This window comes from Comamonas testosteroni TK102, from assembly GCF_000739375.1.
Classification (GTDB): Bacteria; Pseudomonadota; Gammaproteobacteria; order Burkholderiales; family Burkholderiaceae_C; genus Comamonas; species Comamonas brasiliensis.
Map to the genome: position 1 here is coordinate 228,645 of NZ_CP006704.1, position 112,295 is coordinate 340,939.

The following is a 112,295-nucleotide window of genomic DNA, read 5'->3' on the forward strand; positions in this document are numbered from 1 at the left end:
CTATTGGCGCTTGTCTGGCTGCCTTCCTCGGCCCTGAAAAGCGAGGCGGAACCACCGGCTGCCTGCGCCAGCTGCTGCAAGGCTGCTGCGGCCGAACGCGGGGCCTGCACCCAGCGCTGTGCGCCATGCCAGTCGATCAAGGGGCCGATGGCATCGCCGGGCAATTGCAGCGGTGCTGCGGTCGCGGGAACGGACAGACGCCACAGACAATGATCGGCAGCGCGCTGCTGGAACCAGGGCAGGCTCAGATCGCGGCTGGCGCTCCAGTCGGCGGCAACGGCATCGTTGTCCAGCCGCTCGCCACCCAGGCGCAGCGTGGCGGCCTGAACGGCGGCGCGGGCGCCGCGCAGTCGCAGATACAGCGTGCCCTTGCCGTCTTCTTCCAGCCAGTTGCTGGCATTGAGCGGCAGAGGCTGGCCGCCCCAGTGATTGAGCCAGTCCAGAGCCTGCGCCTGGCTGCAGGCGTCAAAGCGTAGCGTGGCCTCGGCCGGAGCCACGGGCAGGACCTTGAGGCTGACCTCGGTGATCAGACCCAGCGTGCCCCAGCTGCCCGTCATCAGGCGCGAGACGTCATAGCCGGCCACATTCTTCATGACCTGGCCGCCGTAGCGCAGCAGCTCGCCCTGGCCGTTGATCATCTCCAGGCCCAGCACAAAGTCACGTACTGCACCCACGCTGGCACGCGACGGGCCGGACAGGCCTGCTGCGACCATGCCGCCCACGGTGCTGGCGGCGCCGAGGTGCGGCGGCTCGAAAGCCAGGCACTGACCCTGGGCGGCCAAGCCCGCTTCCAGCTCGGCCAGCGGCGTGCCGGCGCGCACGGTGACCACCAGCTCGCTGGGCTCGTAGCTGACGATGCCACTGAGCGCGCGCGTGGACAGCGGCTCGCCCTGCAGGCGCAGGCCGTAGAAGTCCTTGCTGCCGCCGCCGCAGATGCGCAGCGGGGTCTTGTCACTGGCAGCGGCGCGAATGCGCTCGCTGAGCTGATTGATTTGGCTGGTGGCTGAATCCATGGCCTGCATGGTAGCCGGGGTGCCCCCGGGGCAGGAAGGGCCGATCTTTGATTTTTTTGAAAAGCAGGCGTGAATAAAAAAAGCCCCGCAGCTTGCACTGCGGGGCAACGTAATGAAACTGAACTTGCGAAGAGCCTGCCGCTTAGCGGGTGTAGGCCACCTCACCATGGGAAGTGATGTCCAGGCCTTGGCGTTCGGACTCTTCCGAGACACGCAGACCCACGGTCAGATCGGCAATCTTGTAGGCCACGTAGGAGACCACGCCGGACCAGACGATGGTCACCAGCACGCTCTCGACCTGCACCCACAGCTGATGGGCCATGTTGTAGCCCTCGGGCTCGATACCGCCCAGGCCCTTGGCGCAGAACACGCCGGTCAGGATGGCACCCAGGATACCGCCGACACCGTGGACACCGAACACGTCGCAGACGTCGTCGACCTTGAGCATGTGCTTCAGGCCGGAGACGCCCCAGAAGCACAGAGGGCCGGCGATGATGCCCATGACGATGGAGCCCATGGGGCCGACGAAACCGGCGGCGGGCGTGATGGTCACCAGACCGGCCGCGGCACCCGAGGCGGCGCCCAGCATGGAGGCCTTGCCGCGCAGCAGCGCTTCGGCCACGATCCAGGAGATGGCGGCAGCGCCGGTCGCCAGGATGGTGTTGATGAAGGCCAGGCCGGCAATGCCGTTGGCGGCACCGGCAGAGCCGGCGTTGAAGCCGAACCAGCCCACCCACAGCAGGGAAGCGCCCACCATGGTCAGCGTCAGGCTGTGCGGAGGCAGGGCTTCCTTGCCGAAGCCGATGCGCTTGCCCAGCATGTAGGCACCCACCAGGCCAGCCACGGCTGCGTTGATGTGCACCACGGTGCCGCCCGCGAAGTCCAGCGCGCCATCGGCACCCAGCAGACCGCCGCCCCACACCATGTGGGCCATGGGGATGTAGCTGAAGGTGAACCACAGCACGGAGAACACGATCACGGCCGCGAACTTGATGCGCTCGGCAAACGCCCCCACGATCAGCGCCACGGTGATGGCCGCGAAGGTGGACTGGAAGGCCACGAACACGTATTCGGGGATGGTCTTGAGCATGGACGACAGCGTGTCAGGCGTGATGCCCATGAGGAACAGCTTGTCGAAGCCCGCGAAGAACTTGCCCTCGCCGCCAAAGGCCAGCGAGTAGCCATAGATGGCCCACAGCACGGTGATCAGCGAAAAGATCACGAAGACCTGTGCCAGCACGGACAACATGTTCTTGCTGCGTACCAGACCGCCGTAGAACAGCGCCAGGCCGGGGATGACCATCAGGATCACCAGCATGGTCGAGGTCAGCATCCAGGCGGTATCGCCGGCGCTCAGGGTGGGAACAGCCTCGGCTGCGGCTTCGGCCACAGGTGCTGCGGCGGCGGCAGCGGTGGCGGCTTCCTGGGCAAAGCCAGCAGCGCTTGCAGCCAGCAGGCCCAGTCCCAGGCCTGCGCTCAGTAATTTCTTGGTCATGGCAATCTTTCTCAAAACGGTTCCAGAGAGACTGGGCCTTTACAGGGCCGCGTCGCCGGTTTCTCCTGTACGGATACGGATCGACTGCTCCAGCGCCTGCACAAAGATCTTGCCGTCGCCGATCTTGCCGGTGCGGGCCGCGCCCTCGATGGCGTCGATGGCGGCGTCCACCAGATCGTCGGCAATCGCGGCCTCGATCTTCAGCTTGGGCAGAAAGTCCACCACGTACTCGGCACCGCGGTACAGCTCGGTGTGACCTTTCTGACGGCCAAAGCCCTTGACTTCGGTCACGGTGATGCCTTGGACACCGATTTGGGAAAGAGCTTCACGCACTTCGTCGAGCTTGAAGGGTTTGATGATGGCGATCACCATTTTCATGACGGGCTCCTGAAAAATTAGAAAGTCTTGGAGAGCGTCAGAATCAGACGCGCCTTGTTCACATCGCCGAAGTAGGCCTTCTTGTTGGCGCCGGTCACCGCTGCTGCAGCAGAGAAGCCGTCGCCCAGGTCATAGGCACCACCGACGCTGTAGTCCACATAGTTGGGAACGCCCAGGTCCTTGATGTCGCTGGAGAAATGGGTGTAACCAACTGATGCTTTCAGTGTCACCTTGGGCATCACTTCCTGGCTGTAGGAGAACTGCAGATAACCGGTGTTGCGACCCTTGAGACCCGAGCCGGCCTTGGCGCCAGCCCAGCCGAAGTAGTCCTTGGACACCGTGTGCGAGTACTTGGCCGTGAATGGGCCATAGGTGCCGGAGCCGTAGATCTCGGTGGTGTTGCCGTTGGCATTGCCCGAGTAGACATAGGTCAGCATGCCCACGTCCCAGTCCACATCGGCGGCCTTGAACTTGTAGCCGCCGTAGAAGTCGGTTTCCAGCGAGTTGCCGGGCAGCCAGTCCACGGAGGAGTTCCAGTTGCCGACGTAGAAGCCGCTGTCGCCGAACGTGTAGTCGAAACCACCTTGCAGCGCAGGCTTGATGGCCTTGGTGCGGCTGGCGTCCTGGTCCTGACCGCGGAACTTGTAGTTGGTGGTCAGGGCAACGTTGGCGGAGAGCTGGGCATGGGCCCACATGGGGGCGACAACGGCGCAGGCCAGGGCGGCGGTCTTGGCGAAAGTCTTGAAACGGCTTGCAGCGGGACTAGGCATTCAGGGTTCCTCCGGTTTGAAAATTTCGTGGCAAAAATCTCGGATGAACTCTCAAAGCACAGACCGTGCCAGTCTCTGCGGCCGCTGCGGCGCGGTGTGCAGTCATCGGCCTCAAACAGGCAGCGGGCCATAGCTGCCGAGTACAAAAAGCTACGAATTTTCACAATCACTGAGCGCAACTTTCGCCACCTGGCTGGCGGTCTGGATGGATTGCACCAAGATGGTGCGTTTTTGCGATGCACCGCCGTGGCCCGGCTTTTGCGCAGCTTTTTGCACCAAACAGGTGATTTGCAAGTGAGTGCATGCTCTTTGTTCGAGCGCAGACGCAAAAAAGCCCATCGCCAGGGCGATGGGCTTGCAGGTCGCGCGCCGCTCAGAAGCTGGCCTGCGGCAGGTCTGCCTTGGTGAATACCAGCGAGACCTTGGCTTCCTCGGGAATCGGCGGCAAGTCCTGATTCCAATGCTCCCAGGCGCTGCGCAGTTCGGCCAGCTTCCGGGGCTCACGATCACGCAGATTGGCGCGCTCGCGCGGGTCGTTGCCGATGTGGAACAGGTACTCGATGCCCTCGATCTGCAGATATTTCCAGTCGCCGCGTATCAAGGCCTTTTGCTCGCGGTGCTTCATGCGCCAGGCCAGGTCGCGCTCGGGCATCCAGCGTTGATCCTGCATCAGGGGCAGCAGGCTGATGCCGTCCAGCGGATAGTCGGCATGTGCGGCTACGCCCGCTGCAGCCAGGAAGGTGGCCGACCAGTCCATGGTCAGGCTGGGCGTGTCGCAGACGGCTCCGGCCGTCATGCGCGCCGGCCAGCGGGCCAGCAAAGGCACGCGGATGCCGCCTTCGAGCAGGTCCATCTTCTGGCCCACGAAAGGCCAGGTATTGGAGAAGCGCTCGCCGCCGTTGTCGCTGGTGAAGACGATGAGCGTGTTCTCGCTCATGCCTTTTTCCTCCAGCGCATCCAGCAGCCAGCCGATGCCTTCGTCCATGTGATGGATCATGCGCTGATAGGTGTCGATGGAGCCGCCGTCGATATGCTTGCCCATGCCTTGCAGGCGTTCGGACTCGGCGCGGTCCTCGCGCGTCAGCCAGGGCCAGTGCGGCGCGCTGTAGTGCAGCGAGAGGTAGAAGGGCTGCTCGGCCGTCTGGCGCTTGACGAAGTCCACGGCGCGGCGGCTCAGCAGGTCGGTCAGGTAGCCGTCTTCGGTGTGCGGCTCCTCGTTGCGCCAGAAGTCGGGGCGCCCGCGCGGATCGCAGTGGGCGAAGTAGTCGGCGCCGCCGGCATGAAAGCCGTAGAACTCCTCGTAGCCCGACAGGCGCGGGCCGAAATGCGGCGGGTAGCCCAGATGCCATTTTCCGACCAGGGCCGTGGCATAGCCGGCATCGCGCAGCAGCGAGGCCACCGTGGGGTGATCGGGCGGCAGACCCAGCACCTTGTCGCCATGCACACTGGCGATGGGTTCCTCGGCCGCACCGCGCAGTCGGTACTGCCAGCGGCCCGTGGCCAGCGCAAAGCGCGTGGGCGAGCACACCGAGGAGTTGGAATAGCCGCGCGTGAAGCGCAGGCCCTGGGCGGCCATGGCGTCCAGGCGCGGCGAGACGTCGGTGGCGTTGTTGTGTGCATCGCGCGCACCGGTGCAGCCCAGGTCGGCATAGCCGAGGTCATCGGCCAGGATGAAGATCAGATTGGGGCGGGAGTCGGTCATGGGAGAGCGGGGAACATTCAAAAACAGGAGCTTCTATCGCTTTTTAATAAAGGATTCTGAATAGATTTGATGCTGAAAATGTTTGGTAGCAAGCGATAGATGCTCCTCAAATATCAGGGCTTGAAGCCCGAGCGCTGCACCACCGGCGCCCATTGCGCGCGGTAGGCCTTGAGCATTTTTTCCGTGTCCTGCGCGCTGCTGACCACGGGCACCAGGTTGGAGGCGGCGAACTTGTGCTGCGTGTCGGCTTCCTTCATCACTTCCTGCACCAGCTGCGAAAGGCGCTGCACCGTGGCCGGCGCCATGCTCTGCGGGGCGAACAAGGTGTTCCAGCCCGTGCCGACCAGGTTCACGCCCAGCTCCTTGAGCGTGGGAATGCCGGGCGCCATGGCACTGCGGCGCTCGCCCGAGGTGGCCAGCACGCGCAGCTTGCCCGCTTCGTGCTGGGCAATCTGGGTGTCGAAAGTGTCGACGGCGATGGGGATCTGCCCGCCCATCAGGTCGGTGAGCAGCGGGCCCGAGCCCTTGTAGCCCACGACCTCGACCGGCACCTTGGCGGTCTCGCCCAGCATCAGCGCGAAAAAGTGCGGCAGGCTGCCCGTGGCCGGCACGCCGAAATTGGCCTGCTGCGGATTGGCCTTGAGCCAGGCCAGCAGGTGCGGCAGCTCCTTCACGGGTACGGCGCTGGCGACGGCCAGGCCGAACTCGTAGCGGTTCACCTCGCTGATGGGGCGGAAGTCCTTTTCCGGGTCGTAGCCGGAGTCCGGGAACACCAGCGGCGCCACCACCATCACGGCGGGATTGGCCAGCAGCACGGCGGGCTGGGAGGCGGGCGCGTTCTTCACGTACTGGGCCGACAGACGGCCGCCCGCGCCGGGCTTGTTTTCCACGATCACCGGGCTGCCCAGCCGGGCCTGCAGGCGGTCGGCCACGATGCGTGCCACGCGGTCGGTGGCGCCGCCGGGCGGATAGCCGACCACCATGCGCAGCGGTGTCTTGTTGGGAAACAGGGCATGGGTCTCCTGGGCCTGCAGCGCGCCGCTGCCCAGCAATCCTGCGCTCAGGCCGAGCCCCGCCGCGAGCTTGCCGAAGATTCTTCTTTGCATCGTCATGTCTCTCCTGGTCTGTGGTCCGCGCCGCGGTCTCACGCCATTGCTGATGGGAAAGTGGGCAGTGTAAGTGCGTGCCGGCACCGGCCTGAACAGCTCGGACGGGCGGTGTCCGGGCCTGCGGCCTCAATCGGGCTTCAGATTGATCTTGCGGGCCAGCGCTTCCCATTTGTCAGAGATCTCGCGCACCCTGGCCTGGGCCTGCTCGGGGCTGCTTCCCACCATCTCGATATCCACGGCCTTTACCCGCTCCTGCTGCTGCGGCGAGCGGATGGCGGCATCCATGGCGGCGAGAAAGCGCTTCTGGATCTCGGCAGGAACGCCCTTGGGGGCGGCGAGCAGCAGCCAGTAGGTGCCGTCGAAGTCGGGGTAGCCGGACTCGGCAATCGTTGGCAATGCCGGCAGCAGGGGCGAGCGCGTGCGCCCCGTGGTGGCCAGGGCGGTGACGCGACCGCTCTGGATCTGGGGCAGCACCGTGGGGGCGGCCAGGAAGCCGCAATCCACCTGGCCGCCCATCAGATCCTGCATGGCCGGTGCCGGCCCCTTGTAGGGCACATGCACCATCTTCACGCCGGTGCTGGACAGCAGGGACTCCATGACCAGATGGCCGGGCGAGCCCGCGCCGCCCGTGGCATAGGTCAGCTCGCGCGCCTTGGCGGCGTCCAGCATGTCCTTGACGGACTTGAAGCCGAGGCCGGGGTTGCAGATCAGGGTCTGCGAGAACCTGGCGGCGGCATTGAGCACCACGATGGCATCGCTGGAGTAGCCGATGTTCTTGTAGATATGCCTGTTGACGGTGAGCACCGGGTCCATGGCCCACAGCCAGGTGTAGCCGTCGGCTGCGGCGCGGGCGACCTCGGCCGCCCCGATATTGCCGTTGGCCCCGGCTCGGTTCTCCACGATCACGGCCTGGCCCAGGGCCTTCTGCACGGCCGCCGCGAGCGGGCGCACGGCGATGTCGGACGGGCCGGCGGGCGGTGTGGGAACGATGATGCGTATGGGCTTGGCGGGCCAGGTGTCGGCCGCATGGGCTGCCGTGAGCAGCGCGGCGGCCGCCAGCCCGGCCAGAGTGCGGCGGGCGATACGGGTGCAAGGCATGGTGTCTCCTGTCGTTTTCTTTGGAGCCACTGTAAGCAGTGACTCGATAATGGATCTAATCCATCATTCCTAGAGAAAACCCACAAACATCCATGACCAAGGTGCAGTGCCACCCCTGGCGGCAGCCGTCCGAGCTGGACGATCTGTTCCTCTACCATCTGGCCCGCCTGATGAGCTCGACCGGGACCATGGTGGTGCGTCTGTGCGAGGGCGGCTTCGGCATCACCCGGCGCGAGTGGCGCATGATCGGCCTGCTGGCCACCAAGGGTGCCATGCAGCCGTCCCGGCTCGCGGAGCTGGCACAGCTCGATCGCACGCGCACCTCGCGCACCATCTCCGCGCTGATTGCCAAGGGGCTGCTGCACAAGCAGGGCATGGCCGGCGACGGGCGCCAGGCCATGGTGCAGCTGACGCCAGCCGGGCTGGCGCTGCATGTGCAGCTGTTTCCGCAGATTCAGGCAATCAACCAGGAGCTGCTCGGCGACGTCAGCGATGCCGAGCTTCAGGTGTTGTCGCAGGTGTTCGAGCGCGTGCGCAATAGGGCGTCCCGCATGCAGGAGCAGGGCAGCTTTCCCAAGGCCGAGCGCCGCCGTGGCCGGGCCGCCGGCAGGCAGCCCGCCCGTGATGACGCCGCCGGCTGACGGCCTGTGCACACCCCTATTGCCTGTTTGAGCCGCTGGCGCATACGCTAGGCCCTACAGTCCGGCTTGAAGGGGAGGGGGCGTGATGGGTCTGGCTCTGGTTCAAAGTCGTGCCTTGCTGGGCTTGCAGGCACCAGGCGTCACTGTGGAGGTCCATCTGGCCAACGGCCTGCCTTCGTTCACCCTGGTGGGCCTGGCGGATGTGGAGGTCAAGGAGGCACGCGAGCGTGTGCGCGCGGCCATCGTCAATGCGGGGCTGCAGTTCCCGAACAACCAGCGCATCACGGTCAACCTGGCTCCGGCAGACCTGCCCAAGGACTCCGGCCGCTTCGACCTACCGATAGCGCTGGGCATTCTGGCGGCCAGCGGGCAGATCGATGCTCAGCGGCTCGCCGACTATGAGTTTGCAGGAGAGCTGTCCCTGACCGGTGCGCTGCGCCCGGTGCGAGGGGCCCTGGCAACGGCGCTGGCCTTGCAGCGTCAGCAGCGCCGCGTGCGGCTGGTGCTGCCGCCGGACAGTGCGCAGGAGGCCGCTTTCGTACCGGCAATCGAAGTCTTCAGCGCTGCGCATCTGCTGGATGTGGTCAGGCAGTTCATCGCGCATGACGCCACCCTGGCGGAGCAGGGCGATGACGCGGAGGGCTGGCAGCGGGTGCACTCCAGACCTGCCGAAGCCTCTTCGCAGTCGCTGGATCTGCGCGAGGTGCGCGGCCAGATGCAGGCCAAGCGCGCGCTTGAAATTGCAGCTGCCGGCGCACATGGTGTGCTCATGATCGGCCCTCCGGGTTCGGGCAAATCCATGCTGGCCCAGCGCTTTGCCAGCTTGCTGCCGGGCATGACCGATGAGGAAGCGCTCGAAGCAGCAGCCATTGCCAGCCTCAGCGGTCGTTTCACGCCGCAGCTGTGGCGCCAGCGGCCGTTTGCCGCGCCTCATCACACGGCCAGCTCCATTGCGCTGGTCGGCGGCGGCTCTCCACCCCGGCCTGGCGAGATCTCCTATGCTCATTGCGGGGCGCTTTTTCTGGATGAGCTGCCCGAGTTCGCACGCAGTGCCCTGGAGGCCCTGCGCGAGCCGCTGGAGACCGGGCGCATCACCATCGTGAGGGCCGTGCAGAGGGCGGAGTTTCCGGCCCGTTTCCAGCTGGTGGCAGCCATGAACCCCTGTCCCTGCGGCTACTGGGGCTCGCGCGTCAGGGCCTGCCGCTGCTCCCCCGATCAAGTGGCACGTTATCAGGCGCGCATCAGCGGGCCCTTGCTGGACCGCATCGATCTGCATGTGGAGGTGGCGGCATTGTCGCCGCAGGAGCTTCTGGCAGCGCCCGAAGGGGAGAGCAGCGCTGCTGTGCAGCAACGCGTGAGTGCGGCCAGGGACAAGGCCTTGCAGCGCCAGGGCCTGCCCAATCATCAGTTGCAGGGGGGCAGCTTGACACGCATCTGAAGCTGGAGCCCGAGGCGCTGACCTTTGCGCACAAGGCTGCAGCGCGCCTTGGCTGGTCGGCGCGCGGCACGCACCGGGCCCTGAAGGTGGCACGAACCATTGCCGATCTGGCTGGCTCCGATTCCATCACCCAGACCCACCTGGCCGAGGCATTGCAATACCGCCGTGCGCTGATGCAGCCGTGATGCCTGGCGTGCTCAGGCAGCCAGGGCCAGCGGCACGGGCCGTGCCTGCGCGGTTCGGGGATCGACGCCCAGCACCTGGGCAAACGCATGCAGTGCGGGGGACCAGCCTTCAACGGCTGCGGTCACAAAACAGGTGTCGACAAAGGCCAGCTCCTGTCCGCTCCTGCCGGGCAAGGTCATCCAGTGCACGCCAAAGCGCTGCTGCTGAGCTTCGACCAGAGAGCGCGACAGCAGCGCATAACCCATGCCGGCGGCCACGCAGCCGAGGATGGTGTCCAGCATGCCCAGCTCCATGATGCGCACCGCCGTCACCCCCATCGACGCCATCAGCAGCTCGATCCGCTGGCGGTAGCTGCAGCCCTGGCGGAAGGCCAGGAACACAGCGTTGCCGAAGTCCGCCGCGGTGGGAAAGCGCGTCAGCGGCTGTCCGCTGACCAGCACCAGCTCTTCGCGGAACAGCGGCCAGGAATGCAGCTCGCTCTGCGGTGCGGCCCCGTTGATGAAGGCGCAGTCGATGCGACCAGCCGTCAGCTCCATCAGCAATGCTGCCGTGGGCTGGGCATCCAGTTCCAGGTCGATGTCCGGATGCAGCCTGCGCAACTCGGCCAGCAGCGGTGGCAGACGCAGGGCGGCCGTGGTTTCCATGGAGCCTATGCGCAAGGCGCCCTTGACCTGGCCGGCGGCAAGCTGACGGGCCTGCAGCATGGCCAGCACCTGGTCATGCGACTGCAGCATCTGCCGCGCAGATTCCAGCAGCGTGCGTCCGGCCGGAGTGGGAAAGACCGGGTTGGCTCGCATCAGCAGCTGCACCCCTGCTTCGTCCTCGAGCTTTTTGATATGGGCCGTGACATTGGATTGCACGGTGTGCAGCCGCTGGGCAGCGGCGCCAAAGCTGCCGCTTTCGCAGACAGCTTCGAACATGCGCAGGGATTTGAGTTGCATATGCGGCTCCAATATCTTGAAATGAGATGTAGGTCATCATTTTGAATCATTGGACATGATCGAGTCGCAGCGTTTAGGCTTGATACCAATTTCCCTCCGGAACCCGAGCTGTGATCGAGCGCAAAGAACTTCCCCTGCTGTTGACCGGTTTCATGGCCACCTTGAGCGGCGTCGGCCTGGCCCGTTTCGCCTATACCGCGCTGATGCCGCAGATGGTCCATGCGGGCTGGTTCAGCGGCGAGCAGGTGGCTTATCTGGGGGCCGCCAATCTGCTCGGCTATCTGATCGGGGCTCTGGTCGCCGCGCCGCTGGCCGAGCGCATGGGCGCGCTGCGCGTGCTGGTGATCTGCTGGGTGGCCGTGATGCTGAGCTTTGCCGGATGCAGCCTGCCCCAGCCTATGGCCTTGTTCTTTGTCTGGCGGCTGATCTCGGGCATTGCCGGGGCCGCGCTGATGGTGCTGGGCCCGTCGGTGGCCATGGCTGCGGCCGCGCCGCAGCGCCGCGCCACGCTGGGCCCGCTGATGTTCTGCGGCATTGGCGTGGGAGCCTTGCTGGCCGCCACCCTGGTGCCCATGTTTGCGCGCAGCAGCCTGAGCGCCGTCTGGTGGGCGCTGACGGCGCTATGTGCGCTGGCGCTCTACAGCGGCTGGCATGCTGCGCGCCGGATCCCGCTGCATGCGCCGGTGGCGGTCCAGCCCACGGCAACGGCCGCAACGTCCGGTGCAACGCCATGGAGCCTGGCGGTGATCCTGGTGTTGACCGCCTATGCCTGCGACGCCTTCGGCTTTGTGCCGCACACCGTGTTCTGGGTGGACTACCTGGATCGCGAGCTGCAGCTGGGCGGCGCCTATGCCTCGACGCAATGGGCATTCTTCGGGCTTGGCGCGATGGTTGGGCCGCTGTGTGCGGCCTACTGTGCCACGCGCTGGGGCTGGTGGGGAACGACCACGGGCGCCTATGCCCTCAAGGCCGTGGCCATCGGCCTGCCGCTGGTCTGGGCCGGTTTCGGCGGTCATGCGCTGTCGGGTTTTGTGGTGGGGGCGCTGTCACCGGGCATGGCGGCCATCACCTCGGGTTATCTGATGCAGCTCATTGGCCCCGGCCAGCACAAGAAAATGTGGGGCTATGCCACGGCGGCATTTGCGCTGTTGCAGGCTAGCTCCGGCTATCTGATGGCATTTGTCTACGCCAGCAGCGGCAGCTATCGCCAGCTGTTCGTGCTGGGCTGCGCGGCGCTGGGCCTGGGGGCGCTGCTGGTGGCCTCCAGCCGCCTGGCCCGCGCGACGCAATGATCCATATCGAGAAGTGACAACCAGGAGACGCACGATGAGCAAACTACCTTTGTGGATGACAGGCCTGGGTCTGCAGCATCCCATCATTCAGGCCCCGATGGCCGGGACCTCGACCCCGCAGCTGGCGGCTGCCGTGAGCAATGCATACGCCCTGGGTTCGGTCGGCATAGGCGCCTACGGCCTCGAGCAGGCGCGCCAGCACATTGAACAGACGCGTGCGCTGACCAATCGCCCCTTCAACGTCAACCTCTTCTGTCACCGTGCGCCAGCAGCAGATGCAGAGCGCGAAGCGCAGTGGCTGCGCTATCTGGCGCCGGAGTTCGAGCGCTACGGCGCGTCCGTGCCGTCTGGCCTGCGCTGCATCTACGAGTCAGCGCTGGGCAATGCGCGATTGCAGGCCATGCTGCTGGAGCTGCGTCCCGCCGTGGTGAGCTTTCATTTCGGCCTGCCGGAGCAGGGCTTTGTCGATGCCTTGCGCGCGGCCGGCATTACCACGCTGGCCTGTGCCACCAGTCTTGATGAGGCGCGCCAGATCGAGCAGGCCGGGGTGGATGTGATCGTGGCCCAGGGCATGGAGGCGGGTGGCCATCGCGGCGCTTTCGTGCCCGAGCAGGACAGACTGATGGGAACCATGGCGCTGGTGCGGCTGCTGGCGCGCGAGTCCCGCCTGCCGGTGGTCGCCGCAGGCGGCATCATGGACGGCTCGGGCATTGCCGCTGCGCTGCAGCTCGGAGCCTGTGCCGTGCAGATGGGTACGGCCTTCATACTCTGCCCCGAATCCGCAGCCAGCCAAGCCTACCGCGCCGAGCTGCAAGGCGACAGCGCGCAGCACACCGCCATCACTGCCGCCATTTCCGGGCGTCCTGCGCGCGGCATGTTCAACCGTCTGCACCAGTTGGGACGAGACTATGCAGGCGCACTGCCCGCCTATCCCATGGTGTATGACGCAGGCAAGGCGCTGCACCAGGCAGCCAGCGCGCAGGGCAGCAGCGACTATGCCGCGCACTGGGCCGGTCAGGGCGCACCGCTGGCACGTGCCCTGCCTGCCGCCGAACTCGTGCGCACGCTGGCGCAGGAGCTGGATGCGGCGACTTCGGCTTAGCCCGGATCAGGCGCGGTGGGCCACCCAACAAGGCATGGTGTGGTCCTCCGAAGCTAGAGGACCTGTTTTTCGCGCAGCGCCTGCAGTTGCGCAGCGTCGAGCTGCAGTCTTTCACGCAACACCTCCTCGGTGTGCTGGCCCAGGGCTGGAGGCGCATAACGCAGTGTTGCCGGAGTGTCGGACAGGCGCAAAGGGCTGGCTGTGGTGACAACCTGGTTGATGCACTCGTCCTGCGGCAGCGGTCCATCCGGGTAGCGCTGCTGCGTGATGCGCAGGCCACGTGCCTGCACTTGGGGGTCTTCAAAGGCCTGATGGATGTTGTTGATAGGGCCGCAGGGCACGGCGCGGGCTTCCAGCAACGCGATCCAGTCGGCCGTGCTGCGGCTGCGGGTCAGCTCGGACATCATGTCCACCATCTCCCCACGGTGAATGACCCGGCCCGCGTTCGTGGTGAAGCGCGCGTCCTGGTGCCAGGCCACGCCGGCCGCTTCGCAAAAGCGTGCGAACTGGCCGTCGTTGCCGATCGCCAGCAGCATATTGCCGTCGGCCGTGGGAAAGTCCTGATAAGGAACCACGCTGGGGTGGGTGTTGCCCTGGCGGCCCGGAATGCTGCCGGTGTTCAGGAAACCTGTGCCCTGGTTGGCCAGCACTGCCATGGCCACGTCCAGCAGCGCCATATCGATATGCTGGCCTCGGCCTGTGTGGTGTCGTGCTTCCAGAGCGCTCAGAATGGCGCTGGTGGCATACATGCCGGTGAACAGATCGATCACGGCCACACCCACGCGCAAGGGGCCGCCGCCGGGCTCGCTGTCCGCGCGGCCGGTGATGCTCATCAGGCCGCTCATGGCCTGGATCAGCAGGTCGTAACCTGCGCGCGGCGCATAGGGCCCGGTATGGCCGAAGCCGGTGACGGAGCAGTAGATCAAGCGGGGATTAAGGGCCGCGAGGCTGGCGTAGTCCAGACCGTAGCGCTGCAGGCCACCGGTCTTGAAGTTCTCCACCACGATGTCGCTGTCCTTGGCCAGCTCGCGGATGATGGTCTGGCCTTCCGGGGTCGCCATGTCGACCGTCACCGAGCGCTTGTTGCGGTTGCAGGCTGCGAAGTAACAGGCGTGTGCAGATGCATCGCCCTGCGCATCGGCAAAAAAGGGCGGGCCCCAGTGGCGGGTGTCATCGCCTTCGCCGGGCTTTTCGATCTTGATCACGTCGGCGCCCATATCGGCCAGATTCTGTGTGCACCAGGGGCCAGCGAGCACGCGGGAGAGGTCCAGCACGCGCAGATGGCTCAGGGCACCTGTGCGGGCAGTGGCGGAAGAGTCAGGGGCAGCAACAGTCATGGAAGCGAAAAGAGGGTTCAGGTCCGAAAAGAGGCTGGCAGCCATCGTAGGCAAGCGCGGCCTCTGTGTGTTTCGCATTTGTGGAAGCCGGGTTTATCCGGGCCGGTCACGCCAATACGCGACAGCCAGCCAACTGGCGGCGTTCTTACAATGGGCCATGTCCATGCACTTTGACCTCGTAGACCTGCGCTTGATGACCCATATCGCGGAGGCCAACAGCATGACTCGTGGCGCCGAGCTCTCGTGCATTTCGCTGCCGGCCGCCAGCACGCGCATCAAGAACCTGGAAGACAGCATCGGCACCAAGCTGCTCTACCGCACCAGCCAGGGCGTGACGCTGACGCCGCCCGGCCAGGCGTTTGTCACCCATGCACGCATGGTGCTCAGCCAGATCGAGCACCTGCGCGGCGACATGCAGGAGTATGTGCGTGGCATCAAGGGCCATCTGCGCGTGTATGCCAACACCACTTCGCTGAGCGAATTCCTGCCGCCGGTATTGCGCGAGTTTCTGGGCCGCAATCCGGATGTGAATGTGGATCTGCGCGAGCGTCTGTCCCACGACATCGTGCGCGCCGTGACCGAAGGGCAGACCGACATCGGCATCGTGGCCGGTCTGGTGCGCACCGAGAACCTGGAAACCCTGCCCTACCGCAAGGACAGGCTGGTGTTGGTGGTGCCCAAGGGGCATGCGCTGGATGGGGAGATGCAGCTGGCGTTTTCCGACACGCTGGATCTGGACTATGTGGGCCTGCACGAGTCCAGCGCCATCCATGCTTTTCTGCGTCAGGCCTCGGACCATCTGCACAAGCCCATCAAGCAGCGCATCCAGGTCGGCAACTTCGAGACGGCTTGCCGCATGATCGAGTCCGGCGTGGGCGTGGGCGTGCTGCCGGAGTCGGCGGCCAGCCGCCACGCGGCGGTCATGAACATAGCCATCGTGCCGCTGTCGGATGCCTGGTCGGTGCGCGATATGCAGATCTGCATGCGCAGTCTGGATGCGCTGCCCAGTTTTGCCAAGGAGCTGGTGCAGCTGCTGGTGATCGATGCCGCGGGAACGTCCGATACCGGCGAGCTGCTCTAGGCGCGTAAGCACTTTCTAGAACGAGAGCGCGCTGCGCACGTGGAATATACATTTCAAGGCAATTCAAGCTCAAAGACTTGATTTCATCAGCGGGAGCTGCTCACTTTTCCAGTGTGGTGGGGGCTTTCCAGTACTTGAACGTGCCCTGGGCGGTAGCCACCAGCGTGCCTTGTGCGTCGGTGATCCTGGCGGCGCAGCTGCACAGGCTGCGGCTGGCTTGCACTACCCAGCCCTCGGCCAGCAAGCCGCCGCGACCGGGGCGGTGAAAGCGGCTGCTCATCTCCACAGTCACGGCGGTCTGCGACGGCGCCTGGGGCAGCGCGCTGGCGGCGCGCGACATCACCGAATCCAGCAGGCTCATCAGCACGCCACCATGAGCGGCAGGCAGCTGGTTGAGCAGCTCCTCACGCAACTCGGGCAGTCGTATCTGCACCATGCCGGGGGGCGCATCGGCCACCTGGCAGGCGCCCAGCAGGCGCATGAAAGCGCTGCGCTCATGGCCGAATTCCACAGGCCTTGTTGTCGGCGGGGCGATGGCGCTCATGCGTTGGCGCTCATGCGTTGGCGCTCATGCGTTGGCGCGGGCTTCGCGCACCATGTTGCGGGCAATGATGATCTGCTGGATCTGCGTCGTGCCTTCGTACAGCCGGAACAGGCGCACATCGCGGTAGAAGCGCTCGATGCCGTATTCGGACATATAGCCCGATCCGCCCAGGATCTGCACCGCGCGGTCGGCCACGCGGCCGCACATCTCGGTGGCGAACATCTTGGCGCAGGAGGCCTCGGTCGACACATTGCTGCCGTCGTCACGGCGGCGGGCTGCATCGATCGTCATGCATTCGGCCGCGTACAGCTCGGCCTGGCTGTCGGCCAGCATGGCCTGCACCAGCTGAAAGTCACAGATCGCCTGGCCGAACTGCTTGCGCTCCAGCGCGTACTGCAGGGCATCGCGCAGAATGCGCTTGGCGCAGCCCACGGCCACGGCGGCAATGTGGATGCGGCCTTTTTCAAGCACCTTCATGGCAGTCTTGAAACCCTTGCCTTCCTGCAGGCCGATCAGATTGGCGGCCGGCACCTTGACGTTGTCAAAGATCACGTCGCAGGTGTGGGCGCCGCGTTGGCCCATCTTCCTGTCGTATTTGCCGAAGCTGATCCCCGCAGACCTGGCGTCGACGATGAAGGAGGACACACCACCCGCGCCCTTGTCCTCGGGGTTGGTGCGGGCCATCAGCGTGAACATGCCCGCGTGCGGCGCATTGGTGATGAAGCGCTTGGTGCCGTTGACGATGTAGTGGTCGCCGTTCTTGACCGCCGTGGTGCGCAGCGATGCCGCGTCCGAGCCGGCTTCGGGCTCGGTCAGCGCGAACGAAGCAATCACCTCGCCGGTGGCAAGCCTGGGCAGCCACTGTGCCTGCTGCTCGGGCGTACCATCCATCAAAATGCCTTGTGAGCCAATGCCGACGGTGGTGCCGATGACGGAACGAAATGCCGGTGCAGTCTGGCACAGCTCCAGCAGCACGCGAACCTCTTCCTCCATGGTCAGCTCCAGCCCCCCGAAGCGCTCGGGAATGGTCAGACCGAAGAGGCCCAGATCGCGCATCTCCTGCACGATGGAGGCGGGGATCTCGTCGGTGTCGGCCACTTCGTTTTCGGCAGGCACCAGACGCTCGCGCACAAAGCGGCGCACGCTGTCGAGCAGGGCTTCAAGGGTTTCGGGATCGCGAATCATGTGATTTATTCCTTGTCTCGTATGGCTATGTCTTGCCTGATGGATAGCTTCTTCAAGAACCACTCAGCAGCTGCTGTCCGTGAGGAAAAAGCCGGTGCGGCTTCGCGCGGAGGCTGGCCTGCACCGAAAAGCGGGTTCCTTGCTTTGGGTGACGCGTAGCGGCCTGGGCTTAGAGTGCCTGCGCGGTTCCCAGAACCGCCGTGGCCTGGCTGGACAGCGTGCCGCCATTGCCATGGACCACGGCCGTGCTGTGGCGTGCCAGCTGTCGCTGGCCGGCCTGACCGCGCAGCTGGCGCACGGCCTCGATCAGCAGGAACACGCCATACATGCCCGGGTGGACGCAGGACAGGCCGCCGCCATTGGTGTTCACGGCCAGACGGCCGCCGGGGGCGATGGCGCCGCCTTGCACAAAGGAGCCGCCCTCGCCCTTGCGGCAAAAGCCCAGGTCTTCCAGGAAAAGGATGGTGTTTATCGTGAAGGCGTCATACAGCTGGGCCATGTCCATGTCGGCTGGCGTCAGCCCTGCCATGGCAAAGGCCTGCCGGCCGGATTGGGTGGCCGAGGTCACGGTCAGATCGGGCATGCAGGAGATCTGGCGGTTCCAGCAGGCCGTGGAATTGCCCAGGATGTAGACGGGGGGCTGTGGCAGATCCCTGGCACGGTCTGCGCGGGTGAGCACGATGGCGCCGGCACCGTCGGTGACCAGACAGCAGTCGCGCACGCCCAGGGGACTGGAGACCATGCGCGCCTTCAGCACATCGTCGATGGTGAGCGGGTCGCGCATAAAGGCTTCGGGGTTGAGCTGGGCCCAGGCACGGGCCGCTACCGCCACCTCGGCCAGCTGCTCGCGAGTGGTGCCGTACTGGTGCATATGGCGCTGGGCAGCCAGCGCATAGGCCGAGGCCGGCAGCAGCGGCTCGTAAGGGTGTTCATAAGGCTGAGGGTCCATGGTGCGGCGCGCGGCCACGATGTCCTTGCGGCCTGCGGAACCTGAGCGCTGGGCGCTGCCGTAGCAGATCAGCACGGCTTTGCACTGGCCGGCTTCCAGCGCGCGCATGGCGGGCAGCAAATGGGCCACGAAGCTGCTGCCGCCCAGCATGGTGCCGTCGATGTAGCTGGGATTGATGCCCAGATGTTCGATCACCGGCATGGCCCACATGCTGGCGGTGACGCTGCAGGTGGCAAGGCCGTCGATGTCCTGCATGGTCAGGCCGGCATCGGCCACGGCCGCGTGGGCAGCACGTACCAGCAGCGTCATATCGTCCATGCCGGGGGCTTCGCCGCAGCCATAGGTGGCAGCGCCGGCAATGGCAACCTTGCCGCGCAGGGCACGATTCACGGTTGCGGCATCCAGGCTGGATGAAGGCAGAGAAACGCTCATGCGACCTCTCCTGGTGCATTGACGGCGGGGTGGAATACGACCAGTCCCTTGCCGTTGTGCTGGATCGTCTGGGCAGTGACCCGCATGCCGATCTGCACGCGCTCGGGTGCAATGCCTTCGATGCGGCTCATCATGCGCACGTCTTCATCCAGATCGATCAGCGCCACGTTGTAGTCACCGCCGGCTTCGGCTTTGCGGGCGATGGTGGTGGTGGAGTAGACCGTGCCCTGGCCGCTGGGGCGTACCCAGCGCAGCGGGCTGGCGCCGCAGTGCGGGCACAGCTCACGGGGAGTTAACACATGTTGCTGGCAGGCCGTGCATTGCTGGATGGCGAATCGGCCGGCATCCAGTTCGGCCTGGTAATGGGTCTGCGCGCTTAAGTGCATGGGTGAGGCTCCGGGTTTCCTTGTTTTGAGGTCAGCATGCCTGCACCGCGCCCCGGTCTCAATTCGTGAATCTGAAACACCGTCTTCACGGAATATGGCGCCGCATCCGGGAGTGTCGCGGAACGGCGACCGGGCATGGCGCGCAAGCGACAGAAGCGCCTCGGGCATGCTGTTTTCCCCCGGAACCATGGCTGCGCGGTGAGACAGAGGATCAGCCGGCCTTGATGCCTGCGGTCTGTATCACCTTCTGCCATTTCCGGAGCTCGGCTTTCAGACGTAGGCGCATCTCTTCGGGCGTGCCAGGATCGCCTTCGGCGCCGGCCTCCAGCAGACGGGTCCTGACGGCAGGATCGCTCAGGGCCAGGTTGAAGTCGGCGTTCAGCTTGGCCAGCACTGCCTCCGGCGTCTTGGCTGGTGCAAACAGCGCTGCCCATGAATAGGCTTCATAGTTCGGCAGACCGCCGGATTCGGCAATCGTCGGCACCTGGGGCAGCATGTCCGAGCGCTTCTTGCTGGCCACGCCCAGCACCTTGATACGGCCTGTCCTGATGTGTTGCAGGGCCGAGGGGGCATCGGCAAACATCAGCTGGATCTGCCCGCCCAGCAAGTCGGTCATGGCAGGTGCACTGCCCTTGTAGGGAATGTGCTGCAGCTGGGTGCCGGCTTCCATGTTGAAGAGTTCGCCGGCCAGGTGGGTGCCGCCGCCATTGCCGGAGGAGCCATAGCTGAGCACCGTGCCTTTTTGGGACAGGGCTATCAGCTCTTTGACATTGTTCGCCGGCACGGAGGGATGGGTCACCAGAAAGACCGGGAACAGCGCGGCAAAGCTGACGGGGACAAAGTCCCTTTCGATGTCATAGGACAGCTTGCCCATCAGCCAGGGATTCACTGCATGGTGGATGGAGCCGACAAAGAAGTTGTAGCCATCGGCGGGATCCTTGGCTGCAGCCGCGGCACCGACCACGCCGCCCGCGCCGGCACGGTTGTCGATGATGGCGGCCTGGTTCCACATCGTGGTCAGCTTTTGCGTGAAGATGCGCGCCGTGGTGTCCACCGGGCCGCCGGGAGGAAACGGCACGGTGAACTTCACGGCCTTGACTGGCCATTGGCTGGCCTGGGACCAGGAGGCATTGCCCAGGGAGCTGAGCACGGCCGCTGCGAGCAGATGGCGGCGGTTCAGGGAAACGGCGTGGGATGGCATGGAGGATGTCTCACTGGATCTTGGCGGAGGCCCGGGCCTCACATGGGAAGGGATTCGGCCTGGGCATGCAGCAGGCGCTTGACGATTTTCCCGTTGGGATTGGTGGGCAGCGCTGCCACCGTCTCGATGCGGGATGGACGCTTGTAGGGCGCCAGGCGTTCGCGCAAATGGGCTTGCAGGGCCGGGATATCCAGCTGGCAACCGGGGCGCAGTTCCACGAAGGCAATCACCTGCTCGTTGCCATCGGCCTCCTTGCGCCCCACCACGGCCGAGCGCTCGATGCTGGGATGTGCATTCAGTGCGGTCTCGACCTCTGCGGGGTAGACGTTGAAGCCGGAGCGAATGATCATTTCCTTCAGGCGGCCCACCACCCACAGAGCGCCGTCTGAACTCAGCTTGCCCAGGTCACCGCTGGCATACCAGCCTCCGGCTCGCATGGCTGCCGCAGTGGCTTGCGGGTCGCGGAAATAGCCAGGCATCAGACCGCGGCCGCGCACCCACAGCTCTCCGCGCTCTCCGCAGGGCAGGGCCTGGCCGGTGACTGGGTCGGTCACCTGTACTTCGGCCTCGGCCACGGCATAGCCAGCGCTGGTGTCCTTGCGCCACTCGCACATGCGGGTGATGTGGACCGAGCCCGCGTATTCCGACAGGCCGTAGCCGTGGTGCAGGGCCTGACCGAAGAGGGTTTCCACACGTTCCTTGAGCGCCATGTCGAGAGGGCCGGCACCGGTATAGACAAAGCGCAGCGCCGGAGCCTTGACCTGATCTATGCCTTGCTCCTGCAGGTAGGCCAACAGACGAGAGAACAGTGCGGGCGGACCTTGCAGTTGCGAGACCCCATGGTGTTCGAGTGCATCCAGCAGATCGGCCGGGTCGAACTGGGGGGCGCATTACCAGCTGGGCCCGCGCATGCAGGGCCGTGAGCATGACGGTGGCCAGGCCAAAGATGTGCGTCATGGGTACGAAGGCATAGCAGCGGTCGGCCGGGGACAGCGCACGCGAGGCCGCAGACTGCTGCGCAAAATGGCACAGCGCATCATGGCCCAGCATCACTCCCTTGGGCTGGCCCGTGGTACCCGAAGTGAAGATCAGGCCTGCCACCTCGGATTGCAGCGGCCCGGTTTCGCTGAGGCTGTCCGCCTTGATCGGGCTGTAGGTCATGCCTGGCAGACAGCTGGGCAGGGCCTGGTAGCGCCGGGCATGTGCTTGTGCGCTGGCGGAAGCGCTGGCCGTGAAGTACACGGTGCGCGCATCGGCACGTTCGGCGAAGGCATCGATTTCGGCCGGCGCCATGCGCGCGTTGACGCCGCAAGACCAGGCGCCTATGCGGCTGCAGGCAAAGATCAGCGCTGCGTGTTCGGGGCAGTTCTCGGCCACGACCATCACGCGGTCGCCGGGGCGTACCTGCAGGCTGCGCAACTCCTTCTCGGCTTGATCGGCCAGGCGGGAGATGTCTCCAAAACTGAGGCTGCGATCGGGCAGCAGGATGAAGGGGGCATCGGCTCCCTGCTCCAGGCTGCGTTCCAGCAAATGGTGGATGCGTGCAGTCATGGTCAGTTGATCTCGATGCCATGGGTCACGGTGGCCCACATGGCGCGCTCCTTGGCGGCGCGATCGGCCAGCGTCTGGGCAGAGCCGGTCCATTCGTCATAGCCCAGTTCTGCGTAGCGCTTTTTCAGCTCGGGCTGGCCCAGTGCGGCATTGATGGCTTTGTTCATCTGCTGTACCAGCTGCGGCGACATGCCCTTGGGTCCGTAGACTCCATACCAGCCGCCCACGTCAAAGCCCTTGAGGCCCTCGATGCCGGACTCGGCAAAGGTCGGCACATCGGGCAGAGAGGGGTTGCGCCTGGGCGAGGTCACCGCCACGGCCCGTACCTTGTGGCTGTGGATAAAGGTGCTGGCGGTGCTGATGATGTCCATCATCATGCTGATCTGGCCGCCGATCACATCGTTCATGGCCGGGGCATTGCCTTTGTAGGGCACATGATTCATCTCGATGCCGCTGCGCGTGGCGAACAGCAGGGCGCCGAGATGGTTGGAGCCGCCGATGCCTGCCGAGCCATAGCTGAGTTTCTGGGGATGGGCCTTGGCGTAGCTGACCAGCTCGGCTGCGTTTTTGTAGGGCTCGTTGTTGTTGATCACCAGCACGTTGTAGTAGCTCAGCACGGGCGCCAGTGCGCTCAGATCCTTGGCCGGATCGAACTGCATCTGCTTCATCACATTGGGGCTGATGGTGATGGTGGGGCTGGCCGCAAACCAGAGGGTCTTGCCGTCGGGCTTGGCGCGCATCACCTCGCTGCCGGCCAGCGTGGCATTGGCGCCGGTCTTGTTCTCCACGGTGACCGGGCTGCCCAGCTCCTTGGAAAGCGCTTGTGCAAACAGGCGGGCGCCCTGGTCCACAGGGCCGCCGGCCGAGTAGCCGACCAGCAGTCGAACAGGGGCGCTGCTGGCACTGATCTGGGCCATGGCCGTGGTGGCCGCGCTCAGTGCCAACGCGGACAGTAGAACGTTGCGACCGGTGCAGGTGTGCATGTCTTGTCTCCTGGTGATGGGGCCCTGTGGGTATGCATGAAGGTCATGCGTATCGGGCCTGGTTTACCGACAAGACGCCATGGTGGGCGAGCCTGTTGCCTACGGGAATCTGCATTTTGCAAACCCGGGCTTTGCGCGTTTTTATGGGGTAGTAACCCTGAGCCATCCCTGTACAGCCACACAAAAAAGCCACCGGCCAAGACTGCCGGTGGCAAGCACAACCGAGGAGACGGTGTTCAGTAACGCTCGAAAACGGCGGCAATGCCCTGGCCGCCACCGATGCACATGGTCTCCAGGCCATAGCGGCCCTTGCGCCGTTCAAGTTCGTGCAGCAGCGTGGCCAGAATGCGCACGCCGGTGGCGCCAATGGGGTGGCCCAGCGAGATGCCGGAGCCATTCACGTTCAGCTTGTGCTCGATGGCCGCCTGGTCATGCCACTCCCAGCCTTTGAGCACGGCCAGCACCTGGCAGGCAAAGGCCTCATTGAGTTCCACCAGATCCATGTCGTCCAGCGTGAGGTGCAGGCGTGCCAGCAGCTTCTTTACGGCCGCGACGGGGCCTATGCCCATGTGCGAAGGCTCGCAGCCCGCTGCCGCCCATCCCACCAGGGCGGCCATGGGCGTCAGGCCCAGTTCGGCCAGCTTGTCCTCGGCCACGATCAGGCAGGCCGCCGAAGCATCGTTTTGCTGGCTGGCGTTGCCCGCCGTCACCGTGCCGCCCGGCATCAGCACGCGCAAGCTGGCCAGACTGTCCATGGTGGTGGCGGCGCGAAAGCCCTCGTCCTGGCTGAACAGCAGAGGCGCGCCCTTGCGCTGGGGCACGCTCACGGGAACGACTTCGTGGCGAAAGCGGCCAGCGGCCCAGGCATCGGCGGCACGCTGGTGGCTGCGCATGGCAAAGGCGTCGGCCGCATCGCGGCTGATGCCGTAGTCGCGGGCCAGGTTCTCGGCCGTCTCGATCATTCCCGAGATCTTGCCAAAGCGCTCCACGGGCTGCGAGCGCTCACGGCCGCGATCCAGGCGGTCGTACATGCGCACATTGCCCGAGCGCGCGCCCCAGCGCATGTCGGGGCTGTAGTACTCGATGTTGCTCATGCTCTCCACGCCGCCGGCAATCACCACGTCGGACGTGCCGCTTTGCACCATCATGGCTGCCGTGGCAACGGCCTGCAGGCCACCGCCGCAGCGGCGGTCCAGCTGCATGCCGGGCACCTCCACCGGCAGGCCGGCCTGCAGGGCGGCCCAGCGGCCCACGCAAGGGGTCTCGCTGCTGGCATACGACTGGGCGAACACCACATCATCGATGCGGGCGGGGTCTATGCCGCTGCGCTCTACCACGGCGCGCACCGTGGTGGCAGCCAGCTCCTCCACGGGGACGGGGCGCAGGCTGCCTCCGAAAGTACCGACGGGGGTGCGAAGCGGGGAAACAATGGCGGCGCGGCGCATGGTGGGGCTCCTTGTGGTGGTGATGGGAAAGCGGCTCAGCAAGGGAAAGCTGCTCCGCACTGACGCAGCAGACCATGGGCCTGCTGTTCCAGATGTTCTCGGTGTTGCGGTGCGGCAATGTCGATCAGGCGGCGCACGCGCCGGGACAGCGGTTGGCCGCGCAGGTCGGCCACGCCGTGCTCCGTGACGATCAGTCCGGCATCGGCGCGCGGCGTGCTTACCGGTCCGCCAAGCCGGGGCACGATGCGGCTGTGTGTCTTGGCGGTGGAGGGCAGGGCCAGAATCGGCAGGCCGCCTTTGCTGCGGGCAGCACCGCGCAGAAAGTCCACGGCGCCGCCGACGGCGCCCATATAGATGCCGCTGGCCACCTCGGCATTGATCTGACCGGTCAGATCCACTTCAATGGCGGAATTGATGGCCACCAGCTTGTCCATGGCTGCCAAGACTTCGGGGTGGTGGGTGTAAGCGGTGTCGCGCATCTGCAGCCTTGGGTTGCAATGGGCCCATTGGCGCAGGCCTGCCCCGCCCATCAGCACGCCTGCGGTGCCGATGCCGGGATCTACGCTCTTGCGCGCGTGGGTCAGCACGCCGGCCTCGGCCAGGGCGACCACCCCGTCGCCGATGGCGCCGCTATGCAGGCCCAGGTCCTTGTGCCGGTGCAGTGCGGTCAGCACGGCTTCGGGCAGATTGCCCACGCCCAGCTGCAGGCAGCTGCCATCCTCAACCAGACCGGCAATATGGGCTGCAATCGCCTGCTCTACGGCGCCCGGCTCCGTGCGGGCCATGTCGAGCAAGTTGGCGTCGGAATCGATGAGCAGATCGAAGTCGTCAGCTTGCAGATAGGGGCCACCTGCAGTCCACGGTACATCGCGGTGGACTTCGCCCACGATGACACGGGCGCGCTCCATGGCGGCGGGCAGGTACTCGCGCACCTGCCCCAGGCTGTGGCGGCCCTGTGCATCGGGCGGAGAGACCTGAAGCAACACCACATCGGCCGGAATATGGCCTTGTGCAATCAATGGCGGCAGCTGCGAGTAGTGCGAGGGAATGATGTCCAGCACGCCGGCCTGGGCCAGCGCGCGGTGGGGGCCGCTGGCGGCATAGCCCAGAAAATCCAGCACATCTGCATGTGCGGGCTGCAGGGTGTCCGACAGGCCCAGGCCCACAAACACCTGCAACCGACCACCTTGCGCCAGCGCATGACGGTGCTGCACCAAGGTGCGGGTCAAGGTCAGCGGCTCGGCCGTGGCCTGACCCCACCACAAGGTGTCGCCGGGACGCAGCAAGGCCTGCAGTCGCGCAGCAATCGTGCTCATTCCTTGCGATCCCAGTCAAAGCGCAGTGCTTGCTTGTCCTTGAAGCGGCGCACTGCGTCCAGGTGGTAGTCGGAGCCGCGGCAAATGGCTTGTGCACTGGCTTCCAGCTCCGCCATGGCATGGGCGTTCAGCTCGAAGGACTGGTTCATGATGTTCTTGGCCATGCCGACGGCCGTCGTCGATGCGTCGGCAAAACGGGCGGCCAGTTGCTGGGCCGCCAGCTGCAATGCCGCAGCGTCTTCGACGAGGTCGTAGACCATGCCCAGAGCCTTGGCCTCGTCCGCAGCCACGGTACGTGCGGTGAACACCAGCTCCTTGGCTTTTTGCAGACCCACGATGCGTGGCAGCAGCTGCATGGCGCCCAGGTCTGGCACCAGGCCGATGCGACCGAAGACGGCGCAGAACTTGGAGCGCCGTGTGGCAAGCACAAAGTCGGCAGCCAGGGCCAGGCTCAGTCCGGCACCAAAGGCCGCGCCATCGACGGCGGCAATCACCGGCTTTTCCATGTTCACCAGCTCGGAAAACCATTGGTGCAAGGCTCGCATGCGCTCCCGGTGAGCCACGCCGTCTTGCCGGCTGTTCATCATCAGACCGATGTCGCCGCCCGAACAGAAGGCGCCGCCGGCGCCGGTGAGAATCACGGTGTGCACATTGGCGTCGTCGCGCATCTGGACTACGGCCCGGGCCAGACCGTCGCGCACTTCCAGGCTCAGGGCGTTGCGTGCTTCGGGTCGGTTGAGGCTAATGGTTCCCACACCGTTTTCCACGGCGGTCAGTACGGCAGCAGCGTTCATGGTTGGTAGCAATCAAAGAGAGGAAAGGAGCGGAATGTGCGGGCCGGCATGACTCAGGTCAGTGCTGCGCACTAGAGTCGCCCTGCGAGCGCCGCGATGCGAGAGCGGAGGCACCGGGCTGCGGGGAGGGCGCAACGTGCCTCATGGGGATCACACCAGCTCCGCAAAACCATGGCTGAGCACTACCTTGTCGCGTTCCTGCACCTTGGCACGCAACTGGTAATGCGTCTGGCTGCCAGGCACGCGCCAGATTTCGGTGACCAGGGTTTCGCCGGGAAAGACCGGCGAGGCAAAACGGATGTCCAGTGCCCGAAAGCGTGAGGCATCGCCGCCCGCACACTGGCGCAACAGGGCACGGGTGACCAGGCCATAGCTGGCCAGCCCATGAAGAATGGGGCGCTCAAAGCCTGCGGCCGTGGCGACTGCGGGGTCTGCATGCAGAGGGTTGTAATCGCCGCAGAGGCGGTAGAGCAGCGCGGCCTCGGGGCGGGTTGCCTGGATGTCCGTGAAGTGCGGTGCGCTGTCTTGCGGCGTGGCTTGCAGCGCGGGCAGCGGGGTGTCCGTGGGCTGCCCGGTCTGGCTGAAGCCGCCATCACCGCGTAGAAAAGATACCTGCTGTACGGTGGCCAACAGAGTGCCGTCGGCTGTCTCCAGGCGACGCTCCGTCACCATGATGCAGCCCTTGCCTTCGCCCTTGTCCGTCAGATGGGTGACCCGGTTGTGGCCCACGACCTGAGCGGCAGATGGTAGCGGTCGGTGCAGCCGCATGCGCTGTTCGCCATGCAGCAGTCTGACCCAGTCGATGCCGGTATCCGGCTCGCGCGCCCAGAAGCCGGGGTAACCCAGGACCACGGCCTGAGAAGGCAGGGTGAGCAGGCCCTGGCCGTCCTTGCCTTCATACACATAGGGCAGGGCGCTGTGATCCAGCGGGTCGTTGCCCAGACCCAGGCTGAGCGCATACAGCATGCTGTCGCGTGCGCTGTACTGCTGGCGCACAGGCTCGAAGTGGCGCGCCTTGAGGTGGTGGTAGTCAATGGCCATGGACAGGCTCCTCGGAGTGATTCGCTGTGGGGGCAGTGGTTGTGACTCGGCGCATCTGACGAACGCCTCGCTTTGCAGGGGCTCCTCACCCCACACTCTCTCCTAAGGGGGGCGGCCTTAAAAACTGGCGCGGCGCATGTCAGCAGACAGCGAGCAAGGGCCGCGCCGCAGCGAGGCTGTCGTCCCCCCTGGGGGAAGGCGCGCAGCGCCTCAGGGAGGAGCCGTCACACCGGATCCCAGCTGAACACATCGGCCGAGCGATCCATGGGTACAAACGAGGCCTTGAGCGCGGGCATGCCGTGCTCGGCAATGAACTCGGGTGTCCAGCCTTCGCTGCGATGCACCGAGCGCAGCGGACGTGGCTGGCTCATCAGAAACAGCTCGTTGTTGCGCACGGCAAAGACCTGGGCGTTCACATCCCTGGCCTGGTCGGACAGCAGATAGACCGCCAGCGGCGCGATCTTGTTGGGCGTCATCTGCTGGATCTTGGCCACACGCGCCTGCTGCTCGGGGGTATCGGTGGGAATGGAGCCGATCATGCGGCTCCAGGCAAAGGGAGCGATGCAGTTGGAGCGCACATTGAACCTGGCCATGTCCAAGGCAATGGATTTGGACAGGGCGGTCAGGCCCAGCTTGGCGGCGCTGTAGTTGGCCTGGCCCAGGTTGCCGATCAGGCCGGAGGTGGACGTCATGTGGACCAGGGCGCCGCTTTCCTGTTCCTTGAAGTGGTTGGCCGCGGCGCGGCTCATGAAGTAGCTGCCGTAGAGATGAACCTTGATGACGGCGTCCCACTCCTCCAGGCTCATCTTGTGAAAGAACCGGTCGCGCAGAATGCCGGCGTTGTTGACGACGCCATCGATGCGACCAAAGCTGTCCACCGCGCATTGCACAATGCGGCTGGCACTGGCCGCTTCAGAGACGCTGTCGGTACTGGCAACGGCCTGGCCGCCTGCGGCCTTGATCTCGTCGACCACGTTCTGAGCCGGACCGGCGTCGGTGCCTTCGCCGGAGGTGGACGTGCCGATGTCGTTGACCACCACTCTTGCACCCGACGCCGCCATGGCCAAGGCAATGTCTCGACCGATTCCGCCTCCGGCGCCGGTCACCACTACGACCTTGTCTTGCATCATCTTCTGGGCCATGGCTTGTCGTCCTTTGCTGTTGTCGTGAGAGATGAGCCCAGCATGCCGGCAAACCGGCGCGGACGCCATTTGCCAATCCCGAGGACGGACTTCGTCAGCGTGAAAGCCGCTGTTGCGCACCACGGGTTGTCACGCCCTTAGGCAGCGCTGAAGACATGCTTTCAAAAACGCGGCTTGCCTGACGGCGTCGCTGCCTCGACCATGGCAGCCATGACAGAACCGCAACCTGCAATCATCGACGGCGCCAAGCTGGCGCATCTTCAGTCTTGGCAGAGCAAAAGCGAAACCGCGCTCGACCTCATCACCGCCGCTCCCTTGCGGGCCCTGTCGGCCACGCTGGATCGGGATGAGCCTGCTCCTGCACCCGGTACGCCGGTGGCGCCGCTGTGGCACTGGCTGTATTTCCTGCCGCATGCGCGTCAGAGCGAGATCGGCCCCGACGGGCATCCACGGCGCGGCGGTTTCCTGCCGCCCGTGCCGCTGCCGCGCCGCATGTGGGCCGGCGGGCGGCTGCGCTGGGAGACAGACAATCCGCTGCGCCTGGGGCAGGAGGTGCAGCGTGTCTCCACCATCCGCAGCGTGCAGCACAAGACCGGACGCTCGGGCGAGCTGCTGTTCGTGCTGGTGGAACACCGTTTCTCGAACCAGGACGGTTTGGCGCTGGTCGAGGAGCACGACATCGTCTACCGGGCCGCCGCCGGCCCCGGCGATCCGGTGCCGCCACCGCAGCAGCCGCCGCTTGCGGGCCAGGCAGCCTGGTCGCGCACCATCGTGCCAGACGACATCCTGCTGTTTCGCTACTCGGCGCTGACCTTCAACGGCCACCGCATCCACTACGACCGTCAGTACGTGACCCAGGTCGAGGGCTACCCGGGCCTGATCGTGCATGGCCCGCTGATTGCCACGCTGCTGCTCGATCTGCTGCGCCGCAAGCTGCAGGGCGCCAAGGTGGTCACGTTCGACTTCAAGGCCTTGCGGCCGACCTTCGACCTTCACCCTTTCAGCGTGCACGGCAAGCCGCGCGAGGACGGCAGGACCGTCGACCTGTGGGCGCGGGACCACGACGGCTTTCTCACCATGCAGGCTACGGCCACGGTGTCCTGAAGAATCAAGAAAACCATAGCTGATAACGCTTTATGGGTAAGCGTTTGAGGTCAAAAAGGCTTGAAATGATCGAATACACCAGCTCCAATAACCACCACGAGATCCGCGATGCCATTCGTGCGCTGTGTGCGGAGTTTCCCGACGAGTATTTCCGCAAGATCGACGAGCAGCGCGTCTACCCCGAAGCCTTCGTCAACGCGCTCACGAACGCAGGCTGGCTGGCCGCGCTGATTCCGCAGGAGTACGGCGGCAGCGGCCTGGGCCTGACCGAGGCCAGCGTCATCATGGAGGAGATCAACCGCTGCGGCGGCAACTCGGGCGCCTGCCACGGCCAGATGTACAACATGGGCACACTGCTGCGCCATGGATCGCAGGCGCAGAAGGAGAATTACCTGCCGCGTATCGCCTCGGGCGAATGGCGGCTGCAGTCCATGGGTGTCACAGAGCCCACCACGGGCACGGACACCACCAAGATCAAGACCAGCGCCGTGAAGAAGGATGGGCGCTATGTGATCAATGGTCAGAAGGTCTGGATCAGCCGCATCCAGCACAGCGACTTCATGATCCTGCTGGCGCGCACCACACCGCTGGCAGAAGTGAAGAAGAAAAGCGAGGGCATGTCCATCTTCATGGTCGATCTGCGCGAGGCCGAGAGGAAGGGCATGACCGTGCGCCCCATCCTCAACATGGTCAACCACGAGACCAACGAGCTGTTCTTCGAGGATCTGGAGATTCCCGAGGAGAACCTGATCGGCGAGGAAGGCAAGGGCTTCAAGTACATCCTCGACGGGCTGAACGCCGAACGCACGCTGATTGCGGCCGAGTGCATAGGCGACGGCTACTGGTTCCTGGACCGTGTGACGAATTACGTGAAGGACCGCCAGGTGTTCGGCCGTCCCATCGGCCAGAACCAGGGCGTGCAGTTCCCGATCGCCGATGCCTTCATCGAGGTCGAGGCCGCCAATCTCATGCGCTGGAAGGCCTGCGAACTGTTCGACGCGCGAGAGTCCATGGGCGCTCAGGCCAATATGGCCAAGTATCTAGCGGCCAAGGCCAGCTGGGAGGCGGCCAATGCCTGCATCCAGTTCCACGGTGGCTTCGGCTTTGCCTGCGAGTACGACGTGGAGCGCAAGTTCCGCGAAACCCGCCTCTATCAGGTGGCGCCGATCTCCACCAATCTGATCTATTCCTATGTGGCCGAGCACCTGCTGGGTCTGCCACGTTCGTTTTGAGATGAAGTACCCCCCTGAGTCGCTGCGCGCCTTCCCCCTGAAAGGGGGACGACAGCCTCGCTGCGGGGCGGCCCTTGCTTGCTGTCCCTGGCTTTGAGCGCGCCAGTTGTTCGGGTAGTGAGTTTTGCCAAAGTGCAATGGATTTCCAAGATGAAAAAGCATAGTCTTCGACCCCTTGACGGCATCACCGTGGTCTCGCTGGAGCACGCGGTGGCCGCGCCCTTTTGCACTCGCCAGCTCGCCGATCTGGGGGCTCGCGTGATCAAGGTGGAGCGCCCCGGTGCCGGCGACTTTGCGCGCGGCTACGACCAGCGTGTAAATGGCCAGTCCTCGCACTTCACCTGGATCAACCGCAGCAAGGAAAGCCTGGCGCTGGACCTCAAGCAGCCGGCGGCCCTGCAAGCCCTGCTGCAACTGCTGACCACGGCTGATGTGCTGGTGCAGAACCTGGCACCGGGCGCGGCTGCGCGCATGGGTCTGTCCTACGAGGTGCTGAAGGCCCGCAACCCGCAACTCATCGTCTGCGACATCAGCGGCTATGGCGCCGACGGTCCCTACCGGGACAAGAAGGCCTACGACCTGCTGATCCAGAGCGAGGCGGGGTTTCTCTCGGTCACGGGCACGGAGCAGGAGCCGTCCAAGGCAGGGATCTCGGTGGCCGATATCGCGGCCGGGATGTACGCCTATACCAATGTTCTTTCTGCCCTGCTGCTGCGCGGGCGCACGGGCGAGGGCAGCCATATCGATGTCTCCATGCTGGAGGCACTGGGCGAATGGATGGGCTATCCCATGTACTACGCCTGGGACGGCGCGCCGCCGCCGCCGCGCACGGGCGCATCGCATGCCAGCATCTACCCCTATGGACCCTTCATGGCGGGCGATGGCGGTACGGTGATGCTGGGCCTGCAGAACGAGCGCGAATGGAAGCTTTTCTGCGAGCAGGTGCTGCTGCAGCCGGCACTGGCCAGCGATGCGCGCTTTGACAGCAATGCACGGCGCAATGCCCACCGCGAGGAGCTGCAGGGCCTGATCCTGAGTGTGTTTGCCGGGCTTGACGCACAGCAGGTGGTGCAGCGCCTGGAGCAGGCCGGCATTGCCAACGCCCGTGTCAACGACATGGCGGGCCTGTGGGCCCATCCGCAATTGGCCGCACGCCAGCGCTGGTGCAGCGTGGGAACGCCGGCCGGGCCGGTGCAGGCGCTGCTGCCGCCCGGTGCCAACAGCGCCTTTGACTACCGCATGGACGCCGTGCCGTCCGTAGGCGAGCACAGTGCGGCCATCCTGGCCGAGCTGGGGTGGTCGGCCGAGCGCATCCGTGCTCTGTACGCCGAAGAAGCAACTCTGTGAAAACTGTGCGCAGCGTATGCGCGGGAGTGATTCCATGAAGAACGAGACCCAAGTGAGCATTCATCCGCTGGCCCGGTTCGCGGCCACGCTGTGCTGGGAGGATGTCCCGCTGCAGGTGCAGCGCCGCGCCGAGGATCTGTGGGTGGACTGGTTCGGCTCCGTTCTCGCCGGCCAGAACGCGCGCCCTGTGCAGAGCATCACGCGCTTTGCACTGTCCCAGGGGCCGGCCGCGGGCCCCTGCGAGATACTGGGCAGTGACGCCACCAGCTCGCCGCTGATGGCGGCCCAGGCCAACGCCGCAGCCTCGCATGTGGCCGAGCAGGACGATGTGCACAACGGCTCGGTCTTCCACCCCGCCGCCGTGGTTTTCCCGCCCGCGCTGGCCGTGGCGCAGAGCCTTGGTGCCAGCGGCATCGAGCTCATGCAGGCCTGTGTGGCCGGCTATGAGGTCGGCATCCGGGTGGGCGAGTTCCTGGGCCGCAGCCACTACCGCATCTTCCATACCACGGCCACGGCCGGCACGCTGGCAGCGGCTGCTGCCGTGGGCCGTTTGCTCAAGCTGACACCCGAGCAGATGCAGCATGCCTTCGGCTCGGCCGGCACACAGTCGGCGGGGCTGTGGGAGTTTCTGCGCACGGGCGCCGACAGCAAGCAGTTGCACACGGCGCATGCTGCCTCAGCAGGACTGACGGCCGCCTTTCTGGCGCAGGATGGTTTCACGGGCGCGCAGGACATCTTCATGGGGCCGCAGGGGCTTGCGGCGGGCATGTCCACCGATGCCGACCCGGCCCGGCTCAGCGATGGGCTGGGCACGCGCTGGGCCACGGCAGAGACCTCGTTCAAATGGCATGCCTCCTGCCGCCACACCCACCCTGCCGCCGATGCGCTGCTGCAGGTCATGCAGCAGCACGGCATAGTGCCTGCCGACCTGGCACGGATCACCTGCCATGTGCACCAGGGCGCCATCGATGTGCTGGGCCCCGTGGTCAGGCCGAGCACCGTGCACCAGAGCAAGTTCTCCATGGGCACCGTGCTGGCGCTGGCGGCGCGTCACGGCCATGCGGGGCTGATGGAGTTCGACCGCGACTATCTGGCACAGGAAACCGTGGAGCTGCGCGACAAGGTGAGCATGGAGCTTGATGCCGAGGTCGACGCGGCCTATCCCCGGCGCTGGATAGGCAAGGTCAGCGTGCAGACCACGGATGGCCGCTTGCTCAAGGGCCGTGTCGACGAACCCAAGGGCGACCCCGGTAACACGCTGTCGCGCGAGGAGATCACGGCCAAGGCGCTGCGGCTGGCTGACTACGGCGGGGTGGATGCGGCGCGGGCTGCCGCGGCCATCCACAAAGCGTGGGCTGTGGCCGCCTGGCCGCAAGTGGGCGCTTTGATGTAGGAGACAGCGATGAACGACTTTTCTGCGTGGATGCAAGAACGGTTCGACGACTACGTCCGCCAGTTGGAAAGCCTGGTGAACATCGACTCGGGCAGCTACCACAAGGCAGGCGTTTCCAAGGTGCTCGATTGGGTCGCCGGCTACCTGGATGGGCTGGGTATCGAGGTGCAGCGGCTGCAGGATGGCGGGCGATTGGTATGCGTGCGCGCCACCGTCCACCCCGGCGCGTCGCGTGAGCGCTCTGCCCTGCTGCTGGGCCATTGCGACACCGTGTTCCCCGAGGGAGAGGCTCAGCGTCGGCCCTTTCGCGTGGATGGCCCTGTCGCCTATGGCCCCGGCGTGGCCGACATGAAGGCCGGCGTGCTGATGAACGCCTACCTGCTGCAGGCCTGGCAGGCCATGGGCGATAAAGGCACCACGCTCTCGGCGCTGTTCACCTGTGACGAGGAAATCGGCTCGCCCCAGAGCGGCGCCTTCATCGAGGCCACCTGTCGCCAGCACCGCTACGCTTTCAATTCCGAGCCCGGCCGCCCCAACGGCAACGTGGTGGTGGGCCGCAAGGGCGGCGTGTTCTTCGACGTGCAGGTGCAGGGCAAGGCCGCGCACGCGGGGGCGAACTTCTATTCGGGCATCAGCGCTATCTCGGCTCTGGCGAAAAAGATCCAGAGCATGGAGCAGCTCATCGACCCGGACGAGGGCATCACCCTCAACGTGGGCCTGATCCGTGGCGGCCTGTCTGTCAACACCGTGGCACCGTCGGCTGTGGCGGGGGTGGACCTGCGCATCCACACCATGGCGCAGCGCGAGCGCTGCCTGAGCGAGGTGGCTCGCATCTGCGCCACCAGCCTGCAGGGCGAGACCGCGTCGTGGTCTGTGCGCGGCGAGTTCAAGCCCTTCGTGCAGAGCGAGGGTTCGCGCCTCCTGGCCGAGAAGTACCTGGAGATTTCGGTGACCGAGGGCATCGCCGTCAAAGGCGAGGTGACGGGCGGCTGCTCCGACTCGGGCATCGCCGCCGAATGCGGCTGCGACGTGATCTGCGCCGTGGGCCCGTCGGGCGGCGAATTTCACACGCCCGAGGAATACGTGCGCCTCGACTCGGTGGTCGGCAAGGCCAAGGTGCTTTTTAGAACCCTGAAGACCCTGGGAGCCTGAACTATGAGAACCATCCCCGCTCTGCTGGCCGCCTGTGCTCTGGCCCTGTCCCTCGGGGCCTTGGCGCAAGGGCGCATCCTGGTGCCTTACCCAGCCGGCGGCCCCAGCGACGCCACGGGCCGCGTGATCGCCAACGCGCTCAGCGGCCAGGGCAAGCCCTTCTTCGTGGAGAACCTCGGCGGCGCCACGGGGCTGCTGGCGGTCAACAAGTTCCTGGCCAACCCGCAGAACCAGGTCTTCCAGGGCACGCAGAACGAGCTGATCTTGCCTGTGCTGCTGAACCAGGCCGCCAAGTTCAAGTCCGAGGACTTCGTGCCCGTGCAGTACGTCACTCAGACCTACCTGGTGCTGGCCGTGCGCAAGGGCCTGGGCGTGAAGAACTTCGACGAATTCTTCGCGCTCGCCAGTAGCCGCAAGGACAGCCCCCTGACCTATGGCACGGTGGGCGTGGGATCGCTGTACCACGTGATGGGCGAGTACCTGGCCAAGAAGAAGGGCGTGGCGCTGAACCACATCCCGTACAAGGGCGGTGCGCCCGCCATGCAGGACTTGATCGGCGGGCAGATCGACTTCTCCATCACGCCCTATCAGACCGCTTTCGACGACATGGCGGCAAAGGGCATGTTCCAGGTCATCGGCATTTTCTCGGCTGCCAAACCGCCCACGCTGGCTCAGCTGCAGACGGCAAGCAGCGTGGAGGGGCTGGCCGACTTCGACTTCTCCAGCTATGCGGGCTACTTCCTCAAGCGTACCGCCACCGAGGAGGAGAAGCAAAAGGCCAGCGCGCTGTTCGCTTTCGCGATGGCGGACGAGAAAGTCAAGCACAGCCTTCAGCTCGACGGCCGCCGCGTGCTGTCGCCTGTTTCGCTGAAAGAGGCGGACGCGATGTACATGGCCGAGATCGCACGCTACAAGAAGCTGCTGGAGACCGTGGGCCCCATCAAGCTCGATTGATCCTTCAGAATTTTTACCAGGAGACAACCATGGCTTTCTTCCCCTCGCAAATCGCCCGCCGCGCCGTCGCGGCTCTGCTGCTCGGCTGGGCCGGCTTTTCCCAGGCCGCAGGCTGGCCGGACAAGCCTGTGACCCTGGTCGTTCCCTACAGCGCCGGAGGGCCTACCGATGTGGTGGCTCGGCTGCTGGCCGTGCCGATGGGCCAGTACCTGGGGCAGACGGTGCTTGTCGAAAACACGGTGGGCGCAGGCGGCACGCTGGCACCGGCGCGCATCGTGCGCTCCAAGCCCGACGGCTACACCATATTGATCCACCACATGGGCATGGCCACTGCGCCCTCGCTGTACAAAAAGCTGCCCTACGACCCGCTCAAGGACTTCGAGTACATCGGCCAGGTGCTGGACGTGCCCATGACCCTGCTGTCGCGCAAGGACTTCCCGGCGAACAGCTTTGCCGAGCTGCTGGACTATGTGAAGAAGCACCAGGACAAGGTGTCGCTGGCCAATGCCGGCGTAGGCGCCGTGTCGCAGCTGTGCGGCATGCTGTTCATGCACCAGGCGGGTGTGAAGCTGACCGTCGTGCCTTACAAGGGAGCCGGTCCAGCCATGAACGATCTGATGGGCGGGCAGGTCGACCTGCTGTGCGACCAGACTACCCAGACCGTGCCCGTGATCCAGGACGGCAAGCGCGCGAAGGTCTTCGGCGTGACCACACCTCAGCGTCTGTCGTCGCTGCCCAATATCCCGACGCTGGACGAGCAGGGCCTCAGGGGCTTCGACGTCAAGGTCTGGCATGGCATGTATGCGCCCAAGGGCACGCCCAGGGAAGCGTTGGAGCAGCTGAACAAGGCGCTGAATGTGGCGCTCAAGGACGATAACGTCAGAAAGCGCATAGCCGAACTCAGCTCCGATCTCGTCACGCCCGACAAGGCCACGCCAGAAGGACTGCGCAAGCACCTGGAGGCCGAAGTCGCGCGCTGGCGCGCCGTCATCAAGGCAGCCGGCGTATCGGCCGAGTAAGACCGTGCACGGCATGAGGCCCGCGCCCCGGCGCGGGCCTCCATCAGCCGATTGAAATCCTGCATTTCCAAGAGACGCCATGAGCACCTTGCTGCATAACGCCTGCACTTTTTTGTTCGTTCCCGCCAACCGGCCGCAGCGGCTTGTCAAGGCTCTTGCCAGCGGCGCCGATATGGTGATCGCAGACTGCGAGGATGCCGTGGCGCCCGGCGACAAGCAGGCCGCCAGATTGGCCCTGGAGCAGGCCGTGCAGCAGCTTTCCATGTCCGAGCGCGAACGGTTGATGGTACGTATCAATGCCTGGGAAACGCCCTGGTTCGATGAAGATCTGCGGGCGCTGGCACGGCTGGTGGCCGACGGCGTGGCCGGGGCCGTGGTGCCCAAGGCGGAAAGCGCGGCGGGGCTGCAGCAGATTGCCGGTGCAGCCGGCCCGCGCTGTGCGTTGCTGCCCCTGGTGGAAAGCGTGGCGGGCCTGGATGCCTGCGATGCGCTGGCCGGCACCGCGCAGGTGGTGCGGCTGGCTTTCGGGCATCTGGACTTTCAGGTCGATGCCGGCATGCAGTGCGAGCCGGACGAAGCCGAGCTTCTGCCGGTACGTCTGGCGCTGATCCTGGCATCGCGCCGGCGGGGACTGGCCCGCGCCGTGGATGGCGTCACCATCGACACCAAGGATGCGGCCCGCCTGGAGAGCGACACCGGGCGCGCGCTGCGCATGGGTTTTGGCGCCAAGCTGTGCATACACCCGGACCAGGTTGGCACGGTCAACCGCGTGTTTGCGCCTTGCAATCCGGCCGTGGCCCAGGCCCGTGCGGTGGTGCAGGCCATGCAGGCCTCTGGCGGCGGCGTCTGCACCGTCAACGGCAAGATGGTGGATGCGCCCGTGCTCCATCTGGCGCAGCAGACACTGGCCCGCCACATCTGGGCCCAGCAGCGCATGCAGCGCGACATCTAGTCTTATCGGACGTTGCCGGGCACCGCCGCCTGGTGCAGATTCATGCTGCTTCATGAAACAGGGGAACGGCATGAACCAGGCTTTGGTATGTGTGGTGACAGGGGCCAGCCGTGGCGTCGGCCGGGGTGTGGCGCTGGCGCTGGGTGCGTCGGGGGCAATCGTCTATGTAACGGGGCGCAGCGTGAAGGAGGGCGACTCGCCGCTGCCGGGCACGATAGGCAGGACGGCCGCCGATGTGACGGCTGCGGGCGGCCACGGCATTGCCGTGGCCTGTGACCATGGCGATGATGCCCAGGTGGCAGCGCTGTTCGAGCGCGTGCGTCGCGAGCATGGCCGGCTCGACATTCTGGTCAATTGTGCGATTGCGATTCCCGATGCGCTCACGGTGCCCGGGCCCTTCTGGCAGAAGCCGCTGGAGATGACCGGGCTGCTCGATGTGGGCCTGCGCTCCACCTATGTGGCCAGCCATTGCGCGGCCGGCCTGCTGATCGCGGGGCGCGGCCTGGTGGTCAATATCTCGTCAGCCGGCAGCCGCTGTTATATGCATGGTCCGGCCTATGGCGCGGGAAAGGCCGGCTCGGACAAGATGAGCTTCGACATGGCCCACGATTTCAAGCCTGCCGGCGTGAGCGTGGTCTCGCTCTGGCCGGGGCTGGTCAAAACCGAACGCTCCGCACGCGTCTGCGCGGTCGAACCCGACAAGTACGGCGACAGCTTCGACAGCGCCGAAACGCCGCAATTCATTGGTCGGGTGATTCTGGCCTTGCATGGCGATGCCGACTGCCTGGAACAGCGCTCCGGCGGCGTGTTCTACACGGCCGAACTGGCCAGCCAGTATGGCGTGCAGGACATCGATGGCGCGCAGCCTCCGTCGCCGCGCGCCTACTTCGGCGCACCACCGGAGTTCAGCCCGGTGGTGGTCGAATAGGCCGGTGCACTGATTGCACGCAAGAGCCGGGCCGTTGTGGCGACTACACTGCGGCCTTCCTTGTTCTTGCTGTACCCGGTCCGTGTCTGCTTCTGTCTCCCCTTCCCGCCGCCGCTGTCTGCTTCTATCCTTCTCGCTGTCTCTGGCATTAGGTCTGTCGGCCTGTGCCACGGCCACCCCTGAACAAAGTCAGGATGAGCTGATCCGGCGCTTTTACGCACTGGTTGCGGCCGGCGATTTCGACGCCTGCATTGCCCTGGTCTCGGCACGCAATATTTCCAGGGAGCAGCTGGCGAGTTTTGAGTACAAGCTGCGCCGCATGCTGGCAGGCGCCAAGGCAATGATCGACTCCAAGGGCGGCCTGGCCAAGGTGGAAGTGGTGGAAAGAACGCTCTCCGAAGACCAGCAGGTCGTCAAGCTGCGGGTGCTGGTCACCTATGGCGATGGCAATACCCGCCGCGAGCGCATCAATCTGTTTCAGGAACAGGGCGTCTGGAAAGTGCAGCTGTGATTTTTCGGCGGCTGGCAACGGCTGCTGTGATGGTGCTGTCGGCCTGCTGTGTCGGCCTGGCTTTTGCAAAGCCGCAACTGCCGCCGCAGGCGGCGCCCGGTGATCTGATCTTCCGCCAGGGTACTGAGAACGTCAGTCACCTGGTGCAAGCCGTGGACCGCGGTGACTTCAGCCATGTGGGCATGCTGGTGGGCCGGCCCGGTCAGTGGCAGGTGCTGCATGCCACGCCGTCCGAACGCGAGGGCCAGCCCGATGCCGTGGTGCTGGATTCGCTGGACTTTTTTCTGGACGCTCGGCGCGCCCGGGCCTATCGCCTGTATCAGGTCGCTTCCGACACCGGCACGCGTGAGCGGGCCGTGGCCTGGGCCATGGCGCAGCAGGGCAAGCCGTTTCAGCTGCAGGGAGACGCTCAGGATCTGTACTGCACCACGCTGGTCTGGCAGGCCTGGCAGCAAGGCGGTATGGATCTCGGGGTGGTGTTCACCAAGGTGGAGCTGCCGGTTCTCGGCGGGCTCTACCTGCTGCCCGGCAAGCTGCTGCGCTCATCCCGTTTGCGCCCGCTGACGCCCTTGCTGTCTTTGCGCTAGAGAAGGCCTCTACACACCCAGATATTGCTGGCGCACGGCCTTGTCGCCCGCCAGTTCGGCCATGCTGGCCGCATGCACGATCTGGCCCTTTTCCAGCACATAGGCACGGTCGGCCACGACCTCGGCAAACGGCAGGTTCTGCTCGCTGAGCAAGATGCCTATGCCCTGTGCCTTGAGTTCGAGAATCGTGCGCGCCATCTGCTCGACGATCAGCGGAGCAACCCCCTCGGAGGGTTCGTCCAGCAGCACCAGGCAGGGCTGGCCCATCAGCGTGCGGGCCACGCTCAGCATCTGCTGTTCGCCACCGCTCATGCGCCCGCCCAGACGGTCGGGCATCTCTCCCAGGTTGGGGAACAGCGCAAAAAGCCTTTCGGGCGTCCAGTGCGGCATGGCGGAGCCATCGGGCCATCGGCGAGGCTTTTGCTTGCCGACCTCGAGGTTTTCCAGCACCGTCAGCTCGGTAAAGATGCGGCGATCCTCAGGCACATAGCCCAGGCCGCGCTGCGCGATCTGGTGCGAAGCCTTTTTCTCTATCGCCTCTCCCATGAAGCGGATACTGCCCTCGCGGCGCGGCACCAGGGCAGCAATGCTCTTGAGCGTGGTGGACTTGCCTGCGCCATTGCGTCCCATCAGTGCCACGACCTCGCCGCGCCCCACGTTCAGCGATACCTCATGCAGGATATGGGCTGCGCCATACCAGGCGTTGAGGTTCTGGACTTCAAGCAATTTGGGGCTCTTGCCCTTATCCATCAAGCGCTGGTTGCTATGCATTTGATTCATTGCTGCTTTTCAAGAACGAGGCCGGTGCCGAGGTAGGCTTGCTGCACGCGCGCATCGTCGCGAATGGCTTGCGGACTGCCTTCTGCCAGCAGCTGGCCGCGCACCAGCACAGCCACACGGTCGGCCTGACCGAAAACCACGTCCATGCTGTGCTCGGTAAACAGCACGCCCATGCGGCGCTGCTGCGCAAGCTGGCGCGTCAGCTGCATCAGCGCGACACGCTCGCCCGGGGCCATGCCGGCCGTGGGTTCGTCCATGAGCAGCAATTGCGGGTCATGGGCCAGCGCCATGGCCAGCTCCACTCGTTTCACATCGCCATAGGCCAGGGCGCTGCAGGGGCGATCGGCCTGTGCCGCCATGCCCACCTGCTCCAGCAGGGCCAGCGCGTCGGAACGCCGGTGGCTGGCGGCACGCGGCCACCAGTTGAAGATCCTGCGATCGGCCGACAGCAAAGCCATCTGCACGTTTTCCGCCACGCTGAGCGAGGTAAAAGTCTGTGCAATCTGGAAGGTTCGCCCCACGCCCTTGCGCCAGATGGCGCGTGGCGGCAGGCCCGTGATGGGCTGGTCATTGAGCAGCACCTGGCCGCTGTCGGGCGGCAACTGGCCGCCGACCATGTTGAAGGTGGTGCTCTTGCCCGCGCCGTTGGGGCCGATCAGGGCCAGCAGCTCGCCCGCCTGCAGGCCGAATGAAACCTGTTGCACGGCTTTCACGCCGCCAAAGGCCTTGCTGAGGTTCTGTACATGCAGCAGGCTCATTGTCTAGCTCCTGATTGGTCCCTGGCACTCACGCGCGACCACAGCAGCTGCGCATAGCCTGCAATGCCCTGCGGTGCCAGCAGCACCAGAAACAGCATGGTCGCTCCCATCAGCGCGCGCCAGTATTCGGTGTTACGTGCCACGGTGTCGTGCAGCCAGGTAAAGGCTGCTGCGCCCACCACAGGGCCGGCCAGCGTCTGCACGCCGCCCAGCAGCACCATGACCAGTGCATCCACCGATTTGGTGACCGACATGGCGTCGGGTGCCACGCCGCCCTTGCTGAAGGCAAACAGCGCTCCGGCCAGACCGGCAAACAGCCCGGCGATCACAAATGCCGTCCACTGAATGCGGCGCACGTCGATGCCGATCGCATCGGCTCGCAGCGCCGAGTCGCGCGATGCGCGCAGCGCATAGCCCAGCGGCGAAAACAGCAGGCGGCGCAGCAGATAGATGCCCAGCGCGCAGATGCCCAGAGCCAGCCAGTAGAACGCCGGACCCTGCGATGCCCATTCGGGGGGCCATACGCCAGTCAGGCCGTTGCTGCCGCCCGTGAAGTCATCCCACTGAAAGACGATGGCCCAGCTGATCTGCGCAAACGCCAGCGTCAGCATGGTCAGATAGACGCCCGACAACCGCACGCAGAACCAGCCATAGAGCAGGGCGCCCGCAGCGGCGGCCAGGGGCCCGAGCAGCAGTGCGGCTTCCATGGGCAGATCCAGGGTACGCACCAGCAGTGCCGCACCGTAGGCACCGAGGCCAAAGTAGGCCGCATGACCGAAGGAGTGCATGCCGCCGGGCCCGAGTATGAAGTGCAGACTGCTCGCAAACAGCGCGGCGACAAAGATATCGGCCAGCAGCACGGTGGCATAGCTGCCGCCTGCGGCGCCGCTGGCCATCAGCGGCAGCAGCACCAGCGCGCTCAGCAGTCCCAGCCATGCGGCCGTTGCACCACGCCCCGAGCGGCGCAGCGGCTGTTCGGGCTCGCCAGCGCTGCGTGCCAGTGCCTGGGGCTTGCCCAGCAGGCCCCAGGGCCGCCAGATCAGCACCACGGCCATGACCAGGAACTCCACCACCAGCGTGAGCTTGGAGAACGACAGCTCGAAGCCCGCGATCTCCTGCACACCCAGCCAGATGCAGACGGCCTTGAGCTCCGCCACCAGCAACGCGGCCATGAAGGCGCCCGGTATGCTGCCCATGCCGCCGACCACCACCACCACAAACGCGGCGCCAATGGTGAGCATGTCCATCTCGAGGCTGGCGGGCTCGCGCGGCAGCTGCAGCGCGCCGCCCAGGCCTGCCAGCAGCGTGCCCAGTGCGAAGACGGCGGTGAACAGCCAGGCCTGGTTGACGCCCAGGGCGCCCACCATTTCGCGGTCCTGTGTAGCGGCACGCACCAGGGTGCCAAAGCGGGTCCTGGTCAGTAGAAGCGTCAGGCCCAGGAGGACGCAAGGGCCGACCGCTATCAAGAACAGATCGTAGGTGGGGAACTGGCGGCCCAGAATCTCCACCGAGCCTTCAAGCCCTGTGGCACGCGGGCCGAACAGCTCCTCCGGGCCCCACAGCCACAGCGCAGCATCCTTGATGACCAGTACCAGCGCAAACGTGGCCAGCAACTGGAATAGCTCTGGCGCCTTGTAGATGCGACGCAGAAGCAGTGTCTCGGTCAGCGCCCCGAGTGCGCCACAGGCCAGCGGAGCCACCAGCAGCGCGGGCCAGAAGCCGATATGGGGCGAGAGCCGGTCCACGCTGCTGTAGGCGATGAAGGCGCCCAGCATGTAGAACGAGCCGTGGGCGAAGTTGATGGTGCGGGTGACACCAAAGATCAGTGACAGCCCGACCGAAACCAGAAACAGCGACGATGCGCTGGCCAGTCCGTTGAGCAACTGGGCCAGCAGGCCGGATGCACTCATGCTGCGTAGCTCCTGAAGCTCGACATAGTGTGTTCAGAGATGAAAAAGCCACCTGCTGCAGTGCAGGTGGCCTGGCATTTTCGCCGAAGCGAAATCAGTTCGCTGTCGCGGGACGCAGCTTCTTCACTTCCTCGTCCGTGGGCTGGTAGTTCTTGCCGTCGGCATAGCGGTAGTCGACCAGCACGCCGCGCCCCAGCTTCTCGTCATAGGCGGTCTTGCCGACATAGGCCCCCATGGTGGACTGGTTGTCCTGTGCGCGGTAGGTGATGGGGCCGAAGGGTGTGGCGACTTCCAGGCCCTTGAAGGCCGCAATCAGTTTCTCGGTGTCGGGATCGCCCTTGGTCTTGCGCAGGCCCGCAGCAATCGACTGGATGGCGTTGTAGCCCACGATGGTACCCAGGCGCGGGTAGTCCTTGAACCTGGCCTGATAGGCCTTGAGGAAGGCGGTGTGCTCGGGGGTGTTGATGGAATACCAGGGGTAGCCGGTCACGGTCCAGCCTATGGGCGCTTCCTTCTTGAGCGGGTCCAGGTACTCGGGCTCTGCCGTCAGCAGGCCCACGACTTCGCGGCCCTTGAACAGGCCGCGTGTATTGCCTTCGCGCACGAACTTGCCGAGGTCGGTGGCGAACAGCACGTTGAAGATGGCATCGGGCTTGGCGTCAGCGAGCGCCTGCACGACGGAGCCGGCGTCGATCTTGCCCAGCGCCGGCGCCTGCTCGGCCACAAACTCGATGTCGGGCTGCCTGGCTTTCATCAGCGTCTTGAAGGTGGCAATCGCCGACTGCCCGTATTCGTAGTTGGGGTAGACGATGGCCCAGCGCTTCTTCTTGAGCTTGAGCGCTTCCTCCACCAGCATGGCGGTCTGCATGTAGGTGGAGCCGCGCAGACGGTAGGTGTAGTGATTGCCGTCGGCCCAGACGATCTTGTCGGTCAGCGGCTCGGAGGCGAGGAAGAAGCGCTTTTTCTGCTTGGCATAGTCGGTCAGCGCCAGGCCCACATGCGAGAGAAAGCTGCCCGTGAGCACATCGATTTTCTCGCGCGTGTAGAGCTCTTCGGCGGCACGCACGGCATCGCCCGGCGTGGCGTTGTCGTCGCGCACGAGGAGCTGCAGCTTCTTGCCGGCAATGCCGCCTGCGGCATTGACCTGCTCCACCGCCAGCTCCATGCCCTTTTTGTAGGGCTCCAGAAACGCGGGCTGCGCCTTGTAGCTGTTGATTTCGCCAATCTTGATCACGTCCTGTGCCCAGGCGGGCAGGGCGGCCAGTGTCAGCAGGGGCAGGGACCAGCGCAGCTGCATTGTCATTCTCCTTGGTGCTAGGTGGGCGACCATGGTCTGAGACACAGGGTCGTTGCAATTATTAATGCTCAATTTGAGCATTTATATAGACAAATAAAGCGCTTGTTCAAAGCGCGTGGGAATTGATCCTAGAGCAGCGTTTTCCCTGAGTCAAGATGGGCAAGACAGTTTTCCGGCGATCGGGCGGTATCGGAGCGCTTCATTCTGCTTATCACTATTCGATCTCAAGACATTGATGGGTGATTCCCCCGTTTCTGTGCAATTGCCGGACAATATAGGTCTTGTCCCGCTTGGCAACCGGCAGCCAACGCGCTAGCAGCCCTGACCTGCAGTGCCCCGCCACCGCCCAGCATTTGCCGCGCAGGTTTTCTGCTTAGAGTTTTTATTTCAGACGAATCATGAGTGCTTTTCTTGAAGAACGCGTGCTGTCCGTCCACCACTGGACCGACCGTCTTTTCTCCTTCACCACCACCCGCGATACATCGCTGCGCTTTTCCAACGGCCATTTCACCATGATCGGCCTGAAGGTGGATGGCAAGAACCTGCTGCGCGCCTACTCCATCGCCAGCCCCAACTATGAGGAGCATCTGGAGTTTCTGTCCATCAAGGTGCCCGAAGGCCCTCTGACTTCCAAGCTGCAGAACATCCAGGTGGGTGACACCATCATCGTGGGCAAGAAGCCCACAGGCACGCTGCTGATCGACTATCTGCTGCCCGGCAAGAATCTGTATCTGATCGGCACGGGCACGGGCCTGGCTCCCTGGCTGGCCGTGGCGCGCGACCCCGAGACCTATGAGCGTTTCGACAATGTGGTCGTCGTGCATGGCGTGCGTCAGGTGCAGGAATTGGCCTATCAGGAGCTGTTCGAGAAGGAATTGCCCGAGCATGAATTCCTCGGCGATATCGTCAAGGGCAAGCTGCATTACTACCCCACCGTGACACGCGAGCCATTCCGCAACCAGGGCCGTATCTCGGCCCAGATCAACAACGGCACCTTCCCGCAGAATCTGGGTCTGCCCGATCTGAATCCCGAGACCGATCGCGTCATGCTGTGCGGCAGCCCCGCCATGCTGTCCGAACTCAAGGAACTGCTGGAAAAGCGCGGCTTCAAGGAAGGCAACACCACTACGCCCGGCGACTTTGTCATCGAGCGCGCTTTCGTGGAAAAGTAATTCCGGCTTGTCCTAGACAAAAGGCCTGCATTCGCAGGCCTTTTGCATTTCCGCTGAGGAGAAGATGGCGGAGAGTCCATGTATGGCATGGCTGTTGTGCTTGACCTAGATGTTCTCCCCTGCGTTCTCGGGCAGGCGCTGCAAATCCATGGGCCTGGCGCTGGATGCCTTGCGCGCGACAAAAGGGACGGTCCACTGGACCCGGGACCTGCTGCAGGCCTTGGCCGTGGCGGCGGAGAACAGCAGAATGGCCGAGGTGAAGTAAAACCACATCAGCACTACCACCAGCGAGCCGGCTGCACCATAGGCCGAGACCACGGCTGCGGTGGACAGATACCAGGCCAGGGCCTGCTTGCCTATGGTGAACAGGGCGGCGCCCGTCAGCGAACCCAGCAGCAGGTATCTGGTGGAGGGCTTGATGCCAGCCCCCATGCGCATCAGGCCCCAGAACAGCAGCACTGCAATGCCGAAGGAAAGGCCCTCGTTGATCAGCCCCATCAGCGGACCCAGCGGCACAAGCTGCAGCTCGTCGTTGGCCCATTTGGTGATCATCTGGATGGCGGTTGAAAGCACCATGGATACCAGCAGCAAAAAGCCCAGGCCCACCACATAGCTCAGTCCCCACAGCCGCGAGATGGCCATGCTCCACCATGGTTTGTTTTCCTGCGGGCGCGACTCTTCACCCATGGACCAGAGCTTGTCCAGTGAAGCCTGCAGCTCCACAAACACGCCCGTGGCGCCCGAGAGCATCATCATCAGACCGAGCACGGACGCGAGCGAGCCCTGATTGGCGTTCTGGGCGCTGGCCAGCGCGCTCTTGACGACCTGTGCCGCGCGCTCTCCGACCACGCTCTGTATCTGGCTGATCAAGGTGCTTTCCACATAGCTGCGATCCAGCCACCAGCCCAGCAGGCCCACGACGGCCAGCAGTAGCGGCGCCAGGCTCAGCATGCCGTAGAAAGACATGGCGGCGCTCATGCGCAGACCGTCGGCCTGCAGCCACAGCTGTACGGAATCGATCAGAGGTTGCAGAGGCTGGGTGAGGCGTCGCAGCTTGTGCTGCCAGCCGGAGGTATCAAAAGCCATGTGTCGAATTCTGGTTGCGAAAACACGGAGGGCTTGTCAGCCTATGTCGGCTGGCATTGAGGATAGGCAAATATTTTGTAATTGCCGCCAGGGCTCTGGCAACTCTGCCATGGTGGCGAGCTTCAGCAGCTCCAGGTTCTCATCCTTTATCTGCTGAGCGATGAATGCTCACTTTTTTGAAGATGAACTCAATTGCATTGGCTTCCTCCAGGAAAGCGCATCGGGGTTTTCTCTAGTCAACTACGCTTGGCGGCCTTCTGGGTGTCGTAGTTCAATCCGGGTTTGCACCAGTCAAAGTGCAACTCTTTAACTACAAAAAACCATCCCGCTTCACGAAAGCTGGCGAGACGAGACATATTTCATGAAGACATCCTTCACCACCGCTTCTCCTGCAGATCGCGTGCTTTGCCCTGTCTTGCGCGAACGCATCATGACGGCGGACCAGGCCGCCGGCCTGATTCAATCCGGCATGACACTGGGCATGAGCGGCTTCACTCCCGCAGGTGCACCCAAGGCCGTGCCCCAGGCATTGGCACGCCGCATCGAAGCGCAGAACGCCAATGGCGGCAATTTCCGCATCAGCCTTTGGACGGGGGCGTCGACCTCGGCCGAGCTGGACGGAGCACTGGCCAAGGTGCATGGCATCGAACGCCGTCTGCCCTATCAGTCGGACCCCACGGTGCGCAAGGAGATCAACGAAGGGCGCATGCAGTATGTGGACATCCACCTCTCGCATGTGGCGCAGCATGTGTGGTTCGGCTTCCTCGGCCATCTCGACGTGGCGGTGATCGAGGTGGCGGGTGTTTTGCCCGATGGCCGCCTGATTCCATCGACCTCGGTGGGCAACAACAAGACCTGGCTGGAGCAGGCCGACAAAGTCATTCTCGAAGTCAACAGCGCCCAGCCCGCCGAACTCGAGGGCATGCACGATATCTACTACGGCGCGGCCGTGCCGCCCAGGCGCAAGCCCATCCCCATGGAGCACCCGTTCGACCGCATTGGCGAGCCCTATCTGCATTGCGATCCGGGCAAGGTGATTGCCGTGGTGCCCACAGCGCAGCGTGACAGGCTGGCAGCATTCACGGCGCCCGATGAGGGCTCCAAGCACATTGCCGAGAACATCATCGACTTTCTGCTGCATGAGGTGAAAGTGGGGCGCCTGCCGCCCGAGTTGCTGCCGCTGCAGTCGGGCGTTGGCAATATCGCCAACGCCGTGCTGGCGGGGCTGAACAACGGCCCGTTCGACCATCTGAACGCCTATACCGAGGTGCTGCAGGACGGCATGCTCGACATGCTGGAGTCGGGCAAGCTCGATACCGCGTCGACCACCTCGCTGGCGCTGAGCCCTGTGGCCATGGAGCGCTTTCTGGCCAATATCGACTATTACCGTCAACGCATCATGCTGCGCCCGCAGGAGATATCGAACCACCCCGAGCTGATCCGTCGCATGGGTTTGATTTCGATGAACGCGCTGATCGAGGCCGATATGTACGGCAACGTCAACAGCACGCATGTCATGGGCTCGTCCATCATGAACGGCATTGGTGGCAGCGGCGACTTTGCGCGCAATGCCTATCTGTCCATCTTCATGACACCCTCCACGGCCAAGGGCGGCAATATCAGCTGCATCGTACCCATGGTCTCCCATGTCGATCACACCGAGCATGACGTGCAGGTCATCGTGACCGAGCAGGGCCTGGCCGATCTGCGCGGCCTGGCGCCGGTGCAGCGCGCACGTCTGATCATCGAGAAATGCGTGCACCCCGACTACAAGGCGGCGATGAGAGAGTATCTGGAGCGCGCGCTGCGCGATGCACCGGGCAAGCACACGCCGCATCTGCTCGACCAGGCTTATGCCTGGCACCAGCGCTATCTGAAGACGGGCTCCATGCGGACCTGAGGGAGCATGCGCAAACCAGAAACGCTGCCATGGCAGCGTTTCTGGGTGATGCTGTCTGCAACCCGGATGGCGGTTTCGCAAAGCGCTCTGGATTTGCAAGCCTTTCCGGGGCGTGGGCGCGGTACGGATTCAGGTCACCGGTGCCGGATTGAACAGTACCAGCGCGTTATGCAACTGCCAATGCTCGGCCCAGGTCTTTTTGCGACCGCTGGCGACATCGAGCATCAGCCTGAACATCTCCCAGCCTATGTCTTCGATCGAGGCCTCGCCGTCGGCAATGCGTCCGGCGTTGATATCCATCAGATCGTGCCAGCGCCGCGCCAGGTCGCTGCGCGTGGCTACTTTGATCACCGGCACCTGTGCCAGACCGTAAGGCGTGCCGCGGCCCGTGGTGAAGACATGCAGGTTCATGCCGGCCGCCAGCTGCAGCGTGCCGCAGATGAAGTCGCTGGCCGGCGTGGCCGCATAGACCAGACCCTGGCTGATGCCGCGATCGGCCAGCCGCTGACCGGGCGACAGCACGCCGGTGATGGGGGCCGTGCCGCTCTTGATGATGGAGCCCATGGCCTTTTCGACGATGTTCGACAATCCGCCTTTTTTATTGCCCGGTGTGGTGTTGGCGCTGCGGTCCACGCGGCCCTTGTCGAGATAGGCGTCGTACCAGGCCATTTCCTCGATCATGGCTTCGGCCACTTCGGGGCTTGCGGCGCGCGAGGTGAGCTGGTCGATGCCGTCGCGCACCTCGGTCACCTCGCTGAACATCACGGTGGCGCCCGCGCGCACCAGCAGGTCGGTACAGAAGCCCACGGCGGGGTTGGCGGTGACGCCGCTGAAGGCATCGCTGCCCCCGCATTGCACGCCCACCACCAGGGCGCTGGCGGGCACGGTCTCGCGGCGGCGGGCGTCGAGGCGGCGCAGATGTTGCTCGGCCTGGCGCATGATGGAGTCGATCATGGACATAAAGCCCACATGGGCCTCGTCCTGCAGGCAGACCACATCGAGTGCTGGTTCGCGCTCGTCGACGATGGGAAAACTGCCCGGCGGCAGCAGGCGCTCGGGCTGCAGCTTTTCGCAGCCCAGGCTGACCACCATGACCTCGCCGCCGAAGTTCGGGTTGCGGCTGATATTGCGCAGCGTGCGCTGCGGGATCTCGGCTCCCACGGCATCGATGGCCACGCCACAGCCGTAGCTGTGCTCCAGGCCCACCACGTCGTCAACATGGGGGTATCGGGGCAGCAGCTCGGACTTGATGCGGCGCACCGCAAAGTCGAGCACCCCGGCCACGCATTGCACCGTGGTGGTGATGGCCAGGATGTTGCGCGTGCCCACCGTACCGTCCGCATTGCGGTAGCCCTCGAAGGTATAGCCTGCCAACGGCTCCAGCACGGGCGGCTTGACAGTGGCGATGGGCAGGCCCTGCAGCGAGCGTGCCTCGGGCATCTGCAGCAAGCGCTCGTGCACCCAGCTGCCGGCGGCAATGGGTTTGAGCGCATAGCCGATGACCACGTTGTAGCGGCGCACCGCACCGCCTTCGGGAATGTCCACCAGTGCCACCTTGTGCGCCTGCGGCACCTTGTCGAGTAGCGTGAGGCCGGACGGCAGCACGGTGCCCGCAGGCAGGCCGCCGTCGTTGGCAACAATGGCAACGTTGTCGGCCGCATGCATGCTGATGGAAAGCGGAAGTGGGGTACTCATGGCAATGTCTCAATTTTCTAGGGGCCAGCACTGCTACGGCATAGCAGTTGGCACAGTCTGCGCAAACGGCGCAGCCCAAGGCGAGGAACACCGAGCAAGGGCCGCCCCGCAGCGACGGTGTCGTCCCCCTCCCTTGCAAAGCAAGTTAGAGAGGGGGAAGCCGCGAAGCGGCTCAGGGGGGGGGCTTTACTTATTCAGCCTTTATTCCTGCAGACTTGATCACCTTGGCCCACTTGCTCACTTCGGCCTTCTGGTAGTCGGCCAGCTCGACGGTCGTCATGTTCGACGGCAGCATGCCAAAGTTCTTGAGGCGGGCCTGGACTTCGGGGGTGGCGACGATCTTCAGGATCTCGGCATGCAGGCGGTCCACGATGGCCTTGGGCGTGCCCGCAGGGGCGAAAACGGCCTGCCAGGAGCCCATGTCGAAACCCTTCTCGCCGGCTTCGGCAATCGTCGGTACATCGGGCAGCGATTCCAGGCGCTTGGAGCTGCTCACGGCGATGGGGCGCAGCTTGCCGGACTGGATGTGGGGGCCGACAACCAGGGCAGTGTCGAACATCATGTCCACCTGTCCGCCCATGACATCCTGCACGGCGGGACCGCTGCCCTTGTAGGGAACATGGGTGAACTTCACGCCGGTCTGGTAGGCCAGCAGTTCCAGCGCCATGTGGTTGGAGGTGCCGTTGCCAGGGGAGGCCGAAGTCAGACCGCCCGACGAGGCCTTGGCCTTGCTGCCGGCCAGCACGTCAGCCAGTGTCTTGTAGGGGCTGGAGGCAGGCACCACCAGCACCAGAGGGCCGGAGCCGAGCATGGCGACGGGCGTGAAGGACTTGACGGGGTCATAGTCCAGCTTGGAGTACAGGCTGACATTGATGGCGTGCGAGCTGATGGTGCCGCCCAGGATGGTGTAGCCGTCGGCCGGGGCGCGTGCCGCCAGGGCCGAACCCACGCTGCCGCCGGCGCCGCCCTTGTTCTCGATGACCACGGGCGTGCCCAGGGCCTTGCTCAGCGGCTGCGCAATCACGCGCGCCAGGGTGTCGGTATTGCCGCCGGGGGGGAACGGCACCAGATAGGTGATGGGCTTGCCGGTGGGCCAGTTGCCCTGTGCAAGGGCCGGTGCGGCGACAAGGGATGCGCCCAGCAGCAGGGCGCTGGCGGCGAGGGTGGATTGAAGCAGGGTGCGGCGTTGCATGATGGTTGTCTCTGGTTGAAAAGCGTCTTTTTGTGCTGTGGAAAGGGGTGCGCTTGAATCAGCTCGGCTTGGGCTGGATATGTGCTCTTTGCGGTCTTTCTGTGCAGGGGGCTGGAGTTCAGAAGCGCGGTTGCTCGCCGGTGAATTCCGGGTCGTATCTGCGCATCTGCCCCAGGTCGTCGCGGTTGCGGATGCCGCAATGCAGATAGTTGTCGTGCAGGCGGGCCAGGGCCTCGCGGTCCAGGGTCACGCCCAGGCCGGGCGTGGTGGGCACGCGCAGGCTGCCCTGCTCGAACTGCAGACGGCCGCCTTCGACGACTTCCTCGTCCTGCCACGGATAGTGGGTGTCGCAGGCATAGGTCAGCAGGGGCACGCTGGCGCACAGATGAGTCATGGCCACCAGGCTCACACCCAGATGGGAGTTGCTGTGCATGGACAGGCCCAGGTCGAAGGTGCGGCACAGCGTGGACAGGCGCTGTGTGGCACGCAGGCCGCCCCAGTAATGGTGGTCGCTGAGCACGATCTTCACGGGGCAGCCCATCTCGGCGTTGCGGCGGAACTCGGCAAAGTCCGTCACCACCATGTTGGTGGCCAGGGGCACGTCGCACTCGCGTGCCACGGCGGCCATGCCGTCCAGGCCCGGGGCCGGGTCCTCGTAGTACTCGAGCACGCCGCACAACTGCTGCACGATCTTCAGGCTGGTCTCCACGGTCCAGTTGCCATTCGGGTCGATGCGCAGCGGTGTGCCGGGGAAAGCCTCGGCCAGCGCCAGGATGCCGGCCGCTTCCTGCTCGGGCGGCAGCGTGCCGGCCTTGAGCTTGATGCTCTGGAAGCCGTATTGGTCGATCATGCGCCGGGCCTGGGCCACGAGCTGGGCCGGCGTCAGGGCTTCGCCCCAGGCGTCGGGGGCATAGGGCTGGCCCACATGCTCGGCGTATTTGTAGAACAGATACGCTGAGTAGGGCACGCGGTCGCGTGCGGGTCCGCCCAGCAGGTCGACGATGGGGGCCTGGGCCATCTGGCCCTGCAGGTCCAGCATCGCAACTTCGAAGGCGCTGACCACCTTGGCCACGGTCTTGGAGACATGGGTGCCAGGGGCCAGCGAGACCTGCTGACCCAGAAATTCCGAGGCCGTGAGCTTGGGCGGAGTGACCAGGGCCGCAACACGGGTCTCCATTTCATTGAGGGCCCAGGGCGAGAGCCCGACCAGGGCCGGTGCGGCCTTGGCCAGAGCATCCAGCATGGGTTGGTCGCCGTAGCTCTCGTTGATGCCGACCAGACCGGAAGCAGTCTCGATCTCGATGATGGAGCGCAGTGCCCAGGGCTCGTGAATGCCGGCGGCGTTGAGCAGCGGCGGATCACGGAAGGCAATCGGCGTGATGCGGATGTGGCGGATCTGGTGAGAGGTGCTCATCTTGTGATGACTGATGCGGCCCAGGAGCTGCGGGCCGAAGTTGAAATAGGGCGTCTTTGTGGTATGTTGTCGTACAACTGAAAGCCATTATCATCAGGCTCATGAGTACTCAGACATCGGAATTACCCCAATCAACCCCGTCTTTGCCGCTGACGGAGGGGTACGCGCTGCGCAGCAAAACCAGCAAGGGCAGCCGCAGTCTGGCGAATCTGTTGTCCGAGGAGTTCGAACACAAGATCCGCCAGGGCCTGCTGCATGAGGGGGAGAAGCTGCCCACCGAGTCCGAACTCGTGCGCAGCTATGACGTCAGCCGCACCGTGGTGCGCGAGGCGTTGTCCAAATTGCAGGCTGCAGGGCTGGTCGAGACCCGCCATGGCATAGGCACGTTTGTGCTGCCCGCGCGCCAGAGTGCAAGCCCCATGCTCAGCGCGCGCGAGCTCAGCGAGTCCGTCGATGTGCTGGCCGTGCTGGAGCTGCGCATCAGTCTGGAGACCGAGGCAGCCGGTCTGGCTGCCCAGCGCCGCAGCGAAGCCCATCTGCAGGTCATGAGCGAGGCTCTACAGGAGTTCGAGCATCATTTCGCCCTGGGGCACGACACTGTCGAGCATGATCTGGCCTTTCACCTGAGCATCGCGCAGGCCACAGGCAACCGGTATTTTCAGGACATCCTGCAGCATTTCGGAACGCTGCTGATTCCGCGCAATCGCATCGCCTCCATGCATACGCCGGCACGCGATCCCGACTATCTGCGTCGTGTGAACCGCGAGCACGAGGAGATCTATGCCGCCATCTTGCGCCAGGATGCCGATTCGGCACGCGCCGCCATGCGCATCCATCTGACCAACTCGCGGGAGCGCTTGCGCCTGGCCCAGCGCCTGAGCCTGAGCGCCGAGTCCTGATTCCGAAACCCTGGCCTGGGCGGGCGCTTGATGCAAGAGGCTGACCGCAGCAAAGCGCGGCGGACCGCCCGCGGCATGCGGCGGCCGTAGTGTCCCGCTGCGTCGAGCACTTGGGGGTGCTTCCAAATTTATAGCTTCAGGCGATCTTCAGGATTGAGTTTGACGCATATTTCTTGGATGAAAGTGACGAAGACCAAAGCCTGGTAGACGGCGGCGATCCGTGCTTACCCTTAGAAAAAAACGCTTGGTGTTCAAAAAAGCCTAGTTGTATGATGACTGACCACAACAAGGAGACATTTCACCATGGTCCGACGCTCGCACTTTCTGCGCTCTCTGCTGGCCCTGGCGGCCGGCGGTTTGCTGTCGTCCACATTGCTGGCTGCCGATGCCTGGCCCAGCAAGCCCATCCGTCTGGTCGTTCCCTATCCGCCCGGCGGCAGCTCCGACATCATTGCGCGCTCCATCGGGCAGTTGATCTCCCAGGAGCTCAAGCAGACCGTGGTGATCGACAACAAGCCCGGCGCCAATGGCAATCTGGGCGCTGAGTTCGTCGCCCGCGCACCGGCGGACGGCTACACCTGGCTGCTCTGCGATCTCGGCGCACTGGCCATCTCTCCCTCGATCTACACCAAGCTCAGCTTCGACCCTTCCAAGGCGCTGCGTGGTGCGGCCATGCTGGCCTATTCGCCCCATATGCTGGTGGTGCACCCCTCCGTCCAGGCCAGCAATCTCAAGGAGCTGGTGGAGCTGTCCAAGAAGCAGGACCTGAACTTTGCCGTTACCGCATCGGGCAGTGCCCCCCATCTGGCCGGCGTGGAGCTGGCCCGGATCACCGGCGCCAAATGGGTGTATGTGCCCTACAAGGGCGGCGTGCAGTCGGTGCAGGACACGGTGGCAGGCCAGACCCAGGTGCTGATGAACGGCATGCTGGCCACCTATCCGCATGTGCAAAGCGGCAAGCTCAAGCTGCTGGGCATTTCCAAGAACACCCGCATGCCCCTGATTGCCGATGTGCCGACGCTGGCGGAGCAGGGCGCACAGGGTTTTGCCTCGGGCACCTGGCAGGGCGTGGTGCTGCCCGCCAAGACGCCTGAAGCCGTGGTGCAGCGTGTGAACCAGGTGCTGCTCGGTGCCATCCGCTCCACCGAGGTCCGCTCCCGGCTGACCGGCCAGGGTGCCGAGGTCGTCACGATGACACCCGCCGAAACCGACAAATTCTTCAATGCCGAGCGCGCGCGCTGGCGCGCCGTGGTGCAAGCCGCCCAACTGCAGCTGGATTGAGCTGCCAGATCTTTTTGCTCTCCTCTTTTCAAGGATTACCATGACACCCCAAGACCTCAAAGACGTGATGAGTTCCGGCCTGCTGTCCTTCCCCGTGACGGACTTCGATGCCCAGGGCAACTTCAATGCCAAGGGCTATGCCGCACGCCTTGAATGGCTGGCCCCCTACGGCGCCAGTGCCCTGTTCGCTGCCGGCGGCACCGGCGAGTACTTCTCGTTGTATGGCGAGGAATACGGTCAGATCATCAAGACCGCCGTGGATACCTGCCGCGGCAAGGTGCCCATCATTGCCGGCGCCGGCGGCCCCACCCGCACCGCCATTGCCCATGCCCAGGAAGCCGAGCGCCTGGGCGCCCACGGCATCCTGCTGCTGCCCCACTACCTGACCGAAGCCGGCCAGGAAGGCCTGATCGCCCATGTGGAGCAGGTCTGCAAGAGCGTGAAGTTCGGCGTCATCGTCTACAACCGCGACCGCACCCGCTTCACGCCCGAATCGCTGGCCATTCTGGCCGAGCGCTGCCCCAATCTGGTGGGCTTCAAGGACGGCATGGGCAATATCGAGACCATGTCCTCCATCTTCATGAAGATGGGCGACCGTTTCGCCTACCTGGGCGGCCTGCCCACGGCCGAAGTCTATGCGGCCGCCTACAAGGCTCTGGGCACGCCCGTGTATTCCTCTGCCGTCTTCAACTTCATCCCCAGGACGGCGATGGCGTTCTACGAAGCCGTGCGCACCGACGACATGGCCACGCAGCACAAGCTGCTCAAGGAATTCTTCATGCCCTACCTGAAGATCCGCAACCGTGTCGAAGGCTACGGCGTGAGCATCATCAAGGCCGGCGCCAAGCTGGTCGGCCACGATGCCGGTCCCGTGCGCGCTCCCCTGACCGACCTCAAGCCTACCGAGATGGAGGAGCTCAAGGTCCTGATCGACAAGCTCGGCCCCCAGTAAGACCCGATGCAGGGGTCAGGCCAAGAACCGGGCCCCGCGTCTTCAGGAGACAAAGCATGAAAAAGATACTGATCACGCTGGGGGCCACCCTGGCCCTGGCCGCCCAGGCGGCCGGCAACTTTCCCGACCGGCCTGTCAACATCATCGTGCCTTTCCCGGCCGGCGGCTCCACCGACACCGTGGCGCGTGCGGTGGCCCTGAGCATGGCCGAGCAACTGGGCAAGCCCTTTGTCGTGGAAAACCGTCCTGGTGCCACGGGCACCATCGGTGCGGGAGCCGTCAAGCGTGCAGCGGCCGATGGCTACACCTTGCTGGTGGCCTCGCTGGGCCCTTTTGTGGTGACCCCTCATATGGTCAAGAACGTGCCCTATGACGCCAGCAAGGATTTCGACTACATCACCATCCCCGTGCAGGCGCCCAATGTGCTCGTTGCCAGCCCGACGCAAAAGGCCCGCAGCGTGAGCGAGGTGATTGCCGCGCTCAAGGCCAATCCCGGCAAGATCAGTTTTGCAAGCTCCGGCAATGGTTCCTCGGACCATCTGTCGGCCGAGCTGTTCTGGCAGCAAACGGGCACCGACGCCGTGCATGTGCCCTACAAGGGCGGAGCACCGGCCATCACCGATCTGCTGGGTGGACAGGTGGATTTTTCCTTCCAGAACGTCAATGCCGTGCTGCCCCATCTGCGTAGCGGCAAGCTGCGTGCCATTGCCGTGACCGGCAGCCAGCGTTCGCCCGTGCTGCCCGACGTTCCCACACTGGCCGAGTCCGGCGTCAAGGGTGCCGAGGTCTACTCCTGGCAAGGCATGGCCGCTCCCAAGGGCTTGCCGGCGGATGTCAAGGCCAGACTGGCCAAGGCCGCCATTGTCGCCGTGCAGCAACCCGACATCCGCAAGCGCTTTGTGGAGCAGGGGCTGGAAATCGTGGGCAACACACCTGAGGAATTCACGCGCTTTCAGGCCCAGGAGAACGAGCGCTGGAAGCAACTGATCCAGACCCGCAAGATCACCGCCGACTGAAGGCGGTCCGCCGCCGACGGGCGCTCTGCGCCTGCCGGATTTTCCTGCCGCGAACCGCGGCCCATGCACCCACAAAACCGATAACGGAGACAAGGCATGCGACACCCTTCCCGCCGATTGCTGCTCACACTGGTCTTGGCCGGACTGTCCTGCGCTGCCAGCGCACAACAGTCCGGCAAGCCCCTGACACTGGTCGTTCCTTTCGCGCCCGGCGGCGGCAGCGACACCAGTGCCCGCCTGCTCAGCCAGGCCCTGGCCAGCCGCCTGGGACAGACCGTGGTCATCGAGAACAAGCCCGGCGCTGCGGGGGTGATCGGTGCCGACCAGGTGGCCCGGGCGCCGGCCGACGGCAATACCATCCTGCTGGGCAATATCGGCACCCAGTCCATCAACCCCATCCTCTACAAGAAGCTGCCCTACGACGCCAAGACGGCCTTCGCCCCCGTCAGCCTGGTCGCCGAGCTGCCCCAGGTGCTGCTGGTGCATCCCGGCGTGCAGGCCAAGGACGTGGCCGGCCTGATTACCCTGCTCAAGGCCCAGCCCGGCAAGTTCAGCTACAGCACCTCGGGTCCGGGCGGCTCCATGCACCTGGCCGGCGAGATGTTCAAGAGCGCCACCCAGACCGATATCCAGCATGTGGCCTACCGAGGTGGCGGGCCGGCCATCGTGGACCTGCTGTCCGGCCATGTGCAGATTACGTTTGCCACCGTGCTCGAAAGCCTGGGTCACATCAAGGCCGGCAAGCTGCGCGCCCTGGCCGTGACTGGTGACAAGCGTGTGCCGGCGCTGCCCGATGTGCCCACGGTGGCCGAGACCGTGCCAGGTTTCAAGTCCATCTCCTGGGTGGGCGTGCTGGCTCCGGCCAAGACGCCGCAGGCCACCATCGACCGTCTGGCAGCGGCCATCCGCGATACCGTGGCCCAGCCCGACATCGCCCAGCGGCTCAACGAACAGGGCGCTGTCGCCAGGACCAGCACACCCCGGCAGTTCGCCGCGCTGATCGAGTCCGACTACACGACCTACGCCCAGCTCATCGCCGAAAAGGGGATCAAGGCCGAATAAGCTTTAAACCGCCTGGCGGCCCTCACAAGCGGGCCGCTTTCTCCCCTGGAGGCTGCGGCCTCCACCATTGACCAAAGCAAGGAATTCCCGGCATGGCGACCACCCGACCACGCGTTCTTCAATACGGCAAGATGCCGCTGACCCAGCTTGATGCCGAACTGGCTCAGGCCTACGAGGTGAGCATCCTCTCCGAGCAGCCCGATCCCGAGCGCTTTCTTGCCGAGCATGGCGGCCAGTTCGAATATGCGGTCACCTCGGCCGCCATGGGCCTGCCTGCGGGCGTGGTCGACGCTCTGCCCAATCTCAAGTTCGTGAGCAGCTTCGGCGTGGGCTTCGATGCCCTCGACAAGGACGCTCTGCTGCGCCGTGGTGCACGTGTGGGCTACACGCCCGGCGTGCTCGACGACTGTGTGGCCGACCTGGCCTTTGCCCTGCTGCTGGACGCCACACGCGGCCTGAGCGAGTCCGACCGTTTCGTGCGCCGCGGCGACTGGAGCCAGAGCCGTTTCGGCATCCGCACCCGCGCCAGCGGCAAGCGCCTGGGCATCTTCGGCATGGGCCGCATCGGTTCCACCGTGGCGCGTCGCGCCTCGGGCTTCGACATGGAAGTGGCCTACCACAACCGCCGCCCCGTCGAAGGCTCGCCCCACCAGTACCTGCCCTCGCTGCTGGAGCTGGCGCGCTGGGCCGACATCCTGGTCATCACCGCCGCCGGCGGTGAAGGCACGCGCCACCTGGTGAATGCCGAGGTGCTGGCGGCCCTGGGCCCGCAGGGCTTCCTGGTCAATGTGGCGCGCGGCAGCGTGGTCGACGAAGCCGCCCTGGCCGATGCCCTGGAGAACAGGCGCATCGCCGGCGCCGGCCTGGACGTGTTCGAGGACGAGCCCCGCCCCCTGCCTGCCCTGCTGGCCCTGGACAACGTGGTGCTGGCCCCCCACATCGCCAGCGGCACCCACGAAACCCGCCGCGCCATGGCTGACCTGGTGCTGCAGAACCTGCAGCAGTTCATCGCCACGGGCCGCCCTGCGGCCGAGGTGCCCTGGTCCGCCGCGCAGTGATTTCCTTTTCCCTCCGAGTCTGTTGAAGAGCCTTCCCATGTCCACTACCCCGACCATCACCGCCATTGAAGTCATCCCCGTCGCCGGCCGCGACGGCATGCTCATGAACCTCAGCGGCGCGCATGCGCCCTACTTCACCCGCAACATCGTGCTGGTGCACGACAGCGCGGGCCGTACGGGGGTGGGCGAGGTGCCGGGCGGCGAAGGCATTCGCCAGGCGCTGGAGGACAGCCAGCAGGTGCTGATCGGCCGTTCCATCGGCCAGCACCTGCAGCTGCTGCAAGAGGTGCAGAAATCCCTGGAAGGCCGCGACACCGGCGGCCGTGGCCTGCAGACCTTTGACCTGCGCATCGGCGTGCACGCGGTCACGGCCATCGAATCCGCCCTGCTGGACCTGCTGGGCCAGCACCTGGGTGTGCCCGTGGCCGCCCTGCTGGGCGAAGGCCAACAGCGCGAGCGCGTGGAAATGCTGGGCTACCTGTTCTTTGTGGGCCCCAGCGACAAGACCGGCCTGGACTATGTCAAGCCCGGCGAAGATAAGCGGGGCACGGACGACTGGACCCAGGTGCGCCACATGACGGCCATGACGCCCGAGACCATCGTGCGCCAGGCCGAAGCCGCCTACGCGCGCTACGGCTTCAACGACTTCAAGCTCAAGGGGGGCGTGCTGGCCGGCGAGCAGGAGGTCGAAGCCGTGACGGCCCTGGCGAAACGCTTCCCCGAGGCCCGTGTCACCCTGGACCCCAACGGTGGCTGGCTGCTCAAGGACGCCATCCGCCTGATGCGCGACATGCGCGGCGTGCTGGCCTATGCCGAAGACCCCTGCGGCGCCGAAGGCGGTTTCTCGGGCCGTGAAGTCATGGCTGAATTCCGCCGCGCCACGGGGCTGCCCACGGCCACCAACATGGTCGCTACCGACTGGCGCCAGATGGTGCACGCCCTGTCGCTGCAGTCTGTGGACATCCCCCTGGCCGATCCCCATTTCTGGACCATGGCCGGCTCGGTGCGCGTGGGCCAGACCTGCCGCGACTGGGGCCTGACCTGGGGTTCGCACTCCAACAACCACTTCGACATCTCGCTGGCCATGTTCACCCACGTGGCCGCCGCCGTGCCCGGCAAGGTCACGGCCATCGACACGCACTGGATCTGGCAGGACGGCCAGTACCTCACGCAGAACCCGCTGCAGATCAAGGGCGGTTTTGTGGAGGTGCCCAAGACCCCCGGCCTGGGCGTGACCGTGGACCGCGAAGCCCTCAAGCGCGCCAACGCCCTGTACCTGGAACATGGCCTGGGCGCGCGCGACGACGCCATCGCCATGCAGCACCTGATCCCCGGCTGGAAGTTCGACAACAAGCGTCCTTGCATGGTGAGGTGATGCTCCCCCTGAGGCGCTACGCGCCTTCCCCCTCTCTCGCTGTGCGGGAGGGGGACGACACCTTCGGTGCGGGGCGGCGCGGCCGGCTTAGGCCCTTCCTCGGTGTCCATCGCTTTGGGTCGCGCCTGCTTCAAATGCAGCGCCCAACTAGCTCACCCTCTTTTATCGAATCTCTCTTTTGGAGCATTTCATGTCCCGCTACGACAACCTCATCAACGGCCAATGGACGGCCGCCACCACCTACAGCCCCAACACCAACCCCAGCGATCTGTCCGATGTGATCGGCGAGTACGCCCAGGGCGGTGCCGAGGACGTGCAGGCCGCCGTGGCCGCCGCCGCTGCCGCTTTCCCAGTCTGGTCTACCTCGGGCATCCAGGCGCGCTCCGACGCCCTGGACAAGATCGGCACGGAAATCCTGGCGCGCAAGGCGGAGCTCGGCGAGCTGCTGGCCCGCGAAGAAGGCAAGACCCTGCCCGAAGCCATTGGCGAAGTCGGCCGCGCCGGCCAGATCTTCAAGTTCTTTGCCGGCGAATGCCTGCGCCTGACGGGCGAGACCGTGCCTTCGGTGCGCCCCGGCATCGGCGTGGAAATCACGCGCGAGCCCATCGGTGTGGTCGGCCTGATCACGCCCTGGAACTTCCCCATCGCCATCCCCGCCTGGAAGATCGCTCCGGCCCTGGCCAACGGCTGCTGCGTGGTGCTCAAGCCCGCCGACCTGGTGCCCGGCAGTGCCTGGGCCCTGGCCGACATCATCCACCGCTCTGGCATCCCCGCCGGTGTCTTCAACCTGGTCATGGGCCGCGGCCGCGTGATCGGTGAAGCCCTGGTCAACCACGCCGATGTGGCGGCGATCAGCTTCACGGGCTCGACGGGCGTGGGCCGCGGCATTGCCGAAGCCTGCGTGAAAAGCGGCAAGAAGGTGCAGCTGGAAATGGGCGGCAAGAATCCCCAGATCGTGCTGGACGATGCCGACCTGAACCAGGCCGTGGAACTGTCGGCCCAGAGCGGCTTCTACTCCAGCGGCCAGCGCTGCACGGCATCGAGCCGCCTGATCGTGACCGACAGGATCTACCCGGCCTTCATCGAGGCCCTGCAGGCGCGCATGGCCCAAATCAAGGTCGGTGACGCACGCGCCGCCGGCACCGACATGGGCCCCGTGGTCAGCCAGGCCCAGCTGGAGCAGGATCTGAGCTATGTGGAAATCGCCAAGGCCGAAGGCGCGCGCCTGGCCGCTGGCGGCGCCCGCGTGGCCTGCCACACGGGCAGCGGCAAGGATGGTTTCTACATGGCGCCCACGCTGTTCGTGGACACCGAAGCCGGCATGCGCATCAACCGCGAAGAAGTCTTCGGCCCCGTGGCCAGCGTGATCCGCGTCAAGGACTACGAAGAAGCCCTGGCCATGGCCAACGACACGCCGTTCGGCCTGTCGGCCGGCATTGCGACCACCAGCCTCAAGTACGCCACGCACTTCAAGCGCCACAGCCAGGCCGGCATGGTCATGGTCAACCTGCCCACGGCGGGCGTGGACTATCACGTGCCGTTCGGCGGTCGCAAGGGCAGCAGCTACGGCCCGCGCGAGCAGGGCCGCTATGCCCAGGAGTTCTACACCACGGTGAAGACGGCCTATACGCTGGCGTGATGATTGGGACCGCTCGAGCCCGCGGCAGGGCTTGAGCCGTCCATGTTTCAGAAGAAGAGCGAGCCCGCCCCGGTTGCGTCGGCCCTGCTGCGAAAGCTGCTACGCTGCGGCCCAGTTTTTCGCTCTTCTCTTCCATGGATTCGCTCACCCCTTTGCGCGCCTTCAGGCGCATTGTCGAACTGGGCAGCATTGCCAGGGCTGCCGATGCACTCGATCTTTCCTCGGCGGCCCTCAGCAAGCAGTTGCGCGCGCTGGAGGCACAGCTGGGTGCGGTGCTGATCCAGCGCACCACGCGCCGCATGAGCCTGACCGATACCGGCCGGGCCTACTATGCCGAATGCTGCCGGCTGCTCGATGGCTTTGACATGCTGGAGCAATCGGTGCGTGCGCAGTCCGGGCAGGTCATGGGGCGTCTGCGTGTGAACGCGCCGCTGTCGTTTGCGCTGAGCACGCTGGCGCCGCTGCTGGCGCGCTTCATGCAGCGCCACCCGCTGTTGCAGCTCGATCTGTCCATGGAAGACCGGCTGGTGGACGCCGTGGGTCAGGGCTTTGATGTCTCCATACGCCTGAGCGCCGAGCTCGCGGATTCCTCGCTGATTGCGCGGCGCCTGGCCTCGCTGTCGCAGATGCTGTGTGCGTCACCGGCCTATCTGCAGCAACACGGCCGCCCGGCCAGCACAGCCGAGCTCCGCGACCATGCGCTGCTGAATTACAGCCTGGCACAGGCCGACGATGGCTTGCAAGTTCCGAGCGAAGCTCGTGCCAGCGTCAACAACAGTCTTATGTTGCGTGAGTTGTTGGAGGCTGGCCTCGGCATCGGTGCACTGCCGTCCTTTCTGGCCCGGCCCGCCATCGCCCAGGGCCAGCTGGAGGCATTGAGCCTGCAAGACTGGGCAGAGCCGCCACGCCATGTCTATGTGGTCTACCCGACGCAACGTCACCTGCTGCCCAAAGTGCGCGCCTTTGTGGACTTTCTGGCAGAAGAGCTGCCTGCGGCCATGGGCGGCGATTCTTGACGCCGGATTAAGAGTCTCTCAAGCGCAGGCCTCTTACTCCTGCGAGGCCTGCGCCCTACGCTTGCGGTCCATCAGCCATGAAGGACACAAGCATGACGCAATGCCATGATTTTGCCTGCGCTTCGCCCGCGCAGCCCGCAGCCCATCTCGCCTCCGGCCCGCTGCCGCCCCCCATCCTCGATTTCTTCCACGACGTGGTCTGTGGCTGGTGCTATGTGATGTCGCCGCGCCTGCGCCAAGTGGCAGGCGAGCTGGGCTTGCGCGTACGTCAGCGCAGCTTTGTGCTGCAAGCTTCCCGCGCCGAAATGGTGGCCAGGTTTGGCTCCATGGAGCAGGCCAAGCAAACCATTCTCGGGCACTGGGAGGCCTGCGCGCAGCATGACGACACCCAGCGCATCGACATCGAAGGCATGCGCCGCGAAAGCTTCGAGTACCCCAGCGGCCTGGCCGGCGCACTGGCCTGCCAGGCGGCCCAGCTGCTGGAGGGCGACGAGGCTCACTGGAATCTGTTCGATGCCATACAGCACGCCCATATGAGTGCCCATCGCAACATAGGCGATGCCGAGGTGCTGCTGGACATCGCTACGCACACCGGCTTCGAGCGCAATGCTTTTGCACGCTGCATGGAAAGTGCCGAGGCCTTGAACCTGGTCCGCCAGGACCTCGCACTGGCTCAGCACCTGGGCCTGCGCAGCATTCCCAGCGTCATCGCTCCGGGTCTGCCCACGCTGCAGACCCTGCCCCTGGACCTGCTGCGCGAGCGGCTGCGCACCCTGGTGGGCTAAGCCATTTCCTCTCACTTTCTCACTTGCGCCGCAAGGTGCACAGCTTCCTAGGAAACACTCATGTACTTCTCTTTCCGCGCCCGTGTCCAGCGCTTGCCCTCCCTGTTGCTCGCGATGGCTGCAGCGTTTTCCGGCCTGGCTCATGGCCACGGTGGCCACACGCTCCCAGCCGGTGCCGGCCAGGACGTGGGCCGCAGCCCCTGGGGGCCAGGTGACGAGATCGGCCGCCTGAACCTGATCACGCCAGCCTCGCGCGCTGCCATCCTGCAGCGCATCGCAGGTGGCCAGGTCTATGACCTCGCGACCGAGTACTACGTGGGCATGCCCAGCTGGCAGGACGCCGGCGATCCGCACTACCAGTTCTGGATGACCCACACGCCACGCGGTACCGTGGTGGACGACCCCATGAACGTGGGCAAGAACATGAACACCACGCGCAGCTACACGGGCACGGCGTTCTCCATGTACAGCCATACCGGCACGCACATCGACGCACTCAACCACTTCGGCATACGCGGCAGGATCTGGAACGGCTTCAGCGCCGACGAGCATCTGGGCGACCGCGGCTGGCAGCGCACGGGCATAGAGAAATTCCCGCCACTGGTGGCGCGCGGCGTGCTGATTGACGTGGCTGCGGCCAAGGGCCTGGACATGCTGCCCGACCAGTACCGGATCACGCGCCAGGACCTCAGCGAGGCGCTGGCCCGCCAGAACGTGACGCTGCAAAAGGGCGATATCGTGCTGATTCGCACGGGCCGCATGAAGCTCTACGAGCAGCCCCAGGCTTATATGGCCAAGCCGCCAGGGCTGGGCCTGGATGCGGCCCGCTTTCTGGCCGAGGATGCGGGTGCCATGATCATCGGCGCCGACAATCTGAGCCTGGAGACCTTCCCCTCCGAGGTGGACGACGACTATGTGCCGCTGCACAGCTATCTGCTGGCCCAGCAGGGCATACCCATCATGGAGCTGGTGGCCCTGGACGCACTCTCGCGCGACAAGGTCTATGAGTTCGCCTTCATAGGAGGGCCGCTCAAGATCCGCGGCGGCGACGCCGCGCCGCTGCGCCCGATCGCCATTCCGGTGCGCTGAGAGCGGCGCTTGCCGAGGCCAGTCCCCGGGCGCCGCTCAGAAAAACAATGTGCGCACCCAGGGTGCAGCCAGCACGTTGACGGCACCGGCAATCATCATCACCAGCGATGCCATCACGGCCTGCACCTCGCCGGCCTGGCGCGCGCGGGCGACGCCGCTGCCATGGGCGGCTCCGCCCCAGCTGGCGCCCGTGGCCAGCTTGCTGCGGATGCGGGGCAGCACACGCAGCACGGTCTCGCCCAGCAGCATGGCACTGACACCGGTCAGCAGAACGAACAGCGCCGCCAGATCGGTGGGGCCGCCCAGCACTTTCTCGGCCTCGATCGCAAACGGTGTCGTGATGCTGCGCACGGCCAGGCCTTTTTGCAGCGCCTCGGACAAGCCGAACATATCGGCAAACGCAATGGTGGTGGAGATGGAGACCAGGCTGGCCACGACCACGCCGGTGGCTATCGACATCCAGTGCTTGCGCAGCAGCTTGCGGTTCTCGTACAGCGGCAGTGCAAATGCCACCGTGGTGGGGCCCAGCAGCCAGACCAGCCAGTGTGTCTGGGCGATGTACTGCGGGTAGCTGACATGGGTCAGCAGCGACAGGCCGATCAGCACCATGGGGGTGGCGACTATGGGCATCAGCAACGGGTGGGGATGCTTGCGATAAAGGCGCTTGTTGACCCAGTAACAGGCCACGGTGGCCAGCAGCGACAGCAGGCCGATGACTTCATTCGACAGCATGGCTTACTCCTCATCCAGGGCCGGGGCATCGCGGCTGGACTTGCGCCTTGCCAGCCACAGCTCGAAGCGGTAGACGCGATCGACCGCCAGCGCGGTCACTCCCATCACACAGGCCGTGCTGGCCACGATGACGGCCAGGATGCGCAGGCCCTGATGACGGATCAGATCGGGGTATTCGGTGACCACCAGCATGGCGGGCACAAAGAACAGCAGCATCTCGGCCAGCAGCCAGTTGGTGCCGCCTTGCAGCCAGCGCGCCTTGACCAGGCCCGAGAACAGCCCCACGGCCAGCAGGCCGAAACCGATCAGGCCGGCCGGCATGCTCCAGCCGAAATGCTGGCGCAGCACATCCATGGCAATCCAGATAGCGCTGAGCAGGCACACTTGCAGCACGGCCTTGAGTAGTTGCAAGAGAGTCTGGGCAAAAGAATGGCTGCCGCCCTGGGCGCGAGGGGTGGCAGCTTCCGGAATCTGTGACATGGATGAGATTCTAGGGTTTTCACCTATATTCATAAAATGACTTATTCTCATTTTTTCCATGCGTAAAAGGAATTGTCATGGACCTGCGTGCCCTGCGTTACTTCATCGAGGTTGTGCGCCAGAACGGCTTTACCCGCGCGGCTGACGCCTTGCACGTGACCCAGCCCACCATCAGCAAGATGGTCAAGGCGCTGGAGGACGAATTCGGTGGCCGTCTGCTGCTGCGCGAAGGCCGGGGCGTGCAGCTGACCGACGCAGGTCAGGTGGTCTATGACCGCGGACTGGAGATTCTGGAGCAGGCCCAGCTGCTGCGCCGTCAGGTGGCCGAGGTGGACCACATCACGCGCGGCGAGCTGTCCCTGGGCATCATGCCCACCACGGGGCACTACATGGCGCCGGTGATCGCACTGTTCCAGCAGCGCTATCCAGGCGTGAATCTGCAGGTCAACGAGCAGGGCGCGCGCGCCCAGTACCAGCTGATCCAGGAAGGCAAGCTGGACATGGCGCTGGGCCTGTTCGCGGCCCCCGATCCGGCGCTGGAGCGCTACACGGTGGCGCGCCAGAAGACGCGCGTGGTGCTGCCTGCCCAGCAGGTGGCTGACCCCGGCCAGCCCATGCGCTGGAGCGATCTGCGCGACCTGCCGTTTGTGCTCTATACCTCGGACTTTGCACTGCACGAGCATGTGCTGCAGCAATGCGAGGCGGCGGGCTTCACGCCCCAGGTCAAGCTGCAGACGCGCTACTGGGACTTCATCGGCCATCTGGTCGCGGCCCAGGTGGGTGTGGCCGTGATGTTCGAGCATGTCATCGCGCGCTACGACCCGCAGCGCGTGGCCAGCCGACCCCTGGTGGAGCCAGAGATCCCCTGGGATGTGGCGCTGATGTGGCGGCCCGGCTATCTGTCGCGCGCGGCCCAGGCCTGGCTGAACTGCGTGCGTGAGGTGTATCCACAGCCGCTGCTGGGGGCGGCTTTTCCGGATTTTCAAAACTGATAGCTGTATTCTTATGTCCAGTAAGCGATGCAAGGCTTTTTGATGCTTGATGTCAGTCCCGGCCTTTGTTGCTAAGCTCGCAGCCATGCCTCGCCCGTTCTCTTCCCATCGCTCCAGCAACTTGCGCCGCAGCACTGCGGTGCGCCAGCCCGCGCCCCGGCCCGAGGTCACGCGCCTGCTGTGCTTTCACAAGCCCTATGGGGTGCTGAGCCAGTTCACGCCCGAGGGCAAATGGCAGGGCCTCAAGGACTGGATCGATGCGCCCGGTGTCTATGTGGCGGGCCGGCTCGATGCCGACAGCGAAGGCCTGCTGCTGCTGACCAATGACGGCCAGTTGCAGGCTCGCATTGCCGATCCGCGCCACAAGATGGAGAAGACCTACTGGGTGCAGGTCGAAGGCGTGCCCGACGAAGCCGCGCTGCAGCGCCTGCGCGACGGCGTCGAATTGAGCGACGGCAAGACCCTGCCCGCGAGGGCCCGCCTGATAGAACCCCAGCCCAGCATGTGGCCGCGCAACCCGCCGATTCGCGTGCGCCAGAACATTCCCGATTGCTGGATCGAGCTCATCATCCGCGAGGGCAAGAACCGCCAGGTGCGCCGCATGACCGCTGCCGTCGGCCATCCCACGCTGCGCCTGGTGCGCATGGCCGTGGGGCCTTACTCGATCGAAGGGCTGGAGCCCGGCCAGTGGCTGGATGTGCTGCCGGTCGTTTAGCGCAAGGTATCGAGCCGCTGCAGCTCATCTTCATCTTCGGGCAGGGCAAATGCCTGCCAGCGCGGCAGAGCCGGCCAGGGGCGAAAGCGAATCCAGCCCACTTGCACCTCCTGCAGATTGCCCTGCAGTACTGCAAGAGCGGGATTCAGTTCGGACTGGCGAGTCCGCACGCAGTCGCGCAGCGATTGCATGGCTTGCTGGCCGCGTCCGAGAAAGCGCTGCCTGCCCCACCAATCGGGGGATGGTTGGCACTGGGCATAGGCCAGTGGCAGGCTGCCGACTTCTCCTTGCACCACGGAAACCAGGGCCTGCAGGTGCATATTGAGCTGTTCCTGGGGCATCAGACCCGCCAGTTGCAGCTCCAGCGCATCCCCATGAAAACGATAGCGTGCGGGTAGCGCAGCGCTGAGGGTATAGCTGCTGCCGCTGCGCGAGCGGGCACGGTGACTGAGGACGCGGCTGCCTTGCTCCAGCAATGGGCGCACCAGTTGCAGCAAGGCCTGCTGCTGCTCGGCATTGTGATGCCTCAGGGGGATGCGCAGCCGCGTGCTGTCATAGCCCCGCCATTGCTCGCGCCAGACCATCCAGCCTGCCGTATGCGGTACGAAGAAAATCAGGGTGACCACGCACAACATGGGCACAATGCCTGTCGCCAGTGACCAGGCCGCCCGGATCTCGGCGGCGGCAGCGGCATCCTCGCCCAGGCTGACGAGATTGCCGCTCAGCTTGATGAGCGTTGCAAGACTGATGGCAAATACCAGACCACAGACCAGAGAAAGCTGCTCGGGCGAGTAAAGGCGGTCGGGAAGATGAATCAGGGTGGTCAGCGCGGCGGCGCATCCCAGCAGCACCACGGCTGCGGACAGCAGATAAAACAGGGCTCCAGGGGCCTGCTGCTGGAGATCGAGGGCCGGGTTTTGTTCGAGCTTGTGTAGCCATTGCCTGTGGCGCCACCGGCGCAGCGGCTGCCATAGCAGGGCGCTGACCGCCAGGCCGGCGAGCATGCTGATGAGCAGCGCCGAAAAAGCCCATAGCAGCAAGGCTGCCAGCAACAAGAAAACCAGTCCGACCAGCCAGTTCATGCCCGCGATTGTCCTTTTAAATTGATAGCTGCTTGCGATTGATAGGCAGGCGTTTGAGTCTGTTCTACATGAAAAAAAGCGCTGCCTGCAAACGCAGGTCAGCGCGATGCTTGCAGGCTGCGGGATCAGCTGCAGCTTTTGTTGTTGGCGCCGTGCATGCCGGCGGCCTTGGCATCGGCTTCGCTCATGTACTTGCCGTTCTTGGTCGTACCGTAGAAACGGGTGCCGGGGCAGTGATAGATCTTGCTGTCCTCATTGGCCCAGACCTTGCCTGCCCCGCCGCCAGGTGCTGCGGTCGTGGCCGGCTTGGCGCCTGCAGCCCCTGGTGCCGGTGCCGCCTTCGCGGCTGGTGCTGCCGCCGGCTTAGCGGGCATGGGGGCTGTTTTGGCGGCCGGAGCAGCAGGAGCTGCTGCCGGAGCCTGGGCCAGGCTGGGCAATGTGCCGCTGACCAGGGCTGAAGCCAGGCAAATTTTCCATAAATTGCGCATACGAACTCCCTCCAACAGATGTGATGTCACAAGGCGTGACAAGCGCATGCTGCTACGGAAGACCCGATCCCGCAAGCGTCGGCCGTCAGGCTTCAGGTCCCGCTGACATAAGGGTTCAGCTTGCGCTCGCGGCCGAAGCTGCTTTCTGGGCCATGGCCGGGGATGAAGATCGTCTGGTCGCCCATGGGCCACAGACGCTGCACGATGGAGTCGATCAGCTGCTGATGGTTGCCCTGGGGGAAGTCCGTGCGGCCTATGCTGCCGGCAAACAGCACATCGCCGACAAAGGCGCGGTCGATCTGCGGCGAGTGGAAGACCACATGGCCGGGCGTGTGGCCGGGGCAGTGGCGCACGTTCAGCGTTTCCTGGCCGATGGTCACGGTGTCGCCGTCATGCAGCCAGCGCGTGGGCACAAAGGGGTCGGAGTGGGGAAAGCCGAACATGGCGCCTTGCTGGGGCAGGCCGTCGATCCAGAATTGATCGCCCTCATGCGGGCCGATGATGGGCAAGGCGTGCTTGGCCGCCAGCTCGCTGGTGCCTCCGGCATGGTCGATATGGGCGTGGGTGATCCAGATGGCCTTGAGATTCAGGCCCAGGCGCTCCGCCTCCCACTCGATCTGCTCGATATCACCACCGGGGTCGATGACGGCCGCATCCATGGTCTGGTCGCACCAGACGAGAGAGCAGTTCTGTTGAAAGGCGGTGACGGGGACGGTGTGATATTGCAACATGGGTGACTTGTATTTTTCGGGCGTTTGCGTAGTCTCGCGGTCAGCGAACCCCGCAAGCATGACACGGCATGACACGCGCATCAAAAATGCCCGCTCAGATTCTGGCGTCATCCCTCATTTGAGCTAGCATGGATGCGAGTGCCCCATTTTGGTGCGGGCTGCTAAAACGTATTTGTGCTGCAAGGCAGCGGGCAGTCGCTTCATGGGAAGCGGCCCGACACAGTTTCAAGATCGTTCAGGCCGTGCCCATGCCCATGCAATACAAGTTCCTCCCACGGGCAGGAATGGCAGGGGACGGGTCGGTCTGGAGGAAAACCGTTTTCAAACTCCAGGAGACTCTGCATGTCTACCTCTTCCAACCAGCCGAGCGGCGCTGACGCCCAGCGTGGTGACGCCCAGCGCTCTGGCGCCCAACGCTCTGGCGCCCAACGCATCGGCATCCCGCGGGAAACATTTCCGCTGGAAAAGCGTGTGGCCACCGTACCCGATGTGGTTGAAAAACTCGTCAAGCTGGGTTTTTCGGTCGCCATCGAATCGGGCGCTGGCGATGCCGCCAACTTCAGCGACGAGGCCTACCGGGCCGCGGGGGCCGAAGTCCTGCCCACGGCCGCAGCGCTCTGGGCTGGCGCCGACATCATCTTCAAGGTGAGGCCGCCCACTCAGGAGGAGGTAGCCTTGATGCGCGAAGGCCAGATCCTGATCGACTTCATCTGGCCGGCCCAGAACCCCGACCTGATGCAGCAGCTGGAGGCCCGGAAAGTGACTGTGCTGGCGATCGATGCGCTGCCCCGCACGCTTAGCCGCGCGCAGAAGATGGATGCGCTGACTTCGATGGCTGGCGTCTCTGGCTACCGCGCCGTGATCGAGGCCGCCAACGCCTTTGGTCGCTATTTCAATGGCCAGATCACGGCGGCAGGCAAGGTACCACCCGCCAAGGTCTTCATTGCTGGCGCTGGCGTGGCCGGCCTGTCGGCCATCGGCACGGCCGCCAACCTGGGCGCCATCGTGCGCGCCAATGACACGCGTGCCGAGGTGGCCGATCAGGTCACTTCGCTGGGCGGCGAGTTCGTCAAGGTCGATTACGAAGAAGACGGTGCTGGCGGCGGTGGCTATGCCAAGGTGATGAGCGAGGGCTTCCAGGCCGCGCAGCGCCAGATGTATGCCCAGCAGGCCAGGGAGGCCGACATCATCATCACCACCGCGCTGATTCCCGGAAAACCGGCGCCCAAGCTGATCACGGCCGAGATGGTGCAGAGCATGAAGCCCGGCAGCGTGATCGTCGACATGGCGGCCGAGCAGGGCGGCAACTGCGAGCTGACCGTGCCCAATGAGGCCGTGGTGCGCCACGGCGTGACCATCATCGGCTACACCGACCTCGCATCGCGCCTGGCCAAGCAGTCGTCAACGCTGTATGCGACCAATCTGCTGCGCCTGACGGAAGAGCTGTGCAAGGCCAAGGATGGCGTGGCCGTGGTGAATATGGAGGACGATGCGATTCGAGGCCTGACGGTTGTCAAGGACGGCGAAATCACCTGGCCTGCTCCGCCCATTGCCCAGGCACCCAAGCCAGCCCCCAAGCCCGCTGCGGCGGTGGTGGAGCAGAAGAAAGGCGGCCATGGCCACGGCGCTGCCGGACCGCTGCCGGCCAAGACCTTGGCCATTATTTTTGCGATTGCTGCCGTGGCCTTCTGGTTCATCGGCGCCTATGCGCCAGCGGCCTTCCTGGGGCACTTCACGGTGTTCGTGCTGGCCTGTTTCATCGGCTACATGGTGGTGTGGAATGTGACGCCTGCACTGCACACGCCGCTGATGAGCGTGACGAACGCCATCTCCAGCATCATCGCCATTGGCGCGCTGGTGCAGATTGCGCCGCCGGGCACGGCAGGCACGGGCCGTCCGGATGAACTGATTCGCTGGCTGGCCTTTGCCGCGCTTGTGTTGACTGCAGTCAATATGTTTGGCGGCTTTGCCGTGACACGCCGCATGCTGGCCATGTTCCGCAAATAAGAAGAACGAGCACAAGAGAGAAACACCATGTCCCAAAGTCTCGCAACGGTAGCCTATCTGGGGGCTGCCATTTTGTTCATCCTCAGCCTCGGCGGCCTGTCGAACCCCGAAACCTCGCGCCGCGGCAATCTGTTCGGCATGGTCGGCATGGCGCTGGCCGTGATGGCCACTGTGTTCGGCCCGCGTGTCGATGCCGGCGGCATCGCCTGGATCGTCGGCGCGCTGGTGCTCGGCGGTGGTATCGGCCTGTATGCGGCCAGGGTCGTCAAGATGACCCAGATGCCCGAGCTGGTCGCCCTCATGCACAGCCTGGTCGGTCTGGCGGCATGTCTGGTGGGCTTTGCCAGCTATGTCGATACCTCCATCCAGCTCGCTGGCGCAGAAAAAGCCATTCACGAGGTGGAAATCTACGTGGGCATCCTGATCGGTGCGGTCACCTTCTCGGGCTCGCTGATTGCCTTCGGCAAGCTCAACGGCAGGATAGGCGGCAAGCCGCTGCTGCTGCCCGCACGCCACTGGCTCAATCTGCTCGCGCTGCTGGTGGTGATCTGGTTCGGCCGCGAGTTTCTGCATGCCGAAACCGTGGCTGACGGCATGTTGCCGCTGGTCGTGATGACCACCATTGCGCTGCTGTTCGGCGTGCACATGGTCATGGCCATCGGTGGCGCCGACATGCCCGTGGTGGTCTCCATGCTCAACAGCTACTCGGGCTGGGCGGCGGCGGCCACCGGCTTCATGCTGGGCAATGACCTGCTGATCGTCACGGGCGCGCTGGTGGGCTCTTCGGGTGCCATCCTGAGCTACATCATGTGCCAGGCCATGAATCGCAACTTCATAAGCGTGATTGCGGGCGGCTTCGGCTCCGGCGCGCCGGCCAGGAAGGGCGGTGCCGCTGCGGCTGCCGAGCCCCAGGGCGAAGTGGCGCCCGTCAGCGCGGCCGAGACGGCCGAGCTGCTGCGCGAAGCCAAGAGCGCCATCATCGTGCCCGGCTACGGCATGGCCGTGGCCCAGGCCCAGCACACGGTCAACGAAATCACCAGGACCCTGCGCGAAAAAGGCGTCGCTGTGCGCTTTGCCATCCATCCGGTGGCGGGCCGCATGCCCGGTCACATGAACGTGCTGCTGGCCGAGGCCAAGGTGCCTTACGACATCGTGATGGAGATGGACGAGATCAACGAAGACTTCCCCGAGACCGATGTGGCCATCGTCATCGGCGCGAACGACATCGTGAACCCCGCGGCTCAGGACGACCCTGACAGTCCCATCGCCGGCATGCCGGTGCTGGAAGTGTGGAAGGCCAAGACCTCCATCGTGATGAAGCGCTCCATGGCCTCCGGCTATGCAGGCGTGGACAATCCGCTGTTCTACAAGGACAACAACCGCATGCTGTTCGGCGATGCCAAGAAGATGCTCGACGAGGTGCTGGGAGCGCTGAAGAGCTGATGAAATGGGGCGACTGCCCCTGATGCGATCCTCTGCAGCCATGCAATGCGGGAGGAGGCCATCCTGTGCCGGGCGTCCCCGCCGCGAGGCGGCTCCTGCCCTGCGTGCGGGGCTTGCAGCCTGGGTCTGTCCCTGAAATGCCTGCGGTGTTCGGCCGCAGGCATTTTGTCTTTCAGAGATGCGGGACGGCGATCTCGCCCAGCAGCACGGCGGCAATCACCAGCATCAGCGTGCCCGACAGGCGCGAGACGGCCAGCGCGGCTGCGGGGCGCGAGCGCAGCACGCTTTGCGAGCCCCAGCCCACGCCGAAGTAGACCACGGCACAGCTGGCCGCATGGACGGCGCCCAGCACCATGATCTGCGCAAACACCGGCCAGCCCTCGGCGGGCCGCACAAACTGCGGTAGCAGGGCCAGCAGCAGCAACAGCTGTTTGGGATTGAGGCCGCTGACGCTGGCTCCCTTGACCGTCCAGTGCCAGCGCGTTCCGGCCTCTGCATCTGCGGCACGGCTGATGGCGGCCGGGCTGCGCCACAGGCCCACGCCCAGCCAGGCCAGATAAAGCGCGCCGGTGGCCGTCAAGGCGGTCAGCAGGGCCGGGTTGCGTGCGACCAGGGCGCCTACGCCGGCAGCCACCGCCAGCGTGGCCAGCAGCGCGCCGCAGGCCAGGCCCAGCGTGGCAGGCAGCACCAGCCGCCGGCCGCGCAGACCGGCCGAGATCACATAGGCCCAGTCGGCCCCGGGCGTGAGCACCAGAAGAAAGGAAACGGCCCAGAAGGCGGTCAAGGCGGCGTAGGACACGAAATTCCCTCGAAAAGCGTTGATACCGAGAGAATATGGAAGAGGAGCGAGAATGTGCTCTCAATATTCGCCGCTGATCGGTTTGAAATTGGAAGAAACTGCCACGTGAATTCGCTGGATCGAAAAATTCTTGCTGCGCTCGAAAACAATGGCCGCCTCACGGTGACCGAGCTGGCCGAGCAGGTGGGCCTGAGCCTGTCGCCCTGCCACCGGCGTGTGCGTGCGCTGGAGGAATCGGGCGTGATTCGCGGCTACCGCGCCGAGCTGGACCCTGTGGCACTGGGGCTGGATTTTTCGTCGCTGGTCTTTGTCACGCTCAAGGACAGCAAGTCCGTGCCCGCGTTCGAGGACGCGGTGGCCCGGCTCGACAATGTGGTGCAGGCCCAGCGCCTGTTTGGCGACCCGGACTACCTGCTGCAGGTCGTGGTGCGGGATCTGCCGGCCTATCAGCGGCTCTATGATGAGCACCTGACCCGGCTGCCCGGCGTGCTGCGCATGACTTCCACGCTGGTCATGAAGCATGTGGTGACCAACAGACCGCTGACCTCCGCGATGGAGTAGCCATGAAAAAGCGCCGGTGACTTTCGTCACAGGCGCTTTGGGTCAGTCAGATTTGCTATTGATTCAGAAGCTAATTGCGCTTTCTTATCAAGGTTTTCAGGTATTTATATATCTGAAAACCTTTGAAAGAAAGCGCTAGCAGCTACTAAAAAAATAGAATTTCCGGATCAGGAACCCAGCTTGAGCGAACCCTTCATGAGGGCCGAGTGGCCGGGGAAGCTGCAGAAGAAGGCGTAGTCCGTGCCAGCCTTGAGCTTGGCCACGTCGATATCGAACTTGGTGGTCTCGCCGCCGCCGATGAGCTTGGAATGCGCCAGCACGCGTGCATCGCCGGCCTTCACATAGTCGGCGCCAGCGCCGGCGGCCATGCCGTCGGTGATCACGGGCTGCATATCGGCTGCGGTGCTGACCACGATGTTGTGGCCCATGGCCGTCTTGGGCATCTTGCCCACATGCTTGAGAGTCACGCTGAACTTCTTGCAGGACTTGGGCACATCGATGCTTTTGACATTGAACTGCATGGCGTCGTTGCTCTCGACGACGGCTTCGCAGCCTGCCGCCATGGCGGGTGCGCTCAGGGCACCGGCTGCACACAGGGCCAGGGTCATCAGAATCTTCTTCATTGGCTATTCCTTTTCCTAAAAGCGAAACGGGAACCGCTGTGGCCTTGTCGCCCTCCAGGTTCCGCCGTTCATTCTTTCGGAAACCTGCCCAGCCGGCTCAGTACAACTCATGCTCGCATGGGTTGTACTGTTGCACCTTGCGCTAACTCAATTCGCCGAGCATGCCTGCGCTGCCGGCGTTGCTTGCACGCCTCAGAGCGTCAGGTCATAGCCAATGGTGATGGGCGCGTGGTCCGAGAACTTCTCGCCCTTGTAGATGGACTCGGTGCGTGCCAGGGCCGCGACCGCCGGCGTGGCCAGGTGGTAGTCCAGTCGCCATCCCACGTTGTTGGCATAGGCCTGGCCCCGGTTGCTCCACCATGTGTAGCAGGCATCCGTGGTGTCGGGCTGGAGCAGGCGGTAGACGTCCACCAGACCGCCGCTGATCTCGGTCTTGTGCAACAGCTTCGTCATCCAGTCGCGCTCTTCGGGCAGGAAGCCGCTGTTCTTCTGGTTGCCGCGCCAGTTCTTCAGGTCGGCCTGCTGGTGGGCGATGTTGATGTCGCCACAGAGCACGAAGTCACGCTCGGCCTTGAGGTGCATCAAGTGACTGTGCATCTTGGCCAGAAAGCGGAACTTGGCTTCCTGGCGCAGCTCGCCCGAGCTGCCGCTGGGAAAGTAGGCGCTGATGACGGAGAGCTTGCGCGTGGGGGTGTCGAAGCGGGTTTCGACATAGCGGCCTTCGGCGTCGAACTCGTCGATGTCGAAGCCCACGACCACATCGCTGGGCTCGTGGCGGGTATAGACGCCCACGCCCGAGTAGCCCTTCTTCTCGGCAAAGTGGAAGTAGCCCTTCATGCCGGCCAACACTTCGAAGCGCCCGGCCATATCCGAAGCCTGGGCCTTGATTTCCTGGACACAAATACAATCCGGCGCAGTGGCTTCGATCCAGGCTTCGGCGCCTTTGGTCGTGGCAGAGCGGATACCGTTGAGGTTGAGGCTGGTTAATTTGAACAAGGATGAATCCATGGTGGTGAGTGAGAAGCCAATGGGCGGTGCAGACCGTCTGGCGCAGGATTTCGTGCAGTTTGCCGTCGATGCGGGCGTGCTGCGTTTTGGCGAATTCAAGACCAAGGCCGGGCGCATGAGCCCGTACTTCTTCAATGCCGGCCTGTTCGACGATGGGGCCAAGATGGCCCGTCTTTCTGAATTCTATGCAAAAGCCATTCTGGCCAGCGGCATGGAGTTTGACATGGTCTTCGGCCCTGCCTACAAGGGCATTCCTCTGGCTGCGACGGTGGCGGTGGAGCTGGCGCGCCAGGGCAAGAACGTGCCCTTTGCCTATAACCGCAAGGAAGCCAAGGATCATGGCGAAGGCGGCACCCTGGTGGGCGCTCCCCTCAAGGGCCGCGTGCTCATCATCGACGACGTGATGTCGGCCGGCACGGCTGCGCGTGAGTCGATTGCTATCATCAAGGCTGCCGGTGCCGAGCCGCACGCCGTGGCCATCGCTCTGGATCGTCAGGAAATGGCAACAGAGAATGGTCAGGACGTGTCGCACAGCGCTGTGCAATATGTGCGCAACCAGCTGGGCATGCAGGTGTGTGCGATTGCCAAGCTGGCCGATTTGTTGCTTTATCTCGAGCAGCAAGGCGGCGAGGCCGGCCCCGAGCATCATGAACGCGTGCTGGCCTACCGTCAGCGTTATGGCGTCGAAGACAAGGAATAAACACGCAAATGAAGCAGGCCTTGCATGCAAAACTCGGTTTGTATGTGGTAGCTACCGTCTGGGCAGGAGTCATGCCGGCTCAAGCCCAGGCCCCAGCCAATAGCGGCGGTATCTACGCCTGCACGGATGCCAACGGGAGGCGCATCACGGCCGACAGGCCGATTGCCTCCTGTGTCGATCGCGAGCAGCGTGTGCTCGGCAACACGGGGGTCGAACTGCGCCGCGTGGGCCCGACACTGACCGATCAGGAGCGCAGCGCCCTGGAAGCCAAGCGCCGCCAGGATCAGGCCGAGCAGCAGCGCCTGCGCGAAGAACGCTCGCGTGACCGCGCCATGCTGGCGCGCTTCCCCAATCAGGGTGTGCATGACGCCGCCAGAGCCGAGGCGATTTCCCAGGTCAACGATGTGATCGGCGTGGCCCAGCAGCGCCAGGTCGATCTCAAGGAGCGCCGCCGCAAGCTCAATACCGAGCTGGAGTTCTACCAGAACGATCCGAAGAAGGCTCCGGCCAATCTGCGCCGCCAGCTGGACGACAACACGGACTCCCAGGCCGAGCAGCAGCGCTTCATCAAGCAGCAGGAAGAGGAAAAGCAGCGCATCAGCCAGCGCTTCGATGCCGAGCTGCAGCAGCTGCGCAAGCTATGGGCGGACCAGACACCGACCGCACCACGCGCGCCCTGAGAGCGTGTCGCGCCTTCAGTCTTCGTGACTGTTCTTGTGCATGGCCATGACGCGGCCCAGCAGCAGGGCCGCAATCCAGGCCACTGCGGCGATGATCAATGGCATCTGTACCAGCAGCGATGCCTGGGCCATGAGCAGCAGGGCATCGGCCTGCCACAGCGCCCCATAACCCTTGAACAATCCATAGGCCAGCCATAGCAGCAGGCCAGCACTGGCAATGGTGGCCATGTTGCGCATATTGCGGCCGTCACGGCTGCCCGCTGGAACGCGAAGGGCCGAGCGCCAGAGCCAGCCCATGGCAGCCAGCACCAGCAGCACGCAGGCCGCAACGGACAGCGGCAACCAGAGGGAAAGAGGAATCAGCGACATGGCGCCGCACTTTAGCCCAGTTGATCCCTGGATGAAAAAGAAAATACCCACCGGGGTGGGCATGCATGAAGGGGCTTGTCAGCGGCTCAGTTTGCGCGCCAGACCAGATAGTGGCCCGGCACGGACTGGATGCCCAGCACGGTTGCGTGGTGGGCGAGCAGCTCTTCGAAGGTCTTGGTGACCTCGCTGCTGGCGGTGCTCCCCTCGTACTCCGTGGCCACCTGTGTCGCGGTAAAGGAATTGGCGCCAAAGCTTTGCACGATGTTGCGCAGCTTGTCGAGGTTGGGGGTGAACACGGCGTCCATGGCAGCAACTCCTTTTCGGGCAATCAAACCAGTACTGCCCATAGTTTATCCAGCAGGACAGGTCAGGCAAGAGGGCTTTGCCCCCAGGGTTATTGATTGATGGATAGCAGGGTGCGGATCACGTCGGAGCGCGTGATGACGCCGACCAGGGTCTTGCCTCGCAGCACGGCAATGAACTGCACGCTATGCGATGCCAGCTCGTGCAGCAGATCGCCCATGGGAGTGTCTTCCTGCACGCTCATCTCGGGCGCGCGCATCAGCTCCTGGGCCACGGATTGCACCTTGGATGGCCGGCTGCGCAGGCGTTGCCAGAGATTTTGCTGCTGGCGTGAGCGATGGTCCTGCCAGAGCCAGTCGAACAGGTCGGCACGCAGCACACGGCCGATCAGCTCGCCCTGGGCATCGACCACGGGCAGACTTTTGACCAGATGACGGTGAAACAGCTCGGCTACTTCCTCGAGCGGAGTCTGCGGGCCCACGGTCAGCAGCTTGGCGGACATGACGGTGCCGCAGTTCACGCTGGACAGGCGGCGCTTGATGGCCTCTTCCTCGGCGGCGGCCAGCAGCTCGCCCAGATCCTCGGGGGTCAGGTTGTAGCTTTGTTCAAAGCGTTGCAGCAGCTGCTCCAGATCCTGCTCGCTCAGCGCCAGACGCGTGGTGGGGCGCCGGGTTTTGGCCACCTGGGGCGGCTGGTGCAGATAAGGGCGGCCGCAGGCGCGATGGTAGAGCACGCCGACGGCGGCAAGAACGCCCGAGAGCACGGCCATGGGTACCAGCAGATGCCAGCCCAGCGGCGCCATCTGGGTCGCAGCCAGTACTGTCAGCAAGGCCACGGCACCTCCCGGCGGGTGCAGGGCACGCAGCAGCAGCATCAGGGCGATGGCGCCCGCCACCGCCAGCGCAGCCAGCGAGGTCTGGGACAGCATGGGGAACGCCCACAGCAGCAGCAGGGTGTAGAGCGCGGGCACGGTGTTGCCGACCACACAGTTCCAGGGCTGGGCCAGCGGGCTGCTGGGCACGGCGAACACCAGCACGGCCGTGGCGCCCAGCGGTGCGAACAGGAACAGGGTGTTGGGAAAGAAATGCTCGACCAGTCCCACCAGGATGCCGGCCAGTGCCAGACCCAGGCCGGCACCGATGCTGGCGCGTACCAGCTCTTTCCAAGAAGGGCGCGAGGCCACCGGCCCCAGGCGTTGCCACATTGTTTGCATGACGGACATATAGGCTATGGCTGCTGGGTTGCAGAATGGACAGCTGCACCCGCAATGTTGTATTTGCTAATGCGGCAATTCTGTCAAAAAAAGCTCCACAGGGTGGGCTGTGGAGCTTTGGCAGCGGGGCTGGCGCTTCAGGCTGGCACGGCACCGGCGCTCAGCACTTCGACCAGCGGTTTGCGGCTGGACGGCAGCTCGCGTTCGCGCAGGTCGTCGGGCAGGGTGGCTGCATCGGCGCGGCGGCCCACGGCAATCACGCATTCGGGCACCAGATGCTCGGGCAGCTTCAGCACCTTGCGGGCTTCGTCCGCCGAGAAGCCGCCCATGGCATGTGTAGCCAGACCCATGGCATGGGCCTGCAGCGCCAGGTAGCCCCAGGCACAGCCCGCATCGAAGCTGTGCTTGGCGGCCGAGGCCTGCTTGTCCGACAGCAGCACGATCAGCGCGCCGCCATTCAGACACCAGCGGCGGTTGGCTTCGTTGGGGATCTGCGAGAACGCCTGCCAGTTCGCGTCGTCACGCAGGGCATAGGCAAAGTGCCAGGGTTGCCTGTTGCTGGCCGAAGGCGCCCAGCGGGCGGCTTCCACCAGTTGCTCGATCTGGGCGGCGCTCAATGCTTCGGGCACAAAGGCGCGCGGCGACATGCGCTCTATGAATTGCGTGTGAACGGGGACGGTGCTGGTACGGGTGGTGCTCATGGTGATCTCTCAAAAGAAACGGGCCCGTCTGCGGTGCAGAGGCGGGCCCGAAACGATAGCGCAAGCTTCGGCTCCTGTTCAGGAGCCGGGAGATCAGGACTTTTGATCCGGTTGCGTGCCGATGCCGCGCAGATGGCGTTCCATGCGGAACATCACCAGTGCCATCATCACCATCACCAGGCAGGAAATCAGCAGCGTGGCAAACGCCGTGTCCATGCCCAGAAACTCCCACTTTTCCTCATCGGGGTTGTCGCCGCGCAGCTTGGCGGCCGTGCGGTCGAACGACAGCGTGTAGTTGGTCAGCAAGGTGTTGACGATCTGCGGGGCGGACTGCTGCTGCAGCTTCTTGGCCAGGCTCTCGTTGCCCAGCACCTTCTCCAGGGCCGTGGGCAGTCCCTTGAGATAGGCCGCATAAGAGCCTTCGCCATGCTCCATCTCGGCCGCCTGGGCGCGGTCGTTGATCTCGGAGGCCAGGTTCACCGGGTCCATCAGCATTGCGTCTTCGCCCGAAGCCTCGGCCGCGGCGGCCATCGCTGCATCGGCTGCCGCGTCTGCCGCGTCTGCGGCGGCGCGGGCCATGCGGTCCTCGCGGGTCAGCGAGATGCGGCGAGCCGTCCAGGCCGCGTCGACTTCGGCAGCGGCTGCGTCGGCGGCATCCTTGTCGCAGCAGGAGTTCTCACGCGCTTCGCGCATCTTGATCTGGCGGCTGACATCGTCGGCCGAGGGCAGGGCATCGCCCTTGAGCAGTGGGTGGATAGGATCCAGGCCCTGGCTGTTGCTTTCGGCTTCCACGCGCTTGCGCGCTGCCGTGTCCCTGTAGATGAAGCCGCGCAGCAGGCCGTCGGCCTTGCGGAAGTCGGGACGCAGTGCCGGGTCGGCCAGGCGTTTTTCGATGGGCACGGCATTGCCGAGGCCGCTCAGGTCGCGGCCGGTCTCCTCTTCCATGTACTTGAGGTCGTAGGGCGCATCCTTCCAGTTCAGCGCCGTCGCGCCGGTCGTGACGCCTTCGGTCTTCTTGGGCTTGTAGTGGTCCCAGATCCAGTGGCCCATGCCAAACAGCACAAAGATGGAGAAGGCCAGCAGGACAAGACGCAGAACCTGAATCAGCAAATCTTCTGCGCGGCGCAAGAGGGTCAGCATAGGCAACAAATCCTTGGAAAAAGCTTGAATGGTCTGCACTTTCAACTATGAAATTGGAAGCGCATGAATGATCGCGATTGTAGGAAACGAATCGGAAAGTCGTAATTTGTTACAGCCGGCGCGGTGGGCCTATCCCGGCTGTCTGCAGCCTGCGGGCCTGGGGCGATGCACCCAGATGCTGTAACGGAATTACGAAACCGCTGTAATGGAGTTTTGATGGATCGAGGCTGGATCATGGGTAAGACGTCGCTGGATAAATCGAAGATCAAGTTTTTGCTGCTTGAGGGCATACATCCCTCCGCGCTCAAGGTGCTGCATGACGCGGGCTATACCAATGTGGAGGCGCTGACCGGCGCGCTGGACGGCGAGGAGCTCAAGCGCAAGATCGCCGACGTGCACTTTGTCGGCATCCGCTCGCGCACCCAGCTCACGGCCGATGTGTTCGCGGCCGCGCAGAAGCTGGTCGCCGTGGGCTGCTTTTGCATAGGCACCAACCAGGTCGACCTCAATGCGGCGCGCGAGCGCGGTGTGGTGGTCTTCAACGCACCTTATTCCAACACCCGCTCCGTGGCCGAGCTGGTGCTGGGCGAAGCCATCCTGCTGCTGCGCGGCATCCCCGAAAAGAACGCCGTCTCCCACCGCGGCGGCTGGAAGAAGAGCGCAGAGAACTCCTTCGAGATTCGCGGCAAGACGCTGGGCATCGTCGGCTATGGCTCCATCGGCACCCAGCTGTCGGTGCTGGCCGAAGGCCTGGGCATGAAGGTCATCTTCCACGACGTGGTGACCAAGCTGCCGCTGGGCAATGCCCAGCAGAGCAGCGGTCTCAACGAGCTGCTGGCCCAGTCCGACATCGTCACCCTGCATGTGCCCGAGCTGGCCTCCACGAACGGCATGATGGGCGCGACCCAGATTGCCGCCATGAAGCCCGGCAGCATTCTCATCAATGCCTCGCGCGGCACGGTGGTCGATATCGAGGCCCTGGCCGAGTCGCTCAGGAGCGGCAAGCTGCTGGGCGCCGCCATCGACGTCTTCCCCAAGGAGCCCAAGAGCAACAAGGACGAATTCCTGTCGCCGCTGCGCGGCATGGACAATGTCATTCTCACGCCGCACATCGGCGGCTCCACCATGGAAGCGCAGGCCAATATCGGTCTGGAAGTGGCGGAGAAGCTGGTCAAGTACAGCGACAACGGCACCACCACCTCGGCCGTCAACTTCCCCGAAGTGGCGCTGCCCGAGCATCCTGGCAACAACCGCATCCTGCATGTGCACGAGAACCGCCCCGGCATTCTCTCGGCCATCAACCAGGTGTTTGCCGACAACGGCATCAATATCGCGGGCCAGTATCTGCGCACCGATGAGAAGGTCGGCTATGTGGTGATCGATATCGATGCCAAGTCCTCGGCGCTGGCGCTGGAGAAGCTCGCGCAGATCGCGGGCACCATCCGCTGCCGCGTGCTGTTCTGAGGCCTGGGCCGCTGAACGACAAGGGAGACTTCGGTCTCCTTTTTTCATGGCTCGGTCATCGATGCTGCCAGTCTGGGGCCGGGATGCACGCTGCGCTGGAAGATATGGTGTTTTGCGTCGCTGATGCTAGGCTTGTGCCGTCACAGACCCTCCCGCTTGCACAATGACTACACCACCCAAGAGAGAGTTCACCTTCCGTGGCGTGCTGTTGGGCGCGCTCATCACCCTGGCGTTCACCGCCGCCAACGTCTATCTGGGGCTCAAGGTCGGGCTGACCTTTGCCTCGGCGATTCCCGCCGCCGTGATCTCCATGGCCTTGCTCTATCGCTTCAAGGATTCCAACATTCTTGAAAACAATCTGGTGCAGACCCAGGCCTCGGCGGCCGGCACCTTGTCCTCGGTCATCTTCGTGCTGCCGGCCCTGCTCATGCTGGGGCTGTGGACGGGCTTCCCGTTCTGGCAGACGGCATTGATCTGTGCGGCCGGCGGTACGCTGGGCGTGCTCTACACCGTGCCCCTGCGCCGCGTGCTGGTGGTGCAGTCCGAGCTGCCCTATCCCGAGGGCGTGGCCGCTGCCGAGGTGTTGCGCGTAGGCGACGAGCAGCGCCATCTCCACGATCCGCAGAACCAGGGCAAGCCCCGCAGTTCGGGCTTGCGCGAGCTGGGCTGGGGCACGGGGCTGGCCGCGCTGTTCGGTTTTCTCAGCGGCGGTCTGCGTCTGCTCGGCGATGCCTTCAATTTCTGGATTCCCGCAGGCAGCGTGGCCTTTCGCGTGGCGGCGGGCTTTTCGCCCGCCCTGCTGGCCGCCGGCTATCTGATGGGCGCGGCTGCGGGCATTGCGGTGCTTGTGGGGCTGGCGTTGTGCTGGGGTGTGGTCGTACCCTGGCTGACGGCCCAGGCTTCTCCTGCGGCCGGCCAGGCGCTCTCCGAGCTGTCCACCCAGCTCTGGGGCAGCAAGGCCCGCTTTCTGGGGGCGGGCGTCATCGGCATCTCGGCGCTGTGGACCGTGGCCACGCTGGCCAAGCCCATTGTGCTGGCGATTCGCAACCAGCCTGCGCGCAGCGTTGCCGAGGGGGCCGGTGGCGATGAAACCGACAAGGACATGCCGCGCAGCTGGATGCTGATGATAGGAGCCGTCGCGCTGGGCGTGCTGTTCCTGGTAGTCAATGACTTCATCGCCGGGCATATGCCCGACCTGGCCGTCGGCGCGCGCTACGGACTGGCGGCCCTGTGCGTGCTGTTCGCGGCCCTGTTCGGTTTTCTGGTGGCGGCGGCCTGCGGCTATATGGCCGGTCTGGTCGGCTCTTCGGCCAGTCCCATCTCGGGCATCGGCATCATCGCCACCCTGCTGATGGGCGTGGCCCTGCTGGCGCTGCATGCCCTGGTGCCGGCCTATGCCAGTGCCGTCTCCGGACAGATGGGCATTGCGTTGGTGCTGTTCATGGTCTCGGCGGTTCTGGCCATGGCCGCCATCTCCAACGACAACCTGCAGGATCTCAAGACCGGCTACCTGGTGGGTGCCACGCCCTGGCGTCAGCAGATCGTGCTCGTCATCGGCTGTCTGGTGGGGGCGCTGGTCATACCGCCCGTGCTGGATCTGCTCTACAACGCCTACGGTTTTGCAGGCAGCATGCCGCGAGCCGGCATGGACCCGAATCAGGCCCTGGCCGCGCCGCAGGCCACGCTGATGATGCAGATTGCCAGCGGCATCTTCAAGGGCTCGCTGGACTGGAGCATGCTGGGTCTGGGCGTGGCCGTGGGCATTGCCGTCATCCTGATCGATCTGGCCTTGCGCAGGAGCGGCAAGGGCGCGCTGCCGCCGCTGGCCGTGGGTCTGGGCATCTATCTGCCGCCCACCATAGGCCTGACGCTGACCATAGGCGCGGTGCTGGGCTGGTGCATTGCCAGAGCCATCAAGGCCTATGCGCAGCGCGGCGGCAAGGACTGGACGGCAGCGGCCGAGGAGCGCGGCCTGCTGCTGGCCTCTGGCCTGATCGTGGGCGAGAGCCTGATGGGCCTGCTGATTGCGGCACTGATAGGCTTCAGCGGCAAGGATGCGCCACTGGCCCTGGTGGGCGAGGGCTTTGCGCCCGCCATGTGGTTGGGCCTGGCCTATTTCGTGGGCCTGTGTGTGTTCTTTTATCACCGGGTGCTGAGCAAATGAAGACAGGAAAATTCGACGGGGAACAGACCGAATACCGCCGGGGCAACTTCGGCTTCGCGCATGAGTGGCTGCAGGAGTTCAAGACGCTGGACGAGGTGCTGCAGCGGCTGCACGCGCTGCGTGCCGCCGACCCTGCACATCGCTACCTCTGCACGCTGGACGATGTGAGTCAGTGCAGCTACACCAGCGGCCATGCGAGCCAGGATGAGCGCCTGTATCTGGATGACCCCGAGGACATGGACTGGGAGGACCCGGCGCAGGAGCAGGCCCTGACGCTGGCTTCGCTGCAGCACCGCGTGGCGCAGCTGCAGCGGCCCGAGCTGGTGCAGGACTGGGCGCAGGTCTGCGGCACGCTGCTGCTGGCGGCCGAGGATGTAGATGCCCTGCTGCTGGCCAACCGCAGTCCCGAGGTGCTGCTCGACGAGGTGGTCTATGTCCAGCGTCTGCCCGTGCCCAGCGACGAACTCATGATTGCAGGCCAGCCCAATGGCTATTTCAGCGCGGACTGGGACAGTTTTCAGAACCATGCCTTGATCCGCCATCTGGCAGCCCAATACGGCTACCGTTTCTTCGGCATGGGCGCTGCGTGGATGGGCTTTGTGCGCGCCAGCTTGCCCGATGCGGCGCTGGTCGAGCGGCTGATAGAGGATTTGCGCAGACTCTATGGCAAGGGGCGGCCCGAGCTGTGCGAGCATCAGGGCTGGTCGCAGCTGGCGTCTGCGCTGCTATCGCGGCGCACGTTGATGCTGGGCTATGCCGAGAGCCTGGCCGAGGGTCTGGGGCTGGAGCCGCCTTGTGCAAGTGCGATGGAAAGCTGACAGGGTGTGATGCAGCGGCCGCGCAGCCGGCCCTGAAATGCACGGTTTCGGCAGCGCTGGTTTTATAGTGTGCCGGCTACCCCCGCGGCGCAGGCCGCTTTTTTGCAACCTAGGAGAAACCGATGGCAGGTCATTTCGAGTTGAGCAAGAGCAGCGATGGGCAGTTCCGGTTTGTGCTCAAGGCCGGCAACGGCGAGATCATTCTCACCAGCGAGCTGTACAAGACCCGGGCGGCGGCCGAGAACGGCATCGCCTCGGTACAGACCAACAGCCCGTTGGCCGAGCGCTACGAGAAAAAGACCGCCAGCAACGGCAAGGAGCATTTCAACCTCAAGGCCGCCAACCACCAGGTCATAGGCAGCAGCCAGCTCTATGCCTCGGCGGCCTCGCGCGATGCGGGCATCGAGTCCGTGAGGAAGAACGGCGCGACCACGAGCATCAAGGATCTGGCCGGCGCTTGAGACTCAGGGCCGGCCGCGCCGCGGTCGGCCATGCACCGCTTTGCCGCGCGCCGCACCAGAGTCCTTCAGGCCGCCTTGTGGCGCGCGTCCACAAACTGCTCAATGGCGCTCCAGAAGCCGTTGGCGCGGAAGATGCTCGAATGGTTGGCCTGGGCAAACGCCAGCACCTGCACTGCCTTGCCCTTGAGGCTGTGCAGCAGCGCATCGGTGCGCTCGGGCAGCACCACCTGGTCGCGTCCCGCGCGCAGCACGAGAATCGGCCCCCGGTAGTTGCGCAGATGCGCGGCAGAGTCAAACGGGTCTCGCAGCAGCAGCTCCACGGGCAGCCAGCCATACATGCCGCGCACGGTGTTGAGAACGCTGTCGAAAGGAGTGACCAGCACCAGCTGGTCCGGCTGGCGCAGATCGGCCACGGCAGCCGCCACGCCCGTGCCCAGGCTGCGACCGATCACGGTGATGGGCAGCTCGGGGTGCAGGCGCCTGACCTCGTCGAACAGGGCGGCTGCATCGAGCTCCATCAGCTCCTGCGTGGGCTCGCCCTCGCTGGCACCGTAGCCGCGGTAGGCCAGCATGTAGATATCGCTGTGCGGCAGGCTGCGCGCCAGCTGCTGGCGCCGGTGGGCAATGTTCTCGGCATTGCCGCCAAAGTAGATCACCGCATTGCGCGCCTTGCCATCCGCCGGGTGCAGCTGCCAGCCCCGCAGCAGCACATCGGCGCGCTGCAGCGAGAAATCGGTGCTCTCGGCCGCCACCTGCGTGCTGCCGCCCGGAAAAATCATCTGGCGCTGCTGCGCAAACATATAGCTGCAGATACAGATATAGACCGCCAGGCACAGGGCCAGCAGCCAGAGCAGGGGCTTGAGCAGCTTGGAGAACATGGAGCGCAAAGATATGGGGTTTGCGCCGGATTGTGCGCAGATTTGTGTGGGTTTGGTGTGCGCTTTACCTCGGCTTTATGTAAGCGGCGGTTTGAGGAATTGATAGCGGGTGGCGCTGGTGTCGTCTGTGCTTGGGCTGGTTTGGCTCGTGGTGATGCTTTAGCTGTTTTGGCGAGGCTGATTGCATGCCTGCTTTGCTTGCAGAGGGCGGGTCTCGGCCCGCCTGCCGACCGACTTTCTGCTGCCAGAAAGTCGGCAAAGAGCCAGCCCCTACTGCCCCCGTCCCTCCGGCTTCGCCTGCGGGCAACCTGCGCCGTCAAGCTCTTGGGGCTGTGCGGCAAAACTCACTGCGTGCTGGCGCACTCCGCTCAAACAGGTTGCCGCAGATTGGGTGACGATGCAGTCGCACTCTGCGGTGCAACTGCCAGCACCAAGAGCCTGCCGTCGCAGGCGTTGGCACAAGGGGCAATACCGGATGCGGGATAGCTTCTTTGGAAAATTAATAGCTGCTACCGCAATACAGATAAGCGAAAGAAGCCAATTTCGTCATAACTCTCGCAGGCCGTTCGTATCCGCTTCCACCCGTGTGTTAGCGCCTGCGGCACGCGGGTCAGGCTGCGGGCAACGCTGCCGCAGGCCAGCGTTGCATCGTGCTCTGACTTGCGGCAACCTGTTTGAGCGGCGCGCGCAGCGCAAAGTGAGTTTTGCCGCACCGCAGACAGAATGGCGTGACGCAGGTTTGCCCGGAGCGAAGTGAAACGTAGCGTAGGGTCGCGGACAGTCGGGTCGTGTTCTTTTGCCTTCTTTGCTTGCACGAGCAAGAAAAGAAGGTCGCCGGCCGGGGCGAGACCCTGCCTCTGCCGCTGGCGACAAAGCGATGCTGTGTTGATAGAAGCTTATTTCGTCACAGTTCCTGCTGGCAACAAGCAAAAAGCCGCAGGCATGTACTGCCTGCGGCCTTGTTGGTGGGGCGGGTGCCTGAGCGAAAAGCTTTAGGCCAGCTTGGCCTTGAGCAGCTCGTTGACCTGGCCGGGGTTGGCCTTGCCCTTGGAAGCCTTCATGACCTGGCCGACCAGGGCATTGAAGGCCTTGTCCTTGCCGGCGCGGTATTGCTCGACGTTGGCGGGGTTGGCGGCGATCACCTCGTCGATGATGGCTTCCAGCGCGCCGGTGTCGTTGGACTGCTTGAGATCCTTGGCGTCGATCACGGCATCCACATCACTGCCTTCGCCGGTCCACAGGGCTTCAAACACCTGCTTGGCCGAGTTGTTGCTGATGACATTGCCGTGGATGCGGGCGATCAGGGTGCCCAGTTGTCCGGCGCTGACCTTGACCTGGTCCATGCCGATCTCTTCCATGTTCAGGCGGCGCGAGATCTCGCCCATGATCCAGTTGGACGCCAGCTTGGGCTGGCCGCAGGCCTTGGCGGCGGCTTCAAAGTAGGCGGCCATGGCCTGGCTTTGCGTCAGCGTGGTGGCGTCGTACTCGGGCAGGCCGTATTGCGCGACAAAGCGCGCGGCCATGGCGCGGGGCAGCTCGGGCATCTCGGCCTTGACCTGCTCCACCCATTCGGGCGCCACGACCAGCGGGGGCAGGTCGGGGTCGGGGAAGTAGCGGTAGTCGGCCGCGTCTTCCTTGGTGCGCATGGCGCGGGTCTCGCCCGTGTCGGGGTTGAAGAGCACGGTGGCCTGCTGGATCTGGTGGCCGTCCTCGATCTGCTCGATCTGCCAGAGGATTTCGTAATCGATGGCGATCTGCATGTTCCTGAACGAGTTCAGGTTCTTGATCTCGCGGCGGGTGCCCAGCGGCTGGCCGGGCTTGCGCACGGACACGTTGGCGTCACAGCGGAACGAGCCTTCCTGCATGTTGCCGTCGCAGATGCCGATCCAGGTGACGATCTTGTGCAGTTCCTTGGCGTAGGCCACGGCTTCGGCGGTGGAGCGGATATCGGGCTCGGTCACGATTTCCAGCAGCGGCGTGCCGGCGCGGTTCAGGTCGATGCCGGACTGGCCGATGAACTCGTCGTGCACGGACTTGCCGGCGTCTTCCTCCAGGTGGGCGCGCACCAGGCGCACGGTCTTGAGGACGTTGTTCTTGCCTTCTTCCAGATAGAAGCTGACTTCACCGCCTTGCACCACGGGGATCTCGAACTGGGAGATCTGGTAGCCCTTGGGCAGGTCGGGGTAGAAGTAGTTCTTGCGCGCAAAAATGCTGCGCGGCGCAATCGTCGAGCCCAGCGACAGGCCGAGCTTGATCGCGCATTCCACGGCTTTTTTGTTCATCACCGGCAGCGTGCCGGGCAGGGCCAGGTCCACGGCGCAGGCCTGGGTGTTGGGCTCGGCGCCGAAGGCGGTGCTGGCACGGCTGAAGATCTTGCTGTTGGTCGCCAGCTGGGTGTGGGTCTCGAAGCCGATGACGACTTCGTAGCCATTGATTAGTTTCACAGTCATGTTCTTGCTTCAAAAAGTGGGCTGTATCCATGGCGCCGCGCATGAAACCGGCGCGGCCCGATCCAGGGACAGCGAGCAAGGGCCGCCCCGCAGCGAGGCGGTCGTCCCCCTTGAGGGGGAAGGCGCGAAGCGACTCAGGGGGTGTTTCATTTAAATGCCAACAGGGCTCTTCAGGTGGAAGTCGGTCGCTTGCTGGAAGCGGTGGGCCGCGTTCAGCAGCTTGGCTTCGCCGAAGTAGTTGCCGATCAGCTGCAGGCCCACGGGCATGCCGCCGTCGCCGAAGCCTGCGGGCAGGCTGAGACCGGGCAGGCCGGCCAGCGATGCGGGCAGGGTGAAGATGTCGGCCAGATAGTTGCTCACGGGGTCGGCCTTGCCGCCAATCGCCCAGGCCGTCGTCGGCGCGGCCGCGCCGGCGATGACGTCGCAGTCCTTGAAGGCGGCCTGGAAGTCGTCGGCGATCATGCGGCGGATCTTCTGTGCCTGCAGGTAGTAGGCGTCGTAATAGCCTTCGGACAGCACATAGGCGCCGATCATGATGCGGCGCTTGACCTCGTCGCCAAAGCCTTCGGCGCGGGTCTTTTTGTACATGTCGTTGAGGTCTTCGTACTTGGCGGCGCGGTGGCCGAACTTCACGCCGTCAAAGCGCGACAGATTGGACGAAGCCTCGGCCGGAGCCAGGATGTAGTACACGGGCACGGACAGCTCGGTGCGCGGCAGGCTCACGGGCACCAGCTTGGCGCCCAGCTTTTCGTATTCCTTGAGCGCGGCGTCCACGGCTGTGCGGACATCGTCGGACAGTCCCTCGCCAAAGAACTCGGCGGGCACGCCGATGCGCAGGCCTTCGATCGAGTCACCCAGGCGGGCAGTGAAGTCCTCGGCCGGGTAGTCCAGGCTGGTGGAGTCGCGGTCCAGATCGGGGCCGCACATCTCGGAGAGCAGCAGCGCGCAATCTTCGGCGCTGCGGCCCATGGGGCCGGCCTGGTCGAGGCTGGAGGCAAAGGCGATCATGCCGTAGCGGCTGGCGCGGCCGTAGGTGGGCTTGATGCCGGTGATGCCGCAGAACGAGGCGGGCTGGCGGATCGAGCCGCCGGTGTCGGTGCCGGTCACGGCCGGTGCCAGACGCGCGGCCACGGCGGCGGCCGAGCCGCCGGACGAGCCGCCGGGTACGCGCTCGGTGTTCCAGGGGTTGCGCACGGGCTGGGCCGCATCAAAGCCCACGGGGGCCACGGCCGAATTCTCGTTGGCGCCGCCCATGGCGAACTCGTCGCAGTTGAGCTTGCCCAGGGTGACCACGCCGGCATCGGCCAGCTTCTTCACCACGGTGGCGTCGAACGGCGACTGGTAGCCCTCCAGCATCTTGCTGGCGGCGGTGGTGGGGAAGTCCTTGGTGACGAAGATGTCCTTGTGCGCGATGGGCACGCCGGCCAGCTTGCCGCCCTTGCCTTCGGCAATCAGGGCGTCGGCAGCCTTGGCCTGGGCCAGGGTGGCGTCTTCATTGATGGCGACAAAAGCGCCCAGGTTCTGGTGCTGCTTGGCGCGGGCCAGGAAATGCTGGGCGGCTTCGGTGGCGGAGACCTGCTTGGCGCGCAGTTGCGCGGCCAGCTCGGCCACGCTCAGTTGGTGGAGTTCGGTTTGGCTCATGTTCTTGTGTGTCCCGCGCGTTTATTCGATGACCTTGGGCACGAGGAAGTAACCCTTCTCGGCTGCAGGGGCGTTCTGCATGTTGGCATCGCGGTTATTGCCCTCCCTTACCAAATCGTCACGTAGCCGTAAGGCAACGTCCTGAATGGCTGCCACCGGATGTGACAGAGGGCTGACGCCCGAAGTATCCACAGCCTGCATTTTTTCGACGATGCCGAAAAAGTTGTTTAGTTGCGCGAGCATGCGCTCACTTTCGTCTTGCGACAGCTCAAGGCGGGCCAAGTTGGCGATGCGCGCAATGTCTTGATCGTTCAATGCCATAGAAATTATTTAACAGGGCCGCCGCGTGTAAAGCAGTGTTTCTAACCCTGACAGTAGAAGTTATTCACAGGGGATACGGTATTATCTCGGCTTTGCCGCAATACCTCCGTTCGGCTGGTCATTGTGCAAAAAATGCCCACTACCCAGACTCCATTACCTTACATCCCGGCGACGGCTAGCCGATGCGCAAGCCGTGCCTGAGAGGACCCTGAATGTTCGGAGCTTTCCGTCGGTACTTCTCCACCGACCTTGCCATTGACCTTGGCACTGCTAACACCCTGATTTTCGCCCGAGACAAGGGCATTGTTCTGGACGAACCTTCGGTGGTTGCGATCCGTCACGAAGGCGGCCCCCACGGCAAGAAGGTGATCCAGGCTGTCGGCCGCGAAGCCAAGGCCATGCTGGGCAAGGTGCCCGGCAATATCGAAGCCATCCGTCCCATGAAGGATGGCGTGATCGCCGACTTCGTGATCACCGAGCAGATGATCAAGCAGTTCATCAAGATGGTGCATCCACGCTCGGTGCTGACGCCCAGCCCCCGCATCATCATCTGCGTTCCCTGCGGCTCCACCCAGGTCGAGCGCCGCGCCATCAAGGACGCCGCCGAAGCTGCGGGTGCCACGGCCGTGTACCTGATCGAAGAACCCATGGCAGCCGGCATCGGCGCGGGCCTGCCCGTGTCCGAAGCTTCGGGCTCCATGGTGGTGGACATCGGCGGCGGCACGACCGAAGTGGGCGTGATCTCGCTGGGCGGCATGGTCTACAAGGGCTCGGTGCGCGTCGGTGGCGACAAGTTCGACGAGTCCATCATCAGCTACATCCGCCGCAACTACGGCATGCTGATCGGCGAGCCCACGGCAGAACTGATCAAGAAGCAGATCGGCTCGGCCTTCCCCGGCTCCGAAGTCAAGGAACTGGAAGTCAAGGGTCGCAACCTGTCCGAAGGCGTGCCGCGCAGCTTCACCATCTCTTCCAACGAAGTGCTGGAAGCGCTGACCGATCCGCTCAACCAGATCGTTTCCGCCGTGAAGAACGCGCTGGAGCAGACGCCTCCCGAGCTGGGTGCCGATATTGCCGAACGCGGCATGATGCTGACCGGCGGCGGCGCGCTGCTGCGCGACCTGGACCGTCTGCTGGCAGAAGAAACCGGTCTGCCCGTGCTGGTGGCCGAAGAACCGCTGACCTGCGTGGTGCGCGGCTGCGGCATGGCACTGGAGACCATGGATCGCCAGGGCAGCATCTTCACCAGCGATTAATCGCTGTGCAATGTGGTGTTTTGCGGCGCGCTGCATAGTGCGCGTACCGCAGCCACTTCCATGAACAAGGCCTGAGTCCGTGATACGCCTGCATACCGCGCTCTCTTATTGCATTCCTTCTGAATGGGAAGGCCGTGCGCACACGGCCATGCCCAGGGAGCGCACATGAGCCTGGACACTCTGGACCACCGCGCTCCATCGCTGTTCAAGCAACAGGCCTCGCGCACTTCCCAGCTTGCCCTCTACAGCGCCTTGGCGCTGTTTTTGATGGTAGCCGACGCGCGTTTCAAGATTACCACCCCCGTGCGCTCCGCCTTGTCGGCGGCGCTGTCGCCCGTGCAATGGGTGGTGGCCCAGCCGGTGCTGGCCTATCAGAACGCCAGCCGCTATGCCGAAGTGCAGCAGCAGGCTGTGGCCCGCGAGGATGCCGCGCGCAAGGAACTGGTCGTCATGGCTCAGCGTGCCGAACTGGCCGACGAGCTGATCAAGGAAAACGAACATCTGCGCTCCATGCTGGAGTTGCGCGAGCGCTCGTTGACGCCGGGCCAGGTGGCCGAGGTGGTCTATGACAGCCCCGACCCCTATACGCGCCGCGTGGTGATCGACAAGGGACAGGCCGACGGGATCGAGCCGGGCTCTCCCGTACTGGATGAAAAAGGCGTGATCGGTCAGGTCACGCGTGTCTACCCGACGCGCGCCGAGGTCACGCTGCTCATCGATCGCGATCAGGCCATTCCCGTTTTCAACCCGCGCACCGGTGCGCGCAGCGTAGCTTATGGCGATGCGTCTTCGACACGCGCCGGCGGCCTGGAGCTGCGCTTCATGCCCAGCAATGCCGATGTGCAGGTGGGTGATCTACTGACCACCAGCGGTATCGACGGGCTGTACCCCTTGGGCCTGCCCGTGGCCAAGGTGGTGACGGTGGACCGTCGTGCCGACTCCGCCTTCACCCGAATCTATTGCGAGCCCGTGGGCCGCGTGCAGGGCGTGCGCCATGTGATGGTGCTCAAGCCTCAGGGGCGCACCGAGCATCCCGAGTCTGCCAATATGCAGGCCAAGGCCGATGCCGAGAAGGCCGACCGCGCAGCCAAGGCGCGCGGCAAGAAGGAAGCCGCCGCTGCCGAAAAGGAGAAGGCCGCCGCTGAGAAAGCGGGTGCCAAGGCCGCGAAGCCCGCAAAGGATCCCGCATGATCATGCCGCGCGGCCAGCAGCTGTTGCTGCCGGTCAACCCTCTGTTCATCGTCGTCACCCTGGTGATCGGACTGGCCATCAATATGCTGCCGCTGGGCCGCATCGTCTGGCTGCCGGACATGCTCATGTTGCTGCTGGCCTTCTGGAGTCTGAACCAGCCGCAGCGCGTGGGCCTGGGCATTGCTTTTGCGCTGGGTCTGGTCATGGATGTGGACCGGGCCTCGCTGCTGGGCCAGCATGCACTGGCCTACACCTTGCTGGTCTTCGTGACGGGCTGGATGAGTCGTCGTCTGCTCTGGTTCTCGAGCCCCGTGCAGGCTCTGCACCTGCTGCCGGTGTTTGCTGCAGCGCATGGCATCCAGGTGCTGCTGCGCGTTGCGACGGGCGGCATTTTTCCCGGCCTGGAGTTTCTGATCGCTCCGGCGATCGAGACCTTGCTGTGGCCGGTGGTCAGCGTGCTGCTGCTGGCGCCGCAGCGCCGCGCGCCCGACAGCGATGAAAACCGCCCTCTGTGAGATGCATTCCCTCCTGAGTCGCTTCGTGCCTTCCTCCCTCTCGCTTCGCGAGGGAGGACGACAGCCTCGCTGCGGGACGGCCCTTGCTCGCTGTCCTTGGGGCGAGGCACGCCGGTGGCGCAGCGCATGCGGGGCGGCTTTGTTTGCGGGTGTCGTCGCATGATGGAGATTCGTAACACCGAAGTCGAGCTGCAGCGCTTTCGCATGCGCGCGGTCGTCATGGGCTGCGTGGTGTTCCTGGCGTTCTGTCTGCTGGTCTGGCGCCTGCTGGTGCTGCAGGTGGAGCGCCATGAGGAGTTTGCCGAGCGTGCCGAGAGCAACCGCACGGCGGTGGTGCCGATCGTGCCCAATCGCGGCCAGATCCTGGACCGCAACGGCGTGGTGCTGGCCACCAATTACTCGGCCTACACATTGGAGATCACGCGCTCCAAGGTCGAGGATCTGGACGAGACCATCGACGGGCTGTCCGAGGTCATGGAGATCACGCCGCGCGACCGTCGCAAGTTCAAGCGGCTCATGGATGACTCCAAGAGCTTTGAGTCCATTCCGATCCGCTCGCGCCTGACGGACGAGGAAGTCGCCAAGTTCGCGGCCCAGCGCTATCGCTTTCCGGGTGTGGACATCAAGGCGCGGCTGTTTCGCACCTACCCGCTCAAGGAAGCCGGCAGCCATTTGATCGGATACATCGGTCGTATCAATCAAAGGGAAAAGGAAGAGATCGACGACTCCGATGATGCTGCCAACTACCGGGGCACCGAGGTCATGGGCAAGCTGGGCGCCGAGAAGAGCTATGAGCTGCAGCTGCACGGCCAGACCGGCTGGGAGGAAATGGAAACCTCGGCTGGCGGTCATGCCGTGCGTCGTCTGGGCAGTCGCCCCGCCACGCCGGGCCACAGCCTGCAACTGTCGGTGGACATCAAGCTGCAGAAGATGGTGGAAGAGCTCTACGGCAACCGCCGCGGCGTGGCTATCGCCATGGACCCGCGCAATGGCGAGGTGCTGGCCATGGTCAGCAAGCCGACCTACGACCCGAACTTGTTTGTCGACGGTATCGACCAGGAGAGCTGGAAGGCGCTCAACGAATCGCTGGATCGCCCCTTGCTCAACCGCTCCATGCGCGGCACCTATCCCGTGGGCTCGACCTACAAGCCCTTTATGGGCCTTGCGGGCATAGAGACCGGCAAGCGCACGCCGGGCACGGTGATTCAGGACGGCGGCTCCTGGACTTTTGGCGGCCACACCTTCCGCTCCGGCCACGCGCTGGGGCCGGTGGATCTGGCGCGCGCCATCCAGCATTCCAGCAATGTCTATTTCTACACGCTGGCCAACGAGATGGGCGTGGATGCGATTCACGACTTCATGAAGCCGCTGGGCTTTGGCCAGATCACCGGTATCGACCTGCCCGGCGAGGTGCGCGGCGTGCTGCCCAGCAAGGAGTGGAAGCGCAAGACCTACAAGCGCGCCGCGCAGCAGCAATGGTTCGCGGGCGAGACGATTTCCCTGGGCATCGGCCAGGGCTACAACAACTTCACCATCCTCCAGCTCTCGCATGCGCTGGCCACCCTGGTCAACAACGGCATGAGCTTCACGCCCCATGTGGGCAAGGAGCTGATCGACTCGGTCACCGGCACGCGCACGGCCATTGTCCAGCCGGCGCCCGTCAATCTGGGCTTCAAGCAGAGCAATGTCGATGCCGTCAAGCGCGGCATGGTGGGGGTGGTGACCGGCGGCACGGGGCGCGGCGTCTTCGGCAGTGCCAGCTATCTGTCGGGCGGCAAGACCGGCACGGCCCAGGCCGTGAGCGTGGGCCAGAAGGAAAAGTACAACGCCGCGCGTCTGGCCGAGTACCAGCGCGACCACTCGCTCTATATCGCCTACGGTCCCGCCGAAGCGCCCAAGATTGCCGTGGCCGTGATCGTGGAGAACGCCGGCTTCGGTGCGGCGGCTGCCGCGCCTATCGCGCGCCGCATCCTGGACTACTGGCTGGTGGGCAACTACCCCAGCGAGGCCGATATCGCTGCCGTGCGCCAGGGTAAGGCGGGCGCACCGATTGGCACGCCGCGCCGTGTTGAAGATATCTCGGTGCTGTCCGACGACGAAACAGCACCCTGACAAATTGATAGCTGTTAACGCTTGCTGTGTAATGGTTTAACGCAGAAAAGCGTCATAAGCTGTTTTCAGAATCAGCAGGCTGACCACGCCGATGAAAATCGCGCGCACAAAGCCCGTGCCGTGGCGCAAGGCCATCCAGGTGCCCAGCATGCTGCCCAGCACATTGGCCACGGCCAGCGGGATGGCAAAGTGCCACCAGACATGGCCCTTGAGCGTGAACAGCAGCAGTGCCGCAGCGTTGGAGGCCAGATTCAGCAGCTTGGCGTTGGCCGAAGCGTTGAGGAAGTCATAGCCCAGCAGGCGCACGAACAGGAACACGAAAAAGCTGCCCGTGCCCGGGCCGAAGAAGCCGTCGTAGAAACCGATCAGCAGGCCGATGGCGCAGGCGGTCAACATCTCGGTACGGCCCGCCAGGCGCGGCTCGTGGTCACGGCCCAGCTCTTTTTTGGCCAGGGTGTAGCCCAGCACGCCCAGCAGGATGAAGGGCAGCAGCTTGCGCAGAAAATCGGGAGAGATCAGCGTGACGGCCCAGGCGCCGAGAAAAGCGCCCACCAGCGTCGTGCCGATGGCGGGCAGCAGCGTGGCCCAGGTGATATGCACGCGCTTGCTGAACTGCCAGGCGGAAATGGCCGTGCCCCAGACGGCGGCACTCTTGTTGGTGCCAAACAGCGTGGCGGGCGTGGTGGTGGGGAAGGCCGCAAACATGGCTGGCACCAGAATCAGTCCGCCGCCTCCCACGATGGCGTCAACAAACCCGGCCAGGGCCGAGGCGAGGGAAACAAGAATCCATTCCATGGAGCAAATGCCTGCAATTGGTGCATGCCGTGAACAGCGCGCGTTGCCGCTGGGGCGGCGCTGCAGAAGGCGGGATGAAGAAGCCAGGGGAGAGCGGGCGTGAATGCCCGAAGATGGCGCCGGCATTGTCGCACCGCCGCCTCAAGCTTGTGCGCAGGCATAAAAAAAGCGCCCACTGAGGGGCGCTTTTGAACGCATCTTTGATGCTTTTTATGTGTATTGGTCTGGTTGTGTCGAGTTGTCTCCTCGGCCCTCCATGCTGCTTCGTGGAGCAGCGAGAGTGACGAGAATGTAAGGGCTGCACCTGTGTGGTGCATTGGGGAATTCCCTTGGGTTATATCAAAAACGTCTGACAAATGAATCAGAAAGTTTTGTGACATCCTTATGAGTTTTGAGATTTTTCAAAAACAATAGCGTCATTTGCTTATAAGCAAAAGATCTCAGCAGACTTCGGTGCTTGGGGCAGGAGGCCGGACGGAAACTTCCCGCGCGGATGGACTTTGGGCCGCCGCGACTGCTTTCAGGCCCGGACAGGCTTTTCGGAGTGAATCGCTAGGTTTCTGAGCGGCCGCTTATCAGGCGGCAGTGCGAATCCACTCCGCAGCCTTCTCGGCCATCATCAGCGTCGGGCTGTTGGTGTTGCCGCTGGTGATGGAGGGCATGGCGCCAGCATCGACCACGCGCAGGCCCTGCACGCCGCGCACCCTGAAGCGGCTGTCCAGCACCGCCATCGGGTCGTCGGTACGTCCCATCTTGGTCGTGCCCACGGGATGGAAGATGGTGGTGGCAATATCCCCGGCTAGGCGTGCCAGGTCCTCGTCGCTCTGATATTGCAGCCCGGGCTTGAACTCCTCGGGCTGGAAGGGCGCAAGCGCGGGCTGGCTGACGATGCGGCGCGTGACGCGCAGACTGTCGGCAGCCACCTGCTGGTCTTCGGCCGTGGAGAGGTAGTTGGGCGCGATGGCAGGAGCCTGGCGGAAGTCGGCGCCCTGCAACTGCACCGTGCCGCGGCTGCTGGGGTTGAGATTGCAGACGCTGGCGGTGAAGGCGGCGAAGTCATGCAGCGGCTCGCCGAAGGCGTCCAGCGACAGGGGCTGCACGTGATATTCGAGATTGGGGTGGGCCTGTGCCGGGTCGCTGCGCGTGAAGGCTCCGAGCTGCGAGGGCGCCATGCTCATGGGGCCGCTGCGCCGCAGCGCGTATTCGAGGGCGATGGCCGCCTTGCCCCAGAGACTGCCGGCCATGGTGTTGAGCGTCTTGGCGTTGTGCACCTTGTAGACCGAACGAATTTGCAGGTGGTCCTGCAGATTGGCGCCCACGCCGGGCAGGTCGCGGCGCACGGCCACGCCATGGCGCTGCAGCAGCTCGCCGGGGCCTATGCCCGACAACTGCAGGATATGCGGTGAGTTCACCGCGCCCGCGCAAAGCAGCACCTCGCACCCGGCCTGCACGGTCACCATCCCATCGCCGGTCCAGACTTCGGCGCCGGTGCAGCGCTGGCTGCCGTCCGGCAGATCTTCCAGAATCAGGCGCCGCACCTGGGCGCGGGTCCACATCTCGAAGTTGGGGCGGCCATAGCAGGTAGGGCGCAGAAAGGCCTTGGCCGTATTCCAGCGCAGGCCTGATTTCTGGTTGACCTCGAAGTAGCCCACGCCTTCGTTGCAGCCGCGGTTGAAATCGTCGGTGGCCGGGATGCCGGCCTGCTGCGCAGCCTGGGCGAAGGCATCGAGTATGTCCCAGCGCAAGCGCTGCTTTTCCACCCGCCATTCGCCGCTGCCGCCGGTGCTCCTGCTGCCGTGCAGGCGTTTGAACTCCTCGCTGGCGCTGCCTCCGGCGTCGAGACGCCAATGGTCTTCGTGCTGTCGGAAGGCCGGCAGCACCTGTTCCCAGCGCCAGGTGTCGTCGCCGGTCAGCTGCGCCCATTGCTCGTAGTCGCGGGCCTGGCCGCGCATATAGATCATGCCGTTGATGCTGGAGCAGCCGCCCAGGGTCTTGCCGCGCGGGTAGCGCAGGCTGCGGCCGTTGAGGCCGGGGTCGGGTTCGGTCTGATAGAGCCAGTCGGTGCGCGGGTTGCCTATGCAATAGAGATAGCCGACGGGGATGTGGATCCAGTGGTAATCATCCTTGCCGCCGGCTTCGATCAGCAGAACCCGGTGATTCTTGTTGCGGGTGAGACGGTTGCACAGCAGCGAACCTGCTGTGCCGCCGCCGATGACGATGTAGTCGAACTGGGTGTCACTCATGGGCAGATCAAAAGGCCGGGTACGGCTTGGCGGGCAGGCCAAACCTTGAGGCAGTCATGGGCAAAAAGGCCAACTCATTAGGTGCGATGACCTTGTCGGTGTCGATAGGGAAAGCGCTCGCATACTCCTGTTTTGGAAGCTGCCGATGCAATGCTGGTTTTGGCTTTGGCGGGTTTTTGATAAAAATTGCAACGCTATCATTGCGTGGCATGCGGCAGTGACCTACGTGCTGCGTTTGGCATGCTCCTCGCTTGGCGCGTTATGCTGGCCCCTGCGGCTAGCCCGTCTCCCTCATGTCCTAGGAAGCTTTTCTTTGCCCAGCTCAGACCAACTACCTCAATGCCCGCTGCAGTCCCGCGATGGTCAGCAATGGGCCGTGCCTGTGGGCCGCTGGAGTGCTGCCGAGCTGGGCGATCGCCATATCTGGCGTCGGCTGGCGCCACAGATCAGGGCGGTTCCCAAGGGCGTGGCCTGGGATTTGCAGCAAATGGTCTGGTTGGACCATATCGGCGCGCAGCTGCTGTGGGAGCAATGGGGCAGGACCTGGCCGGCCCGGCTGCTGACGACCAAGAATCAGCGTTCCATGCTGGAGCGTGTGGCCAGGTTCAGCGAAGTGCCCGAGGCCAAGCCCGAGCCCTCGGGATGGATGTGCGAGGTCAATCGACTGGGTCAGATGGTGATCGACGCCTGCGGGCACTTTTCCAACTTGATTCAACTGGTCGGTCAGTTGCTGCTGGACTGTCTGCGCCTGCTGCGCAATCCGTTTCGTGGCCCCTGGCGCGATATTTCGGGCCACCTCTATGCGACGGGGGCGACAGCCTTGCCGATCACGGCACTGGTCGGCTTTCTGATCGGCGTGGTGCTGGCCTATCTGATGGCGCTGCAGCTGCGCCAGTTCGGGGCCGAGTCCTTTATCGTCAATATTCTGGGCATTTCGCTGATCCGCGAGTTGGGGCCGCTGCTGGCGGCGATTCTGGTGGCAGGACGCAGCGGCTCGGCCATTACGGCACAGATCGGCGTGATGCGCGTGACCGAAGAACTCGATGCCATGCAGGTCATGGGCATCTCCCAGGGCTACCGGCTGGTGCTGCCGCGTGCGCTGGCGCTGGCCGTGTCCATGCCGCTGGTGGCTTTGTGGACCATTTTGGCGGCACTCGCCGGCGGCATGGTCGCGGCGGACCTGACCATGGACATCACGCCGTCTTACTTCATTCAAAGCCTGCCTGCGGCCGTGAAGATCGGCAATCTGGTGCTGGCCATGGGCAAGTCCGTGGTGTTTGGCGTGCTGATTGCCCTGATCGGCTGCCACTGGGGCCTGAAGGTAGAGCCCAATACCCAGAGCCTGGGGCGCGGCACCACGGCGGCGGTGGTGTCCTCCATCACCATGGTCATCATCGTGGATGCCATCTTTGCCATCCTCTTCAGAAACGTGGGCTTTTAGGATGAACTACCCCCTGTGCGGCTTCGCCGCCTCCCCCCAAGGGAACGACACCTTCGCAGCGGGGCGGCCCTTGCTCGGCGTCTCTGGCTTGGGTTGCGCCAGCCTCGTGGAGCGGGGGGCGCGCAAATGACAGAGGTGATGCACAACCGCCGTATCGAGGGGGCTGTGGGCGACTACGCGCCGCCGCAGGATGTGAAGCCCCTGGTGCAGGCGGTGGACCTGTGGACCGAGTTTGGCGAGGGTGCATCGCGCTTTGCCGTGCACCAGGACTTGAATTTCGATGTCTACCCGGGCGAGATTCTGGCCCTGGTGGGCGGCTCCGGCACGGGCAAGACCGTGCTGCTGCGCCAGATCCTGGGCCTGCTTTCGCCTTCGCGCGGCACGGTGACCGTAGATGGCCGGCCCTCGCGCGAGGTCATCAGCGGTGAGCTGGCGGCGAGTCAGGTGGGCATGCTGTTCCAGCAGGGGGCGCTGTATTCGGCCTTCAATGTGCTGGACAACATCGCGTTTGCATTGCGCGAGCAGGGCACCTTGCCCGATGCCGTGGTGCGCGATGCGGCCATGGTCAAGCTGCAGATGGTGGGTCTCAAGCCGGAACATGCCTCGCGCATGCCCGCAGACCTGTCGGGCGGCATGATCAAGCGTGTGGCGCTGGCGCGTGCGCTGATGATGGATCCGCCGCTGCTGCTGCTGGACGAACCCACCGCCGGACTCGATCCCAAGGGCTCTGACGAGTTCTGTGAGCTGCTGCGCGATATCCATGCCGAGCTGGGCCTGACCGTGATCATGGTCACTCACGACCTGGATACGCTGTTTGCGCTGTCCACGCGTGTGGCCGTGCTGGCCGAGAAAAAAGTGCTGTTCACCGGAGCCCCACGCGACGTGGCCCAGATCAAGCACCCGTTTATCGAACATTTCTTCCAGGGAGAGCGTGGCCGCCGAGCCATGGCCCCGGTGCAAGGCGGCGCGGCCGCAGAGGAAAGCTGATGGAAAACAAGTCCCATGCCATGGCTGCCGGCATTTTCGTGCTGGTGGTTGCGGCCCTGCTGGCAGGGCTGGCCGTCTGGCTGACGCGCGACAACCGCGAATACCAGCTCTACGAAATGTCCACCAAGGATGGTGTCAGCGGTCTGCAGCCCCAGGCCACGGTGCGCTACAAGGGCGTACCCGTGGGCAAGGTGGTGCGCATCGGTTTTGACCCGCAGATTCCCGGCAATGTGCTGATTCGCATTGCCGTGGGTGAGGACACGCCGGTCACGCCGGCCACTTATGCACAGCTCGGCTATCAGGGGGTGACGGGGCTGGCCCATATCCAGCTCGACGACGACAGCCGGGCTTCGCAGCCGCTCAAGCCCGGGCCCAGCGGCCTGCCGCGCCTGCCCATGAAGTCCTCGCCGCTGAACATGCTGGCCGACCAGGGCCCGGTGCTGCTGGAGCGGGTTGACGAAATTTCACGCCGTCTCAATGCCATGCTGGGCGAGGACAACCAGAAGCGCGTGAGCGCGGCGCTGGACAATATCGCGGCTGCATCCGGGGGGATCAAGGATCTGGCCGAGACCATGAACAAGACGGCCAAGGACTTTCCTCAGCTCACGGCAGATGCGCACCAGACCCTGCAGTCCCTGACCAAGGCCGGCAATGCCGCCACGGGCGTGGCGACCGATCTGCAGCAGACCGTGCGCAAGGTGAATGCGCCCGACGGCCCGCTGCAGCAGATTGCCGAGGGCACGCAGGCCCTGTCGCAGGCGGCCGAATCGCTGGGGCGCAGCACCTTGCCGCGCATGAACGGCGCGGCCGACGATGTCTCGCGCGCTGCGCGCACCATGGGCGCGGCGGCAGGCCGCTTCAATGACAACCCGCAATCCGTCATCTACGGCCAGGGCCTGGGCCAGCCGGGCCCCGGCGAGCCCGGTTTCGTGGCTCCGGCCAAGTGAAGCGGCAACAAGGACACGACTTGCGAAAATTCGGACCAGGCAGGCGGTTTCTCAATGGAAATGCCTGCTGCTCATCCATCCTGGCTGGCCTAAGTCCCTAAGGAATCAATATGGCAGACACAAAGATTTCATTCACCGGCCGTGGAGCATGGCGATTGCTGGGCACTTCTTCGCTGGTGCTGGCGCTTGCCGCCTGCTCGGGCCTGCCCACGGCACCCACGCAGCCGGTGCGCTATGACCTGGGCGTGGCCGACCTGGCCGCGCCGGCCGCGAATGCAGCTGCCGCTTCGGTGGCGCCGGTGCCGCTGGTGCTGGCCGAAGTCCAGGCTCCGGGTCTGCCCGAGGGCCTGACGGCCATGTTCTACCGCCTGAACTACAGCGACAGCCAGCAGCTGCGTGCCTACCAGAACGCGCGCTGGAGCCTGCCTCCGTCCCAGATGGTGGAGCAGCGCCTGCGCATGCGTCTGGGGCTGGAGCGCCCCGTGCTCTCGGGCAAGGACAATGTCCGCCCCCTGCTGGCCGACAAGCGCTCGATTGCGCAGCTGCGCGTGACGGTGGACGAGTTCAACCAGGTCTTTGACAGTGCCAGCAGCAGCCGTGCGCTGCTGCGTCTGAGCGCCAGCCTGATCGGTGCCGGCGAGAGTGCAGGCAACCAGTTGCTGGGCCAGAAGGTGTTCACGGTCGAAGTGCCATCCAGCTCAGCCGATGCGGCAGGAGGTGCCCAGGCCATGGCGCGCGCCGTGGACGAGGCGGCGGCCCAGCTCAGCCGCTGGCTGCAGGGCTACGGGCGCTAGGTTCTGTCCGGCCCCAAGTAGCGCCGTTCGGAAAGCCCTGCCATGCAGGGCTTTGTTGATTCCGGGCAAGTTCTGGGTCTGGCGGCAGCCGCTTTGCTGATATGGGTCAATGGACGGACCTGGTCTTGTTCTTAAGCTGCCAGTTCCTCAATCTCGCACAAGGAACTGCCATGGCCAGCCTCGAATGGAATGCCGCTCTCATCCTGGATTTTCCCGTCATGGACGCGGTGCATGAGGAGTTCGTCGCCCTGCTGGCCCAGGTGGAGGCAGCCGCCGACGAGCAGCTGTGTGCGCTCTGGGACGAGCTGATTGCCCACACCCAGCAGCACTTCGATCAGGAGGACCGCTGGATGCAGACCACGGGATTTGCCACGGGCAACTGCCACAGCCAGCAGCACAAGGTGGTGCTGGCCGTCCTGCGCGAGGGGGCGGTCAAGGGAGAGCAAGGTGATCTGGCCACCATCCGCCATATGGCGGCCGAGCTGGGTCCTTGGTTCAGCCACCATGCGCAGAACATGGATGCCGCCCTGGCCCTGCACATGCGGCGCGCGGGCTTTGACCCGGTGACCGGCGCGGTGCTGGTGCCCGAGGCTTTGCCTGCAGAGCCGATCACCGGCTGTGGTGGTGCCTGTGGTGAAGCTGAAAAAAGGGAAGTGGTAACTGCCTGAAACTGGCACGCGCTAAGGCGAGAGACAGCGAGCAAGCGCTGCCGCGCAGCGGAGCTGCCGTCCCCCTTGGGGGAAGCGGCGTAGCCGCTCAGGGGGTCAAGGGTATATGGCCGGAGAGGCCAGGATGGGGAAGATCTTGATCAGCCCTCCCGCCATCACCTCGATGGCCAGCGCGGCCAGAATCAGGCCCATGAGCCGGGTCATCACATTGATGCCGGTCTTGCCCAGCACGCGGGCAATCGGGTGGGCCAGCGAAAAGCACACCATGATGGCGGCCGCCACCACCACGCCATAGCCGACCAGCGCCACATGCTGCCAGATGGTGCGCGCCTGATCGGCATAGATCACCACGGTGGACATGGCGGCAGGCCCGGTCAGCAGCGGAATGGTCAGAGGCACGACGGCGATGCTGTTGCCCTCGGCGGCTTTTTCGACGCCGGCTGCCAGCGTGGCATTGTTGGGCCGGTCTTCGGCAGGGCGGGCGTTGAGCATGTTCATTGCACTGATCAGCAGCAGCAGACCGCCGCCGACCTGAAAGCTCTGCAGCGAGATGTTGAAGAACTGCAGAATCTGCAACCCCAGCAGCGCACAGACTGCGATCACGCAGAAGGCAGCAAAGGCGGCGGTGCGAATGGTCTGCCAGCGCTGCTCTGCATCGAAGCCGGCCGTGTAGTGGATGAAGAACGGAACAATGGCCAGCGGGTTGATGATGGCGACCAGGGTGATCAGCGGCTTGATATCCATTACAGCTCGCCTCCGGGCATGGGGGGCTTGTTGCGACTGTCTGCCTTTTGTGGGGCCGGGATAGCTGGCATGAACACTCCTGTGAAAAAATGAGCGAATCGTCGACGCGGCACCAGCCATTACAGCATTGCTGGCGATCGCGTCGCGGATTTCCCTTTTGAACCATGTTAAGGAGCTTCGCAATGGGCAGCTTTGTTGAACTGACAGCCGTGGATGGCGTAAAAACCCCCGCTTATGTGGCCATGCCCGAGGGCCAGGCACGCGGTGCCATCGTGGTGCTGCAGGAGATCTTCGGCGTGAACTCGCATATCCGCTCCGTGGCAGACCGCTATGCTGCCCAGGGCTATGTGGCCGTGGCCCCCGCCATGTTTGACCGCGTCAAGCCCGATGTGGAGCTGGGCTACACCGAAGATGATATGAAGGCCGGCTTTGCTCTCAAGACTGCGGTGGAAGCCCTGCCCGAGCCTGGCGCGCTGCGCGATGTGGAGGCGGCCGTGGCCCATGCAGCGAAGCTGGTGCCCGGCGGCAAGATCGGTGTGGTGGGCTTTTGCTGGGGCGGCCTGCTGACCTGGCGCTCGGCCTGCAACCTGGCCAGTGTTTCTGCTGCAGTCTGCTATTACGGCGGCGGCATGACGGGCGAGGTGGAAGCCAGCCGTCAGGCGCTGTGCCCGGTGCTGGCCCACTTCGGCAGCAAGGATCACTACATCTCGCTGGAGTCCGTCGAAGCCTTCAAGAAGGCACAGCCCCAGGCACAAGTGCATGTCTACGACGCCGACCACGGCTTCAACTGCGACCAGCGCGGCTCCTACAACGAAGCCGCTGCTGCGTTGGCAGGTGAGCGCACTCTGGCCTTCTTCGCCCAGCATCTGGGTTGATATAAAAACAATAGCTGCTTGTGCTTGATATATAAGCGCAAGCAGCTGTTTTTATCTAAAGCCCGTTGCCGCTGGGCGGTCCCCCATCAGAGACATCAAGCAAGCGCCGCCGCGCAGCGAGGATGTCGTCCCCCTTGGGGGAAGGCGCGGAAGCGCCTCAGGGGGTCATTCTTTTTCTTCGCTTTCCAGGTAGCGGCGGCGCCAGAAATAGGCCACCAGCACCACGGTGATGATCACCATGGCCGCCAGGGCCCAGATGAAGCCGTCCTTTTTGTGCACGAAGGGGATGAACTCGAAGTTCATGCCGAAGATGCCGGCAATCAGGTTCAGCGGCAGAAAGATGGCCGTCACGGTGGTCAGCGTGCGCATGATGTCGTTGGCTCGGTTGCTCTGTGCCGAAAAGTGCATCTGCACGGCGGTCTCGGCGCTTTGCTCCATGCGGTGAATATGGTGGGTCACGCGCTCTATATGTTCGAGCACGTCGCGTGAGCGCACGCGCAGCAACTCACGCTCATGCTGGCGCGCGGGGGTGTGCTCGGGCGGCCAGCCCTCCAGTGCCTCGGTCCAGTCCTGCACGGCGGCGCGCTGGTCTTCGCAGATTTCATCCAGCTGGTGCAGCGCCAGGCGCACATCGAGCACGCTGGCCCAGTTGCTGAAGCGCTTGTTGGGCTTGAGCAGCGCCATCTGCCAGTGGTCGATCTGGCGCGTCAGCGTGCGGCGCAGGTCCAGATAGCCGTCCACCATGCCGTTGACCATGCGCAGCATCAGGTCCGCAGGCTCCACGGGCATCTTGCTGCTGACCTGGCGACCGTCAGTCTTGGCGGGGCCGGAGATCAGGCGCTGCCAGAAGTTTTCCAGCACAAAGCAGCCGTCGGGATGCACGGACAGCAGGATCTGGTCATACAGCGCAAAGCCCACGGGCTGCGTTTCCACGCGTTGCAGCACCGGCGCTTCGCGCTGGCCGCTGTGGGCCAGGCTGTGGGATGGCGGCGGGGCGCTGGATGCCGCACTGCCGGTGCCGGCCACCAGGGCAGGCGGTGCGGCCACGGCGGGCGAGGCGTGGCTGCCGTTGAGCGGCGGCAGATGGGCGTTGGCCAGACGGCGGAACACCAGCACGTCGTATACCGAGGTGTAGTCGTAGTTGGAAGGGATGGCCGGATTCAGCAGGTCGGAGACATGCAGGTCCACGAGAGCGGAGCCGCCCAGCCTGGTCAGCATGGTCTGAATGGCCGGCAGCTGAGTCTCCAGCTCCGAGCGTGCGCAGGAGACCCAGTAAAACCCCGTCGTCGCAGCCTGCGTTGGCAGTCCGTCAACAGGCTGGGCATAGAGGGGAGAGATATGCAGCACGCGCATGGGAATAGGCAGTCTCGATGTCAGTGCAAAAGCAGATGCAAAAACGGCCCGTGCAAGCTGCCTGGGCCGTCAGATCATGCCTGAAATGCTCTCAGGCGCAAGCATGACCTGCGCTGACAGCTATCAATTTTGTTACAGGCCGCGCAGCTTCTTGGCGGCGTCGATGGCAAAGTAGGTCAGGATACCGTCGGCGCCGGCGCGCTTGAAGGCCAGCAGTGCTTCCATCATCACGGCGTCATGATCGAGCCAGCCGTTGGCGGCCGCGGCCTTGAGCATGGCGTATTCGCCGGACACCTGATAAGCGAATGTCGGCACCTTGAACTCGTCCTTGACGCGGCGCACCACGTCCAGATACGGCATGCCGGGCTTGACCATGACCATGTCCGCGCCTTCGGCGATGTCCTGCGCCACTTCGCGCAGGGCTTCGTCGGTGTTGGCCGGGTCCATCTGGTAGACATTCTTGTCGGCCTTGCCCAGGGCGCCGCGCGTGCCCACGGCATCGCGGAAGGGACCGTAGAAGGCGCTGGCGTACTTGGCGCTGTAGGCCATGATGCGGGTGTGAATGTGGCCTTGCAGCTCAAGCGCCTCGCGGATGGCGCCGATGCGACCGTCCATCATGTCGCTGGGAGCCACCATGTCCACGCCGGCTTCGGCATGGGCCAGGGCCTGGCCGACCAGCACTTCCACGGTGTCATCGTTGATGATGTAGCCGCTCTCGTCCAGGATGCCGTCCTGGCCGTGGCTGGTATAGGGGTCCAGGGCCACATCGGTCATCACGCCCAGCTGGGGAAATTCCTTCTTCAGTGCGCGCACCACGCGCGGAATCAGACCGTCGGGGTTCAGGGCTTCCTTGCCGTCGGGCGTCTTGAGGCTGGATTCAATGGCGGGGAACAGTGCCAGATAGGGAATCTCAAGCTTCACGCACTCCTCGGCCACGGGCAGCAGCAGATCGAGGCTCAGGCGGTCCACGCCGGGCATGGAGGGAACGGCCTCGCGCTTGTTCTGGCCTTCGTGCACGAACACGGGGTAGATGAAGTCGTGCGGCGTCAGCACGCTCTCGCGCACCAGATTGCGGGTGAAAGCATCGCGGCGCAGACGGCGCGGGCGATTCTGGGGAAAAGGAGTGGGGCTGGACAGATGCATGGGGAAAATTGTGCCCCATCCGCCGTGGCTTGGCTTGCAGCTGAGTGACTATTCCATGACGGCTGTCTCATTGCGGGGTAAAGACGCGGTGCGCAGCGGCTGTGGCGCGGCGCAGGCCTTTACACTGGCCCCATGCTATGGGTTAAAGCCTTTCACATCATTTTTGTCGCCAGCTGGTTTGCTGGTCTGTTCTATCTGCCGCGTATCTTTGTCAATATCGCCATGGTCACTCCGGGCTCGGTGGCAGAGCGCGAGCGCCTGCTGCTGATGGCGCGCAAGCTGCTGCGCTTCACCACCATGCTGGCCGTGCCTGCGCTGGGCCTGGGCCTGTGGCTGTGGCTGGGCTGGGGCTTTGCGGGCGGCTGGCTGCATGCCAAGCTGGCCGTGGTGCTGCTGGTCATCGGGTATCACCACAGCTGTGCCGTGCTGCTGCGCAAGCTGGCGGACAACACCTGTCACAAAAGCCATCGCTGGTTCCGTTTCTATAACGAAGTGCCGGTGCTGCTGCTGATCGCTGCCGTGGTTCTGGTGGTGGTCAAGCCCTTCTGAGTCTTGTGCCGAGAGTAGGAGGCGACTGTGTCCGATTCCGCGGTGCCGGTGATTTCCATGCGCCATACCTCGGCCTGGCCGCTGGCGCTGGTCTATGGCCTGCTCATTGTGTTTGCCAGCCTGTTCCCGTTCGACGGCTGGCGCGCACAGGGGATTGATCCCAGCGTGTTTCTGTTTGCCAGGATTCCGCCGCCGTACTGGACCTGGTTCGACGTCAACACCAATATCGTCGGCTATGCGCCGCTGGGCTTTTTCCTGGCACTGGCCCTGATGCGCTCGGGCCAGCCCAGGCTGGCCGTGCCGCTGGCTTTCCTTGCTGGCACGCTGCTGTCCCTGTGCATGGAGTTTCTGCAGATTTATCTGCCGCGCCGCGTGCCGTCCAATCTGGATCTGGTGCTCAATGCCGGCGGTACCCTGATCGGTGCCCTGCTGGCTGCGCTGCTGGAGAGGCTGGGGGCACTGTCGCGCTGGAGCGCTTTTCGCAACCAGTGGCTGGGTGAGGGCGGTGCGGGCGTGCTGGTGCTGCTGGCACTGTGGCCGTTTGCGCTGCTGTTTCCGGCGGCCGTGCCCTTCGGCCTGGGACAGGTGCTGGAACGCATTGACGACACCTTGCAGGACTGGTTGCTGAACACGCCGTTCGAAGACTGGCTGCCGCTGGGCGATTTCGCCCTGACGCCGCTGTCGCTGGTGACGGAGATGCTCTGTGTAATGCTGGGGCTGTGGATACCCTGTCTGCTGGCCTACTGTGCCGTGCGACACATGGGCCGCCGCGCGCTGGCGGGGCTGCTGCTGATTGCGGCAGGTGTGGGCGTGACGGCGCTGTCGGCCGCGCTGAGCTGGGGGCCGGCCCATGCCTGGGAGTGGGTGGATCTGCCGGTGCGTCTGGGCGTCTGGGGAGGGCTGGGTCTGGCCGTGATTGCGCTGCCGGCCTCGCGCCGGGTGTGCACCGTGCTGTTGCTTCTGGTGCTGGTGCTGCATCTGAGCATCCTCAACCAGGCTCCCACCAATGTCTACTTCGCCCAGACCCTGCAGGCCTGGGAGCAGGGGCGCTTCATCCGCTTCTACGGACTGGGTCAGTGGCTCGGCTGGCTCTGGCCTTACGTCACACTGGCGTATGTAGTGATTCGCCTCTCGCGTCGCCAGCAGCCTGCCTAGAATGAGCCACTATGAGCGACACCCAGAATCAAGACCAAGCTGGTGGCTACTACCAGCGCCATATCTTCTTTTGCCTGAACGAGCGCCCCAATGGCGAGGACTGCTGCGCTCTGCACGGTGCCAAGGCGGGCTTTGACCACTGCAAGCGCAAAGTCAAGGAAGAGGGGCTGGCTGGCAAGGGTCAGGTGCGAGTGAACAAGGCCGGTTGCCTGGATCGCTGCGCGGGCGGCCCCGTGGCAGTGGTCTACCCAGAGGCCGTCTGGTACACCTTTATCGACGACAGCGATATCGATGAAATCGTCGAATCCCATCTGAAGAACGGCCAGGTGGTCGAGCGCCTGGTGCTGCCTGACAGCGTAGGCCGATAACCGGGGCTTTCCCCGGGGGCCTTGCCTGGGTGGCGCCGCAGGGATGACACCTTCGGTGCGCGGTGCAGCATGCTCGTTCAGGAACTTTAAGCATTTTTAAGCGTCAGCCTAATAACAGCAAGCGCTGATAGCTATAACTAGGATAGCGTAGTGAATTCTCAGACTGAACGACTGATGCTGACCGGCGCTGCCGGTGTGATCGAAACCCTGCGCGATGCGCCGCAACTGGCCGAAGGGCAGAGCCCCAGGGGGGTGGTCATCATCGCCCATCCGCATCCGCTGTTTGGCGGCACCATGGACAACAAGGTGGTCCAGACGCTGGCGCGTGCCTTTGTGCAGTGCGGCTATACGGCCGTACGCTTCAATTTTCGCGGCGTGGGTGCCAGTGCCGGCGAATATGACGCCGGCAAGGCCGAGCTGCAGGATTTGCTGGCCGTGGTGCAGCAGGTGGCTCCCGAAGGCCCGATCGCCCTGGCCGGCTTTTCCTTTGGCGCCTTTGTCACCAGCCATGCGCTGGCCCAGCTCTGGGATGAGGGGCGGGTGCAGAAGGCCGTGCTGGTCGGTACAGCCGCCAGCCGCTTCGAGGTGGCTCCCGTGCCTGCCGGCGCCCATGACCAGACGCTGGTGGTTCACGGCGAGGCGGACGACACGGTGGCACTGTCCGCCGTGATGGACTGGGCCCGCCCGCAGATACTGCCTGTTACCGTGATTCCGCAGGTCGGTCATTTCTTTCACGGACAATTGCCTCTGCTCAAGAACCTGGTGGTGCGCCACCTGAAGTCCCAATAAGAGCCAGTCCCCACACCCTGACGCACGTGAATTGCTGCCCCGTCTCGGTAACCCCTCTTTTCATAGCGCCAAGCCGAGGTATATCCTTGGTTTTGGCCGTTTTCGACGGTAAATCACCGCGCTTACCTTTGCTTTAGCGAGAACCCTCTTCATGAAGCCCATCTATTCCACACTGCGTGTTCTGGCCGTTGCGGCCGCAGTGGCGCCCGTGTTTGCCATGGCACAGGTGGCGGCCCCTGTCCCTCCCGAAATCGCTGCCCGCAACTATCTGCTGGTGGACGTCACTGCCGGCCAGGTGC

105 protein-coding genes and 2 pseudogenes (2 of these 107 cut by a window edge) are annotated in these 112,295 nt (G+C 64.5%); 55 read left to right on the forward strand and 52 right to left on the reverse strand.

Going from position 1 to position 112,295, the window contains the following annotated elements; genetic code table 11:
* The 7 genes from glcE to O987_RS00995 form a co-directional block, all read right to left on the reverse strand.
* Window positions 1-1,022: the 5' portion of a glycolate oxidase subunit GlcE gene (gene glcE / locus O987_RS00965; RefSeq protein WP_003059650.1), read on the reverse strand. It extends 127 nt beyond the left edge of the window; only the first 1,022 of its 1,149 coding nucleotides appear in the window; it begins with the start codon at window positions 1,020-1,022; its stop codon lies beyond the left edge, outside the window.
* Between the two features lie 133 nt (window positions 1,023-1,155).
* Window positions 1,156-2,508 (reverse strand): ammonium transporter, encoded by a 1,353-nt coding sequence (amt, locus tag O987_RS00970; protein WP_043370515.1) that lies wholly within the window; start codon window positions 2,506-2,508, stop codon window positions 1,156-1,158.
* Between the two features lie 39 nt (window positions 2,509-2,547).
* Window positions 2,548-2,886, reverse strand: coding sequence for a P-II family nitrogen regulator (glnK, locus tag O987_RS00975; RefSeq protein ID WP_003059648.1), 339 nt, complete (start codon window positions 2,884-2,886; stop codon window positions 2,548-2,550).
* A gap of 17 nt (window positions 2,887-2,903) precedes the next feature.
* Window positions 2,904-3,656: a TorF family putative porin gene (locus O987_RS00980; RefSeq protein WP_003059647.1), complete on the reverse strand. Its 753-nt coding sequence runs from the start codon at window positions 3,654-3,656 to the stop codon at window positions 2,904-2,906.
* Between the two features lie 373 nt (window positions 3,657-4,029).
* Window positions 4,030-5,358, reverse strand: coding sequence for a sulfatase (locus tag O987_RS00985; protein WP_003059646.1), 1,329 nt, complete (start codon window positions 5,356-5,358; stop codon window positions 4,030-4,032).
* Window positions 5,359-5,471: 113 nt separating this feature from the next.
* On the reverse strand, window positions 5,472-6,464 hold the full coding sequence (locus O987_RS00990) for a Bug family tripartite tricarboxylate transporter substrate binding protein (RefSeq protein ID WP_043007149.1): 993 nt from the start codon (window positions 6,462-6,464) through the stop codon (window positions 5,472-5,474).
* A gap of 129 nt (window positions 6,465-6,593) precedes the next feature.
* Window positions 6,594-7,565, reverse strand: coding sequence for a tripartite tricarboxylate transporter substrate binding protein (locus tag O987_RS00995; protein ID WP_043370518.1), 972 nt, complete (start codon window positions 7,563-7,565; stop codon window positions 6,594-6,596).
* A gap of 92 nt (window positions 7,566-7,657) precedes the next feature.
* Here O987_RS00995 and O987_RS01000 point away from each other — a divergent pair, with 92 nt between their 5' ends.
* A complete protein-coding gene (locus tag O987_RS01000; protein WP_003059643.1) occupies window positions 7,658-8,206 on the forward strand; it encodes a MarR family winged helix-turn-helix transcriptional regulator in 549 nt (182 codons plus the stop codon).
* An 85-nt stretch (window positions 8,207-8,291) separates the two neighbouring features.
* Window positions 8,292-9,829: pseudogene (locus O987_RS01005) on the forward strand (YifB family Mg chelatase-like AAA ATPase).
* Window positions 9,830-9,841: 12 nt separating this feature from the next.
* Here the strand turns inward: O987_RS01005 and O987_RS01010 are convergent.
* Window positions 9,842-10,771, reverse strand: coding sequence for a LysR substrate-binding domain-containing protein (locus O987_RS01010; protein ID WP_043370519.1), 930 nt, complete (start codon window positions 10,769-10,771; stop codon window positions 9,842-9,844).
* A gap of 110 nt (window positions 10,772-10,881) precedes the next feature.
* On the opposite strand from O987_RS01010, the gene O987_RS01015 reads away from it, so the two are divergent.
* Both O987_RS01015 and O987_RS01020 read left to right on the forward strand, forming a co-directional pair.
* Window positions 10,882-12,063: a YbfB/YjiJ family MFS transporter gene (locus tag O987_RS01015; protein WP_043370521.1), complete on the forward strand. Its 1,182-nt coding sequence runs from the start codon at window positions 10,882-10,884 to the stop codon at window positions 12,061-12,063.
* Window positions 12,064-12,097: 34 nt separating this feature from the next.
* Window positions 12,098-13,165 (forward strand): NAD(P)H-dependent flavin oxidoreductase, encoded by a 1,068-nt coding sequence (locus O987_RS01020; protein ID WP_043370523.1) that lies wholly within the window; start codon window positions 12,098-12,100, stop codon window positions 13,163-13,165.
* A 53-nt stretch (window positions 13,166-13,218) separates the two neighbouring features.
* Here the strand turns inward: O987_RS01020 and O987_RS01025 are convergent, their stop codons facing one another.
* Window positions 13,219-14,502, reverse strand: a complete 1,284-nt coding sequence (locus O987_RS01025) for a CaiB/BaiF CoA transferase family protein (protein WP_144244879.1) — start codon at window positions 14,500-14,502, stop codon at window positions 13,219-13,221.
* Between the two features lie 157 nt (window positions 14,503-14,659).
* Here O987_RS01025 and O987_RS01030 point away from each other — a divergent pair, with 157 nt between their 5' ends.
* Window positions 14,660-15,583 carry a LysR substrate-binding domain-containing protein gene (locus O987_RS01030; protein ID WP_043370524.1) on the forward strand — a complete coding sequence of 308 codons (924 nt, stop codon included), beginning with the start codon at window positions 14,660-14,662 and terminating at the stop codon, window positions 15,581-15,583.
* 100 nt (window positions 15,584-15,683) lie between these two features.
* Here O987_RS01030 and O987_RS01035 read toward each other — a convergent pair whose 3' ends face one another.
* The 12 genes and pseudogenes from O987_RS01035 to O987_RS01100 all read right to left on the reverse strand — a co-directional run bounded on the left by O987_RS01035 (window position 15,684) and on the right by O987_RS01100 (window position 28,552).
* A complete protein-coding gene (locus tag O987_RS01035; RefSeq protein WP_043370526.1) occupies window positions 15,684-16,127 on the reverse strand; it encodes a PaaI family thioesterase in 444 nt (147 codons plus the stop codon).
* Between the two features lie 24 nt (window positions 16,128-16,151).
* Window positions 16,152-17,312 carry an acyl-CoA dehydrogenase family protein gene (locus O987_RS01040; protein ID WP_043370527.1) on the reverse strand — a complete coding sequence of 387 codons (1,161 nt, stop codon included), beginning with the start codon at window positions 17,310-17,312 and terminating at the stop codon, window positions 16,152-16,154.
* Window positions 17,313-17,481: 169 nt separating this feature from the next.
* Window positions 17,482-18,693: a thiolase gene (locus O987_RS01045; protein ID WP_043370529.1), complete on the reverse strand. Its 1,212-nt coding sequence runs from the start codon at window positions 18,691-18,693 to the stop codon at window positions 17,482-17,484.
* A complete protein-coding gene (locus O987_RS01050) occupies window positions 18,690-19,079 on the reverse strand; it encodes a Zn-ribbon domain-containing OB-fold protein (RefSeq protein ID WP_043370530.1) in 390 nt (129 codons plus the stop codon). Before O987_RS01050 ends, O987_RS01045 begins: the two co-directional genes overlap by 4 nt.
* Before the next feature lie 211 nt (window positions 19,080-19,290).
* Entirely contained in the window at window positions 19,291-20,280 is a 990-nt protein-coding gene (locus O987_RS01055) for a Bug family tripartite tricarboxylate transporter substrate binding protein (protein WP_043370532.1), read from the reverse strand.
* A gap of 38 nt (window positions 20,281-20,318) precedes the next feature.
* A pseudogene (locus O987_RS27495) lies at window positions 20,319-21,831 on the reverse strand (class I adenylate-forming enzyme family protein).
* 2 nt (window positions 21,832-21,833) lie between these two features.
* Window positions 21,834-22,814, reverse strand: coding sequence for a Bug family tripartite tricarboxylate transporter substrate binding protein (locus O987_RS01075; RefSeq protein WP_043370539.1), 981 nt, complete (start codon window positions 22,812-22,814; stop codon window positions 21,834-21,836).
* A 236-nt stretch (window positions 22,815-23,050) separates the two neighbouring features.
* The gene (locus O987_RS01080; RefSeq protein WP_043375992.1) at window positions 23,051-24,259 is read right to left on the reverse strand and encodes an acetyl-CoA C-acetyltransferase; all 1,209 of its coding nucleotides are present in this window, start codon (window positions 24,257-24,259) and stop codon (window positions 23,051-23,053) included.
* A gap of 35 nt (window positions 24,260-24,294) precedes the next feature.
* Complete coding sequence (locus tag O987_RS01085; RefSeq protein WP_043370541.1) at window positions 24,295-25,575, reverse strand: acetyl-CoA hydrolase/transferase family protein; 1,281 nt, start codon at window positions 25,573-25,575, stop codon at window positions 24,295-24,297.
* On the reverse strand, window positions 25,572-26,369 hold the full coding sequence (locus tag O987_RS01090; RefSeq protein ID WP_043370543.1) for an enoyl-CoA hydratase/isomerase family protein: 798 nt from the start codon (window positions 26,367-26,369) through the stop codon (window positions 25,572-25,574). Before O987_RS01090 ends, O987_RS01085 begins: the two co-directional genes overlap by 4 nt.
* A gap of 150 nt (window positions 26,370-26,519) precedes the next feature.
* Window positions 26,520-27,410: a MaoC/PaaZ C-terminal domain-containing protein gene (locus O987_RS01095; protein ID WP_043370545.1), complete on the reverse strand. Its 891-nt coding sequence runs from the start codon at window positions 27,408-27,410 to the stop codon at window positions 26,520-26,522.
* A 224-nt stretch (window positions 27,411-27,634) separates the two neighbouring features.
* Window positions 27,635-28,552, reverse strand: coding sequence for an SDR family NAD(P)-dependent oxidoreductase (locus O987_RS01100; RefSeq protein ID WP_043370547.1), 918 nt, complete (start codon window positions 28,550-28,552; stop codon window positions 27,635-27,637).
* 201 nt (window positions 28,553-28,753) lie between these two features.
* On the opposite strand from O987_RS01100, the gene O987_RS01105 reads away from it, so the two are divergent.
* From O987_RS01105 to O987_RS01155, 11 genes are all read left to right on the forward strand, one after another.
* Window positions 28,754-29,656: an FAS1-like dehydratase domain-containing protein gene (locus O987_RS01105; protein ID WP_043375994.1), complete on the forward strand. Its 903-nt coding sequence runs from the start codon at window positions 28,754-28,756 to the stop codon at window positions 29,654-29,656.
* 65 nt (window positions 29,657-29,721) lie between these two features.
* Entirely contained in the window at window positions 29,722-30,888 is a 1,167-nt protein-coding gene (locus O987_RS01110; protein WP_043370548.1) for an acyl-CoA dehydrogenase family protein, read from the forward strand.
* Between the two features lie 150 nt (window positions 30,889-31,038).
* Window positions 31,039-32,235: a CaiB/BaiF CoA transferase family protein gene (locus O987_RS01115; RefSeq protein WP_043375996.1), complete on the forward strand. Its 1,197-nt coding sequence runs from the start codon at window positions 31,039-31,041 to the stop codon at window positions 32,233-32,235.
* Window positions 32,236-32,269: 34 nt separating this feature from the next.
* A complete protein-coding gene (locus O987_RS01120; protein ID WP_043370549.1) occupies window positions 32,270-33,628 on the forward strand; it encodes an MmgE/PrpD family protein in 1,359 nt (452 codons plus the stop codon).
* Window positions 33,629-33,637: 9 nt separating this feature from the next.
* Window positions 33,638-34,780: a M20 family metallopeptidase gene (locus O987_RS01125; protein ID WP_043370551.1), complete on the forward strand. Its 1,143-nt coding sequence runs from the start codon at window positions 33,638-33,640 to the stop codon at window positions 34,778-34,780.
* A gap of 3 nt (window positions 34,781-34,783) precedes the next feature.
* Window positions 34,784-35,734, forward strand: a complete 951-nt coding sequence (locus O987_RS01130) for a tripartite tricarboxylate transporter substrate binding protein (protein ID WP_003059574.1) — start codon at window positions 34,784-34,786, stop codon at window positions 35,732-35,734.
* Window positions 35,735-35,763: 29 nt separating this feature from the next.
* Window positions 35,764-36,753, forward strand: a complete 990-nt coding sequence (locus O987_RS01135) for a tripartite tricarboxylate transporter substrate-binding protein (protein ID WP_019042922.1) — start codon at window positions 35,764-35,766, stop codon at window positions 36,751-36,753.
* A 79-nt stretch (window positions 36,754-36,832) separates the two neighbouring features.
* On the forward strand, window positions 36,833-37,705 hold the full coding sequence (locus tag O987_RS01140; protein ID WP_043370553.1) for an HpcH/HpaI aldolase/citrate lyase family protein: 873 nt from the start codon (window positions 36,833-36,835) through the stop codon (window positions 37,703-37,705).
* Between the two features lie 70 nt (window positions 37,706-37,775).
* Complete coding sequence (locus tag O987_RS01145) at window positions 37,776-38,633, forward strand: SDR family NAD(P)-dependent oxidoreductase (RefSeq protein WP_043370554.1); 858 nt, start codon at window positions 37,776-37,778, stop codon at window positions 38,631-38,633.
* 82 nt (window positions 38,634-38,715) lie between these two features.
* Window positions 38,716-39,144 (forward strand): DUF4878 domain-containing protein, encoded by a 429-nt coding sequence (locus O987_RS01150; protein WP_043370556.1) that lies wholly within the window; start codon window positions 38,716-38,718, stop codon window positions 39,142-39,144.
* Window positions 39,141-39,731: a YiiX/YebB-like N1pC/P60 family cysteine hydrolase gene (locus O987_RS01155; protein ID WP_043370557.1), complete on the forward strand. Its 591-nt coding sequence runs from the start codon at window positions 39,141-39,143 to the stop codon at window positions 39,729-39,731. The genes O987_RS01150 and O987_RS01155 overlap by 4 nt, the downstream gene beginning before the upstream one ends.
* 9 nt (window positions 39,732-39,740) lie before the next feature.
* On the opposite strand, the gene O987_RS01160 is transcribed toward O987_RS01155, so the two are convergent.
* The 4 genes from O987_RS01160 to O987_RS01175 all read right to left on the reverse strand — a co-directional run bounded on the left by O987_RS01160 (window position 39,741) and on the right by O987_RS01175 (window position 44,476).
* Window positions 39,741-40,511, reverse strand: coding sequence for an ABC transporter ATP-binding protein (locus tag O987_RS01160; protein WP_043370558.1), 771 nt, complete (start codon window positions 40,509-40,511; stop codon window positions 39,741-39,743).
* Complete coding sequence (locus O987_RS01165; protein ID WP_043370559.1) at window positions 40,508-41,269, reverse strand: ABC transporter ATP-binding protein; 762 nt, start codon at window positions 41,267-41,269, stop codon at window positions 40,508-40,510. Before O987_RS01165 ends, O987_RS01160 begins: the two co-directional genes overlap by 4 nt.
* Window positions 41,266-43,179 (reverse strand): ABC transporter permease, encoded by a 1,914-nt coding sequence (locus O987_RS01170; RefSeq protein WP_043370561.1) that lies wholly within the window; start codon window positions 43,177-43,179, stop codon window positions 41,266-41,268. The genes O987_RS01165 and O987_RS01170 overlap by 4 nt, the downstream gene beginning before the upstream one ends.
* Before the next feature lie 94 nt (window positions 43,180-43,273).
* Complete coding sequence (locus O987_RS01175; RefSeq protein WP_003059563.1) at window positions 43,274-44,476, reverse strand: ABC transporter substrate-binding protein; 1,203 nt, start codon at window positions 44,474-44,476, stop codon at window positions 43,274-43,276.
* A gap of 398 nt (window positions 44,477-44,874) precedes the next feature.
* Between O987_RS01175 and O987_RS01180 the strand changes: the two genes are divergently transcribed.
* Window positions 44,875-45,648 carry a ferredoxin--NADP reductase gene (locus tag O987_RS01180; protein WP_003059561.1) on the forward strand — a complete coding sequence of 258 codons (774 nt, stop codon included), beginning with the start codon at window positions 44,875-44,877 and terminating at the stop codon, window positions 45,646-45,648.
* A 105-nt stretch (window positions 45,649-45,753) separates the two neighbouring features.
* On the opposite strand, the gene O987_RS01185 is transcribed toward O987_RS01180, so the two are convergent.
* Window positions 45,754-46,734 (reverse strand): YihY/virulence factor BrkB family protein, encoded by a 981-nt coding sequence (locus O987_RS01185; RefSeq protein WP_043370562.1) that lies wholly within the window; start codon window positions 46,732-46,734, stop codon window positions 45,754-45,756.
* A 361-nt stretch (window positions 46,735-47,095) separates the two neighbouring features.
* Here O987_RS01185 and O987_RS01190 point away from each other — a divergent pair, with 361 nt between their 5' ends.
* Window positions 47,096-48,634 carry an acetyl-CoA hydrolase/transferase family protein gene (locus O987_RS01190; protein ID WP_043370564.1) on the forward strand — a complete coding sequence of 513 codons (1,539 nt, stop codon included), beginning with the start codon at window positions 47,096-47,098 and terminating at the stop codon, window positions 48,632-48,634.
* Between the two features lie 129 nt (window positions 48,635-48,763).
* Here the strand turns inward: O987_RS01190 and garD are convergent, their stop codons facing one another.
* The 3 genes from garD to O987_RS01205 all read right to left on the reverse strand — a co-directional run bounded on the left by garD (window position 48,764) and on the right by O987_RS01205 (window position 52,935).
* Window positions 48,764-50,329, reverse strand: coding sequence for a galactarate dehydratase (garD, locus tag O987_RS01195; RefSeq protein WP_003059554.1), 1,566 nt, complete (start codon window positions 50,327-50,329; stop codon window positions 48,764-48,766).
* A 190-nt stretch (window positions 50,330-50,519) separates the two neighbouring features.
* Complete coding sequence (locus tag O987_RS01200; protein ID WP_003059553.1) at window positions 50,520-51,521, reverse strand: Bug family tripartite tricarboxylate transporter substrate binding protein; 1,002 nt, start codon at window positions 51,519-51,521, stop codon at window positions 50,520-50,522.
* A 118-nt stretch (window positions 51,522-51,639) separates the two neighbouring features.
* A complete protein-coding gene (locus O987_RS01205) occupies window positions 51,640-52,935 on the reverse strand; it encodes a glucarate dehydratase family protein (RefSeq protein ID WP_043370566.1) in 1,296 nt (431 codons plus the stop codon).
* A 143-nt stretch (window positions 52,936-53,078) separates the two neighbouring features.
* Here O987_RS01205 and O987_RS01210 point away from each other — a divergent pair, with 143 nt between their 5' ends.
* The 11 genes from O987_RS01210 to O987_RS01260 all read left to right on the forward strand — a co-directional run bounded on the left by O987_RS01210 (window position 53,079) and on the right by O987_RS01260 (window position 65,107).
* Window positions 53,079-53,834: a FadR/GntR family transcriptional regulator gene (locus O987_RS01210; protein WP_080731422.1), complete on the forward strand. Its 756-nt coding sequence runs from the start codon at window positions 53,079-53,081 to the stop codon at window positions 53,832-53,834.
* A gap of 303 nt (window positions 53,835-54,137) precedes the next feature.
* The gene (locus O987_RS01215; RefSeq protein ID WP_003059547.1) at window positions 54,138-55,115 is read left to right on the forward strand and encodes a Bug family tripartite tricarboxylate transporter substrate binding protein; all 978 of its coding nucleotides are present in this window, start codon (window positions 54,138-54,140) and stop codon (window positions 55,113-55,115) included.
* 40 nt (window positions 55,116-55,155) lie between these two features.
* Window positions 55,156-56,067 (forward strand): 5-dehydro-4-deoxyglucarate dehydratase, encoded by a 912-nt coding sequence (kdgD, locus tag O987_RS01220; protein ID WP_043370568.1) that lies wholly within the window; start codon window positions 55,156-55,158, stop codon window positions 56,065-56,067.
* Window positions 56,068-56,123: 56 nt separating this feature from the next.
* Entirely contained in the window at window positions 56,124-57,083 is a 960-nt protein-coding gene (locus O987_RS01225; protein WP_003059545.1) for a Bug family tripartite tricarboxylate transporter substrate binding protein, read from the forward strand.
* Between the two features lie 96 nt (window positions 57,084-57,179).
* Window positions 57,180-58,145: a Bug family tripartite tricarboxylate transporter substrate binding protein gene (locus tag O987_RS01230; protein WP_043370570.1), complete on the forward strand. Its 966-nt coding sequence runs from the start codon at window positions 57,180-57,182 to the stop codon at window positions 58,143-58,145.
* A 92-nt stretch (window positions 58,146-58,237) separates the two neighbouring features.
* On the forward strand, window positions 58,238-59,203 hold the full coding sequence (locus tag O987_RS01235) for a 2-hydroxyacid dehydrogenase (RefSeq protein ID WP_003059541.1): 966 nt from the start codon (window positions 58,238-58,240) through the stop codon (window positions 59,201-59,203).
* A gap of 37 nt (window positions 59,204-59,240) precedes the next feature.
* The gene (locus O987_RS01240) at window positions 59,241-60,578 is read left to right on the forward strand and encodes an enolase C-terminal domain-like protein (RefSeq protein ID WP_019044223.1); all 1,338 of its coding nucleotides are present in this window, start codon (window positions 59,241-59,243) and stop codon (window positions 60,576-60,578) included.
* A gap of 190 nt (window positions 60,579-60,768) precedes the next feature.
* The gene (locus O987_RS01245; protein ID WP_043370571.1) at window positions 60,769-62,217 is read left to right on the forward strand and encodes an aldehyde dehydrogenase family protein; all 1,449 of its coding nucleotides are present in this window, start codon (window positions 60,769-60,771) and stop codon (window positions 62,215-62,217) included.
* Window positions 62,218-62,351: 134 nt separating this feature from the next.
* Entirely contained in the window at window positions 62,352-63,233 is an 882-nt protein-coding gene (locus tag O987_RS01250) for a LysR family transcriptional regulator (protein ID WP_003059533.1), read from the forward strand.
* Window positions 63,234-63,325: 92 nt separating this feature from the next.
* Window positions 63,326-64,018: a DsbA family oxidoreductase gene (locus O987_RS01255; RefSeq protein WP_043370573.1), complete on the forward strand. Its 693-nt coding sequence runs from the start codon at window positions 63,326-63,328 to the stop codon at window positions 64,016-64,018.
* A 60-nt stretch (window positions 64,019-64,078) separates the two neighbouring features.
* Entirely contained in the window at window positions 64,079-65,107 is a 1,029-nt protein-coding gene (locus tag O987_RS01260; protein ID WP_043370575.1) for a cyclase family protein, read from the forward strand.
* A 36-nt stretch (window positions 65,108-65,143) separates the two neighbouring features.
* On the opposite strand, the gene O987_RS01265 is transcribed toward O987_RS01260, so the two are convergent.
* Both O987_RS01265 and O987_RS01270 read right to left on the reverse strand, forming a co-directional pair.
* Complete coding sequence (locus O987_RS01265; RefSeq protein WP_003059524.1) at window positions 65,144-65,839, reverse strand: LrgB family protein; 696 nt, start codon at window positions 65,837-65,839, stop codon at window positions 65,144-65,146.
* Between the two features lie 3 nt (window positions 65,840-65,842).
* Window positions 65,843-66,319, reverse strand: a complete 477-nt coding sequence (locus tag O987_RS01270) for a CidA/LrgA family protein (protein ID WP_141567838.1) — start codon at window positions 66,317-66,319, stop codon at window positions 65,843-65,845.
* A gap of 77 nt (window positions 66,320-66,396) precedes the next feature.
* Here O987_RS01270 and O987_RS01275 point away from each other — a divergent pair, with 77 nt between their 5' ends.
* Together O987_RS01275 and O987_RS01280 are read left to right on the forward strand one after the other, a co-directional pair.
* Window positions 66,397-67,311, forward strand: a complete 915-nt coding sequence (locus O987_RS01275) for a LysR family transcriptional regulator (RefSeq protein ID WP_043370577.1) — start codon at window positions 66,397-66,399, stop codon at window positions 67,309-67,311.
* A gap of 49 nt (window positions 67,312-67,360) precedes the next feature.
* Window positions 67,361-68,026, forward strand: a complete 666-nt coding sequence (locus tag O987_RS01280; protein WP_003059515.1) for a pseudouridine synthase — start codon at window positions 67,361-67,363, stop codon at window positions 68,024-68,026.
* Here O987_RS01280 and O987_RS01285 read toward each other — a convergent pair.
* The 3 genes from O987_RS01285 to O987_RS01295 form a co-directional block, all read right to left on the reverse strand.
* Complete coding sequence (locus tag O987_RS01285; RefSeq protein ID WP_043370578.1) at window positions 68,023-69,108, reverse strand: hypothetical protein; 1,086 nt, start codon at window positions 69,106-69,108, stop codon at window positions 68,023-68,025. The genes O987_RS01280 and O987_RS01285 overlap by 4 nt on opposite strands.
* A gap of 125 nt (window positions 69,109-69,233) precedes the next feature.
* Entirely contained in the window at window positions 69,234-69,596 is a 363-nt protein-coding gene (locus O987_RS29330) for a hypothetical protein (RefSeq protein ID WP_003059512.1), read from the reverse strand.
* 92 nt (window positions 69,597-69,688) lie between these two features.
* A complete protein-coding gene (locus O987_RS01295; RefSeq protein ID WP_043370580.1) occupies window positions 69,689-70,327 on the reverse strand; it encodes an MBL fold metallo-hydrolase in 639 nt (212 codons plus the stop codon).
* Window positions 70,328-70,669: 342 nt separating this feature from the next.
* On the opposite strand from O987_RS01295, the gene O987_RS01300 reads away from it, so the two are divergent.
* A complete protein-coding gene (locus O987_RS01300) occupies window positions 70,670-72,334 on the forward strand; it encodes a Re/Si-specific NAD(P)(+) transhydrogenase subunit alpha (RefSeq protein ID WP_235214235.1) in 1,665 nt (554 codons plus the stop codon).
* Between the two features lie 27 nt (window positions 72,335-72,361).
* The gene (gene pntB / locus O987_RS01305; RefSeq protein WP_043370581.1) at window positions 72,362-73,777 is read left to right on the forward strand and encodes a Re/Si-specific NAD(P)(+) transhydrogenase subunit beta; all 1,416 of its coding nucleotides are present in this window, start codon (window positions 72,362-72,364) and stop codon (window positions 73,775-73,777) included.
* A 172-nt stretch (window positions 73,778-73,949) separates the two neighbouring features.
* Here the strand turns inward: pntB and O987_RS01310 are convergent, their stop codons facing one another.
* Window positions 73,950-74,576, reverse strand: a complete 627-nt coding sequence (locus O987_RS01310; RefSeq protein WP_003059507.1) for a LysE family translocator — start codon at window positions 74,574-74,576, stop codon at window positions 73,950-73,952.
* A gap of 105 nt (window positions 74,577-74,681) precedes the next feature.
* Between O987_RS01310 and O987_RS01315 the strand changes: the two genes are divergently transcribed.
* Complete coding sequence (locus tag O987_RS01315; protein ID WP_019042313.1) at window positions 74,682-75,137, forward strand: Lrp/AsnC family transcriptional regulator; 456 nt, start codon at window positions 74,682-74,684, stop codon at window positions 75,135-75,137.
* Between the two features lie 167 nt (window positions 75,138-75,304).
* On the opposite strand, the gene azu is transcribed toward O987_RS01315, so the two are convergent.
* Both azu and O987_RS01325 read right to left on the reverse strand, forming a co-directional pair.
* Complete coding sequence (gene azu / locus O987_RS01320) at window positions 75,305-75,760, reverse strand: azurin (protein ID WP_003059504.1); 456 nt, start codon at window positions 75,758-75,760, stop codon at window positions 75,305-75,307.
* 192 nt (window positions 75,761-75,952) lie between these two features.
* Window positions 75,953-76,756, reverse strand: a complete 804-nt coding sequence (locus O987_RS01325; protein ID WP_019042312.1) for an exodeoxyribonuclease III — start codon at window positions 76,754-76,756, stop codon at window positions 75,953-75,955.
* Window positions 76,757-76,766: 10 nt separating this feature from the next.
* Between O987_RS01325 and pyrE the strand changes: the two genes are divergently transcribed.
* Complete coding sequence (pyrE, locus tag O987_RS01330; protein WP_003059500.1) at window positions 76,767-77,468, forward strand: orotate phosphoribosyltransferase; 702 nt, start codon at window positions 76,767-76,769, stop codon at window positions 77,466-77,468.
* Window positions 77,469-77,476: 8 nt separating this feature from the next.
* Window positions 77,477-78,148, forward strand: coding sequence for a hypothetical protein (locus O987_RS01335; protein ID WP_043370583.1), 672 nt, complete (start codon window positions 77,477-77,479; stop codon window positions 78,146-78,148).
* A gap of 15 nt (window positions 78,149-78,163) precedes the next feature.
* On the opposite strand, the gene O987_RS01340 is transcribed toward O987_RS01335, so the two are convergent.
* From O987_RS01340 to O987_RS01360, 5 genes are all read right to left on the reverse strand, one after another.
* A complete protein-coding gene (locus O987_RS01340) occupies window positions 78,164-78,517 on the reverse strand; it encodes a hypothetical protein (RefSeq protein ID WP_019042310.1) in 354 nt (117 codons plus the stop codon).
* Between the two features lie 86 nt (window positions 78,518-78,603).
* Entirely contained in the window at window positions 78,604-78,822 is a 219-nt protein-coding gene (locus tag O987_RS01345; protein WP_043370584.1) for a hypothetical protein, read from the reverse strand.
* A gap of 89 nt (window positions 78,823-78,911) precedes the next feature.
* The gene (locus O987_RS01350) at window positions 78,912-80,033 is read right to left on the reverse strand and encodes an HPP family protein (protein WP_235214236.1); all 1,122 of its coding nucleotides are present in this window, start codon (window positions 80,031-80,033) and stop codon (window positions 78,912-78,914) included.
* A gap of 137 nt (window positions 80,034-80,170) precedes the next feature.
* Window positions 80,171-80,734 (reverse strand): nitroreductase family protein, encoded by a 564-nt coding sequence (locus O987_RS01355; protein ID WP_043370587.1) that lies wholly within the window; start codon window positions 80,732-80,734, stop codon window positions 80,171-80,173.
* Between the two features lie 93 nt (window positions 80,735-80,827).
* Complete coding sequence (locus tag O987_RS01360) at window positions 80,828-81,874, reverse strand: hypothetical protein (RefSeq protein WP_043376001.1); 1,047 nt, start codon at window positions 81,872-81,874, stop codon at window positions 80,828-80,830.
* Between the two features lie 234 nt (window positions 81,875-82,108).
* Here O987_RS01360 and serA point away from each other — a divergent pair, with 234 nt between their 5' ends.
* The 4 genes from serA to O987_RS01380 all read left to right on the forward strand — a co-directional run bounded on the left by serA (window position 82,109) and on the right by O987_RS01380 (window position 86,781).
* Window positions 82,109-83,338: a phosphoglycerate dehydrogenase gene (gene serA / locus O987_RS01365; RefSeq protein ID WP_043376003.1), complete on the forward strand. Its 1,230-nt coding sequence runs from the start codon at window positions 82,109-82,111 to the stop codon at window positions 83,336-83,338.
* Window positions 83,339-83,501: 163 nt separating this feature from the next.
* The gene (locus O987_RS01370) at window positions 83,502-85,502 is read left to right on the forward strand and encodes an OPT family oligopeptide transporter (protein WP_043370589.1); all 2,001 of its coding nucleotides are present in this window, start codon (window positions 83,502-83,504) and stop codon (window positions 85,500-85,502) included.
* Complete coding sequence (locus O987_RS01375) at window positions 85,499-86,320, forward strand: hypothetical protein (protein WP_043370590.1); 822 nt, start codon at window positions 85,499-85,501, stop codon at window positions 86,318-86,320. The genes O987_RS01370 and O987_RS01375 overlap by 4 nt, the downstream gene beginning before the upstream one ends.
* Before the next feature lie 122 nt (window positions 86,321-86,442).
* The gene (locus tag O987_RS01380) at window positions 86,443-86,781 is read left to right on the forward strand and encodes a YegP family protein (protein ID WP_003059482.1); all 339 of its coding nucleotides are present in this window, start codon (window positions 86,443-86,445) and stop codon (window positions 86,779-86,781) included.
* Window positions 86,782-86,846: 65 nt separating this feature from the next.
* Here O987_RS01380 and O987_RS01385 read toward each other — a convergent pair whose 3' ends face one another.
* The 4 genes from O987_RS01385 to gatC form a co-directional block, all read right to left on the reverse strand.
* Window positions 86,847-87,659 (reverse strand): alpha/beta hydrolase, encoded by an 813-nt coding sequence (locus tag O987_RS01385; RefSeq protein ID WP_043370593.1) that lies wholly within the window; start codon window positions 87,657-87,659, stop codon window positions 86,847-86,849.
* A 992-nt stretch (window positions 87,660-88,651) separates the two neighbouring features.
* Window positions 88,652-90,109: an Asp-tRNA(Asn)/Glu-tRNA(Gln) amidotransferase subunit GatB gene (gene gatB, locus O987_RS01390; protein WP_003059479.1), complete on the reverse strand. Its 1,458-nt coding sequence runs from the start codon at window positions 90,107-90,109 to the stop codon at window positions 88,652-88,654.
* A gap of 150 nt (window positions 90,110-90,259) precedes the next feature.
* Entirely contained in the window at window positions 90,260-91,750 is a 1,491-nt protein-coding gene (gene gatA / locus O987_RS01395) for an Asp-tRNA(Asn)/Glu-tRNA(Gln) amidotransferase subunit GatA (protein ID WP_043370596.1), read from the reverse strand.
* A gap of 21 nt (window positions 91,751-91,771) precedes the next feature.
* Window positions 91,772-92,071: an Asp-tRNA(Asn)/Glu-tRNA(Gln) amidotransferase subunit GatC gene (gatC, locus tag O987_RS01400; RefSeq protein ID WP_003059474.1), complete on the reverse strand. Its 300-nt coding sequence runs from the start codon at window positions 92,069-92,071 to the stop codon at window positions 91,772-91,774.
* A 212-nt stretch (window positions 92,072-92,283) separates the two neighbouring features.
* On the opposite strand from gatC, the gene O987_RS01405 reads away from it, so the two are divergent.
* From O987_RS01405 to mrdA, 4 genes are all read left to right on the forward strand, one after another.
* Window positions 92,284-93,327, forward strand: coding sequence for a rod shape-determining protein (locus tag O987_RS01405; RefSeq protein ID WP_003059473.1), 1,044 nt, complete (start codon window positions 92,284-92,286; stop codon window positions 93,325-93,327).
* 165 nt (window positions 93,328-93,492) lie between these two features.
* Window positions 93,493-94,518 carry a rod shape-determining protein MreC gene (mreC, locus tag O987_RS01410; RefSeq protein ID WP_043370597.1) on the forward strand — a complete coding sequence of 342 codons (1,026 nt, stop codon included), beginning with the start codon at window positions 93,493-93,495 and terminating at the stop codon, window positions 94,516-94,518.
* Window positions 94,515-95,033: a rod shape-determining protein MreD gene (gene mreD, locus O987_RS01415; protein WP_003059471.1), complete on the forward strand. Its 519-nt coding sequence runs from the start codon at window positions 94,515-94,517 to the stop codon at window positions 95,031-95,033. Before mreC ends, mreD begins: the two co-directional genes overlap by 4 nt.
* Window positions 95,034-95,192: 159 nt before the next feature.
* Window positions 95,193-97,145, forward strand: coding sequence for a penicillin-binding protein 2 (mrdA, locus tag O987_RS01420; RefSeq protein ID WP_003059470.1), 1,953 nt, complete (start codon window positions 95,193-95,195; stop codon window positions 97,143-97,145).
* Between the two features lie 36 nt (window positions 97,146-97,181).
* Here mrdA and O987_RS01425 read toward each other — a convergent pair whose 3' ends face one another.
* From O987_RS01425 to O987_RS01435, 3 genes are all read right to left on the reverse strand, one after another.
* Complete coding sequence (locus tag O987_RS01425; protein ID WP_003059469.1) at window positions 97,182-97,940, reverse strand: sulfite exporter TauE/SafE family protein; 759 nt, start codon at window positions 97,938-97,940, stop codon at window positions 97,182-97,184.
* 575 nt (window positions 97,941-98,515) lie between these two features.
* A complete protein-coding gene (locus tag O987_RS01430) occupies window positions 98,516-100,183 on the reverse strand; it encodes a GMC family oxidoreductase (RefSeq protein WP_043370598.1) in 1,668 nt (555 codons plus the stop codon).
* Window positions 100,184-100,190: 7 nt separating this feature from the next.
* On the reverse strand, window positions 100,191-100,394 hold the full coding sequence (locus O987_RS01435) for a hypothetical protein (protein ID WP_003059467.1): 204 nt from the start codon (window positions 100,392-100,394) through the stop codon (window positions 100,191-100,193).
* Between the two features lie 102 nt (window positions 100,395-100,496).
* Between O987_RS01435 and O987_RS01440 the strand changes: the two genes are divergently transcribed.
* The 5 genes from O987_RS01440 (at window position 100,497) to O987_RS01460 (ending at window position 105,020) form a co-directional block, all read left to right on the forward strand.
* Complete coding sequence (locus tag O987_RS01440) at window positions 100,497-101,624, forward strand: MlaE family ABC transporter permease (RefSeq protein WP_003059466.1); 1,128 nt, start codon at window positions 100,497-100,499, stop codon at window positions 101,622-101,624.
* 126 nt (window positions 101,625-101,750) lie between these two features.
* Entirely contained in the window at window positions 101,751-102,611 is an 861-nt protein-coding gene (locus O987_RS01445) for an ABC transporter ATP-binding protein (RefSeq protein ID WP_370458231.1), read from the forward strand.
* Window positions 102,611-103,558, forward strand: a complete 948-nt coding sequence (locus O987_RS01450) for an MlaD family protein (protein ID WP_003059461.1) — start codon at window positions 102,611-102,613, stop codon at window positions 103,556-103,558. Before O987_RS01445 ends, O987_RS01450 begins: the two co-directional genes overlap by 1 nt.
* Before the next feature lie 110 nt (window positions 103,559-103,668).
* Window positions 103,669-104,352, forward strand: a complete 684-nt coding sequence (locus O987_RS01455) for an ABC-type transport auxiliary lipoprotein family protein (protein ID WP_003059459.1) — start codon at window positions 103,669-103,671, stop codon at window positions 104,350-104,352.
* A gap of 170 nt (window positions 104,353-104,522) precedes the next feature.
* Window positions 104,523-105,020 carry a hemerythrin domain-containing protein gene (locus O987_RS01460; RefSeq protein WP_003059457.1) on the forward strand — a complete coding sequence of 166 codons (498 nt, stop codon included), beginning with the start codon at window positions 104,523-104,525 and terminating at the stop codon, window positions 105,018-105,020.
* 96 nt (window positions 105,021-105,116) lie between these two features.
* On the opposite strand, the gene O987_RS01465 is transcribed toward O987_RS01460, so the two are convergent.
* Entirely contained in the window at window positions 105,117-105,764 is a 648-nt protein-coding gene (locus O987_RS01465) for a MarC family protein (RefSeq protein ID WP_003059455.1), read from the reverse strand.
* Window positions 105,765-105,946: 182 nt separating this feature from the next.
* Between O987_RS01465 and O987_RS01470 the strand changes: the two genes are divergently transcribed.
* Entirely contained in the window at window positions 105,947-106,639 is a 693-nt protein-coding gene (locus tag O987_RS01470; RefSeq protein WP_043370601.1) for a dienelactone hydrolase family protein, read from the forward strand.
* Window positions 106,640-106,804: 165 nt separating this feature from the next.
* On the opposite strand, the gene O987_RS01475 is transcribed toward O987_RS01470, so the two are convergent.
* Window positions 106,805-107,992 (reverse strand): magnesium transporter CorA family protein, encoded by a 1,188-nt coding sequence (locus O987_RS01475; RefSeq protein ID WP_043370603.1) that lies wholly within the window; start codon window positions 107,990-107,992, stop codon window positions 106,805-106,807.
* Window positions 107,993-108,124: 132 nt separating this feature from the next.
* On the reverse strand, window positions 108,125-109,135 hold the full coding sequence (hemB, locus tag O987_RS01480) for a porphobilinogen synthase (RefSeq protein ID WP_003059450.1): 1,011 nt from the start codon (window positions 109,133-109,135) through the stop codon (window positions 108,125-108,127).
* A gap of 132 nt (window positions 109,136-109,267) precedes the next feature.
* On the opposite strand from hemB, the gene O987_RS01485 reads away from it, so the two are divergent.
* The 5 genes from O987_RS01485 to O987_RS01505 form a co-directional block, all read left to right on the forward strand.
* Window positions 109,268-109,684: a CopD family protein gene (locus O987_RS01485; RefSeq protein ID WP_003059448.1), complete on the forward strand. Its 417-nt coding sequence runs from the start codon at window positions 109,268-109,270 to the stop codon at window positions 109,682-109,684.
* A gap of 57 nt (window positions 109,685-109,741) precedes the next feature.
* Window positions 109,742-110,839 (forward strand): VanZ family protein, encoded by a 1,098-nt coding sequence (locus O987_RS01490; protein ID WP_034400093.1) that lies wholly within the window; start codon window positions 109,742-109,744, stop codon window positions 110,837-110,839.
* Between the two features lie 11 nt (window positions 110,840-110,850).
* Window positions 110,851-111,207, forward strand: a complete 357-nt coding sequence (locus O987_RS01495) for a (2Fe-2S) ferredoxin domain-containing protein (protein ID WP_043370605.1) — start codon at window positions 110,851-110,853, stop codon at window positions 111,205-111,207.
* Window positions 111,208-111,357: 150 nt separating this feature from the next.
* Complete coding sequence (locus O987_RS01500) at window positions 111,358-111,996, forward strand: alpha/beta hydrolase (protein ID WP_043370607.1); 639 nt, start codon at window positions 111,358-111,360, stop codon at window positions 111,994-111,996.
* Between the two features lie 151 nt (window positions 111,997-112,147).
* Window positions 112,148-112,295: the beginning of a D-alanyl-D-alanine carboxypeptidase family protein gene (locus O987_RS01505; RefSeq protein WP_003059442.1), read on the forward strand. 1,025 nt of this gene lie beyond the right edge of the window; 148 of the gene's 1,173 nt are visible here — the first part of the coding sequence; it begins with the start codon at window positions 112,148-112,150; its stop codon lies beyond the right edge, outside the window.

Bases quoted from the DNA above. Each gene is read 5' to 3' on its own strand.
- O987_RS29330 (WP_003059512.1), bottom strand. From the start codon at position 69,596: ATGCGCAATTTATGGAAAATTTGCCTGGCTTCAGCCCTGGTCAGCGGC.
- O987_RS01225 (WP_003059545.1), top strand. From the start codon at position 56,124: ATGAAAAAGATACTGATCACGCTGGGGGCCACCCTGGCCCTGGCCGCC.
- O987_RS01250 (WP_003059533.1), top strand. From the start codon at position 62,352: ATGGATTCGCTCACCCCTTTGCGCGCCTTCAGGCGCATTGTCGAACTG.
- O987_RS01235 (WP_003059541.1), top strand. From the start codon at position 58,238: ATGGCGACCACCCGACCACGCGTTCTTCAATACGGCAAGATGCCGCTG.
- O987_RS01055 (WP_043370532.1), bottom strand. From the start codon at position 20,280: ATGCCATCCCACGCCGTTTCCCTGAACCGCCGCCATCTGCTCGCAGCG.
- O987_RS01280 (WP_003059515.1), top strand. From the start codon at position 67,361: ATGTCAGTCCCGGCCTTTGTTGCTAAGCTCGCAGCCATGCCTCGCCCG.
- O987_RS01385 (WP_043370593.1), bottom strand. From the start codon at position 87,659: ATGTTCTCCAAGCTGCTCAAGCCCCTGCTCTGGCTGCTGGCCCTGTGC.
- O987_RS01450 (WP_003059461.1), top strand. From the start codon at position 102,611: ATGGAAAACAAGTCCCATGCCATGGCTGCCGGCATTTTCGTGCTGGTG.
- O987_RS01125 (WP_043370551.1), top strand. From the start codon at position 33,638: ATGAACGACTTTTCTGCGTGGATGCAAGAACGGTTCGACGACTACGTC.
- gatB (WP_003059479.1), bottom strand. From the start codon at position 90,109: ATGACTGTGAAACTAATCAATGGCTACGAAGTCGTCATCGGCTTCGAG.
- gatC (WP_003059474.1), bottom strand. From the start codon at position 92,071: ATGGCATTGAACGATCAAGACATTGCGCGCATCGCCAACTTGGCCCGC.
- O987_RS01245 (WP_043370571.1), top strand. From the start codon at position 60,769: ATGTCCCGCTACGACAACCTCATCAACGGCCAATGGACGGCCGCCACC.
- O987_RS01205 (WP_043370566.1), bottom strand. From the start codon at position 52,935: ATGAGCACCTCTCACCAGATCCGCCACATCCGCATCACGCCGATTGCC.
- O987_RS01475 (WP_043370603.1), bottom strand. From the start codon at position 107,992: ATGCGCGTGCTGCATATCTCTCCCCTCTATGCCCAGCCTGTTGACGGA.
- azu (WP_003059504.1), bottom strand. From the start codon at position 75,760: ATGAAGAAGATTCTGATGACCCTGGCCCTGTGTGCAGCCGGTGCCCTG.
- O987_RS01425 (WP_003059469.1), bottom strand. From the start codon at position 97,940: ATGGAATGGATTCTTGTTTCCCTCGCCTCGGCCCTGGCCGGGTTTGTT.
- O987_RS01350 (WP_235214236.1), bottom strand. From the start codon at position 80,033: ATGCAAACAATGTGGCAACGCCTGGGGCCGGTGGCCTCGCGCCCTTCT.
- pyrE (WP_003059500.1), top strand. From the start codon at position 76,767: ATGGTGGTGAGTGAGAAGCCAATGGGCGGTGCAGACCGTCTGGCGCAG.
- O987_RS01370 (WP_043370589.1), top strand. From the start codon at position 83,502: ATGACTACACCACCCAAGAGAGAGTTCACCTTCCGTGGCGTGCTGTTG.
- O987_RS01435 (WP_003059467.1), bottom strand. From the start codon at position 100,394: ATGCCACGCAATGATAGCGTTGCAATTTTTATCAAAAACCCGCCAAAG.
- O987_RS01340 (WP_019042310.1), bottom strand. From the start codon at position 78,517: ATGTCGCTGATTCCTCTTTCCCTCTGGTTGCCGCTGTCCGTTGCGGCC.
- glnK (WP_003059648.1), bottom strand. From the start codon at position 2,886: ATGAAAATGGTGATCGCCATCATCAAACCCTTCAAGCTCGACGAAGTG.
- O987_RS00995 (WP_043370518.1), bottom strand. From the start codon at position 7,565: ATGCCTTGCACCCGTATCGCCCGCCGCACTCTGGCCGGGCTGGCGGCC.
- hemB (WP_003059450.1), bottom strand. From the start codon at position 109,135: ATGCATCTGTCCAGCCCCACTCCTTTTCCCCAGAATCGCCCGCGCCGT.
- O987_RS01375 (WP_043370590.1), top strand. From the start codon at position 85,499: ATGAAGACAGGAAAATTCGACGGGGAACAGACCGAATACCGCCGGGGC.
- O987_RS01255 (WP_043370573.1), top strand. From the start codon at position 63,326: ATGACGCAATGCCATGATTTTGCCTGCGCTTCGCCCGCGCAGCCCGCA.
- O987_RS01215 (WP_003059547.1), top strand. From the start codon at position 54,138: ATGGTCCGACGCTCGCACTTTCTGCGCTCTCTGCTGGCCCTGGCGGCC.
- O987_RS01130 (WP_003059574.1), top strand. From the start codon at position 34,784: ATGAGAACCATCCCCGCTCTGCTGGCCGCCTGTGCTCTGGCCCTGTCC.
- O987_RS01260 (WP_043370575.1), top strand. From the start codon at position 64,079: ATGTACTTCTCTTTCCGCGCCCGTGTCCAGCGCTTGCCCTCCCTGTTG.
- mrdA (WP_003059470.1), top strand. From the start codon at position 95,193: ATGATGGAGATTCGTAACACCGAAGTCGAGCTGCAGCGCTTTCGCATG.
- O987_RS01275 (WP_043370577.1), top strand. From the start codon at position 66,397: ATGGACCTGCGTGCCCTGCGTTACTTCATCGAGGTTGTGCGCCAGAAC.
- O987_RS01045 (WP_043370529.1), bottom strand. From the start codon at position 18,693: ATGAGCGTTTCTCTGCCTTCATCCAGCCTGGATGCCGCAACCGTGAAT.
- O987_RS01230 (WP_043370570.1), top strand. From the start codon at position 57,180: ATGCGACACCCTTCCCGCCGATTGCTGCTCACACTGGTCTTGGCCGGA.
- O987_RS01265 (WP_003059524.1), bottom strand. From the start codon at position 65,839: ATGCTGTCGAATGAAGTCATCGGCCTGCTGTCGCTGCTGGCCACCGTG.
- O987_RS01000 (WP_003059643.1), top strand. From the start codon at position 7,658: ATGACCAAGGTGCAGTGCCACCCCTGGCGGCAGCCGTCCGAGCTGGAC.
- O987_RS01490 (WP_034400093.1), top strand. From the start codon at position 109,742: ATGCGCCATACCTCGGCCTGGCCGCTGGCGCTGGTCTATGGCCTGCTC.
- O987_RS01270 (WP_141567838.1), bottom strand. From the start codon at position 66,319: ATGTCACAGATTCCGGAAGCTGCCACCCCTCGCGCCCAGGGCGGCAGC.
- O987_RS01040 (WP_043370527.1), bottom strand. From the start codon at position 17,312: ATGATTCGCGATCCCGAAACCCTTGAAGCCCTGCTCGACAGCGTGCGC.
- O987_RS01405 (WP_003059473.1), top strand. From the start codon at position 92,284: ATGTTCGGAGCTTTCCGTCGGTACTTCTCCACCGACCTTGCCATTGAC.
- O987_RS01075 (WP_043370539.1), bottom strand. From the start codon at position 22,814: ATGCACACCTGCACCGGTCGCAACGTTCTACTGTCCGCGTTGGCACTG.
- O987_RS01455 (WP_003059459.1), top strand. From the start codon at position 103,669: ATGGCAGACACAAAGATTTCATTCACCGGCCGTGGAGCATGGCGATTG.
- O987_RS01105 (WP_043375994.1), top strand. From the start codon at position 28,754: ATGGCAGCCATGACAGAACCGCAACCTGCAATCATCGACGGCGCCAAG.
- mreC (WP_043370597.1), top strand. From the start codon at position 93,493: ATGAGCCTGGACACTCTGGACCACCGCGCTCCATCGCTGTTCAAGCAA.
- O987_RS01355 (WP_043370587.1), bottom strand. From the start codon at position 80,734: ATGAGCACCACCCGTACCAGCACCGTCCCCGTTCACACGCAATTCATA.
- O987_RS01050 (WP_043370530.1), bottom strand. From the start codon at position 19,079: ATGCACTTAAGCGCGCAGACCCATTACCAGGCCGAACTGGATGCCGGC.
- O987_RS01135 (WP_019042922.1), top strand. From the start codon at position 35,764: ATGGCTTTCTTCCCCTCGCAAATCGCCCGCCGCGCCGTCGCGGCTCTG.
- serA (WP_043376003.1), top strand. From the start codon at position 82,109: ATGGGTAAGACGTCGCTGGATAAATCGAAGATCAAGTTTTTGCTGCTT.
- O987_RS01360 (WP_043376001.1), bottom strand. From the start codon at position 81,874: ATGCTGACCCTCTTGCGCCGCGCAGAAGATTTGCTGATTCAGGTTCTG.
- amt (WP_043370515.1), bottom strand. From the start codon at position 2,508: ATGACCAAGAAATTACTGAGCGCAGGCCTGGGACTGGGCCTGCTGGCT.
- O987_RS01180 (WP_003059561.1), top strand. From the start codon at position 44,875: ATGAGTGCTTTTCTTGAAGAACGCGTGCTGTCCGTCCACCACTGGACC.
- O987_RS01020 (WP_043370523.1), top strand. From the start codon at position 12,098: ATGAGCAAACTACCTTTGTGGATGACAGGCCTGGGTCTGCAGCATCCC.
- O987_RS01090 (WP_043370543.1), bottom strand. From the start codon at position 26,369: ATGAACGCTGCTGCCGTACTGACCGCCGTGGAAAACGGTGTGGGAACC.
- O987_RS01170 (WP_043370561.1), bottom strand. From the start codon at position 43,179: ATGAGTGCATCCGGCCTGCTGGCCCAGTTGCTCAACGGACTGGCCAGC.
- O987_RS01430 (WP_043370598.1), bottom strand. From the start codon at position 100,183: ATGAGTGACACCCAGTTCGACTACATCGTCATCGGCGGCGGCACAGCA.
- kdgD (WP_043370568.1), top strand. From the start codon at position 55,156: ATGACACCCCAAGACCTCAAAGACGTGATGAGTTCCGGCCTGCTGTCC.
- O987_RS01080 (WP_043375992.1), bottom strand. From the start codon at position 24,259: ATGCGCCGCGCCGCCATTGTTTCCCCGCTTCGCACCCCCGTCGGTACT.
- O987_RS01295 (WP_043370580.1), bottom strand. From the start codon at position 70,327: ATGTTGCAATATCACACCGTCCCCGTCACCGCCTTTCAACAGAACTGC.
- O987_RS01335 (WP_043370583.1), top strand. From the start codon at position 77,477: ATGAAGCAGGCCTTGCATGCAAAACTCGGTTTGTATGTGGTAGCTACC.
- O987_RS01160 (WP_043370558.1), bottom strand. From the start codon at position 40,511: ATGAATCAAATGCATAGCAACCAGCGCTTGATGGATAAGGGCAAGAGC.
- O987_RS01100 (WP_043370547.1), bottom strand. From the start codon at position 28,552: ATGGCCCAGAAGATGATGCAAGACAAGGTCGTAGTGGTGACCGGCGCC.
- O987_RS01495 (WP_043370605.1), top strand. From the start codon at position 110,851: ATGAGCGACACCCAGAATCAAGACCAAGCTGGTGGCTACTACCAGCGC.
- O987_RS01300 (WP_235214235.1), top strand. From the start codon at position 70,670: ATGTCTACCTCTTCCAACCAGCCGAGCGGCGCTGACGCCCAGCGTGGT.
- O987_RS01185 (WP_043370562.1), bottom strand. From the start codon at position 46,734: ATGGCTTTTGATACCTCCGGCTGGCAGCACAAGCTGCGACGCCTCACC.
- O987_RS01010 (WP_043370519.1), bottom strand. From the start codon at position 10,771: ATGCAACTCAAATCCCTGCGCATGTTCGAAGCTGTCTGCGAAAGCGGC.
- O987_RS01120 (WP_043370549.1), top strand. From the start codon at position 32,270: ATGAAGAACGAGACCCAAGTGAGCATTCATCCGCTGGCCCGGTTCGCG.
- O987_RS00985 (WP_003059646.1), bottom strand. From the start codon at position 5,358: ATGACCGACTCCCGCCCCAATCTGATCTTCATCCTGGCCGATGACCTC.
- O987_RS01110 (WP_043370548.1), top strand. From the start codon at position 29,722: ATGATCGAATACACCAGCTCCAATAACCACCACGAGATCCGCGATGCC.
- O987_RS01035 (WP_043370526.1), bottom strand. From the start codon at position 16,127: ATGAGCGCCATCGCCCCGCCGACAACAAGGCCTGTGGAATTCGGCCAT.
- O987_RS01485 (WP_003059448.1), top strand. From the start codon at position 109,268: ATGCTATGGGTTAAAGCCTTTCACATCATTTTTGTCGCCAGCTGGTTT.
- O987_RS01470 (WP_043370601.1), top strand. From the start codon at position 105,947: ATGGGCAGCTTTGTTGAACTGACAGCCGTGGATGGCGTAAAAACCCCC.
- gatA (WP_043370596.1), bottom strand. From the start codon at position 91,750: ATGAGCCAAACCGAACTCCACCAACTGAGCGTGGCCGAGCTGGCCGCG.
- O987_RS01380 (WP_003059482.1), top strand. From the start codon at position 86,443: ATGGCAGGTCATTTCGAGTTGAGCAAGAGCAGCGATGGGCAGTTCCGG.
- O987_RS01140 (WP_043370553.1), top strand. From the start codon at position 36,833: ATGAGCACCTTGCTGCATAACGCCTGCACTTTTTTGTTCGTTCCCGCC.
- O987_RS01085 (WP_043370541.1), bottom strand. From the start codon at position 25,575: ATGAGCACGATTGCTGCGCGACTGCAGGCCTTGCTGCGTCCCGGCGAC.
- O987_RS01345 (WP_043370584.1), bottom strand. From the start codon at position 78,822: ATGGACGCCGTGTTCACCCCCAACCTCGACAAGCTGCGCAACATCGTG.
- O987_RS01030 (WP_043370524.1), top strand. From the start codon at position 14,660: ATGTCCATGCACTTTGACCTCGTAGACCTGCGCTTGATGACCCATATC.
- O987_RS01465 (WP_003059455.1), bottom strand. From the start codon at position 105,764: ATGGATATCAAGCCGCTGATCACCCTGGTCGCCATCATCAACCCGCTG.
- O987_RS01200 (WP_003059553.1), bottom strand. From the start codon at position 51,521: ATGCAACGCCGCACCCTGCTTCAATCCACCCTCGCCGCCAGCGCCCTG.
- O987_RS01175 (WP_003059563.1), bottom strand. From the start codon at position 44,476: ATGCAGCTGCGCTGGTCCCTGCCCCTGCTGACACTGGCCGCCCTGCCC.
- O987_RS01240 (WP_019044223.1), top strand. From the start codon at position 59,241: ATGTCCACTACCCCGACCATCACCGCCATTGAAGTCATCCCCGTCGCC.
- O987_RS01145 (WP_043370554.1), top strand. From the start codon at position 37,776: ATGAACCAGGCTTTGGTATGTGTGGTGACAGGGGCCAGCCGTGGCGTC.
- O987_RS01025 (WP_144244879.1), bottom strand. From the start codon at position 14,502: ATGACTGTTGCTGCCCCTGACTCTTCCGCCACTGCCCGCACAGGTGCC.
- O987_RS01285 (WP_043370578.1), bottom strand. From the start codon at position 69,108: ATGAACTGGCTGGTCGGACTGGTTTTCTTGTTGCTGGCAGCCTTGCTG.
- garD (WP_003059554.1), bottom strand. From the start codon at position 50,329: ATGAGTACCCCACTTCCGCTTTCCATCAGCATGCATGCGGCCGACAAC.
- O987_RS01190 (WP_043370564.1), top strand. From the start codon at position 47,096: ATGAAGACATCCTTCACCACCGCTTCTCCTGCAGATCGCGTGCTTTGC.
- O987_RS00990 (WP_043007149.1), bottom strand. From the start codon at position 6,464: ATGCAAAGAAGAATCTTCGGCAAGCTCGCGGCGGGGCTCGGCCTGAGC.
- O987_RS01165 (WP_043370559.1), bottom strand. From the start codon at position 41,269: ATGAGCCTGCTGCATGTACAGAACCTCAGCAAGGCCTTTGGCGGCGTG.
- pntB (WP_043370581.1), top strand. From the start codon at position 72,362: ATGTCCCAAAGTCTCGCAACGGTAGCCTATCTGGGGGCTGCCATTTTG.
- O987_RS00980 (WP_003059647.1), bottom strand. From the start codon at position 3,656: ATGCCTAGTCCCGCTGCAAGCCGTTTCAAGACTTTCGCCAAGACCGCC.
- O987_RS01460 (WP_003059457.1), top strand. From the start codon at position 104,523: ATGGCCAGCCTCGAATGGAATGCCGCTCTCATCCTGGATTTTCCCGTC.
- mreD (WP_003059471.1), top strand. From the start codon at position 94,515: ATGATCATGCCGCGCGGCCAGCAGCTGTTGCTGCCGGTCAACCCTCTG.
- O987_RS01115 (WP_043375996.1), top strand. From the start codon at position 31,039: ATGAAAAAGCATAGTCTTCGACCCCTTGACGGCATCACCGTGGTCTCG.
- O987_RS01095 (WP_043370545.1), bottom strand. From the start codon at position 27,410: ATGGCCATTGACTACCACCACCTCAAGGCGCGCCACTTCGAGCCTGTG.
- O987_RS01445 (WP_370458231.1), top strand. From the start codon at position 101,751: ATGACAGAGGTGATGCACAACCGCCGTATCGAGGGGGCTGTGGGCGAC.